An 86,743-nucleotide genomic window follows, 5' to 3' on the forward strand; every position below is an offset into this window, starting at 1 on the left:
GAGAATTCAAAACCTTTATTTACTACAGTTCCTGCATTAATTACTGGAACAGAAGAACCTGGAGCAGCAACTCCAATAATCCCTGATGTTTGTGCAGAAACTAATAAATCTTCAGTAGTTTTCTTAAAGTAATCCATAGTAAGGTTCACTTTATTAAAAAGCTCTAAATCTAAACCAAAGTTTAACGGAATTTGTTGCTCCCATTTAATTTCTGGGTTTGCGATTGGTCCAATTGCTAAACCTTGTGATAATTGATTATCAAATACATATTCTGCTTCACCATTTAGAATAGAAACAAATCTAAATCCAGGAATCCTATCATTACCGATAATACCATAACTTGCTCTTAATTTTAAGAAACTGATTGTTTCAGACTCCTTTAAAAAATCTTCTTCTGAAGCTACCCAACCTGCAGATGCTGTTGGAAAAAAACCAAATTTATTTTCAGGTCCAAAGTTTGAAGAACCATCTCTTCTTATAACTGCAGAAAATAAGTATTTCCCATCAAAAGCATATTGTAATCTAGCAAAATAAGATAACAAACGGCTATCGAATACTAAATTACTTCCATTATTATTATTTTTAAAAATTTCTAAACCGTTACCATTTTCAATTACACCATTTACACTCAAATCGTTTACAGTAGTTCCTATAGCATTGCTTGTTAAATTTCTTTCGAATCTACTAGTACTTTTAAATACAGAGGTACCAATCATGGCTTTTACATCATGCACATCATCATACACTCTTTCATATTTAGCGAAAGTATCAAAAGTATAATCAAAATAACTTTGTTTAAAATCAGAAAACGTTGCAACTTCGTTATTAAAAACATTTCCAATACCATAATTAGCAATTGGATTAAAGGTGTTTGAATTTACTAAAGAATAATTTGCTTGAAATCTAGTTTCTACTGAAAAGTAATCTAAAAAGTTATAATTTAAACCATAACTTCCTGAAATCTTGTTAATCCATGTTCTATTCTCTGCATTATCTATTTGTGCCAAAGGATTTGCAACTTCAATACCTGTACCAATAACTGGTGGTAGAGAAAAGTCTCCACTTGCATTTCTAACAGGTGTTGTTGGCGGCATGTTAACAGCATTAAACAAGATAGAACCTAATGTATTTTCTATAAGATTTCTTTTGTTTGTGTTTGTATATATTGTTGATGATGTAAACTTTAAATTATCTAAAATATCTGTGTTGTAATTAAATCTTAAATTACTTCTGTTAAAGTTCGCTTTATCTCCACCTACAATTCCATCTTGACTTAAAACTGCCAAACCAAAAGAATAGGTAGATTTTTCTGTTCCTTTGTTTAAAGTATAATCAATATTAAATGTTGGTGCGTTTTCAAAAACTCTACCTTGCCAATCAGTACCTTGTCCAAGTCCGCTAATATTTGAAAATGGTAAAACTTCACCATTTGCTGCAAAAGCTTCATTTGCTAGCAAAGCATATTCAGTTGCATTCAACATAGGAATTTCTCTTGTAGTTTGTTGAAAACCATACTGCATATTTAAAATCGATTTAAAATCTGAGTTTTTTCTACCTGTTTTAGTAGTTACTAAAATAACCCCATTTGCTGCACGTACTCCATAAATACCAGCAGAAGCATCTTTTAAGATGTTTATAGACTCAATATCTGATGGATTTACAACACTTAAATCCTCAATAACTCTACCATCTAATAAAATTAAAGGTCTGCTATCGCCATTTGTAGAAACACCTCTAATTCTTATATTAGAAGCTGCTCCTGGTGACCCAGAATTTTGTGTAATATTTACACCTGCAACTTGCCCTTGTAAAGCTTGCTCTATCCTTGTTGGTTTTAAATCGTCTATAGTTGCACTAGAGACTACTGCAACTGCACCAGTAACTTCCTTTTTTTTCTGTGTACCATACCCGATTACAACAATTTCATCTAAAGCTTCTGTAGATTGCTCTAAAGAAACATTAATTGTTTCTGTATCTACTACAACTTCCTTTTTCTTATATCCTAAATAATTAAAGACCAAAACTGATCCTTTTGCAATTTTAGAAAAACTGTATAAACCATCAAAATCTGTTTCTGTACCAGAAATGGTTCCTTTAATACTAATACTTACTCCTGGTAAAACCTCTCCAGAAAGGGCATCTTTAACAACTCCATTTACATTTATTGTTTGAGCACTGGCTAAAACCGTAAAGAATGTAAATAACAGTAATGTGATTTTTTTTCTCATAAAAAAAAGTTTAAATTTTGATTCATTCACAAAAATAACGCTTCTTATTTATTAAAATCACAATAAAAGCCACAATAAAAAACATACAAAAGAAAATAAGTGCACAAACCCTTACAAACACTACTGTTAAGGAAAGCTTAAAAAAAACTAAAAAACACAATGTTGTGGTATTGTATAGGTTTTTTTTGGGGTGATTTATATTTTATATTTCTAAAATATAATTTGTTAAGTTCTCATCATGAGGCAAATCCATTTTTTTTCGGAGCCTATAACGTTTTACTTCTACGCTTCTAGGTGAGATATTTAAAAGCGGTGCTATTTCTTTAGATGCTAGGTTTAATCGAAGATAAGCACACAATCTTAAATCGTTTGGAGTTAGTTCTGGGTGCTTACTTTTTATCTTTTTCAAGAATTTTTTATCAGCATTGTTAAAAGCTTCTTGAAACATTTTCCAGTCGTCTGTATTGTTTAGGTTTTTATCAATTATTTTTACAACCTTATCAATACTGGATTTTCCTTTTGATGTTAGCTCTGTTTTTATAGTATTTAAGAATTCGTTTTTCTTAATTATACTCATAGTTGAAGTAGCTAATTCCCTATTTTTACTTTCAATATCGCTCCTTAACTTATCATTATTTAGTTTGATGATTTTTTGGGAGCTTTCTAGTTCTTTTAAGGCTAATTTTCTTTGTGTTTTCTCTAACAATTCTTGTCTTTGCCTTTTATAATAAGCCTTAGAGGCAATGTGTAAAGCATAAAACAATACCATAAAAAAGATGATGTAAATACCAATAAAAACATTTGAAACATACCAAGGTTTGGATATTGTAAAAGAATATTCAGCAATATTTTCACTTAATTTATTATCAATGGAAGCCCTAACTTTAAAAGTATAATCACCAAAAGGTAAATTCTCAAACAGGAGGGAATTATTTTTAGAAAGTTTACTCCATTTAGAGTTTAATCCTTCCAATAAATATTGGTATTGTATTGATGAAGTTTTATTGTAATTGGTTACACTATAAGAAAACTCAAAGTTATTTTCTAAATTCGTAAAAACTTTAGGCTCCAGTAAACTTACCTTTTTTTGTGCCTTGTCAGTCTCATTGTTATAGATTCTGTTAATTTGTATTACAAAATCTTTAGGTTCTATAATTTTATTTAAATCAAGCGTTAAATAACCATCAGAAGTACCTATTAAATACTTTTTATCCTCTAAAAAAATCATATTCTCATAACCAGATGCTCCCTTTTGCATTGTTCTATTAATAGGAATTATTTCCAAATCTGGCTTTTCACTAAATTTACCTGGTGTTAAATAACGAATATCATTTCTAGTAAACGACCATAACTTATTATTTACGTCATCAAATATTAGCTTTGCCGATAAAAAATTTTCTTCTGGAATTAGTTTACTAAAAACAGAATCCACTTTAAAGAGATCTTCTTTTTCTGAGTATTTAAAAACACCTTTTTTAGAAGCATAAAAAATATCATTTTGGTATTGTAGTAAGCTTGAATGGATACCCTTTTGCACAGATGAGTCTTTAACAATTTCTGTTATAGTTCTAAAATCCTCATCTACTTTAAGTTTAAAAACACCTTTATATTCATGATTTACGAAAATATTTTTTAAATCTTTCAACACAAAATATCTACTAGATGTAGAAAAACCGTCTATTTTATTTCTTAAAACCCAAGAATTATTTTCCTTTTTTAATATATATAAGCCATCATAACTGCCTTCAATAATTGTATTTTCATCTATTTTCGATACGCCCCAAGTTCCATCAGCACCATTAATCAACGTTGCATTGTTATCTTTAACTACAAAGGTTCCTGAATCATGACTGCAAAATAATGTGTTATTTACTTCTTGTAAATTCCAAACTTGGCCTTGTGTATTATTTACAAGTTCAAACTCATCATTAGAATTTTTTCTTTTATAATACAACCCTTGATTTGTCCCTAAATATAAATTATCATCAAAAAGTATGGAAGCATAAATTGTACCCCAAAAATTAGTTCTTTTAACAAACGATTTAAATGGCGAATTAAAATTGATTGTGTTAATACCATTATCTAAACCAAGCCATATGTTAGAATCTAAATCTTCAAAAATAGTTAGTACTGTATTATTACTTAAACCAGATCCTTGAGTTATGTAATAAATAATATTACCATTGTTATCTAATTTTATTAAACCATTGGCAATTGATCCTAAAACGATACTTCCGTTCTTAAGCTGTTTTGCACTATAAATAGTTTTCTTTGATAAAAAATCATCTGCTGTTACTTTCCATTTTTTTACTTCATTATCGTCTAAATAATAAAATCCATTCTTTTGGGTTAAAATAAACAGCTTATTATCTTTTAAAAAAAATGCGACTATTTTATTGTCTTTTAAAACTGAGTCTTCAGAAATTAATTTAGGAATTCCGTTTTCTATCATAAAAACGCCTTTTCCTAATTCTTGAAAATAAATAATATTTTCTACTTTAGATAGTTTTGTAATGTTCTTCTCAGCTTCTATTATTTTTAAAGATTTAGTTTCTAAATTGTAGAGATAAATTCGTTGTAAAGACTTAAAAAGCATCCAGCCATCCAGTTCAGCAATTTCCCATATTTGCTCGTCTTCTAGCATTTTTATGCCTTTTTCTTGTGCTATGGAAGTAAATTCTAAAAAACCAAATTCGTTTTTTTTCCAAAAGCCAAAATCCATGTAAAAACCTGTATAGATTTTTCCTTTAAAAGATTTAACGGAACGCATTATAGTTTCGTTGGGAGTTGTATATAACTGCCAATCTGCACCATTAAACTCTAATAAACCTTTATTATTAGCAACATAAATGTATTTGTTTGAGGATTGAGAAATGCCCCAATTTTGATTTTCAGCACCATAATCTTCCGCAGAAAAAATATTAATTGGCGGCACTTCTTGAGATAACAAAAGCGGACAAAAAGTAAAAAAAGCTATAAGAAATATTGAAATTTTCTTAAACATGTATCGTTCAATTTGCTACGAATTTAGCAAAATATAAACATGATTTCGAAAAGAATTTTAAATTTCATTAAAAAAAATACCTTTTTTGCTAAAATTGCATTCGTATTAAGAAAAATTTCATTTGAATTAACAATTTTTTAAGGTTTTTATGAGTTTTTTAGTAAATTTGTAAAAACAATAATTTAAAATATTGATGAAAAATTTAGGTGTAGCAAACATTTTAATGTTGTTATTATGTTTACTTATTATAATTATTGCAGAATATTTGTTTTTAACTGGCGATAAATTACATGGTATTTTTATAGGCCTTTGGGCTCCTACTTTATTAGGAGTAATGATTTATCTAAAATTGATTACGAATGAGCGCAAATGATATTGTTTTATACTTTTCCGGATTCGTAGGAATATGTGTAGTTATTTGGGCATATTTTATGATACGCGCCTTTGATAAAGCCAGTAAAGGCTAAATTTTCTTTATACTAATTGCTAAACCTCCACCTTCAACTAAATTAAAGGTTAATTTGTTGTTTTTATTTATTTCTAAGGTTTCATATTCTATTGCCAAAGGATTCTCATTCCAATGCGCATTTTTACCATCTTTATAAATTTTTGCTTCATACTTAGTATTTTCATCTAAAAAACTAAAATCAACGTTAATTTCTCTTGCATTTTCATCTGTTATACTTCCTAAAAACCAATTATCGGTTTCTCGTTCTTTTCTAGCAATCGTTACAAATTCACCAACTTCTCCATTTAAAACTTTGGTTTCAGACCAATCTACACCAACATCTTTTATAAATTCTAACGGTTTTGGATTCGCCTCATAATGCTCAACCAAATCAGCAGCCATTTGCACTGGAGAATAAATAACAACATACAAAGCCAGTTGATGAGCCAAAGTCGTATTTACTTGATTCTCTTTTTTATATTCGTTAAACTTAATATTAAAAATACCAGGTGTAAAATCTATAGGCCCTGCCAACATTCTTGTAAAAGCAACAATTGATAAATGTTCTGGCGGATTTCCTCCATCATTAGACCAAGCATTAAATTCTTGACCACGCAAACCTTCTCTAGAAATTATATTAGGGTAGGTTCTTCGTAAACCTGTTGCCTTTATAGGTTCATGCGCATTTACAGCCACTTGATATTTTGCTGCTTTTATGGCTGCATTATTATAATGATTCACCATATATTGGCCATGATGATATTCTCCTTTTGGTAAAATTTTACCAACATAACCAGATTTCACAGCATGTATTCCATATTTCTGCATTAAAGCATATGCAGTATCTTGTTGTTTCTCATAGGTTTCTGTGGCAGCAGAAGTTTCATGGTGCATAATAATTTCTACTCCTTTTTCTTTGGCATAAGCTGTAACTTCTTCAAAATCATAATCAGGATAAGGAGTTACAAAATCGAAAACACCTTCTCTATCTTCAAAACCAATCCATTTTTCCCAACCAGTATTCCAACCTTCAACTAAAACACCACCAATATTATTTTTTGCAGAAAAATCGATAAAGCTTTTTACGTTTTCTGTAGTTGCTCCATGTCTTCCATGTGCTTTTCCAGTGTCTGTCCATTTTCCATCAACCATTTCCATTCCATAATCCCAGGAAGATTTTCCTAAGTGCATTTCCCACCAAACACCTGTATATTTCATGGGTGTAAACCAAGAAACATCGCCTAATTTATTGGGTTCATTTAAATTGACAATTAAATTAGATTGAATTAAATCTGGTGCATTTTCGGTAATCTGAATCGTTCTCCAAGGTGTGTGAAATGGTAATTCTCTTTTTACTTTGTAAGCTGTATTTCTAGAACCTACCAAATTGCTTTTAAAAGCCAGATTCTCTGTATCTACTTGTAAAGTCATTCCTGAATAATCTACTAATGCTGCTTCATGAAAACTTAAATGAATTCCATCTTTACCAACCATCGTAACAGGAGTATTTACAGCATTTTCTGGAATATAACTTTGTGCTAAATTGGTTTTTGGAATGTATGATTTTGCATCAATTTCTGATACTTTAGTTGTACTGTATAAATGCTCATAAATATCCCAATCTCCTGGAATCCAGAAAGTTTTATAATCTTCATTTAAATTAAATTCAGTGTTTTCTTCAGCAATTAAAACTTCTTTTAAATTATCTTGTGCTGGAAACTCGTATCTAAACCCAACACCATCATTATATACTTTAAAAACAATGTTTAATTTTCGTTTTAAATCTTCTTTTTCTTGCAGTTCAATTTTAACTTCATTGTAATGATTTTTAACCTCTAACTGCTCTCCCCAAGGCATTTGCCATGTTTCGTTTATTTCTTTTGACTCTAAAACTCTGGCAATAAATCCTTTTTCTAAAGGTGATGCATTAGTAAACTGAAATCCAACAAAAGAAGTATCAATAATTGCTTTTTCTTTATAATTGATAGTATAAAAAAAACTTCCTTCTTCATTTAAATGAAAATTCACTTCAATATTTTCATCTGGTGATTTTATAGCCGATGATTTTACATCACATGAAAAAAAACTTAAAATAAATAAAATAAAAAATAAGGAAGCTGCACTTTTCATAATTATAATTTTTCTAATAAAACAACATCAAATTCCGAATCTAAACTTACTTTTCCTTCTTTAACTTCTACAGTTTGATTTGAATAAGAATCATGTATTTGATCTCCATTTTTAAAGATTGATGCAACTTCTATTTCTTTTTTTCCTTTTGATAAATTAATCCCAACAACAACTTTGTCATCATTCCTAATTCTAGAAAAAACCAACCCATTTTCACTAGAAATTAAAGCATGTTTTCCTGCACCAACAGCTGGATGATTTGCTCTAAACTGCCCCAGTTTTTGCCAATGATTTAAAACTTCTTTGGTTTTTTCATCCGAAGAAATTGCATCCCAATTCATGTTAGAACGTAAAGTTGCATCGCCAACTGTACCTTCAATTGTTAAATCTCTAGCAGACTCATCTCCATAATACACTTGCGATGTTCCTGGCGTTAACAATAACATGGTTGCAGTTTTGTATGCCATTTCTCTCTCTTTATCAAAAGGTTGTCCATCATCATGAGATGTCATGTAATTTAAAATTCCATATCCTTTTAATTCCGTATTTAAAAGCGAATCGTATTTTGTAAAAACATCTTTTTCAGCCATTTGTTTTACATTCCATTTTAGTTCAAAATTGATTAAACTATTAAACGCTTTATCAAAATAATTGACTTTTTTATCACCAAAATTAAAAGCTTTTCCATGAGAAATGGCATAATTATACACTTCTCCAACCAAATAAAAGTTGTTATCATCTAATACTTTTTCTGGATTATTATTCTTGTAATCTTCAAAAGCTAAATCGCACGTTTCTTTAAATTCTTGCCAAACAAATTCTTCTGTATGTTTAACAGTATCAACTCTATAACCATCAATTCCAAATTCTGTAATATAATCTGTTAGCCATTTCATAATATAAAAACGAGGTGCTCTTGGATGCCCAGTTTTTGCGAAAAAGGCATCTAATTCTTTCACTTCTTGCTCATATCTTCCTTCAGCTTTCCATTTTGCAACTAATTGAGGAGGCAATTCTACAGCTTCATTACTTTCGGTTCTAATGTCTGGCAGATTTTCTACTAACGTACAATTAACAGTGGTTGCATAATCTTGATAGGTACAAGCAGGTTGCGTTCTGACCCAATCACTTGGCCAAACAGGATCTTTTTCTGTAACTGGTCCTGTATGATTAATTACAGCATCCAACAATACACGAATTCCGTTTTTATGTGCCAAATCTACCAACTCTTTTAAGTCTTCTTTGGTTCCGTAGTTTGGATCGATTTTCGTCCAATCTTTTGCCCAATATCCATGATAACCATAAGACAAACCTGTGCCTTCATCTGTTCCACCATGAATTTGTTCTACAACTGGCGTCATCCAAATAGCGTTGATTCCTAGTTTTGTAAAATACCCTTCTTTTATTTTTTGAGTGATTCCCTTAATATCTCCACCTTCAAAACCTCTTAATTTTCCAGCTTCTTCAGTTCTATCAAAATTAATGTCATTGCTTTTATCTCCATTATTAAAACGATCTGTTAATAAAAAGTAGATGTTTGCTCCTTCCCAAACAAATTCTTTTTTAGCTGTTTCCTTGGTTTCTTTTTTAGATGATGTATTTTCTTGACAGCTAAAAATGGTTGCAAATGATAATAAGAACAATATTTTTTTCATGTTTTTATATTTTAAATAATATTTAAAAGGTTTTTAAGCCAATTGATATTTAGTTTTATTGTAATTTTAAAATAAAAGATTCTAAAGGTTTTACATCAATTCTAATTTTTGCTTTATTATTTTCAACTATTAAAGTTGATGAATATTCGTTGTACAACTGATCTTTAAATTGATATTCTCCCCCTTTTAAATTCCATTTTTTGATGATATCAGTTGGGATTTGCAACTCAAAACCATATTCATTTTCGGCATTAAAATTAGAAATAATTATCAATTTCTCATCATCTGAATAACGAACAAAAGACAACACTTTTTCATTGTACCATTCTGTATGTTCTCTATTAAATTGATGAATATCTTGATATTCGCCCATCAAAGCATCACTATTAATTGTGAAGTTTAGCAAACGTTTGTAGAAATCTCTCAACGATTTTTCTTCTTTGGTAGATTGTCCTCCATCAAATTTTTTGTCATTTACCCATCTTTGCAAACTTGGCACTCCAACATAATCAAAAATTGATGTTCTACTTGGACTCCCAAAACCAGGGTTTTCTGAGCCATCTTCACCAAATTCTTGACCAAAATAAACCATGGTTGGTGCTGTAGAAATTGTTGTAGAAACCACCATTGCTGGTTTTCCTTTTAAAGCGTTTCCTGCAAATTCTGGACTTGCAATTCTCTGTTCATCATGGTTTTCTAAGAAATGTAGCATATTGTGCTCAATATCTTTTAAATCCTCTTGAATTTGTGGAATATTATCGGTTAAACCATACCCTTGCATTACATGTTTTATGGTATCATACAACTGAACTTTGTCATACAAATAATCCATTTTTCCTTTTTTGATATAATCTCTGTACAAACTTGGATTGTAAACCTCTGCTAATAAAAAAGCATCTGGATTTTTCATTTTGATGTTTGAATTTAGATAACTCCAAAACTCAACTGGCACCATTTCTGCCATGTCAAACCTGAAACCATCCACGCCTTTATCTAGCCAATACAAAGCAATATCTCTAAATTTTATCCAAGAATTGGGAACCGTTTTATCTTGCCAAAATTCAAAATGCTTTTTATAATCTTCGTTTTCAAAACCTACTGGCAATTCATCAAAATCTTTTTTCCCATCTGGTGAAACTCCATAATTAACCTTTACAGTTTCATACCAATCATAAAAACTTGGTTTTGGTGCACGTGATCCATTACCTGTCCATTTTGCAGGATTTTCATCAAACTTACCATCACTTAAAGGATTTTTTTCTCCACCCAAAGGTTTGTATCCATTTTCGAAGTCTGGAACTTCAAAAGCATTATTTGGCACATAATAAAAGTTATTATTTACATCATATTCCAAAGTTGTATCATCATCTGCACCAAAATCTTTAGTGCCTTCAGGATTTGTTAAACCTTCGTAATTTCTTGCTACGTGATTAGGTACAATATCAATAATTACTTTCAAATCTGCTTTGTGAGAACGCTCAATTAATTCCTCAAATTCTTGTAACCTATTGTTAACATTTACTGCCAAATCAGGATTTACATTGTAATAATCTTTTACTGCATAAGGACTTCCTGCTCTACCTTTTACAACATCTGGATCGTCGTTTGAAATGCCAAATTCAGTATAATCTCGAATTACATCATGATGAGGAACTCCTGTATACCAAATATGCGTAACTCCTAAATCTTTAATTTCTGACAAGGCTTTATCAGTAAAATCATTAAATTTTCCAACACCATTTTCCTCAATAGTTCCCCAAGGTTTGTTGGTGGTATTTGTATTGCCAAACAAACGTGTAAATACTTGATACACTACTTCTTTCTTTTTAGAATTCTCTTGCATTACTGTCTTTTCTTCTTTTTTTTCGGGTGTACAACCTATTACTATTGATAAAATTAAGGCTGATAAAAGGCTATATATTTTTCTCATAATGATTGTTTATTGTAAGGTTATTTTTACTTTTAATTCTTTTTTAGGATTCCATTGTACAGGAATTGTAAGTGTATTTTCTACTGATGAAATTCGTTTTCTTTTTCCGTTAACTTTTATCTTTTTAGGATTCCAATTCATGTTATGAATAATTAAGGTAATTTCTTTTTCTGATGAATTCCAGTTTTCCCCAAGTTCTGCTTCAAAATCGATTTCTAAATAGCGCTTGGAAAATTCAGCTTCGAATTCTAATATTTCATAATTTCCTTTTTCGAAAGCATTTGCAGTCAAGCCATCATCATTATAAAAAGTTCTTTCCGAATTTTCTTTTTCATCAAAATAATAGTGCAACTCTAATTGATCTGCTTTGTAATGATCTGTTGTTTGCACCAATTCACTCATCAAAATAAAAGAACCTCCTCTAACAAAAGTCGGAATTCTATCTTCTTCAACTTTAACTATTTCTGTTTGTCCGCCTTCGATTTTTTCATCCGTATAAAAATCAAACCAATTTGCCGTTTTTGGAAAGTAAATTTGTTTCGTTTTTACTGAATCTTTTAATATTGGTGTGATTAAAAAATCTTTTCCCCATAAATAGCTTTCTGAATTTTCAAGTAAATTTTCATCCTCTTCTTCAAAGAAAATAGGACGCATTAAAGGTGTTCCTTTTTGATTGTTCTCAAAAGCCAAATTGTAATTATAAGGCAACATTTTATAACGTAATTCAATAGACTTTTTGGCTAATTGTTTTGTTTTATCGCTTCTAAAAACAGGCTCACTTGCAACATCTTCTTGTGCATGAGGTCTATAAATTGGCTGAAAAACTCCATATTGCAACCATCTTGTATATAAATTATCGTCTAAATTTGCGCCTGCAAAACCACCTAAATCAGAGTGCATATACCCCAAACCTTGCATGCCCATTTGTAAGGCAATTTCTGGTTGAGATTTTAAACCACCCCAAGTTCTGTTTACATCTCCAGACCAAGGAATCATTCCAAAACGCTGTGAACCAGAACTTCCAGCACGCATTAAAATAAAAGGACGTTCATTTGGATATTTTTTTTGATAGCCTTCAAAAATTAATCTTGCCCAGTCATGCCCATAAATATTATGAATTTCATCTGCTTTTTGAGTTTCATTAAAAGTAACCCATGCAGGTAAAACTTCTGGTTCACCTAAATCTCCCCAAAAACCTTTTGCACCTAAATCGTAAATTTCTTTATAGATATTCCAAAACCAATCTTTTCCATCTTTTTTATAAATATCTACAATTCCAGTATTACCAAAATAGAAATCATATTTTGCTGAATTACCAACAGAATCTTTTGCTAAAACTTCCTTTTCATCTGCTTCTTTCCATTTTTTAGAATTTGATAAAATAAAAGGCTCTGTAATTAACACAGTTTTAATGCCTTTGTCTTTAAATTTAGAAATCATTCCTTTCATATCTGGGAAAGAATCTTTGTACACTTCTAAATTACCCATAGTTCCTTGAATGCCTTTTCCAAACCAATACAAATCTAGAATTACAGCATCCACAGGAATTTCTTCCTCTTTAAATTTTGCAATGGTTTCTTCTGTTTCTTTTTGAGAATGATACCCAAATCTGCTTGAAAAATTCCCTAAAGTCCATCTTGCTGGCAAAGGTTGTTTTCCTGTTAAGTTAGTATAATTATCTAGTAAATCTTCCCAAGAATCGCCAACAATTAACTGATAGGTTTTTCTACCAGAAATAGTTTCATAGGTTAATGAATTGTCTTTTTTACTGTCTAAATCTAAATAACCAATTGGAGCGTTATCAAAATGAAGCATGTATTTTTTTGAAGAAATTACCAGTGGAATTGTAAAATTCATCAACTCTGCATGCGTTTCATAACCATATTGAGCTCTATTATACAAAGGCAATCTATAACCTCTTCTATTCATTCCTAAAGCTCTTGCTCCTCCTCCAAATAAAACTTCATCTTCAGTTAAATTGAATTCGATTTTCTCAGTTTCATCAGCAACAATATTTCCTTTTACCAAATCCATTGGTTCATGTTTGGATTTGAAATAACCTTGTTTTTCTGATGTAACTAACTTATCTTTATAATAGTATGAAATTTGGAATGGCAATTTTTGGACTTTTACTGAAACACCTTCTGATTTGTAATTTATTTCTGAATTTGTTTCATTTATAGTAATATGAGTTTTTACAGATGACAAAACTACAGCATGAGTTTCTTTTTTATAAGTTTCATTATCAGGAATAAAAGTTGTTTCAATGATTTTAGAATTAAAAAAATTAATAAAATAAGTTCCGTCAGAAACTTCAATTTTAAAACGATTTTCCTTTAAAAATTCTGCACTTTTAAAAACCCTTTTTGAGTTTTGAGCAAACGAAAAAACTGAGATAAATAGGAATAAAAAAAGAATATTATAATTTTTCATGTTTTATGCTTTTCAGACCTGACAGGTTTTAAAAACCTGTCAGGTCTTGGATACTATTATTATTTTTTCAACAAAAAAGCAAGTGGAAATTCCAATCTTTTTTGCCATGATTTTTCTGAATGATCTGTACCTTCAAAATATAAATTTTTGAAATTTGCATCATCATAACCTCCATTTTTAAAAATAGCATCTACTTTTGGTGCATATTGTGGATAAAAAGCATCCAACGTTTTGTTGCCATAATCAAAATACATTTTGTGCGTTTCTGAATCTGGTAAATTGGCTTCTAAATAGTTGAAAATTGCAACTGGTAAAGGGTTATTCTCTTTCGGACTTCCTCCAACCCAATGTGTAGAAAAACATGCTGCTCCTCCAAAAATGGTTGGATATTCTGCAACTGCATACATACTCATTAAACCTCCCATTGATGAACCTGCAACAAACGTGTTTTCTTTATTTGTATATACAGAATAGGTTTCGTCTATATAAGGTTTTAATTCTTTTACTAAAAATTGTAGATACTCATCTCCTTTTAGATCAACGCTAAAGTTACTTTTTTTAGCTTCGTCATAAATTGCTTCTTTGTCTTCTTTTGATAAAAAATCCATTGCTTTTTCTGGATACAAATCTTGCCAACGAATTTTAGGAATGTTATGAATGCCAACAACTATAAAGTCTTTTACAGTTCCCTCGTTCATTAATTTAGTTGCATTTTCATCAATCATCCATTCTTGTTTGTTCCAGGTTGTGGTGGCATCAAATAAATTTTGTCCATCATGCATGTATAAAACTGCATATTTTTTTGTTGATGAATAGTTTTCTGGCAACCAAACATCTACAGATCTTGGAACTATATTTTTAGATGGAAAAGAATCTACTCTAATGAGTTTTCCACCTGCTAAAACTGCGTTTTCTAAAGGTTTTGCATCAATTGTAGAAAATTTAGATTTTGCATCTTGTTTTTGAGATTTACAAGAAATTACAAGTAATATCGAAAAAATTAATAGCAAATTTTTCATATTTTAGGATTTTCCAAACCTCACAGGTTTCAAAAACCTGTGAGGTCTATTACGTTTAAAAACTACTTTTTTGTTGTTAAAATGATACTTCCTTTTTCAGTTAATTCAATTTCATTTCCCCAAACAAACTCATTACCAGAAATAATATTTTTTAAGGTTTTTCCATCTAAACCTGCTTCTTTATATCTTTTTAAATCGATAGTAATTGGTTTATCATTTTTGTTGATGATATGCACAACTGTTTCATCTTTGTGAGTTCTAAATAAAAAATAAGTACCCATAAAAGGTGCAAAATGAATTGTTTTTCCTTTATGAATTGCATCGCTATTTTTACGATAATTCAACACTTTTTTGGTAAAATTCTGCATTTCTTTTTTTTCTGATGATAAACCTTCACCTGTAAATGCGTTAATTTTATCGCCATTCCAACCACCAGGAAAATCGGTTCTAATTAATCCATGATCTCCTGGATTTGCAGTATCGTCCATTAAAATTTCTGTTCCGTAATAAATTTGTGGAATTCTTGGCAACATCAACATGTAACTCAAAGCCATTTTTACATTTGTAGCATCTTCATTTAAAGCTGTAAATACTCTGTATTCATCATGATTGTCTAAAAAAACCATCAAATCTTTTGGAGTTGTATAATGGAAATCATTTGCCAAACCTTCATACATTTTTACCAAACCTGTTCCCCAAGTTTCTTCTTCTTTAATGCCTTCTACAATGGCTTTTTGCATTGGAAAATCCATGGTAGACTTTAAGTTGCTTTCATAACCGTCTTTGTTTTTTGCGCCTTTTTGCCAATAACCAACCAATAACGGATTGTAACTCCATTCTTCACCAACAATAGAAAAATTAGGATATTCGTTCATAATAGAACCTGCCCAATTTGCCATAAATTCCTTGTCTGGATAAGGATAGGTATCTTGACGAATTCCTCCTAAACCTAAAGTTTCAATCCACCAAATAGAATTCTGAATGATGTACTTTGCCATAAAAGGATTTCGCTGATTTAAATCTGGCATTGTAGAAACAAACCAACCTTCGTTATTTCCTTTTCTATCGATTTCAGCTGTATACGAATCTTGATTTGTAGTTCTTCTGTGATTAGAATTGATATTTTTATCATTTCCCCATGAATCGATATTGTCTTCGTAATTTTTTTGATTGTTTACCCAATCTTCAAAAGGCAAATCTTTCATCCACCAATGTTCCAAACCACAATGATTTGCAACTTGATCCATGATTAATTTCATGTCTTTTTCGCGTAATTTATCCGCTAAATTTTTATAATCTTCTAACGTTCCAAAACGTGGATCTACTTGATAGTAATCTGTAATTGCATAGCCATGATAAGAACCTTTTGGCATATCATTTATTAAAACTGGAGTTGGCCAAACTGCTGTAAAACCTAAGTCTGCAATGTAATCTATGTGGTTTGTAATTCCTTGTAAATCTCCTCCATGACGTTTGTAACCATCTGTTCTGTCAATCGTAGTTTCTTTTAAATTTTGGTTGATGTCATTCGTTTCATCTGCATTTGCAAAACGATCTGGAGTAATTAAATAAATTGCATCAGCACTATCAAAACCTTTGTAATCTTCAGCAGGTTTTTGTCTTTCTTTAAGTTCGTAAGTATGTGTTTTTTTAGTGTCATCATTAAAAGTAAAAATGATGTCGAATTTGCCAGGTTTTGTAGATTTATCAATCTTTAAATCGATAAAAAGATAATTTTCGCTTTTTGCTTTGTGAACTTTTTCGATGGAAACTCCATCATAAGAAATTGATGGTGTTGAGTTGCCAATATTGACTTCTTTTACTAATAATTGTAGTGAAGTATCTTTAAAATTTACCCACCAATTTGTAGGTTCTACTCGTTCTAATGAAGTATTTGAAATAGAAACATCAGCAATAGGTGATTTTACCTCTTCATTTTTACATGAAAAAATAAAGATGAAAGTTAGTAAGAAAAGTTGCTTTAAATATTTCAAAATGTAAATTTTATAGAAACCTCAAAAGAATTATCACTAAATAAAATTCAGCATAAAACTTTTGAGGTTTTGTTACTATATTGCTGTTAAGCAGTTTGTAAGTTATTTGGCGAAATTGTAGTCATTTCTCCATTTACTAAAATTTTCACTTCATTTTTGCCTTCCAACTCAAAATGAGTTCCTTTTTTAGAAACTTTTACAGTAATTACTTGGTTTCTAAAATTGACTTTAAACGAATAAGAATCCCATTGATTTGGTATTTTTGGCGAAAAAGAAAGTGTGTTATTTTGCACTCTCATACCTCCAAAACCTTCTACAATACTCATCCAAGTTCCAGCCATAGAAGTGATATGTAGACCTTCTTCAACTTCGTGATTGTAATCATCTAAATCCAAACGTGAAGTACGTAAATAGAACTCATAAGCTTGATCCATTCTGTTTAACTTTGCTGCTTGAATACTGTGTACACAAGGAGAAAGCGAACTTTCATGCACTGTAAATGGTTCATAAAAATCGAAATGACGTTCTAATTCTTCCGTAGAAAAATCATTTTCGAACATATAAAAACCTTGCAAAGTATCTGCTTGCTTTATGTATGGTGAACGTAAAATTCTATCCCAACTCCATTTTTGGTTGATAGGTCTTTGGCTTTTATCTAAGTCTGCAACTGTAATTAATTCCTTATCAAGGAAACCATCTTGTTGTAAAAATACATCGTGCTTTTCTGAATAAGGAAAATACATATTATCAGCAACTTTTTTCCAAGAAGCTAACTCATCATCTGTAAAGTTTACTTTTTCTTTAATTCTGATATAATCAGAAATATGATCCACTTTTACAGTTTCAATATTTTCTAAAGCATAATTAATACACCATTTTGCAATGTAATTTGTGTACCAGTTATTGTTGATGTTATTTTCATATTCATTAGGACCAGTTACTCCTAACATTACATATTTATTTTTATCGGTAGAGAAATTTACTCTTTGATGCCAAAAACGTGCAATTCCGATTAAAACTTCCAACCCTTTTTCTGGAATGTAAGAATAATCGTCTGTAAATCTGAAATAGTTAAAAATTGCAAAAGCAATGGCACCATTTCTGTGGATTTCTTCAAAAGTGATTTCCCATTCATTATGGCATTCCTCACCATTCATGGTAACCATTGGATATAATGCTGCTCCGTTTTTAAAACCGAGTTTGGCTGCATTTTCAATCGCTTTTTCTAAATGATTGTATCTGTATTCCAACAAAGTTCTTGCAACTTTTTGGTCTTTGGTTGCCATATAAAAAGGAATACAATACGCTTCAGTATCCCAATATGTACTTCCTCCATATTTTTCGCCAGTAAAACCTTTTGGGCCAATATTTAAAGAAATATCAGTTCCTAAATAGGTTTGATTTAGTTGAAAAATGTTAAAACGAATTCCTTGTTGCGCTTTTACATCACCATCAATTGTAATGTCTGACATTTTCCAGATTTCTGCCCAAGAATTTATTTGTGTCTCCAACATAGCTTCAAAACCAAAGCTTACAGCTTTGTCTAAAATATCTTTTGCAGCTTCAATTAAAGCATCCTTTTTGTGATTTCTATCAACCACATACCCACCAAATTTATGAATTGTGTAGGTTTCGTTTTTTTTGATTTCTTGTTTGTAAGCACAAATAGTCGTTTTATCTACATTAGAATTTTCACAATCAAATTCAATTTCTTCTTTGTTTACAAACAAACGAGACTGCATAAACGTACACGTATAAAAATGCGTTTTCATGGTTCTTGCTTGTATAAAAGATTGTTGCTTGTTTTGTGTAACTTCTAAAACATCCCAAAATTGATCATCCCAATTGGTATCTTCATTCGTTATTCCTGCATCTAAATATGGTAAGAATGTAATTTTACAGTCTGAATTTAATGGAGTTACATTGTATTCAATTGCACCCACTTCATCCAATTCTAAACTTAAAAAACGTTTGGTATCCACTTTAATTTTGATGTCGTTTGGCAACACAGCTTCAAAACTTCTTGCCAACCAACCTTCTTTCATGTTGAGTTCTCTTTTAAATTTTGAAACAGATTTACAAGTATGTAAATCTAATTCTTCTTCGTTAATTTTAACGTTGATACCAATCCAGCTTGGTGCATTTAAAACTTTTGCAAAGTATTCTGGGTAGCCGTTTTTCCACCAACCAACTCGTGTTTTATCAGGGTAATAAACACCTGCAATGTAACTTCCTTGAAAAGTTTCTCCTGAATATTTTTCTTCAAAATTAGCACGTTGGCCCATGGCTCCATTACCAATACTGAATAAACTTTCTGAAGATTTCACCATTTTCGGGTCAAATCCTTCCTCTAGGATAGACCATTCATTTGGTATGATATAATCTTGATTCATAATGTATGTTTTTTCCTGCAAGGTCTTTGATACCTTGTAGGTTTGTTGTTTTTTAATTTAATAAACCTACAAGGTTTTTGAAACCTTGCAGGATTTAGCAAACTTTCTATTTGTCTATTAACTCTTGAATAAAACTGATACTGATTTCTGTAAAATCATTAAATATATAGTCAGCTTCATTTAAAATATTTTTTTCTCCAATACCAATACTTACCATTTTGGCAGCATTTGCAGCTTCAACACCTGCAACTGCATCTTCAAATACGATACAATCAGTAGCATTTACACCTAAATGTTTGGCTGCCAATAAAAATACTTCTGGATCTGGTTTTGCTTTTGTTACGTTATTTCCGTCAACAATAGCATCAAAATAATGTAGTAAACCAACTTTTTCTAAAATAGGTTGCGCGTTTTTACTTGCAGATCCTAAAGCAATTGGAATGTTATTCTCTTTTAAATATTTTAAAATTTTTGGAACATCAGGTAGTATTTCTGAGGCATCCATATTTTCGATATACTTTAAATAATCTACATTTTTTTCAACCATCCAAGTATCGAACTCTTGTTGTGTTGCTGTTCTGTTACCAATTTCCAACAGAATTTCTAAACAGCGCTTTCTGCTAACCCCTTTAAATAATTCGTTTTGTTCTTTTGTAAACTCAAAACCTAATTCGTTTGCTAACTTTTTCCAAGCTAAATAATGATATTTGGCTGTGTCTACAATAACACCATCCAAATCAAAAATAAATCCTTTTTTCATATACTCTTAAATCTCTTCTTCTTGATAACTAATTGCGTTCTTATTAGTAATTAACAAGTTACATAAACCTGCAATTACCAAACTAATTCCTGCTACTGTCATAGCATTTATAGCTTCATCTCCTAATAAACTTGATACATAATTGATGCCACCTAAAGCTGCAATAATTTGCGGAATTACAATAAACATGTTAAAAATCCCCATAATTACACCCATTTTCTTTGGATCTACAGAGCTAGATAACATTGCATAAGGCATAGATAAAATACTACCCCATGCAAAACCTACTAAAACAAAACAGTATTTTAAATTTTCAGGAGATGCGTAACTCATTGCTAAAAAACCTATTCCACCTAAAATTAAAGAAAACATATGAACATATTTTCTATTGATATTTCTCTTAGATGTATATAAGGTAAGTAACAATGCAAATGCCATAGATGACAAACCATAAATTCCCATTGCAGAACCAACTGAATTCGAGGATTCTTGGAATTTAGTATTGGCAACTCTAAACGATTCTGCTTGTACAGCATCTGCCATATTATAAGCAGTTTCAATTGGTGCAGGAGTTGCAAAAACGTGCTCTGTTAAAGCAGGATTTGCTAAAGACCACATGGTAAAAAAAGCAAACCAAGAAAAAAATTGAATTACACCCAATTTTTTCATGGTTGTTGGCATACTACCAATATTGTTTAAAATATCTGGAATAAAATTATTTTTCTTCGCCTTTTCAAGTTCAAACTCCTCCATATCTTCTGGAGGATATTCATCTGTTGTAAAAACAGTATACAATATACTCGCTAAAAAAACAAAAGCTCCAATTCCAAAGGCAACTTTTACAGACATTGGTACAACACCAGATGCAGCTTCATTACTAACTCCTAATTGAGAAACCATCCATGGTAAATTACTTGCAACCCAAGTTCCAATACCAATAATTAATGTTTGCACAACAAAACCATAAGATCTTTGAGACTGTGGTAATTTATCTGCAACTAAAGCTCTAAATGGCTCCATAGAAACGTTTATAGACGCATCTAAAATCCAAAGAAAACCAGCAGCAACCCATAATGCAGGAGAATGTGGTACAAAAAATAAGGCTAACGAACTAAAAACAGCACCTACTAAAAAGTAAGGTCTTCTTCTACCCCATTTTACACTCCAAGTTCTGTCACTCATATAACCGATTATGGGCTGTACAAGTAAACCAGTTAAAGGAGCTGCAATCCAAAGCATAGGAATATCTTCCTTTCCTGCTCCTAAAGTTTGAAAAATTCTTGACATAAATCCACCTTGAAGGGCGAATCCAAATTGTATTCCTAGAAATCCAAAACTCATGTTCCAGATTTGCCAAAAGCTTAATTTACGCTTTTCCATTATCGAATATTATTATAAAATTAATATTTCGATAAGTGTTTTAGACTTATCAACTATTATAAATTGTGGAATGTAATTTATTGATAAATCGTATTAAGGAAACAAATATAGGTTTATTTTATGATATTGATAAAAAACAGCAACTATTTTTACGACGACGGTTTCGTAAAATCTTCGTAAAACTAAAAATTTACGACGACGTTTTCGTGGATTCTCTGAGCTTTAAATCACTAGAAATCACAATTTTTTTAGGCTTATAAACCTCTGATTCTTTTTCGATTTTATCTATTAAAAGTTCTACGGCTTGTTTACCCATTGTAAAACCATGCTGTGCCATTGTTGTGATTGTTGGTGATGAATATTCAGAGATTAAACCGTCTGTAAAACCAATAATAGACAATTCATTTGGCACATGCAAACCCCTCTCTTTAGCTATTTTCATTGCGTTTGCTGCATATATTTCGTTTACAGCAAAAACCCCATCTATATCTTTATTAAAAACTTTTTCAATTTGCTCTTTAATATCGTTGTTTTCATCAATTTCAACTATTAAACTGGCATCTGTTTTAATGTAATTTTCTATCAAAGCTTTCTCATAACCTTGTCTTCTTAATGCACCTACATTTACATGGTTAGGAGTTGTAATTAAAGCTATTTTTTTAACACCATTATCTAACAAATATTTCGTTGCTTTATACCCAGCACCAACATCGTCTACGACTACTTTATCACATAAAATTTCGTCTACAACTCGATCAAAAAGCACCAAAGGAATCTCTTCTGAAACCAAATCTACAAAATGTTTAAAGTCTTTATTCTTAAGGGTTTCATTAGCTATAGAGACAATAATACCATCTACACTTCCATTCGATAATACCTTTAAAGTTTCTACTTCTTTTTTGTAAGATTCATTAGAGAAACAAACCATAATATTATAGCCTTTTTTATTGGCACCTTCTTCAATTCCCATAATTACTGTAGAGAAAAAATGGTGTACAATTTTAGGTAAAATCACCCCTATAACTTTCGTTTTTTGATTGCGTAATTGTAGGGCTAAATGATTGGGTTTGTAATTAAAAAGATTGGCATACGCTTGAATTTTATCTTTCGTTTCTGAACTTATTTCATGACTATCTCTCAAAGCCTTAGAAACTGTAGATGTAGAAACCCCTAATTCTTTGGCAATTGTTTTTATGGTAATTTTTTGCTTCATTTTTTATCGAAAAGAAAATTATGATTCAATTTACAGCTAATTTAATGAATTTTATACAGAAAAAGTTATTAACACGAAACCGATTTCGTAGATTTTCTATTGTATATTATCCTATATATGTTCTATTTTTACATATGTGGAATGTCAATTTATTGTTAACCTAAACCAAATTTACAGTTATTATTTAACAAATTATACATGAAAAAATTTAAATTATTATTAATTGGAATTCTTTTAACTTCTTCCTTTACGATGTTTGCTCAACAAACCGTAAAAGGTTTAGTTAAAGAAAAATCATCTGGGGAACTTTTACCTGGCGTAAGTGTAGTAATCAAAGGGACAGTTAGAGGAGCCGAAACAGATTTTGATGGAAACTTTACAATTGAAAGAGTAAGCTCTGGAGACGTGCTTGTTTTTAGATATCTTGGTTATGCAACCAAAGAAGTTGTAATTGCATCTAATTTTAACATTACTGTAGAGTTAGAACAGTCGTTAGAACAACTAGATGAAATTGTTGTTGTAGGTTATGGAACTACAACTGTAAAAGATGCAACTGGTTCTGTAGAAGCTATTACTGCTAAAGAATTTACTAAAGGTAACATTGTTACTCCAGAAAATTTATTAAGTGGTAGAGTTGCTGGTGTAAATATTGTAACGAGTGGTGCACCTGGTGCTGGTTCTCAAATTAGAATTCGTGGAGGGTCTTCACTAAACGCATCAAACGATCCTTTAATTGTTATTGATGGTTTACCATTAACAGGTGTTAACTTATCAAGTATCAACCCAAATGATATAGAATCTTTTTCAGTTTTAAAAGATGCTTCTGCAACTGCAATTTATGGTTCTAGAGGTGCGAACGGAGTTATCATCATTTCTACAAAAAAAGGTAGAAGTGAATATACTTTAGATTATGATTATCAGATAGCTTTTGGAGAAGTAAAAGATAGAATTAGCGTATTTGATGCAGATTCTTTTAGAAGTTTAGTGGCTGCTCAAAGACCTGGTGATGTTGGTATGCTTGGAACTGCAAATACAAATTGGCAAGATGAAATTTTACAAAAATCGGTTTCTACGCAACATAATTTAACTGCAAGAGGACAAATCTTTGGTTTTATGCCAACAAGACTTTCTGTAAATTTTTCAGAAATTGAAGGAAATATTTTAACATCTCAATTTGATAGAGCCAATGTTTCATTGTCTTTGAATCCATCTTTTTTTGATAATCATTTAAAAGTAGGCCTTAATTATAACAGAGCTTTTATAAACGCAAGATCTGCTGATGCTGGCCAAGTAAATGCTGCTTTACGTTACGATCCTACGCAACCTGTTTATGATCCAACCTCTCCTTTTGGAGGTTTTTATCAACATATAACAAGAACACCTAATGGTATTTTAGTTGATAATGGAACTAGAAATCCTGTTGCATCTTTATTACAAAGTAACAATAACGAAAATACTTTTAGACAGTTTGGTAATTTAAAACTAGATTATAAATTACACTTCTTACCAGAGGTAACTGCAACTGTTTCTGTAGGTTTTGATAAATCTATTCAAGAAGGTACTTTTTTTAATCCTTTAAATAGCCCTGCTAATTTTAATGATTTATTTGTAGGTGGAGAAGGTAGCTTTTTAAACGAGTATAATAACGAAAATTTAGATGCTTATTTAACTTATAACAAAACATTTGGAAAGTTAAAAACGGATGCAATGGTTGGTTATAACTATCAATCTTTTGAAAGTTCTGGTAATAGTACAGGTAATCTTAGAAACCCAAATGATACCGGTTTTACATCTTATGTAAATACTCCAGTTGTTTTAGTTGGTTTTATTGGTAGAGTAAATTTAACCTATAACGAAAAATATCTTTTAACCTTAAACTATAGAAGAGATGGTACTTCTAGATTTGGTCCAGACAGTAGATGGGGTAATTTTGGTGGAGCATCTTTAGCATGGAGAATAAGTGACGAAGATTTCTTAAAAGAAAATGAAGTTATTTCTGACTTAAAATTAAGAGCTTCTTATGGTATAAATGGACAACAAGAAGGTATTCAAGGAGATTTGTATTTAGATAGATATCGTTTTGGAAACCAAGGTTCTAATTATATTTTTGGTGGTGTGCCAATTCAATCTACAATACCTTCTGAAAGAAGTAATTTAAGATGGGAAGATGTTGCAACTATAGAGTTTGGTATTGATTATGGATTATTTAACAACAAATTAACTGGATCTTTGAATGCTTTTCAAAAAAATTCGACAAACTTAATATCAGATGCTCCAGTTGCAGATGGCTCTAACTTTACAAACAGAGTTTTACAAAATATTGGAGACTTACAAGTAAATGGTGTTGAATTTTCTATAAATGCAGATGTGATTAAAACTGAAGATTTTAACTGGAATTTTAATTTGAATGCTACCTATTTAGATAGAGAAATTAAAGAATTAGCTTTAGATCAAGATATTACAACTGGAGGAATTGCAGGTGGTACAGGTAATTTTGTTCAGTTATTTAGCGAAGGTTTTGCACCTAACGCTTTTTTCTTGTACAAACAATTGTATGATACAAATGGAGACCCAATAGAAGGTGGTTACGCAGATTTGAATGGAGATGGAATCTTAAATCAACAAGATAGGTACCTAAAAGAAGATCCTCAAGGAAATGTAACGTTTGGTTTTCAATCAAATTTTAATTACAAAAATTTTGATTTAGCTTTTAACTTAAGAGCTAGTGTTGGTAACTATGTTTACAATAATGTAAATTCTAGTTTAGCACAATATGATCTTATTCAAGACAATGCTGTTTTAGGAAATATACCAACATCAGTTTTAGAAACTAATTTCAATAGTACTTCAGATGTTATACTTTCTGATATTTATTTAGAAAACGCATCTTTTTTAAGAATGGACAACATAACTTTAGGATACACTTTTGATAGACCTATCAAAAAATTTGCATCAAACAGCATCCGTTTATGGGCTGGTATGCAAAATGTTTTTATACTTTCTGACTATTCTGGTTTAGATCCAGAAGTTTTTAATGGTATTGATAATAATATATACCCAAGACCAAGAACTATTTTGGTTGGTGCTAACATTAAATTTTAATAAATAATTAATAATGAGAAAAATATTTAAAATAGAAAAAATAGCAATCCTATTTTTGATTATGGTTGTTTCGCTATCATCTTGTACAAAAGATTTAGACATTACACCACAAGATGATCAAGATTTATTAGGAGAAGATTTTTTTGCAAAAGAAACTGCCTATAAAGAATTATTAGCGGGTGTTTATGCTAATTTATCTTTAACAGGTGTAGATGGAGAAGGTTCATCAAACATTGATGGTTTAGATGCAGGAACAAGTCAGTTTGGTAGAGTATTATTATACTTACAAACCTTATCTGCAGATCAAATGATTTGGTCTTATGAAAATGATCCAGGAACTCGTGAAATTCAACGTAATATTTGGAATGCAGATGATCCTATCATTTATGGAATGTTTGGTAGAACGCATGTAACCATTGCTTTTGCTAACAATTTTTTGAGAGAAACTACTGACGAAAAATTAACTGAACGAAATGTATCTGATGCTACAAGAACTGAAATCGTAAAGTTTAGAGCAGAAGCACGTTTGTTAAGAGCAATGTCTTATTATTATATGATGGATTTATTTGGTCAAGCAAATTTTTCAACAGAAGAAGATGCTATTAATACAAGACCTGTAGCTTATAACAGACAACAATTATTTGATTTTATTGAAGCTGAATTAACTGCAATCGAACCAAATTTATCAGACCCAATGAATGTTGAACATGGTAGAGCTAGCAAAGGGGTTGCTTGGATGATTTTAGCTAAAATCTATTTAAATGCAGAAGTGTACATTGGTCAACCAAAATATACGGAAGCATTAGACAATTGTAAGAAGATTATAGCAGGTGGGTATTCTTTAGCCAATAATTATCTTCATAATTTTATGGCAGATAACAATACAAATTCAGCAGTTAACGAAATTATTTTTCCATTAATTTCAGATGGATTGATAACAAAAAACTTTGGACCAACAACTGTTATGATTAACGGTTCTGTAGGTAGTATAGAATCCAATGGTGCTCCTTTAGGAGTTTCTGCTGGTGGTTGGGGAGGCGCTTTGCGTTTAAGAAAAGAATTTGTACAACTTTTTGATGCCAGCATCTACAATAACGATACTAGAAATACTATTATTTCTGCTGGTAGAGATATAGAAATTAGAGATATTTCTAACCAAGATCAAGGTTTTATTTTAGAAAAATATTCTAATGCAACTTCAACAGGTGGTTTTGGAGTAGATCAAACTTTGGTAGATACAGATTTTCCATTATTTAGATTAGCAGATGTATACTTAATGTATGCAGAAGCGCACTTAAGAGGTGGTGCTGGTGCAAATCCTGCAGACCTTACGCAATACATTAATGCTTTAAGAACAAGAGCAAATAATCCACAAAATAATTTAACAATTGCAGACATCGATTTAGATTTTATTATTGATGAAAGAGCAAGAGAATTACATTGGGAAGCTCATAGAAGACAAGATTTAATTCGTTTTGGAAGATTTACAGGAGGTTCTTATAACTGGGCTTGGAAAGGAAATGGTACCAATGGTATTGCATTGCCTGCTCACTTAAAACTTTACCCAATTCCTGCTGCTAGTTTAGCATCAAACCCAAGTTTAATTCAAAATGATGGTTACTAATTTTAAAAATAAATTACAAATGATGAAAAATATTAAAAGATTTTCAGCAGTTGCATTCATAGGGATATTTATACTTTTATTAAATTCTTGTGATGATAATTCTGAATTATTTACAACATCAGCACCTACTGCTCCAAATTTAGCAGAACTTGGTTTTACTGATATTGAACTAGATGCAGTAAATACAAACAATCCTGCAATTACATTAAACTGGGCTGAAGCTAATTATGGGTTACAAACCTCTACTAATTATGCAATTCAATTTTCAAATGATGCAGAATTTACTGCACCTGTTGTAGCAGCAACCACAACTGGTAGAACTACAATTACATTATCTGTAAACGAAGTAAATGCTGCAGCTGGTAATGCAGGCTTAAATCCTTTTGAATGGGGAACTTTATACGCAAGAATCGTGTCATCTTTAGGTACACAAAATGGCGTAACTTCTGCTTCAAATAGCATTCAATTTCGTGTATATCCTTATTTCAACTACACTTTTGATGATTACTTTTTAGTAGGTAATGGAGTAGCTCCAGGTTGGGATAATGATAGTGCTAATCAAAACCCACCTTTATTTAGAGATGGTTCAGATAGTAACCTGTATCATTATACAGGATTAATCCAAAATGGAAGTGGAGATTACAATGAAGGTAGGTTTAAAATTTTAGAATCTACAGGAATGTGGCAACCACAATGGGGCGATTCTAGAAATGAAGGTAGTGATGACCCAAGTGAAAGTGGAGATATCGCTGGTAACCCAGGAACACAATCTGGAGATCCAGGAAGATTTGGAGTAACCTCTACTGGATATTATACATTTACAATAAATTTTGCAACAAGAAAGTACACATTAGTACCTTTTGATGCTACAGGCGCAACAAGCCCAAGTTCTTTAACTATTCAAGGATCAAGCACTGCAGATGTAACCATGAATCAATTAAGTTTTGACGGTCATTTATGGTATGCTAAAAGTGTAAGATTAACTCCTGGAGATGTTAAATTTACAACAGGTGCTGGCACAAGTTGGGGAAGTGCTTCTTCTTTTTCTGGTGTTGCAACTGCTGGTGGAGAGGCAATTCCTGTAATTGTAGAAGATGATTACGATGTTTGGTTTAATGATTTAACAGGTCGTTATATTTTAATTCCAATAAACTTATAATATCAACTTAATTTTAAAATATAAAAAATGAAAAATTATATAAAAAAATTAAGCTATTTATTCTTATCCTTAACACTTTTATTAGGTGCTTGTGATGTAGAAGAAAGCTTAACAATTACAAGTCCAGATCCTGAATTTGTTTTAAACACACCAGGTATTAGCAACATTTTCTTAAATTTTGAATTGCCAGACAATCCTGCATTCACAATTAATTGGATAGATGAGGTAAATGCACCTGCAACATATACTGTAGAAATGTCTACAGATGCAGAATTTACAAACCCTATTGCATTAGGTAGTACAGACAAGAATAACTTTTCTATGACTGTATCTGAATTTAATACTGTTTTAGACAATGCTGGTGTGCAATCGTTTTCTGCTACAGCTGTATATATGAGAGTAAATACAGGCGCAGCTATTTCTAACGTAGTTTTATTTCAAGTTTCTAAATTTGCGGTACAATTACCTACTATTACTGCTCCAAATTCTGGAGATTCTTTTACACTTTCTGATGTAGATCCTGATGCTGTTGCAATGACAGTTACTTGGGAAGATCCAGAAATTACAACTACTTCAACTGTAGATGTTACTTATCAGTTAGAAGTTGCAGAAGCTGGAACAGATTTTGCAAATGTTTTTTCTTTAGGAGAAACAGAAGAAAATACATTAGACATTAATCATGGAAATTTAAATACGTACGTACTTGATAATAATGGTGAAGCTGGAAATGCTAAAGATTTTGATTTTAGGATTAAAGCAATTGCAAGAACAGCAGCTGGAGACTTATTTAGAAGTTCTGCAGCAATTACACTTTCAATAACTCCTTATGATGTTGCATTAGCTCCTATTTTATATGTAGTTGGTGCTGGTGCTGTTGATGCTGGTTGGGGATGGGATTCTCCAGTAGAATTAGTATTACAAGGTAAAAAATGGTCTGGAAATATTAACTTATCTCCAGATAATGGTGGTAACTTTAGGTTTTTTACAGACGCATCTTTAACATGGGGTTCACCAAGCTTTAACTTCCCTTATTTTACTGATAGAAATTATACAATTGATAGCAACTTTGAAGATGCTATGGATGGTGATAATAACTTCTTATTTACAGGAACAGCTGGTGAGTATTTTATAGAAATAGATACAGACAGCAAAACAATTACTTTAGGCCCACCAGTTGTAGGTCCAAATTGTAATTACGATCAACTTTGGGTAGTTGGTGCTGGTGCAAATGGTTGGAATTGGGACAATCCAGTTCAAATTGCTTGTACAGGTACTGGAGTTTACGAAGGGAACATCGACTTAAAAAACGATGCTTTTAGATTCTTTACAGATACTGCAACTCAATGGGGTTCTACAAACTTTAATTATCCTTTTTATGCTGATGCAGGGTATACAATAGATGCTAACTTTGAAAATGCAGGTGATGGTGATTCAAACTTTAGATTTATTGGAACGCCAGGTGTTTACTTTTTACAAATTGATGATGTAAACAAAACAATCACTTTAGGTCCAGAGCAATCTCAATGTGATTTAGACCAGTTATGGTTAGTTGGTGCAGGTGTTCCTGATGCTGGCTGGGGTTGGGCTTCTCCTGTAGCTTTACCTTGTACAGGTGCTGGAATTTATTCTGGTGAAGTAACGTTTGCAAACGATGCATTTAGATTCTTTTTAGATAGAACATTAGAGTGGGGTTCTCCAAGCTATAACTTTCCTTATTATGAGGGAGAAGGATATACAATTGATGCTAACTTTGAAAATGCAGCAGATGGCGATTCAAACTTAAAATTTGTGGGTACTCCAGGAACGTACACACTTACTGTAGATACTGCAAACAAAACAATTACTTTAAATTAAGTTTCATTGAAGGCTGTACGTTAAAACGTACAGCTTTTCTTTAAAAATAATCTCATGAAAAAAAAATTACTTTTTTTTACATTGTCATTACTTGCGCTTATTTCTAATGCTCAAGTTACTTTAAGCGTTGATGCAATTGAGGTTGACAAACCTGTTACAATTACTGTAGATATAAATTCAACAAATAGTTGTAACGGAATTAGCAACCCATCTAAAGTATATATGCATGCAGGTATTGGCGATAAAACAAATGCCTTTGGCTTTGATGTTGTTGGTAATTGGGGTATGGACGATGGAATTGGAGAAATGACATCTAATAACGATGGAACTTATAGTATTACAATTACACCTCAAACTTATTTCGACTTAACACAAAATCAAATTGATAATGTTGCCAAGTTAGGAATGGTTTTTAGAAATACAGATGGAACTCAAGAACTAAAAAAGAATGAAGGAGCTGCTTGTGCAGACTTTATTTTTCCAGTAGGTGTTGTTCAAGTTCGTGTTTCTAACCCTAGTAAAGATTTAGTCGTTCTTAATTCTGGAGACAATTTAAGTATTACTGCACAAATAGATTTTCAAGGCTCAACAACTGTTCAAGGTAGTATCGAAGTTTTTTATAATGATGTTTCTGTGACTACAGGAAGTTGTGGCTTTCCAAACTGTAATGCCACAATTACAAACATTACAGAAAGTGGTGAAGTTAGAGTTGTAGGTACTCCTCCAAACTCTACAGAAACTGGCGAATATAAATTTAACGTAACAGTTGTTCCAACAGTGGTAAACGAAGCTTTACCAGCAGGAATGGTCGATGGAATTAATTATGTATCAGATGCTACAAAAGCTGTTTTGGTTTTAAATGCACCTGGTAAAGATTTTGTACAAGTAGCTGGTAGTTTTAACAACTACACACCTACTGATGCTTATATCATGAAAAAAGATCCAGCTTCTGGAAAATTTTGGATTGAAATTTCTGGTTTAACAGCACAAAAAATAGAAACGTATCAATATTGGGTTTTTGATCAATCTCCAGTAGCGAACTCTCCAAGTTTGGTAAAAACTGCAGATCCATTTTCTACGTTGGTTTTATCACCTTTTGATGATCCTTGGATTCCTGAAACTACCTATCCAAATATGCCAGAATATCCAACAGGACAAGAAAGAGAAGTTACTGTTTTACAAACAGGACAAACTCCTTACAATTGGCAAGTAACAAACTTCGAAAAACCAAAAAAAGAAGATTTAGTAGTTTATGAAGTTTTAGTGAGAGACTTTGATGCCGATAGAAATTATCAAGATTTAATTGATAAAATCGATTATTTTAAAAACTTAAACATCAATGCGATTCATTTAATGCCAGTCATGGAATTTGAAGGCAATGAAAGTTGGGGTTACAATACTTCTTTTCACATGGCTTTAGATAAGTTTTACGGAACTGAAGACAAATTAAAAGAATTTATCGATGTATGTCATCAAAATGGAATTGCCGTAATTTTAGATGTGGTTTTAAACCATGCTTTTGGAAGAAATCCTTTAGTTAGAATGTGGATGAACGATCCTGATAATAATGGTTGGGGAGGAGACAATAACAACTCTTCAGCAAAAATTATAAGTTCAGATAGCCCTTATTTTAACCAAGATGCAAGACACTCTTACAGCGTTGGTGAAGATTTCAATCATCAAAGTGCCTTAACACAAGAATATACAAGAAGAGTTATCAAGCATTGGGTAGAAGATTTTAAAATTGATGGTTTTAGATGGGATTTAACCAAAGGATTCACACAAAACTGTTCTGGTTCAGATGAAGGTTGTACAAATAGTTACCAACAAGATAGAGTTGATGTTTTAAAAGCTTATGCAGATTATTCTTGGTCTTTAGATGAAAACCATTATGTAATTTTTGAACATTTAGGGGGTGATAATGAAGAGCAACAATGGGCAAACCACAGAGAAAATGAAGGCAAGGGAATTATGATGTGGGGTAAAATGACAGATCAATACAATGAACTTACTATGGGGAATTCTGGAAACAAGAATTTCAATAGAATGGGACATAAAGCTAGAGGTTTTGCAAAACCAAGATTAATGGGCTATGCAGAAAGCCATGATGAAGAGCGATTAATGTATAAAAATTTAGAGTTCGGAAATAGCTCTACTCCTTCTCACAATGTTAAAGATTTAAACACAGCATTATTTAGAATGTCTGCTTTAGGTGCAGTTACTTTAACAATTCCTGGTCCAAAAATGATTTGGCATTTTGGAGATTTAGGAATGGAAAATTCAATTTTTACTTGTGACGATGGAACTTTCGGTGGCGATGGTTGTAAATTATCTACGAAACCTCAACCTCAATGGACAAACAACTGGTTGTCTACCGCAATTAGAAAAAATATTTATGATGATTGGGCAAGAATTAATGCGCTAAAAATAAATGAACCAGTTTTTGAAGGAGATTATGCCATAAGCTCTGGCTCATTGACTCCAAGAATTGATATTTTTAATACGGCAATTCCAGAATCTGAATTGAGAAATGTAATTGTTTTAGCTAATTTTGATGTAGTTCCACAAACTGTAAATACCAATTTCCCATTAAGTGGTGCTTGGGTAGATTTAATGGATGCTTCGAACAATACCACTTATTCTGCAAGTACGATAACTTTACAACCTGGCGAATTTAAAATATTCGGAAACAAAGCAGCAACATTATCTAATGATGATGTTACTTTAGAAAACAATATTTTACAACTATATCCAAACCCAACATCAACTGCATTTTATTTATCAAAAGAAGCTTTAGATGTGAGAATTTTTGATATTTCAGGAAAACAAGTAAAACAATTTACGAAAAGCGTTATAAAAAATAATACATTTTCTGTAACCGATTTAAATACTGGAATTTATTTTGTAAGAATACAAGAAAATAACAACAAAATGAGTACCAAAAAATTAATTATTAACTAATCTTAAAAACAAAAAACATGAAAAAAAATTATTTATTATTGATGCTAATGGTTTTTGCATCACTTGGGTCTTTTGCTCAATTAGGAACTGATGTCTATACATTAGGTTCAGATAATTCAAACAATTATGGTGGAACATGGAATGAAACATCAGCTGGAACTGGTTTTAGTGATTGGACTTTTGATACAGGAACTCCAAGTGGTGGTTTTGCAGGCAGATTTACTGGCTCTTTTTCTACAGAATTAGATGTGAGTGGTAATTCATTTGGACTTTTTGCTAATAGTGGAAATGGCGCTTCATCTGGTGCAACTACTATTTTTCCAAAAACATTACAAGAAGGAGATTCATTTCAAGTTGCTGTAGGTATTAACTTTAGAGATGGTAATAAAGGTTTTGATCTTCGAAATTCATCAAATGGAACTGTTATAAATTTTAATGTTAGTAATGATGAATATAATTTGACTGGTACTTCAGGGTTATTTAGTAATGAGTATGATGCAAATACAGTTATTACATTTACTTTTACTCAAAATGCAACTAATGTTAGTTGGACAGCTTCAAGAACTGGGGGAAGAACTGAAAGTCAATCAGGAACTGTAGCTTCAATTACACCTGGTACAATTACTAATATAAGATTATACAATGTTAGTGCTGGTAGTAACGATGATGGTGGTGGAGCTAGAAATTTCTTTTTTAATTCGTTACAATTCCAAAGTTTGTATTCTATAAACAACACTTCTTCTGTTACAATTAGTTCAACTGCAACTGTACCTTATTTAAGTATTGAAACAGGTAGTTCTGTAACCATAAATAGTGGAATTGGCTTAACAATTTCTGGAGATTTAGATAATAATGGTACTTTAACTGCAAATTCAGGATCGTCTTTAATTGTTGGTGGAGGTTCTACAGGAAATGTTACTTATAACAGAAATCTTGCAACTACAAACTGGTATTTTCTTTCATCTCCTTTAGCTGACCAAAGTATTGTTGATTTTTACACAAACGAATCCCCAGAATTAGGTTCTGGAACTGGTAATGCACAAAATGTGGCGATTGCATCTTATGATAATTCACAAGCAGATGTTAATAATAGATACGCATATTATACAGAAGGACAAGTAGATGGTTTAGATGGTGATGACACTGCTGATACTTTTATGCCTGCTAGAGGTTATACTGTGAAGTTAAATACAGCAAAAACTGTTTCTTTTACAGGAACTGTAAGAACTAGTAATACAGGAGTTCCTTTTACACTAGCACAAGGTGGAGCAATGGGTACTAATTATAATTTATTAGGGAATCCTTATTTAGCTTTTATAAATAGCACAACTTTTTTAAATGCAGAATCTACCAATTTAGAAGCTACTTTTTGGATTTGGAATGGATCTTCTTATGACACAAGAACAACAGGAACAAGTCCTAATTTTCAAATTGCTCCAGGTCAAGCTTTTTTTGCTGAAGCAAAAACTACTGGAACTGTAACTTTTACAAAAGGTAATCAAAGTCATGTAACTTCAGATACTTTTCAGAAAACTGTAAATACAAGACCTGAAATTACTGTTAATATTACTGATGGAACAAAAAACAGAAAAGCTGAATTATTCTATATTGATGGAACAACAACTGGTTTTGACAATGGTTTTGATGGTAAAATGTTTGATGGAGTTCCAAATAGTCTTGGAATCTTCTCTCAATTAGTTTCAAATGATAATGGTGTAAAATATGCAATCCAATCCTTACCTAACACAGATTTAGAATCTATGGTAATTCCTGTTGGTATTATTGCAGATGCAAATAAAGAAATTACTTTTTCTGCAAATGTGGCAAACTTACCATCTGGAATAAAAGTATTTTTAGAAGATAGAACTACAAACACATTTACACGTTTAGATGAATTAAATTCTACTTATAAAGTTACTTTAAATGAAAAGACTAATGATATTGGGCGTTTTTATTTACATACAAAATCAGCGGCTTTAAGTACTGAAACTGTTGTTTTAGAAAATGTGAGTATTTATAGTGCTGATAAAGCTACGTTAAGAATTGTTGGTTTATCTCAAGGAAAATCTACAATTAAAATGTTTAATGTTTTAGGAAAACAAGTATTGAATTCAACATTTAATTCTAATGGTGTTTCTGAAATTAATGTCTCTCAACTTTCAACTGGTGTTTATATTGTTCAGTTAGCAAATGAAGCTGGTACATTAAATAAGAAAATAGTTTTAGAATAATCTTCTCACTTAAAATTTAGACACATCATGAAAAAAAATATAGAAAATACTCAGCATAAAAATGAAGAAATTACGCGTAAAGACGCAATTAAAAAAATAGGAAATTATGGTAAATATGCAGCACTAACTGCATTAGGTACTTACATGATTTTAAATCCACAGAAAGCACAAGCCACTTCTGCTCCTTCTGACCCAGGAACTGGTTTTTAATTAAATTCTTTATAAAATTCTTAAAAGAGCTACTTTATGGTAGCTCTTTTTTTGTAAAAAAATATCCAATCTTGTCCACCCAGTTTTGTCATTTCGTAGAAATCTCACATAATGCTTTTCTTTGCTTGAGGTGCTTACAACATGACAAATTGAGTGGAAAACACTATTTATAACAACTCTATAAGTTTAGCAATTGTTATATCAATCTCTTTTTTCGTGGTAAATTTCGAGAATGAAAAACGTACTGATGTTTTATCAGCATTAGTATCATTTAAAATTTCTGCCAATACATGAGAACCTTTGTTGCTTCCACTTTGGCATGCAGAACCTCCTGAAACAGCAATGCCTGCCATATCCAAACTAAATAATAACATGGCATTCATCACTGGAAAACGTACATTTAAAATTGTATAGCTGCTTTTATCTAAGTTTGATGAAAGGCCATTAAATTCAATTTTATCTGAGATACTTTTTAATTCAGCAATAAAATATAGCTTTAAACTTTCTAAATAATTTCGGTCTTTTTCTAATTGATTCATGGCAATTGAAAGTGCTTTTTCCATGCCTAATATACTGTGAACATTTTCTGTACTAGACCTTGCTCCTCTTTCTTGATCTCCACCAAAAAACATAGGTAAAATTCCGAAACCTTTTTTAAAATACGCAAAACCAACACCTTTGGGTCCATGAAATTTATGCGCACTTGCCACTATAAAATCAATCGGAGTTTCTTTTAAATCGATTTTAAAATGACCAATTGCTTGGACAGTATCTGAATGAAATAAAGCATCGTATTTTTTGCAAAGTGCACTTATTGCATCAACATTTAAAATGTTTCCAATTTCGTTGTTGATGTGCATTAAACTAACCAATGTTTTATCATCAGAAGCTGAAAGCAACTCCTCCAAATGATCTAGATTTACATTGCCAAATTCATCAACTTTTACAAAATCTAACGAAATATTTTGTGATTTTTGTAAAAATTCACAAGTATGTAACACTGCATGATGCTCTATTTTAGATGTAATAATTCTCTTTACGCCTAAATTTAAAACGGCATTATTTAAAATTAAATTATCGGCTTCTGTGCCACCAGCAGTAAATACAATTTCGGATGCAGAAACGTTAAAATGTTTGGCTATATTTTTTCTGGCAGTTTCTACAGCAGTTTTTGCTTTTCTACCAAATTGATGTGTAGAAGATGGATTCCCATAATTTTCTTGCATAGAAGTAAGCATCAAACTTACAACTTCTTCATCTATTTGTGTGGTGGCAGCATTGTCTAAATAAATAGCTTTCATGTTGCAAAAATACGTTTTATTGATGATTTTTTTGATTCAATTTTTATGGAAAAAGTTTGACACGGATTTCACAGATTTTCACAGATGATTTCTCATAAATAAATTTTAAGAACTCTAAAACAACTCAAGTTCTTCTCCAAACTCTCAACTTCAAACTTCCATCTTCAAGCTTCCATCTTCAAGCTTCCAACTTCAAACTCCAAACCTTACTCCTCAGCATTTTGAAAAACATACACTTCTGTGGCTCCTAAACCGTATTTTTTATAGGAGGCATCATAATATCTAACAGGATATTTATTTAATAAACTGTTTAATTCAGCTTTTAAAACGCCCTCTCCTACTCCATGAATAAAGACAATTTTAGAGATTCGTTTGCTAATTACAAACTCAATTTTTCTTTTTGCAGTTTCTAATTGTAGGTTTAACATATCGTAATTATCTAAACCTCTGGTAGATTTTACTAATTGATTTATATGCAAATCAACTTCTAATACAACTTCGTTTTTGGCTTTCGTAAAAAAACTTTTCTTTGTTTTTTGTGATGCCTTTTTTTCTTGTAACAAAGGGTTATTAATATCAGAGTATTTAGATAATTGATGTTGGTCTTTGCCAATCTTTACCAATTCTGACGCATCAAATTTAAAAATCATTCCATCTTCAGTTTCCACAGAAACTTCCTTGCCATTTACAGCTGTTACAATGCCTTTTAAAACATCATCTAAAACTGCTACTTTGTTACCAATTTCTAAACGCATTCTTAACTTTCTCTTAATTAATAAGAACTCTTTATTATCTTATTTTTGTGGTAAAAATAATTAATGATTTTGAGGACTTCTAACGTTTCTGCAAAAAATTTCTTTTTAAATTCATCAAAGAAAATGGTGCTTTTAGAAGAAAGAAAAAAAGTACTGTTAAAAATTGCAGAAACTATTGCTTTAGAATACTCCAAAAAAGAAGTTGTAAACCTCAACTTTATTTGTACGCATAATTCAAGAAGAAGTCAATTAGGACAAGTTTGGAGTTTTTTTGCAGCCAATTATTTTAAATTGAACATCAACGCTTTTTCTGGAGGAACAGAAGTTACTGCCTTTCATAGAAACACTGTAAAAACGTTGCAGAAAGTGGGTTTCGATTTTCAGTTGGAAAATTTTTCGCATCAAAACCCAGCATATCGTATTTCTTTTGATGCTACAAAAAATAGCATCTTAGGGTTTTCTAAATTATATGATGATGTTGCAAATCTTACCCCTTATGTGGCAATTACAACTTGCAATAATGCTGATGAAAATTGTCCATTTATTCCCAATACAAAGCATCGTTTTCATTTGCCTTTTGTAGATCCTAAAGTATCTGATGGAACTGCACAACAAGAAGAAATATATTTAAAAACGAATCAACAAATTGCTGGTGAAGTCTATTTTATTTTTGATAGCGTGAAGAAATTACTTTCGTAGTTTTTTTATCCGAAGAAAATAAAAATGTTTGTTTCTGGATTTGTTTGAAAATCAATGAGGTTGTAACATTTCGCTTCTATGAAGCTAAAACTTAATTAATAAACTTTCAAAATACTTAAAAATAGCATTTATTATGTCTTAGCCATCTTGAATTACGCTCGAAATCTAAATCGATATGCAAAATAATTTCGTGAGTATTTAAATTATCAGGAATACTAATTGTTTTATAATCATAAGCATACCCAATTCTATATTTTTCTTTGATCAACAGTGTAAATAAAGCACTTATAGAACTTTGATGACGATAAGAAAGCCCTGCTTCTATAACTTCATTGTATAAAAAATTTGCATTTATATCAACTGAAATTGGTTGATTAGTGGTATATCTTACCATGGTTGATGGTTTAAACATGATACTTTCTGACAATTCAAACAATGCTCCTGTTGATAAAAACACATTAGGATTTGTTGCCAAACTTGTTTCTTTAAATCGGTCTTGAATGTAAAATTGAGGAGTTTCCAACAAATAAGGTACAGATAAACCTACATAAAAATCTCGATTGTAATACAAAGCACCAAAACCAACATTCGGAAAATTACCACTTGTAGAAGCGTAAACTTCATTATCTGGCGTAATTCCATCAAATAAATTATTATTAAAAAAAGTTACACCTGCTTTTAACCCTAAAGAAACTCTGCTAGCATCAGAAATAACCAACGTATAAGAAGCATCAAAATTTAGGTTGGTCGTTTCTGTTAACCCAATTTTATCATTTACAACAGTGGCTCCGATTCCTAAACCTCTGCTGGTTCTTCCATTAATAGAAAAAGTTCTGGTGGTTGGTGCACCTTCTAAACCAACCCATTGATCTCGAGATAAAACTGACATACTCAAATCTGCTCTATACCCAACAAAGGCTGGATTTATGATTTGCATATTGTATAAATATTGCGTGTAATTTGGCAATTGTTGTGCGTTCATTTTTAAGGTTGATAAAAAAATCATCAACATAAAAAACAAACCAAAGGTTTTACTCTTCTTTATTTTTGATACAATTTTAGCGCTCATTTTCATTATCTAATTAATTGTATAAAATTCTTGATTGGTTTTTTTACACCATCGTTAAAATCTAATGTGTAAAAATATACGCCTGTTGGTGCTGGTTTACCATTGTAAGTTCCATCCCACCAAACAGGATTTACATTGCCATTATTGCTATATTTATAGACTTCATTTCCTTGTCGATTAAAAATAATCAATATAAAATTCGGATATTCTTCTAAGCCAGACATTTTAAAAACATCACTGACACCATCATTATTGGGTGAAAATAAATTCGGATAATCATTATCGAAAATTGTTCCAATTCCAAAAGGTGATGTTGTATTGGAAACCGTTGTAAAATCTAAATTTAATTTTAAAAATAATGTTTCTTCTTTTTCATTTAATCTATCATTAATCGTTTTTACAGACTGGTTTATGGTTGATGTAAAAGCAGGAATTGCAATTTGGTAAAATAAAGATTTGTAATCTTGATTTGCAGTGGTTGTTTCGTCTATCGTTTCTAAATCAATAATAATAGGAATATAATTTTGCATCAATTCGTTATTAGCATTTAAAAGTCTGATGGTAAACTCTAAATCATTGCCTTCTTCAGCTTCTGCATTGTTAATCTCAACAATCGGATTTGGGTCAACATCTAAAATTGTGGCTGTTTTTGCCAAATCTTGAGTACCAATATTGTTTGTTAAACCAACACCAACAACGCTTATTTCTTCTTCCTCTAATTCATTTAAATTATCTAAAAGAGAGGTTATCGTAAACGAAACTTCAGTATTTGCATTGTTAGGATCTGTAGTACCTTCAATTGTATAATTCTCAAAAACTCGATTGTAATCTTCTGGACTGGTTGCTGTTCTGTCTCTTGTAACAATTTCAACAGAAATAGGTGTTGATGCAGGATTGCTAATGGTAATTGTGTGCAATAAATCTACACCTTCTAACTCACGAGAATTATTCATGGTGATGGATGGAGCAGCATCATTATTTAAAATTGATCCAATTGCTGTAATATTGTCGTTTAAAGTATTGTCGGACGTTATGGCTCCATTTAAAGTGAAAAGTTCTGTAAACTCAAAAATAGGATCTTCTAAAGTAGTGACAACAAATTCTGCTGATGTAGTAAATGGAGCGATTGTAAACGTTGCATTTGATATACCAGAATAATCGAAAGGTGAAATGGCAACATCAAAAACATCGGTGGTTGATGTGCCATCTGAAGTTGAAAAATTAAGTTCGATTGGTGATGCACTTTCAATTAAAATAGAATTGTCATTCTTTGTGACCAATTGAATTGTAAATACAAAATCGGTTCCTTCTGGTTGAGAAATATTGTCAATCAAAACAAAAATAGCTATAATTTCTCTCCAATCTCTCTCTGGAGTTTCCTCATTATCAAAGTTCGGGAAACTTAATGGAGTTTGTCCATTTGTAGGATTTATGCTGGTATTATCTGTATCAAAAGCATCATCTAAACCATCATTATCTGCATCTCTATTTAGTGGTGAAGTTTCTGGAACTCCATCACTATTTGCATCCCAACCTTCAATAACATCATCTCGAATATCGTTATCTGAATTGATGTCTATATAATCTGGAATGCCATCATTTTCTGTATCTATGGGATCGATTCCATTTGGATACGCTGTGTTAATTCCTGCTAAAGAAACTGTTGTGTTTAAGGTGATGTAATTATCCGTTGCTTGTGCTTCTATATTGTCTACAATTCCATCTCCATCTGCATCTATATCTATAAAATTTGCATTTCCAGTTGCATCTGTATTTGGAATAATATAATTGATAGTTGTGTTTATAGTATCATCATTTTCTTTAGAATTATCTAAACCATTTGCGCCAACTGCGTTGTTTGTACTTCCATTATTGTTGGTATCGTCAGTTGCATTTCCTGCTTCCAAAATGTCTAGAATTCCGTCATTATCACTATCTAAATCAAAATGATTAGGAATACCATCCATATCAAAATCAAAAATATCTACAATGCCATCTGCATTTGTGTCAGCTCCAAAATCTGTATCCCTATAATTGGGTATAGAATCGTTATCATCATCATCTAAAGGATTTAAACCATTGTATTCTAAAATATCTGGAATGGTATCATTATCATCATCAATGTCAATATCGTTTGTAATGCCATCATTATCTGTATCTGTAGAAATGTTTACGTTAGCCGAATTTGAAGATGAAACAGCTCTATTTAAAGGATCTCTGGCAGAAAATAAAGCAGTATTTGAACCAAAACAATTTTCATTGAAAACCACTTTAAATTCTACTGTAATGATTTCGTTTGCTTTTAACAAACCAGAAGAACCATCAAATAAATTTAAGTTTGATGTACCATTATAAGCTGCATTTATAGTAGGATTTGTAGTAGCTGTAGAGTTTAAAATTATGGGAGTACTTACAGAAAGTACTTTTCCATTACAAGCATTGTTTAAATTATCTTGTAATTGCAATTGCGTTATTTGTACAGACTCACTGGTATTTTCTAAGGTAATTTGAAACGTAACTTCTTCATGTTCTAAAATACCATTGGGTGCTTCGTTAATTGCAGATACTATTTTATTTGTGCTTGAAGAAGCACTAAATATAAAACGCATTCCTGCAACAGTACAACTACAATATAATACTGATGTAATAGGTGCAGTTGCAGAGTTTGCAAAATAATAACGATCTAAGTGATCTCCCAAACCATCTGACCACGTTACAAAAGAAAATCTAGTTTTGTTTGCTGCACTAGTTGCATCAAAACCGTCTGCATCTCCTTGTGTTTGCGATAAACTTGTTTGTTCAAAGAAACTATAACTAGAACTATCTATAGGACCAATTAGATAAAAGACTTCTAAAGCAATGGTTTCTCCTGCAGGAAGTGAATTGTTGGGCAATAATAAAGTGGTATTATCATCTCCATTAAAATCTGGATTTACAGTAACAGCTGGCCCTGATACTTGTGTAATTATAATATCATCGAAAGAAACTCTACTTAAAAAATCTTCTAAACCCATATTAAAATTAATGTTTTGGGCTGTAGCAGATCCTTCATTTGTGATAATTACAGTATTTATATAATCGAAAGTTCCGTCAGAATTTACAACTCCTGGTGGTGTTAACGATTGATTGTTAAATTCTGGCACATATAAACCAGCAGAAACAACGGCTTCTGTAGTATGAAAATCTGTTAAAATAATAGCATCTATAGCGTTGTTTCCTTTATCTGTATTGGCTGTTATGGTGTTGGTAAAATCGATTCCTGAGCCAGAAGGAGTTGGATTTGGTCTGGCATCACAAAAAGCGTTTACAGTAACACAAAAACTAATAAATATAGATTGCCTTGGGTATAAAATTAAATCTGATATTGCTGCAGCATTAAAAAAAGAACTTGAGTTTCCATCTAAAAATGCTGGATTTAATGCATCTGTTGTAAACTCTCTTGGGAAGTTAGTGCCTTCTGCAATATTTTCTACAACATCATTTCTAATGCTAACTTGGTCTACATTCACCAAACAACCAACTCCAAATGTGTCTTCTAAATTATTAATTAAATCGATATTTCTTATTAACGCAGCTTCATGTCTTTCTCTTGCATTATTTATATTGGTAAGTTGAACAGAATACACAACCTTGTATTCTCCATTAGCATTAAAACCTTGATTGCAACTCCCTAAATTTTTTATTTCTAATAAATCTTCTGTAAACTCTACAGTTAGCAATAAACTTGCAGAACTGGTAAAAGTACCATCAGAAATGGTGTAATTTATTGTGGGTACAATTCCTGTATAATCTGTTGTGGGAATAAAAGTATAACTTCCATCTGCTGCAATTGTTATACTTCCTTCTGCTAAAATTGCTGTGGTACCAGCAGTATAGTTAGTTCCATTTATTGAAAACTGAGTCACTACCAAATCATCTTCCTCATTGGCATCTGTATCATTTATAAATACTCCAGGAACAGCAACATTTAAAGTTGTGTTAATATCTACTGTATCGTAATCATCTCTGGCAACTGGTGGTTCTGGAGGTAAGTTAACAGTAATATTTAAAGTAGCAGAACTTGTAAAAGTTCCATCTGTAATTGTGTAATTTATTGTTGATACTGTGCCAATAAAATTTGGATTTGGTGTAAAACTAAAACTTCCATCCGCAGAAATTATAATTGAACCTTCTGAAAAAGTTGCATTCTCACCAGTGTTAAAATTAGTTCCGTTGATTAAAAATTCAGTAATTGAGAGTGTATCTCCATTGGCATCTGTATCATTTATTAAAAGACCAGGAGCGTTTTCAGTTAAAGGTGTGTTAACAAAAATAGTTCTCTCATCATTATTGGCAACTGGTGGTTCTGGAGGTAAGTTAACAGTAATATTTAAAGTAGCAGAACTTGTAAAAGTTCCATCTGTAATTGTGTAATTTATTGTTGATACTGTGCCAATAAAATTTGGATTTGGTGTAAAACTAAAACTTCCATCCGCAGAAATTATAATTGAACCTTCTGAAAAAGTTGCATTCTCACCAGTGTTAAAATTAGTTCCGTTGATTAAAAATTCAGTAATTGAGAGTGTATCTCCATTGGCATCTGTATCATTTATTAAAAGACCAGGAGCGTTTTCAGTTAAAGGTGTGTTAACAAAAATAGTTCTCTCATCATTATTGGCAACTGGTGGTTCTGGAGGTAATGTAACAGTAATATTTAAAGTGGCAGAACTTGTAAAAGATCCATCTGTAATTGTGTAATTTATTGTTGATACTGTGCCAAGAAAGTCTGTATTTGGTGTAAAACTAAAACTTCCATCCGCAGAAATTATAATTGAACCTTCTGAAAAAGTTGCGTTCTCACCAGCATTAAAATTAGTTCCGTTGATTAAAAATTCGGTAATTGAAAGTGTATTTCCATTGGCATCTGTATCATTTATTAAAAGACCAGGAGCGTTTTCAGTTAAAGGCGTGTTAATAAAAGTAGATTTTACATCGTTGTTTGCAACTGGTGCTTCTTGAGCAACAAAAAACTGCGTAAAAAATATGAATACAAAAAATAAGGGGGATTTTTTTTTCATCATTAAAACTAGGTTTACTAATACCTAAAAAATTAAATTTCTAAATCTTTATCATAAGGAATGCTTTTTAAAACATGATTTATCACATTTACACGAGCTTCTGTTTTTCTATTAGCTCTTATAATTTTCCATGGAGAAATTGTGGTGTTCGTTTTCTCGAACATAGCATTTTTATATTCTGTGTATTGTTCCCATAAATATTGAGCTTTCTCATCTAACTTTGTCATTTTCCATTGTTTTAAAGGATCACTTTTAATATCAGCAAAACGTTTTGCTTGTTCCTTTTTAGAAATTGACATATAAATTTTCACCAAGTGAATACCCGATTCTAAAATCATTCTTTCGAAGTCATTTACTTGATTCATAAAAATTTTATATTCTTCTTCTGTACAAAAACCATTTACAGGCTCTACAACTGCTCTGTTGTACCAACTTCTATCAAAAAAAACCATTTCACCAGCTTTTGGAAATTGCTCTACATATCTTTGAAAATACCATTGAGATTTTTCGTCTTCAGTAGGTTTTGGCAAAGCTACAATTCGCATATGCCTTGGGTTTATACGCTCTGTAATTCTTCTTATTGCTCCACCTTTACCAGCTGCATCTCTTCCTTGAAAAACAACAATAATTCGTTCGTTGTTTTTAATGGCCCAAGTTTGCATTCTGATTAATTCTATCTGCAATTTTACCAGTCTTTTTTTATAATCAACATATCTTAAGGCCTTATCTACACTTAAAGGTTCTTTTGATAGTAATGCTAATAATCCTTTTTTAGAATTCAGCTTTTTTAAATCTGATGGACTTATCTTTTTACTCATAAAGCTTAATCTATTTGATTGATATTTGATCTATAATAACGCATAACAACATTTGGATCTGGACTTAAAACTGTGTCTGCTTCCGATTTTCCTTCATAGTTAAATCGAGATAAAACATGTCTTATAGCTTCTAATCGTGCTACTTTTTTATCATTTGTTTTTATAATCATCCAAGGGCTGTAAGTTGTATGTGTTTTGGTAAACATTTCAGATTTATAATGGGTGTATTTATCCCAAAGAATTTGTCCTTGTTTATCTACAGGACTAAATTTCCACCTTTTTAAAGGGTTTTCTTTTCTAGCTTCAAAACGTTTTGCCTGTTCTTCTTTTGTAATCGAAAGCCAAAATTTTATAATGATTAAACCATCTTCATACATCATATGTTCAAATTCTGGCACTTGTACCAAAAATTCGTCATATTGTTTGGTAGAGCAAAAACCCATAACAGGTTCTACTACAGCTCTGTTATACCAGCTTCTATCGAAAAAAACAATTTCACCAGGATTTGGTAATTCTTTAATATACCTTTGAAAATACCATTGTCCTTTTTCTACTTCTGTTGGTTTATTCAAGGCTACTAGTCTACTAGAACGTGGGTTTAAATGCTCCATGAACCTTCGGATATTTCCTCCTTTACCAGCTGCATCTCTACCTTCAAAAATAATGGCAACCCTTTTATTTTGACTCGATATATAGTTTTGTAATTTTACCAATTCTATTTGCAATAATCGAAGTTCGTTATTGTATATAAGTGTATTTTTTACTTTGGAAAAAGAAACGTTTTTCTCTTCTATAAGTGATAGCAATTCTTTAGTACCGCTAATATTTTTAAAATCCTCTTCACTTAAAGTCCCTTTTGTATTCATGTATATAATTTGATACGTCTAAAATAAAAACTTTTTTATAAATGAGTTAAATAAATATCATTTTAAATTGATATCTATATATTTGCTTATGGCTAAATATCGATTCCTCTTTTGCTTCCTATTCATTTCTTTTAACGTAATTTCTCAAGAAAAATTTTCTAAAGAAATTAGTTTTATCACAGATAACGATTTGTATGTTTCCTTTAATAGAGATCGTTATTATACAAATGGTATGTTTTTAAATTATAGATATATTACAAAAAACGAAAATTTAAAATTAGAAAAAAAGATTTTTGAATGGGAAATTGGTCATGAAATGTTTACTCCAAACAAATCTATAGTACAAACAATTGATGAGCATGACAGGCCTTTTGCAGGGCATTTATATGGAAGTTTTGGTGTTAAAAACGTTTATAAAAACAATAAAATTTTAAATTACACTTTGCAAGTTGGTGTTATTGGTCCCAATGCTTTTGGAAAAGAATTGCAAGATTTTATACATGGTATTTATGGTTTTCAAAAAGCTACAGGTTGGCAATTTCAAATAAAAAATGCTTTTGCTTTAAATTTTGATGTTGATTACATTCGTTTTTTGGGTAAAAATGAAACAAATACCGTAGATTTTTCTTGGGTAAACACAGCAAGAGTAGGAACTGTTTACACCAATATTAATGCTGGCTTTTATGTTAGATTTGGTTTAAATCCATTGGAGAAAATTATAAATTCTATCGCATTTAACACCAATTTAAATGATGAAACCACAAATTCTAAAAGAGCTAAAGAATCTTTCTTTTTTATGAAACCAATGTTAAGATATGCTTTTTATGATGCTACTTTACAAGGTAGTTTCCTAAATGAAACAAGTTTAGTTACTAAAGATTTAATTTCTGTAGTTTTCAATATTGAAATAGGTTTAAAGTTTACTGCAAACCGTTTTAATTTTGGATATACTTTTAATTATAACACAAGTAAATCTGAAGGTTTACGATATTCATATGGAAATAAATACGGCACTTTAAACGTAAACTATTTACTGCCTTAATCCACAAAAAAATCTTCTTTAAAACCAATTAAATATAAGGTTTCTTGCGCTCTTGTAATGGCAGTGTATAACCACCTAAAATATTCTTTAGAAACACCATCTGGCAAATAAGGTTGCTCTATAAAAACGGTTTTCCATTGCCCACCTTGAGATTTATGACAGGTCATAGCATATGAAAACTTTACTTGCAAAGCATTAAAATAAATGTTCTTTTTAATGGCTAAAAACTGCTTAAATTTCGATTTTTCATCAGCATAATCTTCTTTAACTGCTTGGTATAATTTGTTAGATTCTTCATAGGTTAAAGAGGGACTTTCACTGGTAAGTGTATCTAACAATAAAACCGTTTCAAAAGGTTGCATGTCTGGATAATCAATCATTTTTAACTCTACTTCTGCGAATTTAAATCCATATAATTCTTTGATGGAAAATATTTTTAAAACCTGGCAAATATCACCATTCGCAATAAAACCTGCAGTTGAATTTTCTTTTAACCAATAGTAATTATTTTTTACAACCATTACAAAATCACCCGCAGAAATTTCGTTTTCTTGGCCGCGAATTTGCATTCTAATTTGTTGGTTATATTGATTTGCTCTTTTGTTGGAACGTACAATAAAAGCAGTATCTTCTACTCCATCATTATCATAAGCTGTTACTAAAGCGTCTTCTATATCATACCCATCAATTAATCTTTTAATATCTGGAAACTTAATATCAAACTGAAAAGCATCAATTTCATTTTGCATTTGCAACCTTAATTGTGTTGCATTTGCTAAAATGCCAGAATTTTCATGTTGACGCATCACTTCATCCAACTCAATTTCTGTAACATTTTTATGATAATCGTATTGCAAAGTATCTTCTTCTAAAGCAGGACTAATATTTAATTTTACTGGCGGAAGTTGAGCTGTATCTCCAATAAAAACCAACTTACAATTGTGTCCTGAATACACATATTTTATTAAATCGTCTAACAAAGAACCTGTTTCAAACAATTTTTGATTTTGTCTACTATCAGGAATCATGGAAGCTTCATCCACCATAAAAATAGTATTTCTATGCTTGTTCGTTTGCAAAACAAAATCTACACCTCCATTGGCTTGTTTTTTTGGAAAATATATTTTTTTATGAATTGTAAAGGCTGGTCTTTTAGAATATATTGCAATTACTTTTGCTGCTCTACCTGTTGGCGCTAATAAAACAGCTTTTTTACCTGCAGACGCAAGTGCATTTACAAAGGTACTTATTGTTGTTGTTTTACCTGTACCTGCGTATCCTTTTAGTAAAAAGATGGCATCCTTATCATTATCAAAAATAAATTTGCTTAATAAATTTAATAATTCAGTTTGTTTTTGTGTAGGTACATGTGGAAACTTTTTAGTAAGTTCGTTATAAAAATCTGCAGGTATTTTAATCATATAGAAAATAAAATATCAAAGATACATTGATTTGTAAAGAAAAATTTTTATCATTGAAAAAAAATTGTAGATTTGCGTTAACACTATTAAAAAAACAAAATAAAAATGAATTTATTACTAATGATTTTCGGAGCTGTAATCGTTGCGTTCCTTATAGCTTTTGTTATAGTTAAATATCTACCTTTAAAATTAAGATGGCTACCATCAATTTTACTATTGGTTGCAGCAATCTTTTTAGGTTTTAAAATTTATGGTGGCATTATGGAGCCTATTATTTTTAACAAGGAGAAGGTTAAAAAATATCAACCAGTTGTAAATAGCTTAAAAATTATTAGAGATGCACAAGTAAAATATTACGAAGTTAATGGTACCTATAATGATAATAAAGCAGGTTTAATAAGATTTGTAGATACTGCAAGATTAGCTTTAACTGAAACTAGAACAGTTGTGGAGAGAGTTAATACAGGAACAAAATACAACCCTATTTATGTAGATCAAGAAGTTAGAGTTACAGATACTATTGGGTATGAACCCGTTTTAAAATATTTTGAAGATAGAGACTATAAAAACATGTTTCAAGTTCCTGGTGTTGAAAATAAAGAATTTGAAATAGAAGTTGGTTCTATAGAAAAAATACCTGGTTTAGTGGTTTCTACATTTAGAGTTAGAACTCCTAAGGCTGATATTTTAAAAGGAATGAACGAGTCTTTAATAAAACAAGAACTTGAAGTTAAAGAAACAAACCAAATTAGAGGTGAATATGTTTCTGTTGGTTCTTTAGAGGAAGTTAGTACTGGTGGTAACTGGCCTCCATCTTATGACAGATCTAAAGGTGGAAAAAAACAATAGTACAATTTCCAAAACGGAATCAAAAAATATAGCATTATCCATCCAATTTAGTTTGGATGGATTTTCTTTTTGTGTCCTAAACTCTTTAAAAAACAATATTACTTATTTTAAAGACTACCAGTTTACAGAAACACAAAATTCTCCTGAAAGTTTATTAGAAGCCATAAAAAGTATTTTTAAAAGTGATGCCAATCTTCAACTTGAATACAATAAAGTTACTGTAATTCATGAAAACAATTTAGCCACAATTGTACCTCATAAATTTTTTAGTGAAGATGCTTTAGCTGATTATTTAAGTTTAAACATAAAAACTTTAAAAAACGATTTTATTACCTATGATGAAATCGTAACAATAGATGCAAAAAATGTCTACATTCCTTATGTAAACATCAATAACTATTTGTTTCAAAATTTTGGCGAGTTCGAATACAAACATCATAATACTATACTAGTAGAAAAACTTTTAAAAGCTAATACTTCTGATAAAAAAGTAATGTACGTTAACGTATCTAAAAATACTTTCGATATCATTGTTTTAGAACATCAGAAACTTATTTTATCGAATTCATTTTCATATACTACTAAAGAAGATTTTATCTATTATATTTTATTTACTGCAGAGCAATTGCAATTAGATACGATGGCTTTGGAGCTCTATTTTACAGGAACTATTACTAAATTAGATGCTATTTATAAAATAACATACAAATACATTAAAAACGTATTCTTTTTAGAAAGTAACAATGCTATTTTTAAGGAATTAGAAATTGCTAATCATTCAAATTATATACTGTTAGGAACATGAGAATTATATCAGGGAAATTAAAAGGAAGACGTTTAAGAGCTCCAAAAAACTTACCTGTTAGACCCACAACAGATATGGCAAAAGAAGCGTTGTTTAACATCTTAAACAACCAATATTACTTTGACAGTATTGCTGTAATTGATTTATTTGCAGGCACAGGTAACATTAGCTACGAGTTTGCTTCTAGAGGCACAAAAACAGTATTTTCTATTGATGCTAATTACAATTGTATTCGTTATATAAATGAAACTGCAAAAGAATTAGATTTAGATATTAGTACTTACAAAAGTGATGTCTACAAATATTTAGAAACAACTTCCTTACAAGCTGATATTATTTTTGCAGATCCTCCTTACGATTTTGAAGAAGAAAAATTTTTAGCCATTGTAGATTTGGTTTTTGAAAAAAACTTATTAAAAGAAGATGGTGTTTTAATTATAGAGCATTCTAAACACACCAAATTATCAAACCATAAAAACCATAGTTATGACAAACGTTATGGAGGAAATGTGTTTAGTTTTTTTGAGTTGAGCTCTGAGGATATTTCTGATGAAGAAGAATAATTTTAATAATGAATTACAAATTTGTATCTCTTAAAAATATTCTTACAAAATTATAAAGTAAGTTGCTTTAGATGGAAAATATAATTACAACAAAGATTCTATAATATTACTAATTGTAACCCCTTCTGCTTCAGCTTTGTAATTCTTTACGATTCTATGAGATAAAATAGGAATTGCTACAGCTTTTACGTCTTCGATATCTGGAGAATATTTACCATGAATAGCTGCATGCGCCTTTGCTGCCAATATTAAGTTTTGAGACGCTCTTGGACCTGCTCCCCAATCTAAATAACTTTTTACCATTTCTGTAGCCGCAGAAGATTTTGGTCTTGTTTTACCGACCAAAGTAACTGCATATTCAATAACATTATCAGTTACTGGAATTTTACGAATCAAATTTTGAATGCCAATAATTTCGTCACCAGAAAGAATAGCATCAACTTTTTGAGCAATATTACTTGTGGTATTTTTTACAACGGCTACTTCTTCTTTAAAACTCGGGTATTCTAAATTGATAGAAAACATAAACCTGTCTAATTGTGCTTCTGGCAAAGGATAGGTTCCTTCTTGCTCAATTGGGTTTTGAGTTGCTAATACAAAAAAAGGTAATTCTAATTTATAATGATTCCCAGAAACTGTTACAGAGCGCTCTTGCATAGCTTCTAGCAAAGCTGCTTGCGTTTTAGGTGGAGTTCTGTTAATTTCATCAGCCAAAATAATGTTTGAAAAAATTGGGCCTTTTATGAATTTGAACTTTCTGGTTTCGTCTAATATTTCACTTCCTAAAATATCGGAAGGCATTAAATCTGGTGTAAACTGAATTCTATTGAATTTTAAACCCAACACATCAGAAACTGTATTTACCAAAAGCGTTTTTGCTAAACCTGGCACACCAATTAACAATGAATGACCTCCACAAAAAATGGATAACAACACAAAGTTTACGGCTTCTTCTTGGCCAATAATTATTTTACTAATTTCGGTTTTTAATGATTTATGTTTTAGTACTAAATCATTTACAGCTTTTACGTCAGACATTATTTACCTGTTTCTTTTTTCCAATTTTTTTCGAAAGTACATTTTCTATGGTCATCTGCCATTTTTATATAGGTATCTTTAATCTTCTCTTTTGCCCATTTTGTAATGGTTTCTTCTTTCTTTTTTGTTAAAGCTAACTCTTGTATTTTCACGTAATCATTCACAATATCTGCAACATGCGTATTTGTTCTGTCTTTCATCATCATGAATTTGTACATCTTTTCTCCACTTCTATTTTGATCGAAAAAAACCTCTGTAAATTCACCCTTTTTTAACTCAGCTACTCTTGCATACAAAGCAGGATCCATTCCTGTTAATTCAAAAGTAGATTCGCCTGTATATGGATTCACAATTAAACCTCCATTGTTTTTTGTTTCATCATCATCTGAGTATTTTTTTACAGCTTCTTCAAAGGTAATTTTACCATCATTAATATCTTCAATTAATTTTTCTGCAATTTCTCTTGTTTCTGTAAGTAAAGAACCTGGAATTTCTGGTTGCATTAAAATATGAGATACCACTCTTGCATTCCCTTTAATTTCATGTAATTTTATAATATGATACCCAAAATCTGTTTTAAAAGGTTTTGAAATTTGATTCGGATCTAAAGAAAAAGCCATTTCTTTAAACTCCTTTATAAAATTAGTTTCTTTAGTAATTTCTCCTAAATTCCCTCCATTTTGAGCTACTGTAGGATCATCAGAATTAATAATCGCTTTCATTTTAAAATTAGCACCTTCTTCAACTTCCTTTTTCAATTCAGCTAATTTATTTATAATTCTTTCAGTTTCTGCTTCTGTTGGTTTCGCTTTTAAAACAATTTGCGCCAATTCTATTTCCGCAGAAAATTCTGGTAATTCTCCTTTTTCTTTTAATCCATTATAAAAAATACGAACCTCTTCTGGAGTAACATCTATCTTTTCAGTAATTTTTTGTTGCTCTTTTTCGATCAAAAGGTTTTCTGTTTGCACAGAATATAATTCTTTTCTTAAATCGTCTAAATCATTAAAACCATAAGCTTTAATAACTTTATCTACAGAACCATATTGTTGTGTAAAATACTTGATACTACTATCTACTCTACCAGCAATTTCTGGGTCAGAAACAATAACACTATCAATAACTGCATGATGAGCCAATAATTTTTGTTCCATTAATTCTTCTAACATTTCACAGTCAGAAATTTTAATTTTACCTTCTGATCTTATGTCTATCTCTTGCTTAAATTTATCGATATCAGAATCTAACACAATGTTTTTACCAACCACAACTGCAACACCATCAATTTTAATTTTTTGTGCAAAGGTTGACAAACTCATCAGCCCAAAAAGAGCTGCGAAAAGCGTTAGTTTAGTATATTTTGAAATTGTTGTTTTTTGTTGCATCTTTTACTAATATTTTTTCTATATCTCTAATTAATTCGATTTTACGTCTGTGCAAAATCATTTGTTTTACTGTAGCTTCTATGTGGCTTAATGGTGCTGTATCATTCCGAACCAAAACATCATTAATAGCCACCAAATATAAACCTAATGAATCTTGTTTTTGGAGGAATTTTGTTTTATTTAACAGATTTTCTTTAGAAAATGGTATTTTTAACAAAACCTTATCTAATTGTGTCCAAATTGAATCGTTAAATTGATAATATTTAAAACTTAATTGTTGTTTTTCTAAGGCTTCTAAATCTTCAATTTTATCGGATTGAAAAAGGTCTATAAATTCTTTTTTATTGATGATATTGTTGTCAAAATGAAGGTATTTAATTTTTAATAGTTCTTCGTTTAGCTTAAAGTTTTCTTTATTATTTTCATAAAATGCCTCTATTTCACTTTCACTAATAACAGTATCTAATTGCTGGTTTATAAGCCTTTCTTTATAACTGTTAATTAATAAACTTTCTTTGTAGTCTTTTACTAAAGAATTAATTTCTGTAACTTCTTCTAAAGTACTACTGCTTTCTGCATTACTTAGCAATATTTGTTTTACAGCCCAATCGTTTATGTAACCTTTCACCAAAATAATACTATCTTCTTTGCTGGTGTTATTTGGCACTACATTGGCTAAATCTTCTCTAAAAAGTTTTTCGGTATTTACAATCGCTACAATTTCTGATGTTGTACTTTCTTTTTCTTCAACTTGAAAATATTCGCAAGAAGCAAACACACAAAACATTAAAAAAAGTACTGCAAATTTCCTCATTACTCTTTTTTATAAAATTTAATTAATTTTTTAAGCTCTTTATTATTTACTTCAATCACACTTTTATTTCTTAAATCTGTAATCCATTTTTCCTCTAAAGTATTCTGATAATCATTCATTACCTCTCCTTTTATTTTATCGAATTCTTTATTTTTATATTTAGATAAGTTGGTATCATAATGGTTTTTTAATCCTAAAGTATCTTTAGATGATTTTTCCCATATTTTTTGTTGCATCAACTCAAATAACAATAAACCATCTCTGTATTCTTGTAAAGTATAAGCAAATTCTGGCTCGGTTTTTTCTAGGTTTTCTTTGTAATAACTTAAAATCTCTTTGTCTTTAAACTCGTTAAAAAGTTCATAAACAGGTGCGTTATTTCTATTTTTAATATAGCTTACAAAAGCTTCCTGTTTTATGTCTAACTCATTAATAGTCAATAAAACTTCTTGCAAAGAATCTTTACCAATAGTTCTAATATTTTTATTTTCAAAAATAGTTTTTGCGTTTTCGTTCTCAGAAATTGTATATTTTTTCTTTAATTTAGCAATTACTGCTTTTTCAGATAATTGAGCTCTATCACCAGATTTTACTTTGCTTTTTAATTCATCTTGCATTTCCTCGAAAGTTTTTACAGGATGTTTTTTGATCAACTGTAAAATATGCCATCCAAAAGGAGTTTGAAAAGGTTTAGAATATTCACCTTCTTTTTGCAAACTAAAAGCTACATCTTCAAAAGATTTTACCATTACTCCAGTTCCAAATTGTCTTAATTTTCCTCCTTTAGATTTTGACCCTGTATCTTCAGAAAATTTTCTTGCCAATGTTTTAAACTGCACATCTTTTTCTAATTGATTGTAAAGTGAATCAATAAGTTTTTTTGCATTTTTAGTTTGGTTATTTATCAAAATATGAGCAACTTCTACTTCTCCTTTTGAGGCTCTTAAAGAATCTATTTTTAAAATATGATAACCAAAACGAGTTTTAAATGGTTCTGAAACTTTACCAACTTTGGTATTGTAAGCTGCATCTTCAAAAGGATACACCATTTTAAAAGCAGAAAAATACCCTAAATTTCCTTTGTTAGCTTTTCGTCCACTTTTTTCGTCATCTCTTGCTGATGGATCTTCTGAAGTTTCTTCTGCAACTGCTTCAAAATCTTCGCCTTTTAAGATTCTAGCTCTAATATTCATTATTTTTTGATACGCCTCTAACGTATCTTTTGGTGTGGCGTCTTTTGGCGTTCGTATTAATATGTGTTTTGCTTTAATTTCATTTTTAGTTCTAAAATAAGCATCTTTCACCAATTTATTAATAAAAACAGTATCTTGCATATAAGGTGCAGAAAGCTGATTTCTATACCCCTCAATCTCTTTAATGTAAGAAGGTAAGGTATCCAATTTAATTTGATATGCTTCTTTTACCTTCAATTTATAATTGATAAAAAGATCTAGATTTTTCTCTACATCTTTAGCTTCTTCATTATCTATGGCATCTAAATTTTTCTCGTAAATTCTTTTAAAATCTCCAACTGAAATTTCTTCACCATCAATCGTAATTAAAATTTTATCATTTTGCTGCCCAAGAATCATGCTTGAAACTGCTAAAAACAGTACTAAAACTAATTTTTTCATAAATCTATAATGATATAATTCCTTTAATTTTTTCAACCTTCGTGTAATAACTGATAATTTCATCAGCAGAATTTAATTTTAAAACGATGGTTATACTCACATATTTCCCTGTTTTAGAATTTTTTGTGGTAATAACTGCTCCTTTATTATCAAACAAACTTTCTACTTCTGCCAATTGATTGCCATCTGTTGGCACAATAAATTTATACATATAATCTGCAGGGAAATCTGTTGTATCTTCTAACTGACCTTTTAGTTTGGTATAAAACTCACTTTTATCACTCATAATTGAAAATTTATTGTATTCTTTACAAATAACAAGCCACAAAATTACATTAAAAATTAGTTTTATAAAACGAATGATTTATTTTTGTGGAGTTGACATTCAAAAGAAAATCAAAAATAATAATTCTAACACGAAAAACTTGCAAGAAAATCAGCAAAAAATAGTATTAATTGGTGGGCCAGGAACAGGAAAAACAACCGTTTTAAATGCCTTAAAAAACAAAGGTTTTTATTGTTTTGATGAAGTATCTAGAGCTGTTACATTAAAAGCACAAAAAGAAGGTATTGAACAATTGTTTTTAACGGAACCTTTGTTGTTTAGCGAAATGCTATTAAAAGGTAGAGAAGAACAGTTTTTAATTGCTGATAAACGAAAAGAAAACATCATTTTTTTTGATAGAGGAATTCCTGATGTTCATGCCTATATGAACTATTTTAATACCGATTATCCTGAGTTATTTTTAGAAAAAAGCAAAGCATATAAATACGATGCAATTTTTCATTTTTCTCCTTGGGATGAGATTCATACAACTGATAATGAACGTTATGAAACTTTTGAAGAATCGCTAAAAATTGATAAATTTTTGTTAGAAGCCTATTCAGAATTGGGCTATAAAATTATGAATGTTCCTTTTGGCACTATTGAAGAACGAACAAATTTTATCATCAATTCGCTTGCTTGCGATTTATGATCTCCGCTAAAAACATATTAAAAGAATACTGGAATTACACCACTTTTAGAGAACCACAAGAGCAAATTATACAAGCTGTTTTAGAGCGAAAAGACACCATTGCTTTATTGCCAACTGGAGGAGGAAAATCGATTTGTTTTCAAGTACCAGCCTTGGTAAAAGATGGTGTTTGTGTTGTAATTTCACCATTAATTGCATTGATGCAAGATCAGGTAGAAAACTTGAAAAAACGCAACATAAAAGCAACACTTATAAAATCTGGTTCTTCTCAAAATGATATGATTGCCCTTTTTGATACCATTAAATTTGGCAATTATAAATTTTTATACATTTCTCCAGAAAGATTACAATCGTTATTTATTCAGCAAAAATTAAAAGAACTTAACGTTAGTTTTGTTGCTATTGATGAAGCACATTGTATCTCTGAATGGGGCCACGATTTTAGACCAAGTTATAGAAATATAAAGATTTTAAAAGAACTAATTCCAAACACAAATTTTATAGCTTTAACTGCAACTGCCAACGAAAGAGTTTTAGATGATATTGCCAAAAACCTAAATTTAAAAAATCCTGCAATATTTAAAAAATCTTTTTACAGAGAAAATTTAGCTTATCAAATTTTTAATGTGGAAGATAAATTAACAAGGTTGATTCAAATTTTTACCAAGACAAAAACGCCAGCAATTGTGTATGTAACTTCTAGAAAAAGAACCGAAGAAATTGCTCGTTTTTTAAACGCCAATAATTTTAAAAGCAGTTTTTATCATGGAGGATTAGCTGCCAAAGAAAAACAAATTGCTTACCAAAATTGGATGTCCGAAAAGACAAAAATTATAGTTGCAACCAATGCTTTTGGAATGGGAATTGACAAACCAAATGTGGGCGTTGTAATTCATTTTGATTTGCCTTTTTCGCTCGAAAATTATATTCAAGAATCTGGAAGAGCAGGTAGAAACGAAAAAAAATCTTTTGCTGTTTTATTAAAAAATGAAAACGATATTTTAAAATATAAAGAACTTGTAAAAAAAGGCTTGCCATCAATTTTAGAAGTGAAAGAAATTCATAAAAAATTATACCAATATTTTAGAATTTCTACAGGCGAAATTTCGGAAGAATTGTTTCAATTTCAACTTTCCGAATTCAGTAAAAAGTATCAATTTTCACAAAAAAAAGTAGAAGCTGTTTTAAAGATTTTAGCCAATAATGGTATCATAGAAATTACAAATACCTTTAATCAAAAATCGACTGTAATTTTTAATACAAGTAGTAAAAACGTAATTTTTTACGCTATCAATAATATTGATACTAAAAAATTTATTGATTCATTATTAAGAACTTATGCAGGTGTATTTAAACAAGAGGTTAAAGTAGACGAGTATCTACTAGCAAAAAAAAACCAAACCACTTCAAAACACATATTTAGCATTTTACAACGTTTACATGAAGATAAAATTTTAGAATATCGACGTGTAAAAACAGATTCAGAAATTCAGTTTTTAGTACCAAGAGAAGATGACAGAACCATCAACAGATGCTCTAAAGAAATTGTTCAATTCTTAAAACAAAAAGAGAAAAAATCAGAAGATTTTTTAGCCTATATTTCGAATCAAAATGTATGTAGAAGTATCCAAATTTTAGATTATTTTGATGAAGAATCAACTCAAAAATGTGGCATTTGTGATGTTTGTTTATCAGAAAAAAGAACAAAAAAAGAAGATTTATCTTTAGATATTTTATCTCTTTTAAGAAAAAAAACAAGTTTAACATCCCAAGAAATTAGGCAACAATTACAGGCAAATGAAAATGACATTTTAATACATTTGCGAACTCTTTTATCTGAAAATAAAGTTCAGATAAATCATCAAAATAAATACCAAATAAAATAAAAATTATGAAAGATATACGAATCGTTTTTATGGGAACTCCAGATTTTGCAGTCGCCATTTTAAAACATTTAGTAGACAATAATTATAACATTGTTGGTGTAATTACTGCTCCAGATAAACCTGCTGGAAGAGGAAGAAAACTAAACGAATCTGCTGTTAAAAAATATGCGCTAAGTCAAAAATTAACTATTTTACAACCTACAAATTTAAAAAACGAAACGTTTCTTGAAGATTTAAAAAACCTTAATGCCAACTTACAAATTGTAGTTGCTTTTAGGATGTTACCAAAAGTTGTATGGCAAATGCCAGAGTTTGGTACCTTTAATTTACACGCCTCTTTATTGCCAGATTATAGAGGTGCAGCACCCATTCATTGGGCTATAATTAACGGAGAAACAAAAACGGGTGTCTCTACTTTTTTTATTGATGATAAAATTGATACTGGCGAAATTATATTACAAAAAGAAATTGCTGTTTTAAAAGACGAAACTGTTGGTGCTTTACACGATAAATTAATGTTTTTAGGGGCAGATGCAGTTGCTGAAACTGTAAATTTAATTGCAGAAGGCAACATCCAAACTATAAAGCAACCTGAATTAGAAGAAAAATCGGCGCCAAAACTACATTCAGAAAACACAAGAATTGATTGGTCTTTATCATTAAACACTATCTATAATAAGATTAGAGGTTTAAATCCTTTTCCTTCTGCTTGGACAATTCTATTAAATAATGGCGAAGAAATTTCTGCTAAAATCTATGAGGTAAAAAAAATAGAAGAATCACATAATTTGGAAGCAGGATCAATTATCACCTCAAAAAAAGAAATAAAAGTTGCTGTTGCAAATGGCTTTATTAATATTAAAGGAATAAAGTTAGCTGGAAAGAAAAAAATGGACGCAGCAAGTTTGCTAAATGGTTTTACGATAGCAGACAATTCTAAAATGATTTAAAACCTTTATTGATAAGCTTTTTAGCGTTTTTAAAGACTTTGAACATGGGTTTATTAACAATTTGCATCTATTTATTAACAAAACACTGTTTTTTTAGGGTGCTAATTTGCGTGAACCCTTAATACGTCTATATTTGTTAAGCTATTATAGCAAAAAACTTATAATTAATTTTAAAATTTATTTATTATGAACAAGTCTGATTTAATTGACGCAATGGCTGCTGATGCAGGAATATCTAAAGTAGCAGCGAAAGCAGCATTAGAATCTTTTACAGATAACGTAACTTCTGCTTTAAAAGGTGGAGATAAAGTTGCATTAGTTGGTTTTGGAACGTTTTCAGTTTCTAACAGAGCTGCAAGAACAGGAAGAAACCCTCAAACAGGAAAAACTATCCAAATTGCTGCTAAAAATGTAGCAAAATTTAAAGCTGGAGCTGGATTAAGTGATGCTGTAAACTAATTTACTGCAAAACTAATTATAATTAGAGGCTGTCTGAAAAGGCAGTCTTTTTTTTTGCAAATTTTTAAAGAATTTCGTATTTTTAAGAATGAGCAGAAAAGTTGTTTTTAAGACTTACACTCAAGATCAGTTGAGTCTTTTACCTCCCAGTTATGATGATTTAGTTCCAAAGAATCATCCAGTTCGTATTGTTAATACGATTATAGACCATGTAGATATTAGTAAATTAGAAGAGAGTTATAAAGGTGGAGGCACCTCAAGCTATCACCCAAGAATGTTGCTAAAAATATTAATTTATGCTTATTTACGTAATTTATATTCTTCAAGAAAAATAGAACAAGCTTTATCAGAGAACATCCATTTTATGTGGTTAAGTGGACAAAACAAACCTGATCATAACACAATTAATGATTTTAGAGGTAAAAGACTTCAAGAACATTTCAAGCCCATATTCCATCAAGTAGTTTTACTGCTTGTTGAGCAAGGAGTTATCAGTTTAAAAGATATTTTTGTAGATGGTACTAAAATAGAAGCCAATGCAAATCGCTATACTTTTGTTTGGGGTAAATCTATTAAAACCAGTAAAACTCGCATTGAAAAACAGTTGAAAGAGCTTTGGTCTTATGTAGAGAAGGTTTACAAAGAGGAACAACATATACCCAATACACCAGATTTTGAGCAGATAAATGCGGAGCAAGTTGAAGCTACAATTGATAAAATAAATGAAGTTTTACAAGGCAAAGTAATTGATAAAAAAGTAAAGCAGAAGCTGAATTATGCCAAGAAAAACTGGCCAGCTAATTTAGCGAAATATGAAAAACAAGAAGCTATTTTACAGGGTAGAAATAGTTATAGTAAAACTGATAATGACGCTACTTTTATGCGAATGAAAGATGATCATATGCAAAATGGACAACTCAAACCTGCCTATAATATACAAGCCTCTACCAACAATCAATACCTTACCAATTACACTTTAGCACAAACCACAGCAGACACCACTACTTTAAAAGAACACCTTAACAATCATATCGAAAATTATGACCAAACTCCAGAGACGCTCACAGCAGATGCAGGCTATGGAAGTGAAGAAAATTATACAGATTTAGAAGATAAAGAAATTACCGCTTTTGTAAAATACAATTACTTCCATAAAGAGCAATTAGATAAAAAAAGAGGAAAAACAAATCCTTTCCATCCTAATGAATTACATTATAATAGAGAGAAAGATCTTTATTACTGTCCTATAGGACAAGAAATGAAACTTATAGATACTTATAAAAGAAATACTAAGAACGGATTTATCCAAGAAATACACAGATACCAAGCACAAAACTGTAAAGGTTGCCCTTTAAGAACACTATGTCATAAATCAAAAACAAATCGAGTTATAGAAAGGAATTATAATTTAATACGATTAAAATCAAAAGCTAAAATATTACTCAACTCTGAACAAGGCATTGCAAAGCGAAAACAACGCTGTTGGGATGTAGAAGCTGTTTTTGGAAATATCAAACAAAACATGAACTTTAAACGATTTATGCTAAGAGGAACACGTAAAGTAAATGTTGAAATAGGGCTAATTGCAATGGCACATAACTTAAAAAAGTACAGTTTAACTATTTAGAAAAACTATACTTTTTTTAAATCTGAGTATTTTTTAAATCATTCTTAAAAAATCGCAAGAAAAAATTAACAAAATAAAAAATCGCCTAAAAAATGCTTTTTAGACGACCTCTTTTTTATTTATAATATTTTGTATATATTTACTTATGTCGTATTTAAAACCACATAAAGGCAGGTTGTTAATTGCTGAACCTTCCATTTTAAATGACAGCTCTTTTAATAGAGCTATTATTTTAATTACAGAGCATACAGAAATTAACTCTGTTGGTTTTATCTTAAATAGGCCTTTACCATATACTTTAAGCGATTTATTACCAGATATTAGTTCAGATTTTACAGTATATAATGGTGGTCCTGTTGAGCAAGGTAATTTGTATTTTGTACATAAAGTTCCAGAACTAATTCCTGATAGTATAGAAATAGATAATGGTATTTTTTGGGGAGGAAATTTTGAAACTTTAAAACAACTCTTAAATGATGGTTTTTTAAAAAAATCTGAGATTCGTTTTTTCTTAGGATATTCTGGTTGGGAAAAAAATCAACTTACAGATGAATTGAATATAAATTCATGGTTTATATCAGAAAATGATCTTCAAAATATATTTTCTGAAGACCCATCATCTCTTTGGAAAGAAAAAATTCTTCAAAAAGGTGGTGATTATAAACTTTGGGCAAATGCACCCAGTGACATCAACTTAAATTAAGCAGAAGTAACTTCTAAAACTTTAAGACTTTTTGCTATTTTACTAGAAAAATCTACCGTAAATTTTTTCTTTTTATAATTTGTAATTGGCTGAACCCCCATAATTGCATTCGTAATAAAAACCTCGTCTGCTTTTTGAATTTCGAAAGGAGAGATCGTTGTTTGCTCTAAAGTAAATTCTTTATTTTTAGCAATAATTTCGATAACTTTTTGCCTAGCAATTCCTTTAATACAACCTTCTGTTAATGCTGGTGTTTTGATAACATTACCTTTTAAAACAAAGATATTTCCATTAGCAACCTCTACTACTCCTTTTCGCTCATTAATTAAAACACAGTTGTCTAAATTGTTCTCTTTGGCAAAAATACTTGCTAAGGTATTTAACATTCTGTTGTTTGTTTTTATGGTTGATAATAAACCAGAATAATTATAAAAGTCTTTAAAAACGTCAACAGTATATGTTTCTTTAGTTTTGTAAGTATTTTCCTTTACTTCAATTAAATAATCGATTTCATTAGTTTTTGGAGTATACAAACCACCATCTTTTCGATACACATTTAAACGAACCCTAAAAGTAGCAGCCTCATTTTGTAAAGCAACTGTTTTTAAAATTTCTTGCTCTAAAAACTCTAACGTAAATTCCATTGGTATTTTCATACGCAACATTCTCATAGAAGCCATTAATCTAAAATAATGATCTTCCCAAAAAACAACTTTTTTATTGACAACTTTTATAGTTTCAAAAATTCCATCTCCATATTTAAAACCTCTATTATGTATAGAAAGTTGCATATTTTCTTCGGGTACTAATTCGCCATTAAAGTTAATCATCTATAAAAATTTTAGAAGTGCAAAATTAAGGTTTTGTTACAAATGAAGCACAAAAAAACCCAACCAAAAGTTGAGTTTTTTAAATTTTATACAATTTGGCTTTTAAGCACCAATTGTTTGTTTCAATTCGTCTATTTGGTTTTCCCAAAGTTGCTTGGACTCCTCTACTTCGTCTTCATCATCCGCAAAATCCGTAATAATTAAGGAAACATCTTTTGTTAAGGCATCTACTTGAATTTTTATTTCAAAAAAACTTTCATCATCTTCACTCTCTAACCATTTCCAACGAACTCTATCTTCAGTTTTTTTAGTAATTAATTCTGCTTTTTCTATAGTTCCATCCCATTCAAAAGTAAACATTTTACCTCTTGAGTTTACTTTATCTGCAAACCATTCTTGTAGATTAGAAGGAGATGAAATATATTGATATAGCATGCTTGGAGACGCATGAATTGGTATTTCTAGTTCGTATTTTACTTTATCCATTTTTATGTAACTTTGGTTCACAATATAAGTATTAAATTCTATTTAAAAAAAATTAAAAAGAGATGTTGCTAATCTCTAAAAAGTATTTATATTTGCACTCTCAAAAACAAAAATGGCGAGGTAGCTCAGTTGGTTAGAGCGCAGGATTCATAACCCTGAGGTCACGGGTTCAAATCCCGTTTTCGCTACAAAATTAAAAAACGAATTGTGAAAACAATTCGTTTTTTTTATGAATTTTATTTTTTCGTTTTTAAATAAAAACACATTCCAATAAATTTAATGTAGAAAACAATAATTTAAAAACGAATTAAACAACTCTTTTTTTAAATAAACTTTCTATATTTTAAACTTTATAGTCTTCCTTTTGTAAAACGCAGCAACTTAAAAAAAGCAACCATTATATTTACAAAAATCAACAAAAAACAATATCTTGTCAAAGCTATAAAAAACAATAAATTTCTACCAAAACTAACCTTTTAACAAGCGTAAAAGTAAACTCAATTAATGATACACAAAGAAAGATTAGAAAACCTAACCAATGAAGTTTGGAAAGGTGCCATAAAATTACGAGGAAAATTTAAAGCCAAAGATTACCCTTCTGTAATATTACCAATGATAATGTTGCGAAGAATAGAATGCGTTTTAGAAGAAAAACGTGCCGAATTTAAAGCACTAATTATTGCTAAAGACAACACTTTTTCTGAAGAATCTTTAGAGAAATTGCACGTAGAAAGTAAAGAAAAAGCACTAGAAAAACGTTTAGAACTCGCCAAAAAAGTAAAACAACTAGAAGTCCATCAATCTGTGTTTTTTAATAGATCTAGTTGGACACTTAAAAGCATTTTAGGCGATAGTGCAACACAAGTAGAAAACAATTTTAGAGAATTTTTAAAGAGTTTTAGTAGCAATGTAGATGAAATTATAGATAAGTTCGATTATAGAGCCACTGTTACCAAAATGGTAAAAGAAAAAAGATTGGCAAGCATTATTCAGTTGGTGGCAGAAGAAGATTTTAGCCCAACTCGTTTATCGAATATAGAAATGGGGTATGTGTATGAAAACCTGTTGCAAATGTTTTCGCAAGATGATGCAAAAGATACTGGAGAACATTTTACGCCAAGAGAAATTATACGAATAATGGTCGATTTAATGGACATTGATTTTGAACCAGATACTGCCAAAAAAGCAATTTCTTTATACGACCCAGCTTGTGGAACTGGTGGCATGTTATCTATTGCAAAAGAACATTTAATAGACAAAGCCATTACACCAAAAGGCATTAAAAATACCGAAGATTTGGTGTTGTTAAACGGACAAGAATTACTCTCACAAAACTACGCACTTTGTAAGGCAGATATGCTTTTAAAAGGCGAAATTAGAAGTAATATTACACATGGTAACTCTTTAATTCCTCATATAGAAAGTGTAAATGATGATGGTGACCAACATACAGGAAAACAGTTTGATTATATGATTTCCAATCCGCCTTTTGGGGTAAATTGGGGCGAATATGGCAATGATGTAAAATTGCTACAAACTTCTAGATACAGCCCAGGAATGTCGCCTTCTAATGATGGTTCTTTATTGTTTTTATTAACCATGATAGAAAAAATGAATCCTGCACATTTGGGTGGTTCTAAAATTGCAGTGTTGTTTAATGGGTCGCCTTTAAGTAATGGAGATGCTACACAAGGTGAAAGCGAAATTAGAAGACACATTCTAGAAAACGATTTGCTAGATTGTATTGTAATGTTGCCAGATCAAATGTTTTATAATACTGGTATTTATACCTATATCTGGATTTTAAACAACAAAAAACCAAAACATAAAAAAGACCAAGTGCTTATTATAAATGCACGAAATCAGTTTGAAAAAGAACCAAAATCTTTTGGAAATAAACGAAATAGAATTACAGACGAAAATAGAAAATGGATTAATGAGCAGTTTAAAAATTGGACAGAAAATGAAGACTGTAAAAAATTCCATACCAAAGATTTTGCGTTTCATAAAGTAAGTGTGGTTTTTTGGCAAGAAGATGAAAACGACCAACCAATGTGGATTGATGAACCGTTTACAAAACAGCTAAACAATAGCAATATTAAAAAAGCATTCGATTTTTATGGCGATTTTACCATGAACATCAACCTAAAAAATATAGTTTTAAAGATTAAAGTTGATGGCAAAAAAGCCTTTGAAACAATGGTGGCAAATCAGCTTAAAAAAAATGTGGCTGCTTTAAAAGACAAAACCGTAAACGAATTAAAAGCGTGGTTTAAACACCAAGAAAAAGACGCTACTTTTTACCACAGACATTATGTAGAAGACAAAGAATACATTCCTTATAATTTAGAAGCAAAAAACAAGCACAACTATATAAATGAAGTTTTAGCCAAAGAAATAGATTATAAAATTTTGTCTTGGAACGAATATGAACAATTAGGTTATGAAATTTTGCCCAACAAATATTTTTACAAATACAAAGAGCCAGAAAACAGCGATGTTTTAATTGAACAATTTTGGGCGTTAGAAAAAGAAGCTGAAGATTTATTGACTCAAATACGTGAATTGTAACATGGAAAAATACACGTATAAAGATAGCGGAATTGAGTGGTTGAGTGAAATTCCCACACATTGGAAAGTAAAAAGACTTTCTAATATATGTGATTTTGTTAGAGGAAATTCTGGATTTGGTAAAAATGATTTACTTACTGAAGGTAAATACGTTGCCTTACAATATGGAAAAACATACAATGTCCAAGAAGTTAATGAGCAATTTAAGTTTTATGTAAATGATAATTTTTATAAAAATTCTCAAATAGTAAATTATGGTGATGTCATTTTTGTTTCGACTTCAGAAACAATTGAAGATTTAGGACATTCAGTTTTTTACAATAGAAATGATATAGGGTTAATAGGTGGTGAACAAATTGTATTGAAACCTAACAGAAATATTTTAGATAGTAAATATTTATTTTATTCTTCAAAAGTGTTTGGAAAAGAATTGAAAAAATTTGCCACAGGAATAAAAGTTTTTAGATTTGATACATACGATTTAAAAACAATTTATAACCCACTACCTCCAAAACAAGAACAAATTGCAATTGCTACTTATTTAGATGAAGCTTGCAAACGTTTGGATAGAATTATTGCAATTAAAGAAGCGCAAATTGATAAACTAACAAAAAATCAAAAGACTAAAATTATTCACTTTTTAACAAAAGGAGCAAAAATAGATTCAAAATTAAAAAATGCTGGCATCAATTGGATGGATAAAATGCCTGTTCATTGGAGAAGAAAAAGATTAAAAGATATTGTTAATTTGAAAAGTGGAGATACAATTACTTCAACTAGCATTGGAAAAACTGGAGATTATCCTGTTTATGGTGGAAATGGATTAAGAGGTTTTACAAATAATTTTACACATGAAGGCTATTTTCCATTAATAGGAAGACAAGGTGCATTATGTGGCAATATTAATTATGCTAATGATAAATTTTTCGCATCTGAGCATGCAGTTGTAGCAACTCCAATATTAAAATGTGATGTTTATTGGATAGGAGAATTAATGAGATTAATGGATTTAAATCAATATTCAAATGCAGCTGCACAACCTGGTTTATCAGTAGAAAGATTAAAACAATTATATATTCCTTTACCACCTATAAAAGAACAAATAGAAATCTCTGAAGTAATTAGAAAATTAACCGAAAAAAACTTTAATCTAAAAAAGAATCTAAAATCCCAAATCAAAACGTTAAAAGCCTATCGTAAAAGTTTAATTCACGAATGTGTTACAGGTAAAAAACAAGTGGCAACTATTGCATCAAAAAAGAAAGAAAAAGCAAGTGTATAAAAAGTAAAAATTGGTAAAGTTGTTGTTTATCACCTAAAAAAAATTGTATGCCAAGTAATAAAGAAACCTTATTTCAAAATCATATTGCCAACTATTTGCAAAACAAACATAGGTATGTTGTTTTACAAAAAGAAACTGTTGTAGATAAGAATTATCATATTATAGAAGCACAATTAATTGATTTTATAACAACTACACAACCAGAAAAATATGCCACTTTACAAGAAAATTTTGGAACGGATGCCAATTTAGAAATCTTAAAAGCACTTAAAGAAACCCTTGTAAAAACACAATTGTGGCTTATTTTAAGAAATGGCTTAACTGTAAGAGGCACAAAAATAGAACTCTACAAACCAAAACCACGCTCTACAAAAAGCGCACAACAACTTGCAAATTATCACAAAAATAGTTTGTGTTACAAAACAGAATACCAATACAACCCACTAACCAAAGAACGCATAGATTTGGTAATTTGGTTAAATGGTTTGCCAATTATTGTTACAGAAATTAAGCACGAAGATGAAGGGCAAAATGCAAACGATGCCATTTACAGCAGTTTTTTAAACCGAGATTTAGAAAACAACCTCTACAAAATGCCTTTTATGTATATGGCTTTAACTGATTTAGAAGCCAAAGTGGCTACCAACCCAACCCATGCTAAAAACTTTTTGTGGTTTAATGCACAATTAATTAATAAAGCAGAAACTGTTGGCGAATTTCCTACAGAACACGTGTATAAATATGCGTTTTCTAAAGAAAATATCGTAAAATATATAGAGCATTATTTGGTTTTTGTGCCTGCTGATGAAAAAATAAATGAAGCTGGAATTTTAGAAAAACGAAATGCGTTTACTATTTTTCCTAGATATCATCAATTTAGAACCAGCAAAAATTTAGCAGAAGATGTAAAAAAACTGGTAGCAGAAAAACGCAGTTTGGGTAAAAAGTATTTGATTAATCATTCTGCAGGTTCTGGCAAAACCTTAACCATTGCTTGGATGGCAGATTTGTTAGATAGTTTGCATACAGCAGACAATAAAAAGATTTTTGATAACATTATTATTTTAACGGATAGAAAAGCGTTAGACAAAAATGTAAAAGACGATTTAAAACTCTTTGCACATTTAGCAAACAAAGTCAACTTCGCCAAAAAGTCTAAAGATTTAGCCGATTTTTTAGATAAAGACAAAGATATTATCGTTTCTACAGTGCATAAATTTGGGCACATTCAAGAAAAATTGAAAAAGGATGCCATTTTAAAAGATAGAAATGTCGCTTTTTTAATTGATGAAGCACACAGATCTCAAGATGGTAAATTGGCATTAACCTATCGTTCTTTTTTTAATGATGATGATAATGATACAGAAAATGAAGATGATTTTAATGAAGATGAAAATATCAAGGAATTAGAAAAACTGAATATCAGCAATCAGATTTTTGTAGCATTTACAGCCACAACAACTCCAAAAACGGTATCGTTTTTTGGTGATCCTTTTGATGTATATAGTGAAGATGAAGCTATAAAAGAAGAATATATTTTAGATGTAGCACAAAATATATTTAGCTACCAAACCTTATATAATTTACGTTTAAAAGAAGAAATACCCACAAAAGATTTTCCTGTTGGTGTAGTTAGCAAAGCCTTAAAAACAATTGCTTACAATGATGCAGATTTAATACAATATAAATCTGGAGTTATTGTTAACTTTTTTGAAGAAAGAGTGGCAAAAACCATTAATGGAAAAGGAAAGGCAATGGTTGTAACTTCTTCTAGACCTGCAGGTTTGCAATTCTTTAAAAATATAAAAACCATTTTAGAAGAAAAAGAATTGCCTTACAAAGTGCTTTTTGCATTCAGTAATTTTCCTGACCCAACAACCAAAGAAACCATAGACGAAATAAAGTTGAATGCGTTAGATACCTTGCATCAACATAAAACCATAGAAGAAGTTTTTGAATTGCCAGAATATAGAATTTTGGTGGTGGCAAATAAATTTCAAACAGGTTTTGATCAACCTTTATTATCTGCCATGTTTTTAGACAAAGCTGTAAAAGGTGTAAATGCCATACAAACCGTTTCTCGATTAAATAGAAATCACAAAGAAAAAAAGCAAGAAGAAATACTTGTGGTAGATTTTACCAACAACTCACAAGAAATTTTTGATGCCTTTAATAAACATAGAAAAGGTACGCCTTACAAAGAAAAAGAACCAGACAAGCAATTATTAATTGATACTTACAATGAAATTGATGTGTTAGAAGTTTTTACCAATGAAGAAATTGAATTGTACATAAATGCGTATCTAGATTCAGAAAATGCTGCCAGAGAAAGAGATTCCGAAATTGATGCTTTAATGAGTAATCTAAATCAAGATTACAAAGCACTTTTTAGAAAACGAGTTCCTAATCTTGAAAATCAAAAAGAATATGTTGCTTTGTTAAGACGTTATGCTAAACTGTATTATTTTATAAGACAATTTTTTAAGTTTGATGATTTTCTGCATGATTTTGTAGTTTTTGCGGATGTGGTTGGTAATATGCTTATCAACAAAGGCAAAACTTCAGAGATGAATCAGCTGCTAAAAAAGGTAGAATTATCTAAAGGTGCCGTAAAATATATGGGCATGAAAACCAATTTACAAGTGGTAAAAGAGCCTAAAAAAACAGGTTTAAAAATTGGTGGATCTGGAAATACACCCACAAGAACTACCATAGAATTAGCTTTAGAACAAATTGAAGAGAAATACCAAATATCTAAAGAAGATGCTATTGTTATTAAAGAAATTTGCCAAGAAGTTTCTAATGATTATGACATTAAAGAACGTGTTTTAGCCAATAAAGAGAACGAAAATTATTTAAAAACAAGTGCAACACCAACAGTAAAACAAAAAGTTAGAGATAAATATATAGAACGTGAGCAAATTGCTAAATTAGATGATCCTTTATATTCTCAAAGAGGTGGTATTATTTCTTTAATGGGTAGAGCTATTATTGAAAATATAATATCTTTTGCTGGGTAATTTATAAAAATGTTTATATAGTTTCGTCTTTGCGAGGTACGAAGCAATTTTTTATTTAATATATATAAAGTTGCTTTGAAAAACAGTAAATTAAATAAACAGATTGCTTCAGTTATACTTCTTTAGCAAAGACAGAAAGTAAAATTATTCAATTTAAAACGTATATTTACAAAAAATAGTTAAAAAATAAACCTATAGGTTAATTATATGAAAATATTTAGTACATTTGACGAACAGTATCAAGGCGTTTACTTGGCACGTTTTGTTGACTGTAACTTTTATAACACACCTTTAGACTATGAAACAGAACTCCATAAAGTACAGGATCAACTTCAAAATCCAACATATGTGCGAAATTTCATTAAATCTTCTCAATCTGGTTGGAAACAAGGTAAATTTAAAGATAAACTTTTATCATTTTTAGCAATTAATGTTTTAGAAGAAGCAGGTGATTTATTTGATAAACTTATTTTCTTAAAAAAAGAATCACAAAAGGGTGATTGTTTTGAACTATTATTTGATGAATTTGTAGAACTTTCTAAACGAGAAATTTATGATGATCCTGGAAGACGAAAAATGTATACTTACGATTTTAAATCTTTATTACGTTTGTATGGTATTCGTTTAGGAAATAATGCTATAATTATAACAGGAGTTGGCATAAAGTTAGTTGGTGCTATGCAAGATTGCGAAGCATTACAATTAGAGCTTAATAAAATGAACTACTTAAAAAAGTGGTTACAAGAAAAAAATATAACAGACTGCATACAATTTTAAAATGAGCAAAAACTTAAATTCAATCGTTGAAAAAACTGCTACTCAATGGATAATAAGAGCAGAACAAGATTTAAAAAACAGAAGAAAAATAAAAAGAGCGCAGTTGTTTGCTTTAGATTTGATGGATTATATGGATGATAATCATCTAAAACAAACAGATGTTGCCAAATTAATGGACGTAACTCCACAGCAAGTAAATAAAATTTTAAGAGCAAAGGCAAATCTTACTTTTGAAACTTTAGACAAAATTGAGGAAGCTTTAGGCGTTACAATTTCTAACCCTAAAATTATGGTAGCTTCAAAAACAATATCATATAAAAAAATAGGTAAAAAAATGCAAGTTGTGCATAAAAACACAAACAGTAGTGTAAAAATTGAAGCGAATTCAAAATCAATAACCAATAAAAATCCTGTTTTAAAAACAACAATGGAAACTGCAAACGAATATTTATTTACTGCAGATCAAATTTAAAAGAATTATGACTTACAATCAACTTGGTTTTGCATTAACTGGTTTAAAAACAGTTTCTTTTGCGACTATAGATAGTGCTTATAAAAAAACAGGCGAAGCTAACCTAACTTCGGAGCTTAGTTTTGGCATAGATACAGATAAAAATAGTGTGTCTTGTTCTGTTAAGTTTTCTTTTGAGAAAAAAGTAAATCAGCCTTTTTTAATTATAGAAATTCAATCTTTATTTGAAATTGAAAAGAAAGATTTTAAAACGAAAGTAAAACAAAAAAATGATTCTTATTTAGTGACTAAAGATTTAGCCATTCATTTTGCAGTGTTAACTATTGGTGCTTCTAGAGGAGCATTACACGCAAAAACAGAAGGCACAATTTATAATGAATATTTGCTGCCTACAATTAATGTAAAAGAAATTATTGAGCAAGATATTATTTTTAATTTTTAACCCTTAAAACTTTTATGAAAAATTGTTTTTATTGATTTTTTTATAATCAACCAAATTAAAAATTTTATTTTTTTTAATACAATTGTAAAACTGATGAAATAAATAATACTATAAATAAAATTTTTTTGGTTGTTTTTAGAGTTAATTATTTGATTTAGTAATTGAAAGCTGCAAATTAACTTTAAAATATTTTTTATAAAAACAGGCTTTAAATTTAAACTTTATCTCCAAAAAAAAAATACGAATAAAAAATACCATTTTTTAATAATAATTTCTTGCAGAACTCAAAAATGATTCTATATTTGCATCTCTTTACCAAGCGAAAGTAGCTCAGTTGGTAGAGCGTCAGCCTTCCAAGCTGAATGTCGCCAGTTCGAACCTGGTCTTTCGCTCAAAAGACTTAATTAGAAATAATTAGGTCTTTTTTTATGCCTAAAATTTAATGAAATTACCAAAATTAAGGTGAGAAGTTTATATCGAGCTAAGTCGAGATGAACCTGGTCTTTCGCTCAAAAGACTTAATTAGAAATAATTAGGTCTTTTTTTATGCCTAAAATTTAATGAAATTACCAAAATTAAGGTGAGAAGTTTATATCGAGCTAAGTCGAGATGAACCTGGTCTTTCGCTCAAAAGACTTCATTAGAAATAATTAGGTCTTTTTTTATTTGTAAAATTTAAGATTTTTATGTTTATTTCTAAACAGTTTTCATAAAGTTTGTCATCCTGGAAGGATACAACTCACAGATATTCAAAGTTAATAGAGTTATTGGTTATTGGTTATTGGTTATTGGTTATTGGTTATTGGTTATTGGTTATTGGTTATTGGTTATTGGTTATTGGTTATTGGTTATAATTTTAAAAAAATAAATTCTTTACACTATTCCTACAAAACTTTAACACAATTCCCACACAGTTTGTCATCTTTAAAAAACCCCAATAAAAATGATAAAAGTGCTATTCGTTATTATTTGAAAAAGAAATTGCAAACCGATTTCTAAAAATTGAAGTATTGAATATCAACAAAATAAAGTTTTCTTTTCTCTTTTTTCTATATACTTTTTTCCAACTTCAATCTGCCAGCTTCCGGCTTCAAATAGTAAACATCAACCTCTTTACAAACTCTTTAATTTATCACCAAAAAGCAACAACAAAATAATAGGAACTGCCAATAAAATAACAAGTATTGTATTTGTAGTAAATAATATAGGAGTTAGTAGTAATGTGAATGCAAACCCACCAATAGTACCTCCTAAATGTGCTGCATGTCCAATATTGCCTACTTGTTTTTTCATTCCGTAAATGGAATATAATAAATAACCAACAGCAAAAATATACCCAGGGATTGGTATTGGAATAAAAAACAAATATAGTTCCATGCCTGGCACCAATAAAATTGACGCATATAAAATTCCAGAAACAGCCCCAGAAGCACCAACAGCGCTATAATAGGGTTCGTCTTTATGATAATGTAACGTATACAAACTGCCAGCTAATAAACTACCAAAATAAATGATTAAAAAATATAAACCTCCAAGTTTATGAGCAACTAAATCTCCAAACATATACAAAACATACATATTTAAAATTAGGTGCATCCAATCTACATGTAAAAACCCAGACGTTAACATTCTTATTTTTTCATCGCCTTTTACTCTACCAACTTGAAACTTAAATTTATCTAAAAAAGCATAGTCATCAAAGCCTTTCATAGAGAAAAGAACATTGGCTACGATTATAAGAATTACTATAGGGCTTGTACCATTTAACATCTTACAAACATAATAAAATCTCTTTGGTTTTACATTTCATTTTAAATATAAATATTGATATTTGTGCATCAAAATAAATGTATGCAATTTTTAATTTTTGCTTTGGTATATCCTTTTATTTGGTTGCTTTCCAAATTACCAATGCGTTTTTTATATATAATTTCTGATTTGCTTTACATCTTTGTATATCATGTGTTTAAATATCGTAAAACAGTTGTTTTTAATAATTTAAATTTAGTATTCCCAGAAAAATCATCCGAAGAAAAAAAACAAATTGCTAAAAAATTCTTTCGACACTTCACAGATTTATTTATGGAAACTATCAAAGCAATTTCCATCAGTAAAAAAGAAATTTTAAAACGCTACCAATATAAAAATCCTGAAGTTGCCCAAAAATTTATCAAAGAAGGAAAAAGTATTGCTTTTGTAAGCGCACATCAAGCAAATTGGGAATGGTTTGCAAGTGTACCATTAATGGTTAATTGTAGAGCAAGAGGTGCATACACGACTTTAGGAAACAAATATTTTGATAAAGTTGTAAGGGATTCTAGAGAACGTTTTGGTTTTGTTTGCTACGAATCTTCTAAAACTGTAAAAGCCTTTTATGAAGATTTTAAAACAAAAACACAAAGTATCTATTTGTTAATTAGCGACCAATCTCCACAATTAGAACATACTGTTTATTGGCAAGAATTTTTCGGGATTAAAGTACCTTTTCATGTGGGTGCAGAATCGCTTGCTAAAAAATTTGATTTAGTTGTGATGAATTGCGCTACTAAAAAATTAAAGAGAGGCTATTATGAAACCGAATTCACATTGATTTCAGACAAGCCCAAAGAAGTTAAAAACTACGAAATAACAGACAAGTACATTGCTCTTACTGAACAACTGATAAAAGAACAACCAGAATTTTATTTATGGTCTCACAAACGTTTTAAACACAGAAATAAGTTTGAGAAATGGAAAAAAATGAAAAAAATTAAAGATTAGTTCGTGGTTATTGGTTATTGGTTATTAATTATTTGTTATTTGTTATTTGGTCTAAAACTAAAAAATCAAACAAGAATAGCACCTTGATATTACAAAAAGTTTCTTTTTTACCTTTCTTAATTTTTAATCCGATATTTGCATTTAAATTATAATTGATGAATAAAATCGTTTTTTACTTAACCTATCCTTTAATTTGGCTGATTTCTAGATTGCCAATGTCTATCTTATATTTAATTTCAGACTTTTTTTATGTGCTTATCTATTACGTTTTTGGTTACAGAAAAAAAATAATCTTACAAAATATCTCTTATGCGTTTCCTAAAAAGACGGAAGAAGAAAAGCAAAAAATTGCTAAAAAATTCTACAAACATTTTACAGATATTATGATTGAGAGTATAAAATCATTCTCAATATCAGAAAAAGAAATTTTAAAACGCTACACGTATAAAAATCCTGAATTGGTTAATAAGTTCGCTAAAGAAGGAAAAAGTATTGCTTTGGTAAGCGCACATTTGGCCAATTGGGAATGGTCTATAAGTACACCTTTAGTTTTAGAAATCAATCTTTTTGGTGCATATAATAAATTAAGAAATGAAACCTTTGAAAAAACGTTAAGAGAAAGCAGAGAAAAGTTTGGAATAACAGGTGCAACCACTGCTAATTTTATAAAATTGATAAAATCTAATTTCGAGAATAATATTCAAGGTGCTTATATTTTATTAAGTGATCAATCTCCACATATCGAAAAAACGTTTCATTGGGGTACTTTTTTTGGCGTTAAAGTTCCTGTGCATACAGGTGCAGAAATGCTAGCTAAAAAGAATGATTTGGTTGTGATAAACTACCGAGCAAAAAAAATAAAAAGAGGATATTATGAAACTGATTTCGAATTAATTACAGACAATCCAAAAGAATATAAAGATTACGAAATTACAGATAAATTTTTACGAATTACTGAACGAAATATTACAGAACAACCAGAATATTATTTATGGTCTCACAATAGATTCAAACATAAAGATAGATATAAAGAATGGTTAAAACTTCAAGAAACTAAACAGCAAACCAAGAGCTAACCAACTCTTTTTCAATCGGTGCTATTGTTTTATGTACATAATCGTTTTTAATCGTATCGTATTTATAATCTTTAGCCCAATCTTCTATATTTTCTGATAATTCTTTTAGAGATTCACAAACAAATTCAAGTTCTTTCGTTGTAATTGTTGGGTGTAAAGACAAACGAACCCAACCTGGTTTTTGCGTATTGCAACCAGATAAAATTTCGCCTTTGATCCTGTTGGAAGTTTCTTGATTTACATTCAGTAGAAAATGCCCATAAGTTCCTGCACAAGAACAACCACCTCTTGTTTGCAATCCGAATTTATCATTTAGCAATTTTACCACTAAATTAAAGTGATATTTTTCGAAATAGAAAGAAAAAATACTCAATCTTTTCTTTTGGTTTGGTGCTAATATTTTAACACCAGCTAAGTTTTCTAAAGTTTTAAATACAACTTCGTTAATTTCGTCTTCTCTTTTTCTGATGTTTTCAGTTCCCATTTTTTCTTTCAACTGAATGGAAAGTGCAATTTTTATGGTTTGTAAAAAACCTGGTGTTCCACCATCTTCTCTAGTTTCAACATCATCAAAATAATCATGTTGTCCCCAAGGATTTGTGTAACTTACTGTGCCTCCTCCAGGATTATCTGGAACCGTATTTTTATATAATTTTTTATTAAAAATTAAAACACCTGAACTTCCAGGACCTCCTAAAAATTTATGTGGAGAAAAGAAAATAGCATCTAAATATTCCTCTTCTACTTTAGGATGCATATTAATATCTACATAAGGTGCACAACATGCAAAATCTACAAAACATAGCCCATTATAACTATGAATTAATTTGGCAACTTTATGATATTCCGTTTTTATACCAGTAACATTAGAACAAGAAGTTATCGAAGCAATTTTAATTGTACGATGTTCGTGTTTTTGGATACACTTTTCAAACTCTTTTAAGCATAACAAACCATCATCATCACAAGGCACAACTTCTACATCTGCAATAGTTTCTAACCAAGAAGTTTGATTTGAGTGATGCTCCATGTGAGAGACAAAAACAATAGGTCTTAAGTCTTCTGGAATGGTAGTATAATCTTTTAAATTTTCAGCAACTTTTAAACCTAAAATTCGTTGAAATTTATTCACAACACCTGTCATTCCTGAACCTGTTGTAATTAAAACATCATTGTCATTAGCATTTACATGACGTTTTATAATTTTTCTTGCTTCGTGATACGCCAAAGTCATAGCTGCTCCAGAAGTAGATGTTTCTGTATGCGTATTTGCAACAAAAGGTCCAAATTGATTTGCTATTTTTTCTTCAATGGGTCTGTATAACCTTCCACTTGCAGTCCAATCACAATACACCAAATTTTGTTCTCCAAAAGGAGATGTAAATGTTTGATCTATCCCAATAATATGGTTTCTAAATTGTGAAAAATACTGCTCTAAGTTATTCATTATATTCTAAATTTACCTCCAATTAAAATATTGTTCTGAAGAAAGAAAAAATCTTGAGAAGCACTATCTGATGCATTTGTGCTAATCTTTACGTTGGGCATATTTATATAACCCGCTTTTAAATCTGCTTGAATAAAAAAATGTTTTAAAAATGTAATATTTAAACCAGCACCTGCAGAGAGCCCAAAACCAGAAATATGGTAATCATCATGTCTTTCTTGCCCTAAAAGGGTTGTATCTGTCTTTGGATATAAAATACCAGCTCCAAAACCTTCTGTTATATTTATTTGAAAACTATCTGAATACAATCCAAACCACCTGCTTACATCATCAAAACGATATAACTGAACATTCACATAATTTAAACCATCAGTGTGTTCTAATCTTAAAAAATCTTCTGTTAATTGAATTTCTTGTCCTGTATAAACACCATTGTATGGATTATTTGCCAATGAAATTTCTCCATCAATAGTTACAAATTGATCATTATTAACAACATACTTCATATGATCTATACCAATAGAAATCGTGTAATTTTCTTTAAAAAAATACCCTATTCTTGCATTTGTTTGAGGTTTTGTTAAATTGGTAATTCCAAAATATTTGCTAAATGAAAATTTAGAAGGAGTATCCTGTGCTTTTACATCTCTTAATGTAAAATCGTAATTATTGCCTTTAAAACGAATATCTGAACCTGAGTAACTTGCCCAATTCCAACCCCAATAAGCAAAAAATTTACCTTTATTTACTACTTTTTTCTGCTTATCATTTTGAGAAAAAACGGCAGTTGATGATAAAAGTAATAGAAAAAAAAATGTTTTTATGTTCAAAATTTTATGCTATTATTTCTTTGATTTCATTGATAAACCTTACTGCCAGAGCATCTGCTGCCTCTTGAGACTTTGCTTCTGTATAAATTCTTATAATTGGCTCTGTGTTCGATTTTCTTAAATGAATCCATTCTTCAGCAAAATCAATTTTTACACCATCTATAGTATTTACATCTTCGTTTTTATAAGTTGATGCCATGGTTTCTAAAATTTTATCAACATCAATTTCTGGTGTTAATTGAATTTTATTTTTGCTCATAAAATAACTTGGATACGAATCTCTTAACGTTTTACAAGATACTTTTTCATGTGCTAAATGCGATAAAAACAAAGCAACACCCACCAAAGAATCACGTCCATAATGTGAAGCAGGATAAATGATTCCTCCATTTCCTTCACCACCAATTACAGTATTAGTTTCTTTCATTTTGATCACCACATTTACTTCACCAACTGCGGATGCTGTATAGGTTCCACCATGTTTTTCGGTAACATCTCTCAAAGCTCTAGAAGAGGATAAGTTAGATACTGTATTTCCTCCTTTTAATCTTCCCAAAACATAATCTGCACAAGCTACCAACGTATATTCTTCTCCAAACATAGAACCATCTTCAGATACAATTGCTAATCTATCTACATCTGGATCTACCACAATTCCGAAATCTGCTTTTTCTTTAATAACTAGTTCAGAAATATCTGTTAAGTGTTCTTTTAAAGGTTCTGGATTGTGAGGAAATTGTCCATTTGGTGTACAATATAATTCTACACACTCAACATTTAATTCTTTTAATAAAGCAGGAATAAAAATTCCTCCTGTAGAATTTACACCATCAACCACAACCTTAAAGTTGGCTTTTTTAATGGCTTCTACATCTACCAATTCCAAGTCTAAAACTTCTTGAATATGTTTATGTAAATACGTGTTGTTTTTTGAGTAAGTTCCTAAATCATCTACTTCTGCAAATGAAAAATCCTCGCTTTCAGCTAATGCTAAAATTTGTTCTCCTTCTGCACCGTTTAAAAACTCTCCTTTTTCATTTAATAATTTTAACGCGTTCCATTGTTTTGGATTGTGAGATGCTGTTAAAATTATACCTCCATCTGCATTTTCTAAAGGCACAGCAACTTCTACTGTTGGTGTGGTTGATAAACCTAAATCTACAACATCAATTCCTAAACCAACTAAAGTATTGGCTACTAAACTAGAAATCATTTTACCAGAAATACGTGCATCTCTTCCAACAACTACTGTTAATTGGGTTTTGTTTGGATTTCTTGCTTTTATAAACGCTCCATAAGCTGATGCAAATTTTACTGCGTCTATAGGTGTTAAATTATCAGCAGTTTTTCCGCCAATGGTACCTCTAATTCCTGATATTGATTTTATTAATGTCATTCTTTTATTTTTTCACGGCAAAGATAAAATATTTCAAGTGATTTTTTTTGAAATACGGCTAGTATTAAACATCAATTTATAAAACCACTAACTTTTTCATTTATAATAGTTTATATTTTTTTATCTTTAAACACCTAACCAAACTACCATGATTCAACTATTCAAAAAAATAAGAAGAAAACTTCTTATTGAAAAACGTCTTAGCAATTATTTATTCTATGCAATTGGCGAAGTTTTTTTAGTTGTTATTGGTATTATGCTTGCCATTCAGTTTAGTAATTGGAATGATAAAAGAAGCGAAGTAAAAAAAGAAATTTGGTATTTAGATAATATCGCTGATGATATGTTTTATCAAAAAAATGGGTTGCTAGATCTAAAAATAAGTTTCGAAGAAACACTTATAGTTTCTAAAAACTTGCTATTAGAGTATAGTAAAACAAAAAGTTACGTAACTATTGATAGTTTATCTAAAAAACTAAATCAATTAATGCTTACGTACAATTACCCAAATATAGATAATACATACAGAGAATTACTGTCTTCTGGGCAAGTTTCGTTGATAGAAAATAAAGATTTATATTCTGAGGTGATTGGCTTTTATCTTTATACTTCTGAAATTGATTATCAATTTAAAACGAATGAAAACCGTGTTTTTTATGGTGAAGTATATTCCATTCTTATTAAATATTCGGAAATTGACTTGATAGATTACACCACAAATGAAGATTTATTATTTAAAGATGAAGAAGTACAAGATTTCATAAATTCGCAATTAAGTACTACAAAAGGAAAACAAGAACTTACAAACGCAATCAAAAATAAGATTATAATTGTATCTGATTATTTATTAACTGTTAATGAATCAATTGAAAATGTTGACAGAATGATTGCAGCTATAGATGATGAAATAGACACATTGAAATAAAACTAAAGTTTCACTTATTTCTCAATTACTAAATTAAAGATGATAAAATTCTTTAGAAAAATATACTCCAAAACTTATTTATTACTCGAAATTAAAATCAACTCTTCTTGTGGTTTTGTTAAATATCTAGCACCATCTTTTGTAACAACTGCCATTTCTTCTACAGAAATTGTTTTTTCAGAACCATCAGCAAGTTTCCAAGCATGAAAACCATCAAAAGCAAAAGTCATTCCTTCTTTTAATATTTTTTCTGATGCTGGCCTTACATGTGATGCTTGTGAACCTCCTAAATTCGGTCCAGCATCGTGTGCAACATAACCAACAGGATGTCCTGTACTCCACATTACATATTCCGATTTTGCTGCTGTCATTAAAACTCTTTGAGCTGCATCAACATCAACACCTTTAACTCCTGGTTGCATCGCTGCTAATGCTGCTCTGTTTCCAGCTTTACTACTTTCCCAATAATATTGAATGTCCTTTGGTGCTTTGGTTTCTCCGTCTTTTAAAACATAAGCAAAACGCTGTATATCAGAAACCCACCTATCATATACTTTAATTCCAAAATCAATTTGAATTACATCTCCTGGCATTATTACTTTATCAGTAGCATGAGAATGTCCTCTATCTGCACCAGAATTTACATTTGGATTCTGACTTGGTGCCCAACCATCTTTTACGCCATATTCAGCCATTTTTTGCTTTAAAAACTTGGCAATATCTGCGTCTGTAGATTTACCAGGAATTACCTGTTTGTAGGCTTCAATTTGAAAAGCTGCTGTTAACTGTGCTGCTCTAGTTAAAATTTCTACTTCTTCTGGTAATTTAATAGATAACCAATTATAAACGACGTCCGTTGATGAAACTAACTTGTTTTTATCATCATCCAAATATTCTTCTAATTCAATTCTTTGAGTATACGTTAAACCATCTGCTGTGGAGTTAGAGTCTGATGAATTAACAGCAATCATTTCAAAGTTTTGTTCTTTTATAAAATCAACAGCCATTTTTATTGCTGATGTTCCTCTTTCTACTGAAATTACTTTTTCATGAATATCTAATTCGTCTAATGCTTTAGATTCTCCTGAAGGCGAAAATACTAATGAGTGAAAACCTTTATTATCATTATAAAACAAAAAAGCTGCTGTGCCTCCAGCATTTTCTCCTCCTATATGATCTGCTAAAGGATCATTATTATTTTCTCTACAAATTACCAGCCAAGCATTTACATTTGCTTCTTTTAAAGCATTTGGTAATAATGTATTTATTCGTTTTTTACGTATTTCTGGCCATGGGTTTTCTCCCCAATAAGTTTCAGGGTTTATATGTTCTGTTGCTATCTCTTTTACTTTTTCATTGTTATTACATTGAATTAATATAAAAGCAAAAAATACTAAAGAAATATATTTAATTTTCATTAGGTTAGGTTTTCATCAAAGATAGTAAACAAAAAAAACCGTAGCAAATTGCTACGGTTTTTAGATATTATAAATATCGACTAGATATTAAGAATAAGTAAATTTGATACTGAAACATTTACCCTAAATTTAGTTCAGGAAGTTCAGCATAAGTAACTTATTTTTTCTTTTTTGATCCAGCTTCCATTTTTTCTTTTAAGGCTGCAAGACCTCCAATATCACCTAAAGTGGTTTTTTCTGCATCAGCTGATTTAGTAGCTTGTGCTTTGATATTTTTACGCTCTTGCTCTTTAAAGATAGATGTATGAGATACAACTACTCTTCTGTATTCTTTAGAGAATTCTAATACAATAAATTTCAAAGTTTCACCTTTGCTTAATTTAGAACCATCTTCTTTTTCTAAGAATCTACTTGGTGCAAAACCTTCTACTCCATCATCAAAAGTAATTACTGCTCCTTTATCATTCTTATCTTTTACAAGACCTTCGTGAATAGAACCAATTTCATACGTTTCTTCATGAGCATCCCAAGGATTGTCTTGAGTTTGTTTATGACCTAAGTTTAATTTTCTGTTTTCTACATCTAATTCAAGAACTTGAACTTCTAATTGCTGCCCAACAGTTACAAAATCTGATGGATGCTTTACTTTCTTAGTCCAAGATAAATCAGAGATATATACTAAACCATCAATTCCTTCTTCTAACTCAACAAAAACACCAAAGTTTGTGTAATTTCTTACAGTACCTGTATGTGTTGAACCAACTGGGAATTTAGTGGTAATATCTGTCCAAGGATCTGGGTGTAATTGTTTGATACCAAGAGACATTTTTCTATCTTCTCTATCTAAAGTTAAAATTTGAGCTTCAACTTTATCACCAACTTTTACGAAATCTTGTGCAGAACGTAAGTGCGTTGACCAAGACATTTCACTTACGTGAATTAATCCTTCTACTCCTTGCTCTACTTCTACAAATGCACCATAATCTGCAATTACTACAACTTCTCCAGTAACTTTATCACCAATTTTTAAATCGCTGTTTAAAGCTTCCCAAGGATGAGCAGATAATTGTTTTAAACCTAATTGAATTCTAGATTTGTTATCATCAAAGTCTAAAATTACAACGTTTAATTTTTGATCTAATTCAACAACCTCATTTGGATGATTAATTCTAGACCAAGATAAATCTGTAATATGTACTAAACCATCTACACCACCTAAATCTACAAACACACCATAAGAGGTAATGTTTTTAACAACACCTTCTAATACTTGTCCTTTTTCTAGTTGACCAATGATTTCTTTTTTCTGTAATTCAATATCAGCTTCAATAAGCGCTTTATGAGATACAACAACGTTTTTAAATTCGTGGTTGATTTTAACAACTTTAAATTCCATTGTTTTCTCAACATACTGATCGTAATCTCTAATTGGCTTCACATCAATTTGAGAACCTGGTAAAAATGCCTCAATTCCGAAAACATCTACAATCATACCACCTCTAGTTCTGCATTTAACAAATCCGTTAACTACTTCACCAGTTTCGTGCGCATTGTTTACTCTTTCCCAAGCTTTAATTACTCTTGCTTTTCTGTGAGATAATACTAATTGACCAGAAGAATCTTCTCTTTTATCTACTAATACTTCTACAGTATCTCCTTCAGCTAAACCTTGATTGTAACGAAATTCATTTAAAGAAATTACGCCTTCAGATTTAGAATTGATATCGATAATTGCGTCTCTGTCAGTAATTCTTACAACAGTTCCTTCAATTACATCGCTTTCATTTACAAAACCGATTGTTCCTTTTAAAGCTTCTTCAAACTCTTTTAATTTTTCTTCATCAACTTCATCAATACCTTGTTCGTATTTATGCCAGTTAAAATCCGCTAAAAATTGTTTAGGATCTTTTTGTGCTTCAACAGCTGGAGTTGCTGTTTCTTGTACTTCTGTAGCAACTACTTGCTCTTCAGTGTTTTTTGTTTCTTCAGACATTCCTGAAAATAATTTTTGTATCTTATTGTTTTACAGATTCTTAACAATTAAAACAGTAAGAGATGTTTTTATAAATTTTTGTTTATTTTTCCTTTTACGAATCTGTTAGTGTAAAAAGGAGTGCAAATTTACAAAAAATCATTGATTAATAACTACTTACACATAAAATATTTCTTTTTTATTCTGATTATATTTGTACTGAAAATCAAAACTTTATGAAAATAGCTTATAAATTTATATTATTCTTAGCGTTTGTGTTCCTCTTAGGATGTCGAAATGAATCAAAATCTATTGTAAAACATCATAAATCGCATGAAGAAAGTAGACAAAACGTTCCATTTTCAGATGCCGTTCAAGTTGATAATTTGTATTTTTTAACGGGGCAAATTGGGAAAGATCATACATTAGGAAAAATAGTTGAAAGTGGTATTGAAGCTGAAACCAAGCAAACGATTTTAAATATAGAAGCAGTTTTAAAACATCATAATTTAAATTTAAGTGATGTCGTAAAATGTACTGTAATTTTAGCTGATATCAATGATTTTTCTAAAATGAATGGAATTTATCGATCTTTTTTCAAGGAAAATCTACCTGCAAGAACTACATTTGCAGCCAATTTGGTAGCAGGTGCAAAAATTGAAATTGAAGTAGTTGCTGCAAGAAAGTAGATGATGGATAAAAATACACAAGATTTAGTTGATAAAGGAATTATGCTTCCGTTAATGGAAGAATTTTATACAATACAAGGTGAAGGTTCTCACACAGGAACTGCTGCTTATTTTATTAGAGTTGGTGGTTGTGATGTGGGTTGCCATTGGTGTGATGTTAAAGAAAGTTGGAACGCAGATTTGCACCCACCAACGTTGGCAGATACGATTGTAGAAAACGTTAAAAAGTTCGCAAATACTGTTGTAATTACTGGTGGTGAACCTTTAATGTGGTCTATGGATTATATTACAGATTTGCTTCAAAAAAATCATATTAAAACCCATATAGAAACTTCTGGAGCGTATTCTTTTTCTGGAAAATGGGATTGGTTTTGTCTTTCTCCAAAGAAGTCAAAATTACCTTTAGATGAAACTTATAGAGAAGCAGATGAGTTAAAAATGATTATTCATAATCAATCTGATTTTCTTTTTGCAGAAGAGCAAGCTGCAAAAGTGGGAAAAAAGTGTCAGTTATTTTTACAACCTGAATGGAGTAAAAAAGAAAAAATGACTGAACAAATTGTTGAATACGTAATGAAAAATCCAAAATGGAAAATCTCTTTACAGACACACAAATATTTGAATATTCCTTAAAAAAAGACTTTATATTAACTTTAGTATAATTTTTATTTGAAGCCATTTCCTGCTTTCACTACTCGCTTTTTTTATGTTGATAATATTTTAACAACAACTATCATCAATTAATAATTTGATTTTTTTATTAAGGTTTTAGAATATTTAATTAAGCATAAAAAAGAGCTCAAACAGTTAGCCTGTCTTGAGCTTGACGAAAGGCTCAATCAGGGCTAAACTTGTTTGTTAGCTATTAGATATTATGAAATTTTTCTATCTACTAAAGTACAAATTCGTTCAAATTGCTCATTAATCCCCATATCAGAATTATCAAATTCAATGGCATCATCAGCCTTTATCAAAGGAGAATCTTCTCTTGTAGAATCAATTCTATCACGTTCTTCTACATTAAATAAAATCTCTGCAAAAGTTACTTTATCACCTTTATCTAGTAATTCTTTATAACGTCTTGTTGCTCTTTTATTTGCAGAAGCTGTCATAAATAGTTTTAACTCAGCATCAGGAAAAACTACAGTTCCAATATCTCTACCATCCATAACAATTCCACCTTTGGCTCCCATTTGTTGTTGTTCTGCAACCAATTTCCTTCTAACTTCAGAAATAGTGGCGACTTTACTAACTAATTGAGAAACTTCTAATGTTCTTATTTCTTGCTCAACATTGACATCGTTTAAATACATTTCAGCAAAACCTAAATCCTCATTAAATTTAAAAGAAAGAGACACATCCTTAAGATTTGAAATTAATTTTTCTTTATCTAAAAAGTCATTTCCTACAAAATTATGCTGTTTAGCAAATAAGCTTACAGCTCTATACATTGCACCAGTATCAACATAAATATAATTATATTTTTTAGCAATCAATTTAGCAATGGTACTTTTTCCTGTAGATGAAAATCCATCAATTGCAATTGTAATTTTTTTATTCATTATCTTCTATTTAAATCCATTTCTAAACTAAAAGTGCTCGCATTTGTAGCAGTATGAAATTTAGAATACGCATAATTTAGTTTAAATCTATTCATTTTAATTCCAAATCCAAAAGAAATACCTCCAAAGGTTCGAACATTTTGTAATTTTAATTCTGCAGCTCTTCTAACATTATAACCTACTCTTAAATTAATAGCACTTTCAGGAAATAATTCTGCACCAACTACAAAATGTCTTAAAGCATTCCCAATAAAACCTATTTCTTGTTCAGTTACGTTACCTTCTAAATCCGTTGTTTGTTCAGAAGGATTTGGTTCAGAAACATCCCACTGTTGTAAATTA

At 30.4% G+C, this 86,743-nt stretch carries 65 protein-coding genes and 2 tRNA genes (2 of these 67 only partly in view); 33 read left to right on the forward strand and 34 right to left on the reverse strand.

Translation table 11 applies throughout. From position 1 onward, the window contains the following. Nucleotides 1-2,228 carry the 5' portion of a TonB-dependent receptor gene (locus P161_RS0117410; protein WP_026778162.1) on the reverse strand. The gene continues 817 nt to the left of window position 1, outside the view, so only the first 2,228 of its 3,045 coding nucleotides appear in the window; the start codon lies at nucleotides 2,226-2,228; the stop codon falls past the left edge of the window. A 202-nt stretch (nucleotides 2,229-2,430) separates the two neighbouring features. Further along, entirely contained in the window at nucleotides 2,431-5,232 is a 2,802-nt protein-coding gene (locus tag P161_RS0117415; RefSeq protein ID WP_026778163.1) for a triple tyrosine motif-containing protein, read from the reverse strand. 193 nt (nucleotides 5,233-5,425) lie between these two features. Here P161_RS0117415 and P161_RS0117425 point away from each other — a divergent pair, with 193 nt between their 5' ends. Then, nucleotides 5,426-5,605 (forward strand): hypothetical protein, encoded by a 180-nt coding sequence (locus tag P161_RS0117425; RefSeq protein WP_036841653.1) that lies wholly within the window; start codon nucleotides 5,426-5,428, stop codon nucleotides 5,603-5,605. 90 nt (nucleotides 5,606-5,695) lie between these two features. On the opposite strand, the gene P161_RS0117430 is transcribed toward P161_RS0117425, so the two are convergent. From P161_RS0117430 to P161_RS0117475, 10 genes are all read right to left on the reverse strand, one after another. After that, the gene (locus P161_RS0117430) at nucleotides 5,696-7,810 is read right to left on the reverse strand and encodes a glycoside hydrolase family 97 protein (RefSeq protein ID WP_036841657.1); all 2,115 of its coding nucleotides are present in this window, start codon (nucleotides 7,808-7,810) and stop codon (nucleotides 5,696-5,698) included. 2 nt (nucleotides 7,811-7,812) lie between these two features. Continuing rightward, entirely contained in the window at nucleotides 7,813-9,465 is a 1,653-nt protein-coding gene (locus P161_RS0117435; protein ID WP_026778166.1) for an alpha-amylase family glycosyl hydrolase, read from the reverse strand. Between the two features lie 55 nt (nucleotides 9,466-9,520). Next, nucleotides 9,521-11,395 (reverse strand): alpha-amylase family protein, encoded by a 1,875-nt coding sequence (locus tag P161_RS0117440; RefSeq protein WP_026778167.1) that lies wholly within the window; start codon nucleotides 11,393-11,395, stop codon nucleotides 9,521-9,523. 9 nt (nucleotides 11,396-11,404) lie between these two features. Further along, the gene (locus P161_RS0117445; protein ID WP_026778168.1) at nucleotides 11,405-13,828 is read right to left on the reverse strand and encodes a TIM-barrel domain-containing protein; all 2,424 of its coding nucleotides are present in this window, start codon (nucleotides 13,826-13,828) and stop codon (nucleotides 11,405-11,407) included. Between the two features lie 59 nt (nucleotides 13,829-13,887). Continuing rightward, the gene (locus P161_RS0117450; protein WP_026778169.1) at nucleotides 13,888-14,847 is read right to left on the reverse strand and encodes an alpha/beta hydrolase; all 960 of its coding nucleotides are present in this window, start codon (nucleotides 14,845-14,847) and stop codon (nucleotides 13,888-13,890) included. A gap of 62 nt (nucleotides 14,848-14,909) precedes the next feature. Beyond that, on the reverse strand, nucleotides 14,910-16,841 hold the full coding sequence (locus P161_RS0117455; protein ID WP_026778170.1) for a glycoside hydrolase family 13 protein: 1,932 nt from the start codon (nucleotides 16,839-16,841) through the stop codon (nucleotides 14,910-14,912). Nucleotides 16,842-16,927: 86 nt separating this feature from the next. Then, a complete protein-coding gene (locus tag P161_RS0117460) occupies nucleotides 16,928-19,234 on the reverse strand; it encodes a glycoside hydrolase family 65 protein (RefSeq protein WP_026778171.1) in 2,307 nt (768 codons plus the stop codon). Between the two features lie 106 nt (nucleotides 19,235-19,340). Then, nucleotides 19,341-19,994: a beta-phosphoglucomutase gene (gene pgmB, locus P161_RS0117465; RefSeq protein WP_026778172.1), complete on the reverse strand. Its 654-nt coding sequence runs from the start codon at nucleotides 19,992-19,994 to the stop codon at nucleotides 19,341-19,343. A gap of 6 nt (nucleotides 19,995-20,000) precedes the next feature. Then, nucleotides 20,001-21,374, reverse strand: coding sequence for an MFS transporter (locus P161_RS0117470; protein WP_026778173.1), 1,374 nt, complete (start codon nucleotides 21,372-21,374; stop codon nucleotides 20,001-20,003). A gap of 190 nt (nucleotides 21,375-21,564) precedes the next feature. Further along, nucleotides 21,565-22,587, reverse strand: a complete 1,023-nt coding sequence (locus tag P161_RS0117475; RefSeq protein WP_026778174.1) for a LacI family DNA-binding transcriptional regulator — start codon at nucleotides 22,585-22,587, stop codon at nucleotides 21,565-21,567. A 198-nt stretch (nucleotides 22,588-22,785) separates the two neighbouring features. Between P161_RS0117475 and P161_RS0117480 the strand changes: the two genes are divergently transcribed. Genes P161_RS0117480 through P161_RS0117510 form a run of 7 tightly spaced genes read left to right on the forward strand, consistent with a single transcriptional unit; the run spans nucleotide 22,786 to nucleotide 35,728 of the window. Beyond that, a complete protein-coding gene (locus P161_RS0117480; RefSeq protein WP_026778175.1) occupies nucleotides 22,786-25,689 on the forward strand; it encodes a SusC/RagA family TonB-linked outer membrane protein in 2,904 nt (967 codons plus the stop codon). 13 nt (nucleotides 25,690-25,702) lie between these two features. Further along, nucleotides 25,703-27,313: a RagB/SusD family nutrient uptake outer membrane protein gene (locus tag P161_RS0117485; RefSeq protein ID WP_026778176.1), complete on the forward strand. Its 1,611-nt coding sequence runs from the start codon at nucleotides 25,703-25,705 to the stop codon at nucleotides 27,311-27,313. A gap of 19 nt (nucleotides 27,314-27,332) precedes the next feature. Continuing rightward, nucleotides 27,333-28,472, forward strand: coding sequence for a SusE domain-containing protein (locus P161_RS0117490; protein WP_231494764.1), 1,140 nt, complete (start codon nucleotides 27,333-27,335; stop codon nucleotides 28,470-28,472). Nucleotides 28,473-28,499: 27 nt separating this feature from the next. Then, nucleotides 28,500-30,326: a SusE domain-containing protein gene (locus P161_RS0117495; RefSeq protein ID WP_026778178.1), complete on the forward strand. Its 1,827-nt coding sequence runs from the start codon at nucleotides 28,500-28,502 to the stop codon at nucleotides 30,324-30,326. Nucleotides 30,327-30,380: 54 nt separating this feature from the next. Further along, the gene (locus P161_RS0117500; RefSeq protein ID WP_026778179.1) at nucleotides 30,381-33,287 is read left to right on the forward strand and encodes an alpha-amylase family glycosyl hydrolase; all 2,907 of its coding nucleotides are present in this window, start codon (nucleotides 30,381-30,383) and stop codon (nucleotides 33,285-33,287) included. A 17-nt stretch (nucleotides 33,288-33,304) separates the two neighbouring features. After that, entirely contained in the window at nucleotides 33,305-35,518 is a 2,214-nt protein-coding gene (locus P161_RS0117505; protein WP_026778180.1) for a T9SS type A sorting domain-containing protein, read from the forward strand. Between the two features lie 27 nt (nucleotides 35,519-35,545). Beyond that, nucleotides 35,546-35,728 carry a hypothetical protein gene (locus P161_RS0117510; protein ID WP_026778181.1) on the forward strand — a complete coding sequence of 61 codons (183 nt, stop codon included), beginning with the start codon at nucleotides 35,546-35,548 and terminating at the stop codon, nucleotides 35,726-35,728. 167 nt (nucleotides 35,729-35,895) lie between these two features. On the opposite strand, the gene P161_RS0117515 is transcribed toward P161_RS0117510, so the two are convergent. Together P161_RS0117515 and P161_RS0117520 are read right to left on the reverse strand one after the other, a co-directional pair. After that, nucleotides 35,896-37,029 carry a cysteine desulfurase family protein gene (locus P161_RS0117515; protein ID WP_026778182.1) on the reverse strand — a complete coding sequence of 378 codons (1,134 nt, stop codon included), beginning with the start codon at nucleotides 37,027-37,029 and terminating at the stop codon, nucleotides 35,896-35,898. A gap of 206 nt (nucleotides 37,030-37,235) precedes the next feature. Then, nucleotides 37,236-37,784: a Smr/MutS family protein gene (locus P161_RS0117520; RefSeq protein WP_026778183.1), complete on the reverse strand. Its 549-nt coding sequence runs from the start codon at nucleotides 37,782-37,784 to the stop codon at nucleotides 37,236-37,238. Nucleotides 37,785-37,847: 63 nt separating this feature from the next. Here P161_RS0117520 and P161_RS0117525 point away from each other — a divergent pair, with 63 nt between their 5' ends. Beyond that, complete coding sequence (locus P161_RS0117525) at nucleotides 37,848-38,483, forward strand: hypothetical protein (protein WP_231494765.1); 636 nt, start codon at nucleotides 37,848-37,850, stop codon at nucleotides 38,481-38,483. A gap of 115 nt (nucleotides 38,484-38,598) precedes the next feature. On the opposite strand, the gene P161_RS0117530 is transcribed toward P161_RS0117525, so the two are convergent. Genes P161_RS0117530 through ppk2 (P161_RS0117545) form a run of 4 tightly spaced genes read right to left on the reverse strand, consistent with a single transcriptional unit; the run spans nucleotide 38,599 to nucleotide 46,293 of the window. Beyond that, nucleotides 38,599-39,552 carry a type IX secretion system membrane protein PorP/SprF gene (locus tag P161_RS0117530; protein WP_155810497.1) on the reverse strand — a complete coding sequence of 318 codons (954 nt, stop codon included), beginning with the start codon at nucleotides 39,550-39,552 and terminating at the stop codon, nucleotides 38,599-38,601. A 5-nt stretch (nucleotides 39,553-39,557) separates the two neighbouring features. Further along, nucleotides 39,558-44,612 carry an Ig-like domain-containing protein gene (locus tag P161_RS0117535; protein ID WP_081817062.1) on the reverse strand — a complete coding sequence of 1,685 codons (5,055 nt, stop codon included), beginning with the start codon at nucleotides 44,610-44,612 and terminating at the stop codon, nucleotides 39,558-39,560. 29 nt (nucleotides 44,613-44,641) lie between these two features. After that, nucleotides 44,642-45,427: a polyphosphate kinase 2 gene (gene ppk2 / locus P161_RS0117540; RefSeq protein WP_026778187.1), complete on the reverse strand. Its 786-nt coding sequence runs from the start codon at nucleotides 45,425-45,427 to the stop codon at nucleotides 44,642-44,644. 5 nt (nucleotides 45,428-45,432) lie between these two features. Next, nucleotides 45,433-46,293: a polyphosphate kinase 2 gene (gene ppk2 / locus P161_RS0117545; RefSeq protein ID WP_026778188.1), complete on the reverse strand. Its 861-nt coding sequence runs from the start codon at nucleotides 46,291-46,293 to the stop codon at nucleotides 45,433-45,435. Nucleotides 46,294-46,381: 88 nt separating this feature from the next. On the opposite strand from ppk2 (P161_RS0117545), the gene P161_RS0117550 reads away from it, so the two are divergent. Beyond that, on the forward strand, nucleotides 46,382-47,335 hold the full coding sequence (locus P161_RS0117550; protein WP_036841660.1) for a lipid A deacylase LpxR family protein: 954 nt from the start codon (nucleotides 46,382-46,384) through the stop codon (nucleotides 47,333-47,335). Here the strand turns inward: P161_RS0117550 and P161_RS0117555 are convergent. Continuing rightward, nucleotides 47,332-48,756, reverse strand: a complete 1,425-nt coding sequence (locus P161_RS0117555) for an ATP-dependent RecD-like DNA helicase (RefSeq protein WP_026778190.1) — start codon at nucleotides 48,754-48,756, stop codon at nucleotides 47,332-47,334. The two genes, P161_RS0117550 and P161_RS0117555, sit on opposite strands and share 4 nt — an antisense overlap. A 105-nt stretch (nucleotides 48,757-48,861) precedes the next feature. On the opposite strand from P161_RS0117555, the gene P161_RS0117560 reads away from it, so the two are divergent. From P161_RS0117560 to P161_RS0117570, 3 genes are read left to right on the forward strand one after another with little or no spacing between them, the layout of a single operon-like run. Continuing rightward, nucleotides 48,862-49,605: a PrgI family protein gene (locus P161_RS0117560; RefSeq protein WP_026778191.1), complete on the forward strand. Its 744-nt coding sequence runs from the start codon at nucleotides 48,862-48,864 to the stop codon at nucleotides 49,603-49,605. Next, nucleotides 49,574-50,410: a DUF3822 family protein gene (locus tag P161_RS0117565; RefSeq protein WP_081817063.1), complete on the forward strand. Its 837-nt coding sequence runs from the start codon at nucleotides 49,574-49,576 to the stop codon at nucleotides 50,408-50,410. The genes P161_RS0117560 and P161_RS0117565 overlap by 32 nt, the downstream gene beginning before the upstream one ends. Continuing rightward, nucleotides 50,407-50,973, forward strand: coding sequence for an RsmD family RNA methyltransferase (locus P161_RS0117570; protein ID WP_026778193.1), 567 nt, complete (start codon nucleotides 50,407-50,409; stop codon nucleotides 50,971-50,973). The genes P161_RS0117565 and P161_RS0117570 overlap by 4 nt, the downstream gene beginning before the upstream one ends. Nucleotides 50,974-51,057: 84 nt before the next feature. On the opposite strand, the gene P161_RS0117575 is transcribed toward P161_RS0117570, so the two are convergent. The 5 genes from P161_RS0117575 to P161_RS0117595 are packed head-to-tail and all read right to left on the reverse strand — an operon-like array spanning nucleotide 51,058 to nucleotide 56,130. Continuing rightward, nucleotides 51,058-52,011: a MoxR family ATPase gene (locus P161_RS0117575; RefSeq protein WP_026778194.1), complete on the reverse strand. Its 954-nt coding sequence runs from the start codon at nucleotides 52,009-52,011 to the stop codon at nucleotides 51,058-51,060. After that, nucleotides 52,011-53,396 (reverse strand): peptidylprolyl isomerase, encoded by a 1,386-nt coding sequence (locus P161_RS0117580; protein WP_026778195.1) that lies wholly within the window; start codon nucleotides 53,394-53,396, stop codon nucleotides 52,011-52,013. Before P161_RS0117580 ends, P161_RS0117575 begins: the two co-directional genes overlap by 1 nt. Further along, a complete protein-coding gene (locus P161_RS0117585; protein WP_026778196.1) occupies nucleotides 53,362-54,210 on the reverse strand; it encodes a hypothetical protein in 849 nt (282 codons plus the stop codon). The genes P161_RS0117580 and P161_RS0117585 overlap by 35 nt, the downstream gene beginning before the upstream one ends. Continuing rightward, on the reverse strand, nucleotides 54,210-55,844 hold the full coding sequence (locus tag P161_RS0117590) for a peptidylprolyl isomerase (RefSeq protein WP_026778197.1): 1,635 nt from the start codon (nucleotides 55,842-55,844) through the stop codon (nucleotides 54,210-54,212). Before P161_RS0117590 ends, P161_RS0117585 begins: the two co-directional genes overlap by 1 nt. A 4-nt stretch (nucleotides 55,845-55,848) precedes the next feature. Next, the gene (locus P161_RS0117595; protein ID WP_026778198.1) at nucleotides 55,849-56,130 is read right to left on the reverse strand and encodes a DUF493 family protein; all 282 of its coding nucleotides are present in this window, start codon (nucleotides 56,128-56,130) and stop codon (nucleotides 55,849-55,851) included. Between the two features lie 73 nt (nucleotides 56,131-56,203). Between P161_RS0117595 and P161_RS0117600 the strand changes: the two genes are divergently transcribed. The 6 genes from P161_RS0117600 (at nucleotide 56,204) to P161_RS0117630 (ending at nucleotide 62,446) form a co-directional block, all read left to right on the forward strand. After that, on the forward strand, nucleotides 56,204-56,821 hold the full coding sequence (locus P161_RS0117600; RefSeq protein ID WP_081817085.1) for an AAA family ATPase: 618 nt from the start codon (nucleotides 56,204-56,206) through the stop codon (nucleotides 56,819-56,821). Beyond that, entirely contained in the window at nucleotides 56,818-58,707 is a 1,890-nt protein-coding gene (locus tag P161_RS0117605; RefSeq protein ID WP_026778200.1) for an ATP-dependent DNA helicase RecQ, read from the forward strand. The genes P161_RS0117600 and P161_RS0117605 overlap by 4 nt, the downstream gene beginning before the upstream one ends. Before the next feature lie 5 nt (nucleotides 58,708-58,712). After that, a complete protein-coding gene (gene fmt, locus P161_RS0117610) occupies nucleotides 58,713-59,657 on the forward strand; it encodes a methionyl-tRNA formyltransferase (protein WP_026778201.1) in 945 nt (314 codons plus the stop codon). Between the two features lie 186 nt (nucleotides 59,658-59,843). Next, nucleotides 59,844-60,116, forward strand: coding sequence for an HU family DNA-binding protein (locus tag P161_RS0117620; RefSeq protein WP_026778202.1), 273 nt, complete (start codon nucleotides 59,844-59,846; stop codon nucleotides 60,114-60,116). 88 nt (nucleotides 60,117-60,204) lie between these two features. Further along, nucleotides 60,205-61,743, forward strand: a complete 1,539-nt coding sequence (locus tag P161_RS0117625) for an IS1182 family transposase (RefSeq protein WP_026775472.1) — start codon at nucleotides 60,205-60,207, stop codon at nucleotides 61,741-61,743. A gap of 145 nt (nucleotides 61,744-61,888) precedes the next feature. Continuing rightward, nucleotides 61,889-62,446 (forward strand): YqgE/AlgH family protein, encoded by a 558-nt coding sequence (locus P161_RS0117630; RefSeq protein ID WP_026778203.1) that lies wholly within the window; start codon nucleotides 61,889-61,891, stop codon nucleotides 62,444-62,446. On the opposite strand, the gene P161_RS0117635 is transcribed toward P161_RS0117630, so the two are convergent. Together P161_RS0117635 and P161_RS0117640 are read right to left on the reverse strand one after the other, a co-directional pair. Continuing rightward, nucleotides 62,443-63,276, reverse strand: coding sequence for an aminotransferase class IV (locus tag P161_RS0117635; RefSeq protein ID WP_026778204.1), 834 nt, complete (start codon nucleotides 63,274-63,276; stop codon nucleotides 62,443-62,445). The two genes, P161_RS0117630 and P161_RS0117635, sit on opposite strands and share 4 nt — an antisense overlap. Before the next feature lie 102 nt (nucleotides 63,277-63,378). Continuing rightward, a complete protein-coding gene (locus tag P161_RS0117640; protein WP_026778205.1) occupies nucleotides 63,379-63,762 on the reverse strand; it encodes an START-like domain-containing protein in 384 nt (127 codons plus the stop codon). 114 nt (nucleotides 63,763-63,876) lie between these two features. Between P161_RS0117640 and P161_RS0117645 the strand changes: the two genes are divergently transcribed. From P161_RS0117645 to P161_RS19615, 9 genes are all read left to right on the forward strand, one after another. Then, a tRNA-Met gene (locus tag P161_RS0117645) sits at nucleotides 63,877-63,950 on the forward strand. Nucleotides 63,951-64,266: 316 nt separating this feature from the next. Next, nucleotides 64,267-66,333 (forward strand): type I restriction-modification system subunit M, encoded by a 2,067-nt coding sequence (locus P161_RS0117650; protein WP_026778206.1) that lies wholly within the window; start codon nucleotides 64,267-64,269, stop codon nucleotides 66,331-66,333. Nucleotide 66,334: 1 nt separating this feature from the next. Further along, complete coding sequence (locus P161_RS18875) at nucleotides 66,335-67,615, forward strand: restriction endonuclease subunit S (RefSeq protein ID WP_051605797.1); 1,281 nt, start codon at nucleotides 66,335-66,337, stop codon at nucleotides 67,613-67,615. Nucleotides 67,616-67,662: 47 nt separating this feature from the next. Then, entirely contained in the window at nucleotides 67,663-70,635 is a 2,973-nt protein-coding gene (locus tag P161_RS0117660; protein WP_026778207.1) for a DEAD/DEAH box helicase family protein, read from the forward strand. A gap of 207 nt (nucleotides 70,636-70,842) precedes the next feature. After that, the gene (locus P161_RS0117665) at nucleotides 70,843-71,412 is read left to right on the forward strand and encodes a hypothetical protein (protein WP_026778208.1); all 570 of its coding nucleotides are present in this window, start codon (nucleotides 70,843-70,845) and stop codon (nucleotides 71,410-71,412) included. Between the two features lies 1 nt (nucleotide 71,413). After that, nucleotides 71,414-71,884: a helix-turn-helix transcriptional regulator gene (locus tag P161_RS0117670; RefSeq protein WP_026778209.1), complete on the forward strand. Its 471-nt coding sequence runs from the start codon at nucleotides 71,414-71,416 to the stop codon at nucleotides 71,882-71,884. A 7-nt stretch (nucleotides 71,885-71,891) separates the two neighbouring features. Continuing rightward, complete coding sequence (locus tag P161_RS0117675; RefSeq protein ID WP_026778210.1) at nucleotides 71,892-72,326, forward strand: hypothetical protein; 435 nt, start codon at nucleotides 71,892-71,894, stop codon at nucleotides 72,324-72,326. A gap of 319 nt (nucleotides 72,327-72,645) precedes the next feature. Further along, nucleotides 72,646-72,718 (forward strand) — tRNA-Gly (locus tag P161_RS0117680). A gap of 324 nt (nucleotides 72,719-73,042) precedes the next feature. Next, the gene (locus P161_RS19615; RefSeq protein WP_155810498.1) at nucleotides 73,043-73,180 is read left to right on the forward strand and encodes a hypothetical protein; all 138 of its coding nucleotides are present in this window, start codon (nucleotides 73,043-73,045) and stop codon (nucleotides 73,178-73,180) included. A 259-nt stretch (nucleotides 73,181-73,439) separates the two neighbouring features. Here the strand turns inward: P161_RS19615 and P161_RS0117690 are convergent, their stop codons facing one another. Beyond that, nucleotides 73,440-74,036 carry a rhomboid family intramembrane serine protease gene (locus P161_RS0117690; protein ID WP_231494766.1) on the reverse strand — a complete coding sequence of 199 codons (597 nt, stop codon included), beginning with the start codon at nucleotides 74,034-74,036 and terminating at the stop codon, nucleotides 73,440-73,442. Between the two features lie 141 nt (nucleotides 74,037-74,177). Between P161_RS0117690 and P161_RS0117695 the strand changes: the two genes are divergently transcribed. Both P161_RS0117695 and P161_RS0117700 read left to right on the forward strand, forming a co-directional pair. Next, a complete protein-coding gene (locus P161_RS0117695) occupies nucleotides 74,178-75,086 on the forward strand; it encodes a lysophospholipid acyltransferase family protein (RefSeq protein WP_026778212.1) in 909 nt (302 codons plus the stop codon). 155 nt (nucleotides 75,087-75,241) lie between these two features. Beyond that, the gene (locus P161_RS0117700) at nucleotides 75,242-76,162 is read left to right on the forward strand and encodes a lysophospholipid acyltransferase family protein (RefSeq protein ID WP_026778213.1); all 921 of its coding nucleotides are present in this window, start codon (nucleotides 75,242-75,244) and stop codon (nucleotides 76,160-76,162) included. Here P161_RS0117700 and P161_RS0117705 read toward each other — a convergent pair. The 3 genes from P161_RS0117705 to glmM are packed head-to-tail and all read right to left on the reverse strand — an operon-like array spanning nucleotide 76,140 to nucleotide 79,835. Continuing rightward, nucleotides 76,140-77,609, reverse strand: a complete 1,470-nt coding sequence (locus tag P161_RS0117705) for an aminotransferase class V-fold PLP-dependent enzyme (RefSeq protein WP_026778214.1) — start codon at nucleotides 77,607-77,609, stop codon at nucleotides 76,140-76,142. The genes P161_RS0117700 and P161_RS0117705 overlap by 23 nt on opposite strands. Further along, nucleotides 77,609-78,439: a hypothetical protein gene (locus P161_RS0117710; RefSeq protein WP_231494767.1), complete on the reverse strand. Its 831-nt coding sequence runs from the start codon at nucleotides 78,437-78,439 to the stop codon at nucleotides 77,609-77,611. Before P161_RS0117710 ends, P161_RS0117705 begins: the two co-directional genes overlap by 1 nt. A gap of 4 nt (nucleotides 78,440-78,443) precedes the next feature. After that, nucleotides 78,444-79,835 (reverse strand): phosphoglucosamine mutase, encoded by a 1,392-nt coding sequence (glmM, locus tag P161_RS0117715; protein WP_026778216.1) that lies wholly within the window; start codon nucleotides 79,833-79,835, stop codon nucleotides 78,444-78,446. Nucleotides 79,836-79,983: 148 nt separating this feature from the next. Between glmM and P161_RS0117720 the strand changes: the two genes are divergently transcribed. Next, nucleotides 79,984-80,760, forward strand: coding sequence for a DUF6090 family protein (locus P161_RS0117720; RefSeq protein ID WP_026778217.1), 777 nt, complete (start codon nucleotides 79,984-79,986; stop codon nucleotides 80,758-80,760). A gap of 74 nt (nucleotides 80,761-80,834) precedes the next feature. On the opposite strand, the gene P161_RS0117725 is transcribed toward P161_RS0117720, so the two are convergent. Together P161_RS0117725 and rpsA are read right to left on the reverse strand one after the other, a co-directional pair. Beyond that, nucleotides 80,835-82,178: a Xaa-Pro peptidase family protein gene (locus P161_RS0117725; RefSeq protein WP_026778218.1), complete on the reverse strand. Its 1,344-nt coding sequence runs from the start codon at nucleotides 82,176-82,178 to the stop codon at nucleotides 80,835-80,837. Nucleotides 82,179-82,335: 157 nt separating this feature from the next. Beyond that, a complete protein-coding gene (gene rpsA / locus P161_RS0117730) occupies nucleotides 82,336-84,171 on the reverse strand; it encodes a 30S ribosomal protein S1 (protein WP_026778219.1) in 1,836 nt (611 codons plus the stop codon). A 215-nt stretch (nucleotides 84,172-84,386) separates the two neighbouring features. Here rpsA and P161_RS0117735 point away from each other — a divergent pair, with 215 nt between their 5' ends. Both P161_RS0117735 and P161_RS0117740 read left to right on the forward strand, forming a co-directional pair. Further along, entirely contained in the window at nucleotides 84,387-84,839 is a 453-nt protein-coding gene (locus tag P161_RS0117735; protein WP_026778220.1) for a RidA family protein, read from the forward strand. Nucleotides 84,840-84,842: 3 nt separating this feature from the next. Further along, nucleotides 84,843-85,472: a 7-carboxy-7-deazaguanine synthase QueE gene (locus tag P161_RS0117740; RefSeq protein WP_026778221.1), complete on the forward strand. Its 630-nt coding sequence runs from the start codon at nucleotides 84,843-84,845 to the stop codon at nucleotides 85,470-85,472. Between the two features lie 239 nt (nucleotides 85,473-85,711). Here the strand turns inward: P161_RS0117740 and cmk are convergent, their stop codons facing one another. Together cmk and porQ are read right to left on the reverse strand one after the other, a co-directional pair. Then, a complete protein-coding gene (gene cmk, locus P161_RS0117745) occupies nucleotides 85,712-86,401 on the reverse strand; it encodes a (d)CMP kinase (protein WP_026778222.1) in 690 nt (229 codons plus the stop codon). Continuing rightward, nucleotides 86,401-86,743, reverse strand: the final stretch of a protein-coding gene (gene porQ, locus P161_RS0117750) for a type IX secretion system protein PorQ (protein WP_026778223.1). 680 nt of this gene lie beyond the right edge of the window; the window shows 343 of its 1,023 coding nt (coding positions 681-1,023); its start codon lies beyond the right edge, outside the window; it ends in the stop codon at nucleotides 86,401-86,403. Before porQ ends, cmk begins: the two co-directional genes overlap by 1 nt.

Origin of the sequence: Polaribacter sp. Hel_I_88, from assembly GCF_000687935.1 — a bacterium.
GTDB lineage: Bacteria > Bacteroidota > Bacteroidia > Flavobacteriales > Flavobacteriaceae > Polaribacter.

Bases quoted from the DNA above. Each gene is read 5' to 3' on its own strand.
- P161_RS0117415 (WP_026778163.1), bottom strand. From the start codon at position 5,232: ATGTTTAAGAAAATTTCAATATTTCTTATAGCTTTTTTTACTTTTTGT.
- P161_RS0117425 (WP_036841653.1), top strand. From the start codon at position 5,426: ATGAAAAATTTAGGTGTAGCAAACATTTTAATGTTGTTATTATGTTTA.
- P161_RS0117430 (WP_036841657.1), bottom strand. From the start codon at position 7,810: ATGAAAAGTGCAGCTTCCTTATTTTTTATTTTATTTATTTTAAGTTTT.
- P161_RS0117435 (WP_026778166.1), bottom strand. From the start codon at position 9,465: ATGAAAAAAATATTGTTCTTATTATCATTTGCAACCATTTTTAGCTGT.
- P161_RS0117440 (WP_026778167.1), bottom strand. From the start codon at position 11,395: ATGAGAAAAATATATAGCCTTTTATCAGCCTTAATTTTATCAATAGTA.
- P161_RS0117445 (WP_026778168.1), bottom strand. From the start codon at position 13,828: ATGAAAAATTATAATATTCTTTTTTTATTCCTATTTATCTCAGTTTTT.
- P161_RS0117450 (WP_026778169.1), bottom strand. From the start codon at position 14,847: ATGAAAAATTTGCTATTAATTTTTTCGATATTACTTGTAATTTCTTGT.
- P161_RS0117460 (WP_026778171.1), bottom strand. From the start codon at position 19,234: ATGAATCAAGATTATATCATACCAAATGAATGGTCTATCCTAGAGGAA.
- pgmB (WP_026778172.1), bottom strand. From the start codon at position 19,994: ATGAAAAAAGGATTTATTTTTGATTTGGATGGTGTTATTGTAGACACA.
- P161_RS0117470 (WP_026778173.1), bottom strand. From the start codon at position 21,374: ATGGAAAAGCGTAAATTAAGCTTTTGGCAAATCTGGAACATGAGTTTT.
- P161_RS0117475 (WP_026778174.1), bottom strand. From the start codon at position 22,587: ATGAAGCAAAAAATTACCATAAAAACAATTGCCAAAGAATTAGGGGTT.
- P161_RS0117480 (WP_026778175.1), top strand. From the start codon at position 22,786: ATGAAAAAATTTAAATTATTATTAATTGGAATTCTTTTAACTTCTTCC.
- P161_RS0117485 (WP_026778176.1), top strand. From the start codon at position 25,703: ATGAGAAAAATATTTAAAATAGAAAAAATAGCAATCCTATTTTTGATT.
- P161_RS0117490 (WP_231494764.1), top strand. From the start codon at position 27,333: ATGATGAAAAATATTAAAAGATTTTCAGCAGTTGCATTCATAGGGATA.
- P161_RS0117495 (WP_026778178.1), top strand. From the start codon at position 28,500: ATGAAAAATTATATAAAAAAATTAAGCTATTTATTCTTATCCTTAACA.
- P161_RS0117500 (WP_026778179.1), top strand. From the start codon at position 30,381: ATGAAAAAAAAATTACTTTTTTTTACATTGTCATTACTTGCGCTTATT.
- P161_RS0117505 (WP_026778180.1), top strand. From the start codon at position 33,305: ATGAAAAAAAATTATTTATTATTGATGCTAATGGTTTTTGCATCACTT.
- P161_RS0117510 (WP_026778181.1), top strand. From the start codon at position 35,546: ATGAAAAAAAATATAGAAAATACTCAGCATAAAAATGAAGAAATTACG.
- P161_RS0117515 (WP_026778182.1), bottom strand. From the start codon at position 37,029: ATGAAAGCTATTTATTTAGACAATGCTGCCACCACACAAATAGATGAA.
- P161_RS0117520 (WP_026778183.1), bottom strand. From the start codon at position 37,784: ATGCGTTTAGAAATTGGTAACAAAGTAGCAGTTTTAGATGATGTTTTA.
- P161_RS0117525 (WP_231494765.1), top strand. From the start codon at position 37,848: ATGATTTTGAGGACTTCTAACGTTTCTGCAAAAAATTTCTTTTTAAAT.
- P161_RS0117530 (WP_155810497.1), bottom strand. From the start codon at position 39,552: ATGAGCGCTAAAATTGTATCAAAAATAAAGAAGAGTAAAACCTTTGGT.
- P161_RS0117535 (WP_081817062.1), bottom strand. From the start codon at position 44,612: ATGATGAAAAAAAAATCCCCCTTATTTTTTGTATTCATATTTTTTACG.
- ppk2 (WP_026778187.1), bottom strand. From the start codon at position 45,427: ATGAGTAAAAAGATAAGTCCATCAGATTTAAAAAAGCTGAATTCTAAA.
- ppk2 (WP_026778188.1), bottom strand. From the start codon at position 46,293: ATGAATACAAAAGGGACTTTAAGTGAAGAGGATTTTAAAAATATTAGC.
- P161_RS0117550 (WP_036841660.1), top strand. From the start codon at position 46,382: ATGGCTAAATATCGATTCCTCTTTTGCTTCCTATTCATTTCTTTTAAC.
- P161_RS0117555 (WP_026778190.1), bottom strand. From the start codon at position 48,756: ATGATTAAAATACCTGCAGATTTTTATAACGAACTTACTAAAAAGTTT.
- P161_RS0117560 (WP_026778191.1), top strand. From the start codon at position 48,862: ATGAATTTATTACTAATGATTTTCGGAGCTGTAATCGTTGCGTTCCTT.
- P161_RS0117565 (WP_081817063.1), top strand. From the start codon at position 49,574: ATGACAGATCTAAAGGTGGAAAAAAACAATAGTACAATTTCCAAAACG.
- P161_RS0117570 (WP_026778193.1), top strand. From the start codon at position 50,407: ATGAGAATTATATCAGGGAAATTAAAAGGAAGACGTTTAAGAGCTCCA.
- P161_RS0117575 (WP_026778194.1), bottom strand. From the start codon at position 52,011: ATGTCTGACGTAAAAGCTGTAAATGATTTAGTACTAAAACATAAATCA.
- P161_RS0117580 (WP_026778195.1), bottom strand. From the start codon at position 53,396: ATGCAACAAAAAACAACAATTTCAAAATATACTAAACTAACGCTTTTC.
- P161_RS0117585 (WP_026778196.1), bottom strand. From the start codon at position 54,210: ATGAGGAAATTTGCAGTACTTTTTTTAATGTTTTGTGTGTTTGCTTCT.
- P161_RS0117590 (WP_026778197.1), bottom strand. From the start codon at position 55,844: ATGAAAAAATTAGTTTTAGTACTGTTTTTAGCAGTTTCAAGCATGATT.
- P161_RS0117595 (WP_026778198.1), bottom strand. From the start codon at position 56,130: ATGAGTGATAAAAGTGAGTTTTATACCAAACTAAAAGGTCAGTTAGAA.
- P161_RS0117600 (WP_081817085.1), top strand. From the start codon at position 56,204: ATGATTTATTTTTGTGGAGTTGACATTCAAAAGAAAATCAAAAATAAT.
- P161_RS0117605 (WP_026778200.1), top strand. From the start codon at position 56,818: ATGATCTCCGCTAAAAACATATTAAAAGAATACTGGAATTACACCACT.
- fmt (WP_026778201.1), top strand. From the start codon at position 58,713: ATGAAAGATATACGAATCGTTTTTATGGGAACTCCAGATTTTGCAGTC.
- P161_RS0117620 (WP_026778202.1), top strand. From the start codon at position 59,844: ATGAACAAGTCTGATTTAATTGACGCAATGGCTGCTGATGCAGGAATA.
- P161_RS0117625 (WP_026775472.1), top strand. From the start codon at position 60,205: ATGAGCAGAAAAGTTGTTTTTAAGACTTACACTCAAGATCAGTTGAGT.
- P161_RS0117630 (WP_026778203.1), top strand. From the start codon at position 61,889: ATGTCGTATTTAAAACCACATAAAGGCAGGTTGTTAATTGCTGAACCT.
- P161_RS0117635 (WP_026778204.1), bottom strand. From the start codon at position 63,276: ATGATTAACTTTAATGGCGAATTAGTACCCGAAGAAAATATGCAACTT.
- P161_RS0117640 (WP_026778205.1), bottom strand. From the start codon at position 63,762: ATGGATAAAGTAAAATACGAACTAGAAATACCAATTCATGCGTCTCCA.
- P161_RS0117650 (WP_026778206.1), top strand. From the start codon at position 64,267: ATGATACACAAAGAAAGATTAGAAAACCTAACCAATGAAGTTTGGAAA.
- P161_RS18875 (WP_051605797.1), top strand. From the start codon at position 66,335: ATGGAAAAATACACGTATAAAGATAGCGGAATTGAGTGGTTGAGTGAA.
- P161_RS0117660 (WP_026778207.1), top strand. From the start codon at position 67,663: ATGCCAAGTAATAAAGAAACCTTATTTCAAAATCATATTGCCAACTAT.
- P161_RS0117665 (WP_026778208.1), top strand. From the start codon at position 70,843: ATGAAAATATTTAGTACATTTGACGAACAGTATCAAGGCGTTTACTTG.
- P161_RS0117670 (WP_026778209.1), top strand. From the start codon at position 71,414: ATGAGCAAAAACTTAAATTCAATCGTTGAAAAAACTGCTACTCAATGG.
- P161_RS0117675 (WP_026778210.1), top strand. From the start codon at position 71,892: ATGACTTACAATCAACTTGGTTTTGCATTAACTGGTTTAAAAACAGTT.
- P161_RS0117690 (WP_231494766.1), bottom strand. From the start codon at position 74,036: ATGAAAGGCTTTGATGACTATGCTTTTTTAGATAAATTTAAGTTTCAA.
- P161_RS0117695 (WP_026778212.1), top strand. From the start codon at position 74,178: ATGCAATTTTTAATTTTTGCTTTGGTATATCCTTTTATTTGGTTGCTT.
- P161_RS0117700 (WP_026778213.1), top strand. From the start codon at position 75,242: ATGAATAAAATCGTTTTTTACTTAACCTATCCTTTAATTTGGCTGATT.
- P161_RS0117705 (WP_026778214.1), bottom strand. From the start codon at position 77,609: ATGAATAACTTAGAGCAGTATTTTTCACAATTTAGAAACCATATTATT.
- glmM (WP_026778216.1), bottom strand. From the start codon at position 79,835: ATGACATTAATAAAATCAATATCAGGAATTAGAGGTACCATTGGCGGA.
- P161_RS0117720 (WP_026778217.1), top strand. From the start codon at position 79,984: ATGATTCAACTATTCAAAAAAATAAGAAGAAAACTTCTTATTGAAAAA.
- P161_RS0117725 (WP_026778218.1), bottom strand. From the start codon at position 82,178: ATGAAAATTAAATATATTTCTTTAGTATTTTTTGCTTTTATATTAATT.
- rpsA (WP_026778219.1), bottom strand. From the start codon at position 84,171: ATGTCTGAAGAAACAAAAAACACTGAAGAGCAAGTAGTTGCTACAGAA.
- P161_RS0117735 (WP_026778220.1), top strand. From the start codon at position 84,387: ATGAAAATAGCTTATAAATTTATATTATTCTTAGCGTTTGTGTTCCTC.
- P161_RS0117740 (WP_026778221.1), top strand. From the start codon at position 84,843: ATGGATAAAAATACACAAGATTTAGTTGATAAAGGAATTATGCTTCCG.
- cmk (WP_026778222.1), bottom strand. From the start codon at position 86,401: ATGAATAAAAAAATTACAATTGCAATTGATGGATTTTCATCTACAGGA.